The 114,980-nt window shown below is 74.9% G+C and carries 78 protein-coding genes, 2 pseudogenes and 2 riboswitches; of the genes and pseudogenes, 50 read left to right on the forward strand and 30 right to left on the reverse strand.

The genetic code is table 11. The features are described from left to right. From ACFVVX_RS29440 to ACFVVX_RS29500, 13 genes are all read right to left on the reverse strand, one after another. Window positions 1–7,194, reverse strand: a 7,194-nt coding sequence (locus tag ACFVVX_RS29440) for an amino acid adenylation domain-containing protein (protein ID WP_387949942.1), incomplete at its 3' end; no start/stop codon positions are given. Window positions 7,195–7,236: 42 nt separating this feature from the next. Then, window positions 7,237–8,232 (reverse strand): TauD/TfdA family dioxygenase, encoded by a 996-nt coding sequence (locus tag ACFVVX_RS29445; protein WP_387950073.1) that lies wholly within the window; start codon window positions 8,230–8,232, stop codon window positions 7,237–7,239. An 8-nt stretch (window positions 8,233–8,240) separates the two neighbouring features. Then, the gene (locus tag ACFVVX_RS29450) at window positions 8,241–8,453 is read right to left on the reverse strand and encodes an MbtH family protein (protein WP_387949944.1); all 213 of its coding nucleotides are present in this window, start codon (window positions 8,451–8,453) and stop codon (window positions 8,241–8,243) included. 127 nt (window positions 8,454–8,580) lie between these two features. Next, complete coding sequence (locus tag ACFVVX_RS29455; protein WP_387949945.1) at window positions 8,581–9,762, reverse strand: cytochrome P450; 1,182 nt, start codon at window positions 9,760–9,762, stop codon at window positions 8,581–8,583. Continuing rightward, the gene (locus tag ACFVVX_RS29460) at window positions 9,762–10,544 is read right to left on the reverse strand and encodes a thioesterase II family protein (protein WP_387949947.1); all 783 of its coding nucleotides are present in this window, start codon (window positions 10,542–10,544) and stop codon (window positions 9,762–9,764) included. The genes ACFVVX_RS29455 and ACFVVX_RS29460 overlap by 1 nt, the downstream gene beginning before the upstream one ends. Further along, window positions 10,541–12,325 (reverse strand): non-ribosomal peptide synthetase, encoded by a 1,785-nt coding sequence (locus ACFVVX_RS29465; RefSeq protein ID WP_387949949.1) that lies wholly within the window; start codon window positions 12,323–12,325, stop codon window positions 10,541–10,543. The genes ACFVVX_RS29460 and ACFVVX_RS29465 overlap by 4 nt, the downstream gene beginning before the upstream one ends. Continuing rightward, window positions 12,322–16,779, reverse strand: coding sequence for an amino acid adenylation domain-containing protein (locus ACFVVX_RS29470; RefSeq protein ID WP_387949951.1), 4,458 nt, complete (start codon window positions 16,777–16,779; stop codon window positions 12,322–12,324). The genes ACFVVX_RS29465 and ACFVVX_RS29470 overlap by 4 nt, the downstream gene beginning before the upstream one ends. Before the next feature lie 47 nt (window positions 16,780–16,826). Beyond that, the gene (locus ACFVVX_RS29475) at window positions 16,827–21,515 is read right to left on the reverse strand and encodes an amino acid adenylation domain-containing protein (protein WP_387949953.1); all 4,689 of its coding nucleotides are present in this window, start codon (window positions 21,513–21,515) and stop codon (window positions 16,827–16,829) included. Between the two features lie 300 nt (window positions 21,516–21,815). Then, on the reverse strand, window positions 21,816–23,093 hold the full coding sequence (locus tag ACFVVX_RS29480; RefSeq protein ID WP_387949954.1) for a glutamate synthase-related protein: 1,278 nt from the start codon (window positions 23,091–23,093) through the stop codon (window positions 21,816–21,818). Then, on the reverse strand, window positions 23,090–24,106 hold the full coding sequence (locus ACFVVX_RS29485; protein WP_387949956.1) for an asparagine synthetase A: 1,017 nt from the start codon (window positions 24,104–24,106) through the stop codon (window positions 23,090–23,092). The genes ACFVVX_RS29480 and ACFVVX_RS29485 overlap by 4 nt, the downstream gene beginning before the upstream one ends. Before the next feature lie 19 nt (window positions 24,107–24,125). Next, a complete protein-coding gene (locus ACFVVX_RS29490; protein WP_387949958.1) occupies window positions 24,126–25,445 on the reverse strand; it encodes a methylaspartate mutase in 1,320 nt (439 codons plus the stop codon). Next, window positions 25,442–25,885, reverse strand: a complete 444-nt coding sequence (locus ACFVVX_RS29495) for a cobalamin B12-binding domain-containing protein (RefSeq protein WP_387949959.1) — start codon at window positions 25,883–25,885, stop codon at window positions 25,442–25,444. The genes ACFVVX_RS29490 and ACFVVX_RS29495 overlap by 4 nt, the downstream gene beginning before the upstream one ends. A gap of 203 nt (window positions 25,886–26,088) precedes the next feature. Continuing rightward, entirely contained in the window at window positions 26,089–27,399 is a 1,311-nt protein-coding gene (locus tag ACFVVX_RS29500) for a helix-turn-helix domain-containing protein (protein ID WP_387949961.1), read from the reverse strand. Window positions 27,400–27,790: 391 nt separating this feature from the next. Further along, window positions 27,791–27,929, forward strand: a riboswitch (cobalamin riboswitch). 101 nt (window positions 27,930–28,030) lie between these two features. Here ACFVVX_RS29500 and ACFVVX_RS29505 point away from each other — a divergent pair. Both ACFVVX_RS29505 and ACFVVX_RS29510 read left to right on the forward strand, forming a co-directional pair. Then, the gene (locus tag ACFVVX_RS29505) at window positions 28,031–29,125 is read left to right on the forward strand and encodes a peptidase (protein WP_387949963.1); all 1,095 of its coding nucleotides are present in this window, start codon (window positions 28,031–28,033) and stop codon (window positions 29,123–29,125) included. Between the two features lie 19 nt (window positions 29,126–29,144). Beyond that, window positions 29,145–29,609 (forward strand): flagellar hook-length control protein FliK, encoded by a 465-nt coding sequence (locus tag ACFVVX_RS29510; protein WP_387949965.1) that lies wholly within the window; start codon window positions 29,145–29,147, stop codon window positions 29,607–29,609. Between the two features lie 162 nt (window positions 29,610–29,771). Here ACFVVX_RS29510 and ACFVVX_RS29515 read toward each other — a convergent pair whose 3' ends face one another. The 3 genes from ACFVVX_RS29515 to ACFVVX_RS29525 form a co-directional block, all read right to left on the reverse strand. Further along, entirely contained in the window at window positions 29,772–31,043 is a 1,272-nt protein-coding gene (locus ACFVVX_RS29515) for a serine hydrolase domain-containing protein (RefSeq protein WP_387949967.1), read from the reverse strand. A gap of 339 nt (window positions 31,044–31,382) precedes the next feature. Next, on the reverse strand, window positions 31,383–32,750 hold the full coding sequence (locus tag ACFVVX_RS29520; protein WP_387949969.1) for an ALF repeat-containing protein: 1,368 nt from the start codon (window positions 32,748–32,750) through the stop codon (window positions 31,383–31,385). Between the two features lie 260 nt (window positions 32,751–33,010). Then, window positions 33,011–33,583 (reverse strand): rhodanese-like domain-containing protein, encoded by a 573-nt coding sequence (locus tag ACFVVX_RS29525; protein WP_387949970.1) that lies wholly within the window; start codon window positions 33,581–33,583, stop codon window positions 33,011–33,013. A 67-nt stretch (window positions 33,584–33,650) separates the two neighbouring features. On the opposite strand from ACFVVX_RS29525, the gene ACFVVX_RS29530 reads away from it, so the two are divergent. Next, window positions 33,651–33,929 (forward strand): metal-sensitive transcriptional regulator, encoded by a 279-nt coding sequence (locus ACFVVX_RS29530; RefSeq protein WP_387949971.1) that lies wholly within the window; start codon window positions 33,651–33,653, stop codon window positions 33,927–33,929. Window positions 33,930–34,005: 76 nt separating this feature from the next. On the opposite strand, the gene ACFVVX_RS29535 is transcribed toward ACFVVX_RS29530, so the two are convergent. Both ACFVVX_RS29535 and ACFVVX_RS29540 read right to left on the reverse strand, forming a co-directional pair. After that, a complete protein-coding gene (locus ACFVVX_RS29535; protein ID WP_387949973.1) occupies window positions 34,006–34,767 on the reverse strand; it encodes a TSUP family transporter in 762 nt (253 codons plus the stop codon). Window positions 34,768–34,937: 170 nt separating this feature from the next. Continuing rightward, on the reverse strand, window positions 34,938–36,311 hold the full coding sequence (locus ACFVVX_RS29540) for a rhodanese-like domain-containing protein (RefSeq protein ID WP_387949975.1): 1,374 nt from the start codon (window positions 36,309–36,311) through the stop codon (window positions 34,938–34,940). A 279-nt stretch (window positions 36,312–36,590) separates the two neighbouring features. On the opposite strand from ACFVVX_RS29540, the gene ACFVVX_RS29545 reads away from it, so the two are divergent. The 12 genes from ACFVVX_RS29545 (at window position 36,591) to ACFVVX_RS29600 (ending at window position 49,652) form a co-directional block, all read left to right on the forward strand. Further along, window positions 36,591–37,130, forward strand: coding sequence for a carboxymuconolactone decarboxylase family protein (locus tag ACFVVX_RS29545; RefSeq protein WP_387949977.1), 540 nt, complete (start codon window positions 36,591–36,593; stop codon window positions 37,128–37,130). 157 nt (window positions 37,131–37,287) lie between these two features. Next, a riboswitch (cobalamin riboswitch) is annotated at window positions 37,288–37,444 on the forward strand. Between the two features lie 103 nt (window positions 37,445–37,547). Continuing rightward, window positions 37,548–39,323, forward strand: coding sequence for a prenyltransferase/squalene oxidase repeat-containing protein (locus tag ACFVVX_RS29550; protein ID WP_387949979.1), 1,776 nt, complete (start codon window positions 37,548–37,550; stop codon window positions 39,321–39,323). Further along, window positions 39,320–40,543, forward strand: a complete 1,224-nt coding sequence (locus ACFVVX_RS29555) for a hypothetical protein (protein WP_387949981.1) — start codon at window positions 39,320–39,322, stop codon at window positions 40,541–40,543. The genes ACFVVX_RS29550 and ACFVVX_RS29555 overlap by 4 nt, the downstream gene beginning before the upstream one ends. A gap of 70 nt (window positions 40,544–40,613) precedes the next feature. Continuing rightward, window positions 40,614–41,768: a CbiQ family ECF transporter T component gene (locus tag ACFVVX_RS29560; protein ID WP_387949982.1), complete on the forward strand. Its 1,155-nt coding sequence runs from the start codon at window positions 40,614–40,616 to the stop codon at window positions 41,766–41,768. Continuing rightward, complete coding sequence (locus tag ACFVVX_RS29565) at window positions 41,765–43,402, forward strand: ABC transporter ATP-binding protein (RefSeq protein ID WP_387949984.1); 1,638 nt, start codon at window positions 41,765–41,767, stop codon at window positions 43,400–43,402. The genes ACFVVX_RS29560 and ACFVVX_RS29565 overlap by 4 nt, the downstream gene beginning before the upstream one ends. Beyond that, the gene (locus ACFVVX_RS29570) at window positions 43,399–44,310 is read left to right on the forward strand and encodes an ECF transporter S component (RefSeq protein WP_387949986.1); all 912 of its coding nucleotides are present in this window, start codon (window positions 43,399–43,401) and stop codon (window positions 44,308–44,310) included. The genes ACFVVX_RS29565 and ACFVVX_RS29570 overlap by 4 nt, the downstream gene beginning before the upstream one ends. A 57-nt stretch (window positions 44,311–44,367) precedes the next feature. Then, window positions 44,368–44,571, forward strand: a complete 204-nt coding sequence (locus tag ACFVVX_RS29575; RefSeq protein WP_387949987.1) for a hypothetical protein — start codon at window positions 44,368–44,370, stop codon at window positions 44,569–44,571. Beyond that, on the forward strand, window positions 44,568–45,035 hold the full coding sequence (locus tag ACFVVX_RS29580) for an SsgA family sporulation/cell division regulator (RefSeq protein ID WP_387949988.1): 468 nt from the start codon (window positions 44,568–44,570) through the stop codon (window positions 45,033–45,035). The genes ACFVVX_RS29575 and ACFVVX_RS29580 overlap by 4 nt, the downstream gene beginning before the upstream one ends. Window positions 45,036–45,311: 276 nt before the next feature. Further along, window positions 45,312–46,571 carry a phenylacetate--CoA ligase PaaK gene (gene paaK / locus ACFVVX_RS29585; RefSeq protein ID WP_387950075.1) on the forward strand — a complete coding sequence of 420 codons (1,260 nt, stop codon included), beginning with the start codon at window positions 45,312–45,314 and terminating at the stop codon, window positions 46,569–46,571. Window positions 46,572–46,802: 231 nt separating this feature from the next. Beyond that, window positions 46,803–47,012 (forward strand): hypothetical protein, encoded by a 210-nt coding sequence (locus ACFVVX_RS29590; RefSeq protein WP_387949990.1) that lies wholly within the window; start codon window positions 46,803–46,805, stop codon window positions 47,010–47,012. A 75-nt stretch (window positions 47,013–47,087) separates the two neighbouring features. Next, window positions 47,088–48,497 (forward strand): diaminopimelate decarboxylase, encoded by a 1,410-nt coding sequence (gene lysA / locus ACFVVX_RS29595; RefSeq protein WP_387949991.1) that lies wholly within the window; start codon window positions 47,088–47,090, stop codon window positions 48,495–48,497. A gap of 108 nt (window positions 48,498–48,605) precedes the next feature. Further along, on the forward strand, window positions 48,606–49,652 hold the full coding sequence (locus tag ACFVVX_RS29600; RefSeq protein WP_387949993.1) for a LacI family DNA-binding transcriptional regulator: 1,047 nt from the start codon (window positions 48,606–48,608) through the stop codon (window positions 49,650–49,652). Here ACFVVX_RS29600 and ACFVVX_RS29605 read toward each other — a convergent pair. Next, window positions 49,646–51,436 (reverse strand): beta-galactosidase family protein, encoded by a 1,791-nt coding sequence (locus ACFVVX_RS29605; protein WP_387949995.1) that lies wholly within the window; start codon window positions 51,434–51,436, stop codon window positions 49,646–49,648. The genes ACFVVX_RS29600 and ACFVVX_RS29605 overlap by 7 nt on opposite strands. A gap of 169 nt (window positions 51,437–51,605) precedes the next feature. Beyond that, on the reverse strand, window positions 51,606–53,735 hold the full coding sequence (fusA, locus tag ACFVVX_RS29610; RefSeq protein ID WP_387949997.1) for an elongation factor G: 2,130 nt from the start codon (window positions 53,733–53,735) through the stop codon (window positions 51,606–51,608). Window positions 53,736–54,333: 598 nt separating this feature from the next. On the opposite strand from fusA, the gene ACFVVX_RS29615 reads away from it, so the two are divergent. Both ACFVVX_RS29615 and ACFVVX_RS29620 read left to right on the forward strand, forming a co-directional pair. After that, window positions 54,334–54,552: an MbtH family protein gene (locus ACFVVX_RS29615; protein WP_387949998.1), complete on the forward strand. Its 219-nt coding sequence runs from the start codon at window positions 54,334–54,336 to the stop codon at window positions 54,550–54,552. A 79-nt stretch (window positions 54,553–54,631) separates the two neighbouring features. After that, complete coding sequence (locus ACFVVX_RS29620; RefSeq protein WP_387950000.1) at window positions 54,632–55,624, forward strand: ArsR/SmtB family transcription factor; 993 nt, start codon at window positions 54,632–54,634, stop codon at window positions 55,622–55,624. A 94-nt stretch (window positions 55,625–55,718) separates the two neighbouring features. Here ACFVVX_RS29620 and ACFVVX_RS29625 read toward each other — a convergent pair whose 3' ends face one another. The 3 genes from ACFVVX_RS29625 to ACFVVX_RS29635 form a co-directional block, all read right to left on the reverse strand. Further along, entirely contained in the window at window positions 55,719–56,267 is a 549-nt protein-coding gene (locus tag ACFVVX_RS29625) for a flavin reductase family protein (RefSeq protein WP_387950001.1), read from the reverse strand. Beyond that, on the reverse strand, window positions 56,264–57,616 hold the full coding sequence (locus ACFVVX_RS29630; RefSeq protein ID WP_387950002.1) for a cation:proton antiporter: 1,353 nt from the start codon (window positions 57,614–57,616) through the stop codon (window positions 56,264–56,266). Before ACFVVX_RS29630 ends, ACFVVX_RS29625 begins: the two co-directional genes overlap by 4 nt. A gap of 99 nt (window positions 57,617–57,715) precedes the next feature. After that, complete coding sequence (locus ACFVVX_RS29635) at window positions 57,716–59,266, reverse strand: tryptophan halogenase family protein (protein ID WP_387950004.1); 1,551 nt, start codon at window positions 59,264–59,266, stop codon at window positions 57,716–57,718. 607 nt (window positions 59,267–59,873) lie between these two features. Between ACFVVX_RS29635 and ACFVVX_RS29640 the strand changes: the two genes are divergently transcribed. Continuing rightward, entirely contained in the window at window positions 59,874–60,689 is an 816-nt protein-coding gene (locus ACFVVX_RS29640) for a BTAD domain-containing putative transcriptional regulator (protein ID WP_387950006.1), read from the forward strand. A gap of 161 nt (window positions 60,690–60,850) precedes the next feature. Further along, complete coding sequence (locus ACFVVX_RS29645) at window positions 60,851–61,822, forward strand: LysR family transcriptional regulator (RefSeq protein ID WP_387950007.1); 972 nt, start codon at window positions 60,851–60,853, stop codon at window positions 61,820–61,822. Between the two features lie 105 nt (window positions 61,823–61,927). Here the strand turns inward: ACFVVX_RS29645 and ACFVVX_RS29650 are convergent, their stop codons facing one another. The 4 genes from ACFVVX_RS29650 to ACFVVX_RS29665 form a co-directional block, all read right to left on the reverse strand. Then, window positions 61,928–63,280 (reverse strand): FtsX-like permease family protein, encoded by a 1,353-nt coding sequence (locus tag ACFVVX_RS29650; protein ID WP_387950009.1) that lies wholly within the window; start codon window positions 63,278–63,280, stop codon window positions 61,928–61,930. Beyond that, a complete protein-coding gene (locus ACFVVX_RS29655) occupies window positions 63,280–64,131 on the reverse strand; it encodes an ABC transporter ATP-binding protein (RefSeq protein WP_387950011.1) in 852 nt (283 codons plus the stop codon). Before ACFVVX_RS29655 ends, ACFVVX_RS29650 begins: the two co-directional genes overlap by 1 nt. A gap of 184 nt (window positions 64,132–64,315) precedes the next feature. Further along, a complete protein-coding gene (locus ACFVVX_RS29660) occupies window positions 64,316–64,555 on the reverse strand; it encodes a hypothetical protein (protein ID WP_387950012.1) in 240 nt (79 codons plus the stop codon). Then, window positions 64,552–64,896, reverse strand: a complete 345-nt coding sequence (locus ACFVVX_RS29665) for an ArsR/SmtB family transcription factor (protein ID WP_387950077.1) — start codon at window positions 64,894–64,896, stop codon at window positions 64,552–64,554. Before ACFVVX_RS29665 ends, ACFVVX_RS29660 begins: the two co-directional genes overlap by 4 nt. 179 nt (window positions 64,897–65,075) lie before the next feature. Between ACFVVX_RS29665 and ACFVVX_RS29670 the strand changes: the two genes are divergently transcribed. From ACFVVX_RS29670 to ACFVVX_RS29715, 10 genes are all read left to right on the forward strand, one after another. Beyond that, on the forward strand, window positions 65,076–65,336 hold the full coding sequence (locus ACFVVX_RS29670; RefSeq protein WP_387950014.1) for an acyl carrier protein: 261 nt from the start codon (window positions 65,076–65,078) through the stop codon (window positions 65,334–65,336). Between the two features lie 138 nt (window positions 65,337–65,474). Beyond that, window positions 65,475–66,713: a beta-ketoacyl-[acyl-carrier-protein] synthase family protein gene (locus ACFVVX_RS29675; RefSeq protein ID WP_387950016.1), complete on the forward strand. Its 1,239-nt coding sequence runs from the start codon at window positions 65,475–65,477 to the stop codon at window positions 66,711–66,713. Next, window positions 66,710–67,498: an alpha/beta fold hydrolase gene (locus ACFVVX_RS29680; RefSeq protein ID WP_387950018.1), complete on the forward strand. Its 789-nt coding sequence runs from the start codon at window positions 66,710–66,712 to the stop codon at window positions 67,496–67,498. The genes ACFVVX_RS29675 and ACFVVX_RS29680 overlap by 4 nt, the downstream gene beginning before the upstream one ends. Further along, window positions 67,495–68,457: a hypothetical protein gene (locus ACFVVX_RS29685; protein WP_387950020.1), complete on the forward strand. Its 963-nt coding sequence runs from the start codon at window positions 67,495–67,497 to the stop codon at window positions 68,455–68,457. Before ACFVVX_RS29680 ends, ACFVVX_RS29685 begins: the two co-directional genes overlap by 4 nt. Continuing rightward, window positions 68,454–69,623, forward strand: coding sequence for a beta-ketoacyl synthase N-terminal-like domain-containing protein (locus tag ACFVVX_RS29690; protein ID WP_387950021.1), 1,170 nt, complete (start codon window positions 68,454–68,456; stop codon window positions 69,621–69,623). Before ACFVVX_RS29685 ends, ACFVVX_RS29690 begins: the two co-directional genes overlap by 4 nt. Before the next feature lie 145 nt (window positions 69,624–69,768). Continuing rightward, on the forward strand, window positions 69,769–70,173 hold the full coding sequence (locus tag ACFVVX_RS29695) for a hypothetical protein (RefSeq protein ID WP_387950023.1): 405 nt from the start codon (window positions 69,769–69,771) through the stop codon (window positions 70,171–70,173). Then, window positions 70,170–70,730, forward strand: a complete 561-nt coding sequence (locus ACFVVX_RS29700; protein WP_387950025.1) for a 3-hydroxyacyl-ACP dehydratase FabZ family protein — start codon at window positions 70,170–70,172, stop codon at window positions 70,728–70,730. Before ACFVVX_RS29695 ends, ACFVVX_RS29700 begins: the two co-directional genes overlap by 4 nt. Then, a complete protein-coding gene (gene fabG, locus ACFVVX_RS29705) occupies window positions 70,730–71,476 on the forward strand; it encodes a 3-oxoacyl-ACP reductase FabG (RefSeq protein WP_387950026.1) in 747 nt (248 codons plus the stop codon). The genes ACFVVX_RS29700 and fabG overlap by 1 nt, the downstream gene beginning before the upstream one ends. Then, window positions 71,473–72,186 carry a 2-hydroxychromene-2-carboxylate isomerase gene (locus ACFVVX_RS29710; RefSeq protein ID WP_387950027.1) on the forward strand — a complete coding sequence of 238 codons (714 nt, stop codon included), beginning with the start codon at window positions 71,473–71,475 and terminating at the stop codon, window positions 72,184–72,186. Before fabG ends, ACFVVX_RS29710 begins: the two co-directional genes overlap by 4 nt. Before the next feature lie 137 nt (window positions 72,187–72,323). Beyond that, a complete protein-coding gene (locus ACFVVX_RS29715; RefSeq protein WP_387950029.1) occupies window positions 72,324–73,661 on the forward strand; it encodes a class II 3-deoxy-7-phosphoheptulonate synthase in 1,338 nt (445 codons plus the stop codon). Here ACFVVX_RS29715 and ACFVVX_RS29720 read toward each other — a convergent pair. Continuing rightward, window positions 73,606–74,400, reverse strand: coding sequence for an aspartate/glutamate racemase family protein (locus ACFVVX_RS29720; protein ID WP_387950031.1), 795 nt, complete (start codon window positions 74,398–74,400; stop codon window positions 73,606–73,608). The genes ACFVVX_RS29715 and ACFVVX_RS29720 overlap by 56 nt on opposite strands. Before the next feature lie 285 nt (window positions 74,401–74,685). Between ACFVVX_RS29720 and ACFVVX_RS29725 the strand changes: the two genes are divergently transcribed. The 17 genes and pseudogenes from ACFVVX_RS29725 (at window position 74,686) to ACFVVX_RS29805 (ending at window position 107,545) form a co-directional block, all read left to right on the forward strand. Next, complete coding sequence (locus ACFVVX_RS29725; protein WP_387950033.1) at window positions 74,686–75,435, forward strand: DUF4097 domain-containing protein; 750 nt, start codon at window positions 74,686–74,688, stop codon at window positions 75,433–75,435. A gap of 182 nt (window positions 75,436–75,617) precedes the next feature. After that, the gene (locus ACFVVX_RS29730; RefSeq protein ID WP_387950035.1) at window positions 75,618–76,547 is read left to right on the forward strand and encodes a 3-oxoacyl-[acyl-carrier-protein] synthase III C-terminal domain-containing protein; all 930 of its coding nucleotides are present in this window, start codon (window positions 75,618–75,620) and stop codon (window positions 76,545–76,547) included. A 1-nt stretch (window position 76,548) separates the two neighbouring features. After that, complete coding sequence (locus ACFVVX_RS29735; protein ID WP_387950037.1) at window positions 76,549–77,964, forward strand: hypothetical protein; 1,416 nt, start codon at window positions 76,549–76,551, stop codon at window positions 77,962–77,964. Next, on the forward strand, window positions 77,961–79,259 hold the full coding sequence (locus ACFVVX_RS29740; protein ID WP_387950039.1) for a type III PLP-dependent enzyme: 1,299 nt from the start codon (window positions 77,961–77,963) through the stop codon (window positions 79,257–79,259). The genes ACFVVX_RS29735 and ACFVVX_RS29740 overlap by 4 nt, the downstream gene beginning before the upstream one ends. Before the next feature lie 67 nt (window positions 79,260–79,326). Then, on the forward strand, window positions 79,327–79,596 hold the full coding sequence (locus ACFVVX_RS29745; protein ID WP_387950041.1) for an acyl carrier protein: 270 nt from the start codon (window positions 79,327–79,329) through the stop codon (window positions 79,594–79,596). Window positions 79,597–79,598: 2 nt separating this feature from the next. Then, the gene (locus tag ACFVVX_RS29750) at window positions 79,599–80,471 is read left to right on the forward strand and encodes a hypothetical protein (protein WP_387950043.1); all 873 of its coding nucleotides are present in this window, start codon (window positions 79,599–79,601) and stop codon (window positions 80,469–80,471) included. Then, a complete protein-coding gene (locus tag ACFVVX_RS29755) occupies window positions 80,471–81,163 on the forward strand; it encodes a hypothetical protein (RefSeq protein WP_387950045.1) in 693 nt (230 codons plus the stop codon). Before ACFVVX_RS29750 ends, ACFVVX_RS29755 begins: the two co-directional genes overlap by 1 nt. Further along, a complete protein-coding gene (locus ACFVVX_RS29760; RefSeq protein ID WP_387950047.1) occupies window positions 81,160–82,332 on the forward strand; it encodes an acyl-CoA dehydrogenase family protein in 1,173 nt (390 codons plus the stop codon). Before ACFVVX_RS29755 ends, ACFVVX_RS29760 begins: the two co-directional genes overlap by 4 nt. Window positions 82,333–82,483: 151 nt before the next feature. Next, window positions 82,484–83,488, forward strand: coding sequence for a 2,3-diaminopropionate biosynthesis protein SbnA (gene sbnA / locus ACFVVX_RS29765; RefSeq protein WP_387950049.1), 1,005 nt, complete (start codon window positions 82,484–82,486; stop codon window positions 83,486–83,488). After that, complete coding sequence (locus ACFVVX_RS29770; protein ID WP_387950051.1) at window positions 83,488–98,520, forward strand: amino acid adenylation domain-containing protein; 15,033 nt, start codon at window positions 83,488–83,490, stop codon at window positions 98,518–98,520. Before sbnA ends, ACFVVX_RS29770 begins: the two co-directional genes overlap by 1 nt. Beyond that, window positions 98,514–99,332 (forward strand): ABC transporter permease, encoded by an 819-nt coding sequence (locus tag ACFVVX_RS29775; RefSeq protein ID WP_387950053.1) that lies wholly within the window; start codon window positions 98,514–98,516, stop codon window positions 99,330–99,332. The genes ACFVVX_RS29770 and ACFVVX_RS29775 overlap by 7 nt, the downstream gene beginning before the upstream one ends. Window positions 99,333–99,354: 22 nt before the next feature. Beyond that, window positions 99,355–100,659 carry a cytochrome P450 gene (locus ACFVVX_RS29780; protein ID WP_387950055.1) on the forward strand — a complete coding sequence of 435 codons (1,305 nt, stop codon included), beginning with the start codon at window positions 99,355–99,357 and terminating at the stop codon, window positions 100,657–100,659. 102 nt (window positions 100,660–100,761) lie between these two features. Continuing rightward, window positions 100,762–101,724: an ATP-binding cassette domain-containing protein gene (locus ACFVVX_RS29785; protein ID WP_387950057.1), complete on the forward strand. Its 963-nt coding sequence runs from the start codon at window positions 100,762–100,764 to the stop codon at window positions 101,722–101,724. Between the two features lie 23 nt (window positions 101,725–101,747). Beyond that, window positions 101,748–101,873, forward strand: a pseudogene (locus ACFVVX_RS29790) (transposase); the annotation flags it as partial. A gap of 314 nt (window positions 101,874–102,187) precedes the next feature. Beyond that, window positions 102,188–105,151: a hypothetical protein gene (locus ACFVVX_RS29795; RefSeq protein WP_387950059.1), complete on the forward strand. Its 2,964-nt coding sequence runs from the start codon at window positions 102,188–102,190 to the stop codon at window positions 105,149–105,151. A 249-nt stretch (window positions 105,152–105,400) separates the two neighbouring features. Continuing rightward, on the forward strand, window positions 105,401–106,360 hold the full coding sequence (locus ACFVVX_RS29800) for a D-2-hydroxyacid dehydrogenase family protein (protein WP_387950061.1): 960 nt from the start codon (window positions 105,401–105,403) through the stop codon (window positions 106,358–106,360). A gap of 39 nt (window positions 106,361–106,399) precedes the next feature. Beyond that, entirely contained in the window at window positions 106,400–107,545 is a 1,146-nt protein-coding gene (locus tag ACFVVX_RS29805) for a hypothetical protein (RefSeq protein ID WP_387950063.1), read from the forward strand. A 156-nt stretch (window positions 107,546–107,701) separates the two neighbouring features. Here the strand turns inward: ACFVVX_RS29805 and ACFVVX_RS29810 are convergent, their stop codons facing one another. Then, window positions 107,702–109,294, reverse strand: coding sequence for a M4 family metallopeptidase (locus ACFVVX_RS29810; RefSeq protein WP_387950065.1), 1,593 nt, complete (start codon window positions 109,292–109,294; stop codon window positions 107,702–107,704). Between the two features lie 206 nt (window positions 109,295–109,500). Between ACFVVX_RS29810 and ACFVVX_RS29815 the strand changes: the two genes are divergently transcribed. Both ACFVVX_RS29815 and ACFVVX_RS29820 read left to right on the forward strand, forming a co-directional pair. Continuing rightward, window positions 109,501–109,956: a GNAT family N-acetyltransferase gene (locus ACFVVX_RS29815; RefSeq protein ID WP_387950079.1), complete on the forward strand. Its 456-nt coding sequence runs from the start codon at window positions 109,501–109,503 to the stop codon at window positions 109,954–109,956. Window positions 109,957–110,010: 54 nt separating this feature from the next. Beyond that, on the forward strand, window positions 110,011–111,342 hold the full coding sequence (locus ACFVVX_RS29820; protein WP_387950067.1) for a hypothetical protein: 1,332 nt from the start codon (window positions 110,011–110,013) through the stop codon (window positions 111,340–111,342). 30 nt (window positions 111,343–111,372) lie between these two features. On the opposite strand, the gene ACFVVX_RS29825 is transcribed toward ACFVVX_RS29820, so the two are convergent. Then, window positions 111,373–113,481, reverse strand: coding sequence for an amino acid adenylation domain-containing protein (locus ACFVVX_RS29825; protein ID WP_387950069.1), 2,109 nt, complete (start codon window positions 113,479–113,481; stop codon window positions 111,373–111,375). 234 nt (window positions 113,482–113,715) lie between these two features. Here ACFVVX_RS29825 and ACFVVX_RS29830 point away from each other — a divergent pair, with 234 nt between their 5' ends. Both ACFVVX_RS29830 and ACFVVX_RS29835 read left to right on the forward strand, forming a co-directional pair. After that, a complete protein-coding gene (locus ACFVVX_RS29830; protein ID WP_387950071.1) occupies window positions 113,716–114,540 on the forward strand; it encodes an ABC transporter ATP-binding protein in 825 nt (274 codons plus the stop codon). A gap of 250 nt (window positions 114,541–114,790) precedes the next feature. Continuing rightward, window positions 114,791–114,980: pseudogene (locus ACFVVX_RS29835) on the forward strand (peptidase M75); the annotation flags it as partial.

Here is a 114,980-nt window from a genome sequence, read left to right on the forward strand (position 1 = left end):
GACCACCGAGCCGACGGGGATGTCGGTGCCCGCGCCGAGCCGGGTCAGCAGGGCGGCCAGGGCGGCCTGCAGGGTCATGAACAGCGTGACCCGGTGCTCGCGGGACAACTCCACCAGGCGGCGGTGCAGTTCGGCGTCCAGCGGCAGCGCCACCCGGTCGCCGGGGTGGTCGGCCCCGGCGCCGCGCGGACGGTCCACGGGCAGCGTGAGCTCCTCCGGGAGGTCGGCCAGGTTCTGGCGCCAGTAGGCGAGTTGGCGGGAGAGCAGGCTGTCCGGCCGGTCCTCGGTGCCGAGGAGTTCGCGCTGCCAGAGCGCGTAGTCGGCGTACTGGACGGGCAGTGGCGCCCAGCCGGGCTCCTCGCCGTCGCGGCGCGCCGCGTAGGCCTCGGCGAGGTCGCGCAGCAGCGGGCCCATCGACCAGCCGTCGCTGACGATGTGGTGCAGGGCCACCACCAGGACGTGGTCCTCGGGCGCCACCCGCAGCAGGGTGGTCCGCACGGGCGGTTCGGCGGCCAGGTCGAACGGGCGGCGGGAGGCCAGGTCGACCTCGCCGTCGACGTCCTCCGGCCGGCAGTCCCGCACCTCGACCGTCACCGGGGCCTCGGTCGCGGGCAGGATCCGCTGGTGGGGTTCGCCGTCGAGTTCGGCGATGACGGTGCGCAGGCTCTCGTGGCGGGCGATGACGTCGCCGAGGGCGGCCGTTAGGGCCCGGGTGTCCAGCTCGCCGGACAGGCGCAGGGCCAGCGGGGTGTTGTAGAGGGCGCTGGGGCCCTCCATCCGGTCGATCAGCCAGAGCCGCTGCTGGGCGAAGGAGAGCGGCGGGCGCTCCGGGCGTTCACGGCCGCCCACCAGGACGGGGCGGTCGGTGTCGGCCGAGGCCAGCCGGTCGGCGAGTCCGGCCACGGTGGGCGCCTCGAAGACGTCCCGGATGCCCAACTCGGCGCCCAGCACCGACCGCACCCGGCTGAGCAGCTTCGTCGCGAGCAGCGAGTGGCCGCCGAGGTCGAAGAAGTCGTCGTCGATGCCGACGGTGTCGAGGCCCAGCACCTCCCCGAACAGTCCGCAGAGGATCTCCTCCTGCGGCGTACGGGCCGCCCGGCCGCCGATGAACGCCGCGAAGTCCGGGTCCGGCAGGGCGGTGCGGTCCAGCTTGCCGTTGACGTTCAGCGGCAGTGCGTCCAGCAGCACCACGGCGGCGGGCACCATGTACGCGGGCAGCGAGGCGCCCGCGAAGGTGCGCAGCTCGGCCGGGTCCAGCGCCGGTCCGCCCACCGCGTAGGCGACCAGGCGGGTGCCGCCCGGCCCGCCCTGGTGGGGCAGGACGGCCGCCTGGAGGACGTCCGGGTGCGCCGTCAGGGTGGCCTCGATCTCGCCGAGCTCGATCCGGAAGCCGCGGATCTTGACCTGGTGGTCGGTGCGGCCCAGGTACTCCAGGTCGCCGTTCGGGCGCCGCCGGGCGAGGTCGCCGGTGCGGTACATCCGGGCGCCGGGCTCGAAGGGGCAGGCGGGGAAGCGCTCGGCGGTGAGGGCGGGGCGGTTGAGGTAGCCGCGGGCGAGGCCGACGCCGGTGAGGTAGAGCTCGCCGGGCACCCCGGTGGGCACCGGGTTGAGGTGCTCGTCCAGCACGTACGCGCGGAGGTTGGCGAGCGGTCGGCCGATCATCGGCCGCTCGCTGTCGGCCAGTCGGTAGTACAGCGCGTCGACGGTGCACTCGGTCGGGCCGTAGATGTTGTACGAGATGGTGCCGGGGGTGTTCCGCAGCGTCGTCCAGAGCGACTGGCCGGCGGCCTCGCCGCCGAGCAGCAGCACCGCGGGCGCGCAGCGGGTCAGCAGGCCCTCCTCGATCAGCTGGTCCGCGTAGGTGGGTGTGAGGTCCAGGGCGTCGATCCGGGCCTGTTCGGCGTACCGGACGACGGCCCCGGCGTCGCGCCGCAGGTCGTCGCCGACCAGGTGCAGCTCGTTGCCGGCGGCGAGCCAGAGGAAGCCCTCCAGCGAGGTGTCGAAGGACAGCGAGGCGGTCAGCGCGATCCGCAGCGGCCGCCCGGGGCGGGCCCGGCGGGCGGTGTCGATGGTCTCGGCGCGGTGGAAGGCCAGCAGGTTGGCCAGGCCGCCGTGGCCGACCACGACGCCCTTGGGGCGGCCGGTCGAACCGGAGGTGTAGATGACGTACGCCGCGTGGTCGGCGGCCGCGCGGACCGGCAGGTCCTCGGCGGGCAGCCCGGCCCACAGCTCCTCGTCGGTGCGCAGCACCGGGACTCCGTCCAGCGCCTCGGGCAGCGGCCAGCCGTCGTTGGTGAGGGCCACCGCGGGCCGGGAGTCCGCCAGCATGTGGGCGAGGCGGTCCACCGGGTACTCGGCGTCCAGCGGCAGGAACGCCGCCCCGGCCTTCAGTACCGCGAGGATGCCGACCACCGACTCCACCGAGCGCGGCAGTGCGAGCGCCACCAGTGAGTCCGGGCCGACGCCCGCCGCCACCAGGGCGCGGGCCAGCCGGTTCGCCCGGCTGTTGAGCCGGCCGAAGGTCAGCGCCTCGGCGCCGTGGACCAGGGCCGTCGCGTCCGGTGCCTGCGCCGCGTGCGCCTCGAAGACGGCCGGGACGAAGGGCGCGGTCGCGGTGTCGGCCGGGGTGGTGGCCGGGGCGCCGTTCCAGCGGGCGAGCGCCTCGCGTTCGGCGTCGCCCAGCACCTCCAGGGTGCCGACCGGGCGGGAGGGGTCGTCGGCGGCCTGCTCCAGGATCCGCGCCAGCGCGGCGGCGAGCCGCTCGGCGGTGGCGTGGTCGAAGAGGTCGGTCGCGTACTCCAGGCCGCCGCCGAGTCCGGCGGGGGTGCCGTCCGGGTGGTGCTGCTCGACCAGGTTGAGGGTGAGGTCGAAGGTGGCGGTGCCGAACCCGACCGGCTCGTGTTCGGCCTGGACCCCGGGGAACGAGGGTCCGGCGTCGGCGGTGTTGTCGAAGGCCAGCATCACCTGGAACAGCGGGTGGCGGGCCAGCGAGCGGGCCGGGTTGAGCTCCTCGACGAGGCGCTCGAAGGGCACGTCCTGGTGGGCGTACGCGGCGAGGTCGCCCTCCCGGACGCGGCCCAGCAGCTCGGCGAAGGCCGGCCGGCCGGAGAGGTCGGTGCGCAGCACCAGCGTGTTGGCGAAGAAGCCGACCAGGTCCTCGACGGCCTCGTCGAGGCGGCCGGCCAGCGGGGTGCCGATCGCGATGTCGGGGCCGGCCCCGAAGCGGTGCAGCAGGGTGGCGTACGCGGCCTGGAGCACCATGAACAGGGTGACGCCGTGGTCGGCGGCCAGGGCGGTCAGCCGGGCGTGCAGGTCGGCGCCCAGCTCGATCGGGACGACCTCGCCGCGGTGGGAGGCGACCGGCGGGCGGGGGCGGTCCAGCGGCAGCGCGAGCTCGTCCGGCAGGTCGGCCAGGGCCTCGCGCCAGTGGGCGAGCTGGCGCCCGCCCAGGCTCTGCGGGTCGCTCTCGGTGCCGAGCAGCTCGTGCTGCCAGAGGGTGTAGTCGGCGTACTGGACGGGCAGCGGTGCCCAGCCCGGTGCCGCGCCGGCGAGCCGGGCCCGGTAGGCCTCGGCGAGGTCGCCGAACAGCGGGCGCAGCGACCAGCCGTCGCCGGCGATGTGGTGCACGACCAGCACCAGGACGTGCTCGTCCGGCCCCTCCGGGCGCAGGTAGGCGTGGATCGGCACCTCGGTGGCGAGGTCGAAGGTGTGGCCGACCAGGTCGGCGGCGGGGCGGTCGGTGCGGGTGAGCAGGGCGGCGGGCGGCTCGGCCAGCACTTGCTGGTAGGGCACGCCGTCGTGCTCGCCGAAGACGGTGCGCAGGGCCTCGTGCCGGGAGACGACGTCGCCGAGGGCCTGCTCCAGGGCGGTCGCGTCCAGCGGACCGCGCAGCCGCAGCGCCAGGGTGACGTTGTAGGTGGTGGCCGGGCCCTCGGCCTGGCCGAGGAACCAGAGGCGGCGCTGGGCGAAGGAGAGCGGCAGGCGGTCGGGGCGGGGGCCGGGGCGCAGCGCGGGCCTGGCCGGGGTGGCGGCCGGGCCCACGGAGTCCGCGAGGCGGGCGGCGAGGCCGGCGACCGTCGTGGCCTGGAAGAGGTCGCCGATGGAGAGTTCGACGCCGAGTTCCGTCCGGGCGCGGCCGACCAGGCGGGTGGCGAGCAGGGAGTGGCCGCCGAGTTCGAAGAAGTCGTCGTCGATGGTGATGTCGTCGATGCCGAGGATCTCGCCGAACAGGGCGCACAGGGTCTGCTCGCGCTCGTCCCGGGGGGCGCGGCCGTCGCCGGTCGCGCCGAGGTCGGGGGCGGGCAGGACCCGCCGGTCGACCTTGCCGTTGGCGTTGAGCGGCAGGGAGTCCAGGACGACGACGGCGGAGGGGACCATGTAGCCGGGCAGGCTCTCGGCGGCGAACCGGCGCAGCTCGGCGGCGAGGTCGGAGCCGGTGTCGGGGGAGGTGTCGGAAGAGGTTTCGGCGGCGCTGTCGGGGGAGGTGTCGGCCGTGCAGTAGCCGACCAGCCGGGTGTCGCCGGGGCGGTCCTCCCTGGCGATCACGATGACCTGGCGGACGGCGGGGTGGCGGGAGAGCACGGCCTCGATCTCGCCGAGCTCGATCCGGAACCCGCGCAGCTTGACCTGGCCGTCGATCCGGCCGAGGAACTCGACGGCCCCGTCGGCCCGCCACCGGACGAGGTCGCCGGTACGGTACATCCGCTCGCCGCTGCCGGTCGGGCAGGCGACGAAGCGCTCGGCGGTGAGGCCGGGCCGCCGCCAGTAGCCGCGGGCCAGGCCGGCGCCGGCCACGTACAGCTCGCCGGGGACGCCGGCCGGGACCGGCTGCAGCCGGGCGTCCAGGACGTAGGCCCGCATGTTGTCGAGCGGGCCGCCGATCGGCACCCGGGGGCCGTCCAGGTCGGCGGCGCGCAGGTGGTGGAAGGTCGCGAAGGTGGTGGCCTCGGTCGGGCCGTAGACGTGGGCGAGCAGCAGCTCGGGGCAGGCGTCGAGGACCCGCCGCAGCAGGGTGCCGGAGGCGGCCTCGCCGCCGGTGCAGACCGCCCGCAGCGCCGCGAAGGTCTCCGGGGCCTCCTCGGCGACCAGGTCGAACAGCGCCTTGGTGAGGAACACGGCGGTGACCCGGTGCCGGGCCGTCACCGCGCGCAGGGCGCCGGCGTCCAGGGCGCCCGGCGGGGCGACCACGACCGTGCCGCCGGCCAGCAGGGGCGTCCAGAGCTCGTAGGTGGCGGCGTCGAAGGCGTGCGGGGAGTGCAGCAGGACCCGCTCGTGGCGGCCGTCCTGCCAGCGCCGGTCGGCGGCCAGGTCGACCACGTCGCGGTGCCGGACGGCGACGCCCTTGGGCACACCGGTCGAGCCGGAGGTGTACATCACGTAGGCGAGCTGGTCGGGGTGGACGGCGACGCCCGGGTCGGTGTCGGCGGCGCCGTGCTCGTCGCCGGGGCGCACCACCGCGGCGCCGTGCGCGAAGCCCGGGTCGGCGCGGTCGGTGAGCAGGACGGGGGCGCCGGTGTCGGCGAGCACGGCGGCCATCCGGTCCGGCGGCAGGCTGGCGTGCATGGGCACGTAGCAGCCGCCGGCCTTGAGGACGGCGAGGGTGGCGACGACCACGTCGACCGAGCGCTCCATCAGCATCGCGACCGGGGTCTCGGACCGGACCCCGAGGGCGATCAGGTGCTGCGCGAGCCGGTTGGCCCGGGAGTCGAGCGCCGCGTACGACACGGTGCCGCCGTCGTGGGTGAGCGCGACCGCGTCCGGGGTGCGGGCGGCCTGCCGGGCGAACAGCTGCGGGAGCGCCCCGGTGCGGCGGGGGGCCGCGGTGTCGTTCCAGTCGGTCAGGATGCGCCCCCGCTCCTCGGGGGCGAGCACGTCGAGGCTGCCGATCGGTGCCTCGGGGTCGGCCGCGGCGCCGGCCAGCAGCCGGCCCAGCCGGTCGAACAGGACGGTGACGGTGGCGCGGTCGTACAGGTCGGCCGCGTACTCGACGGAGCCGCTGAGGCCGGCGGGCGCGCCGTCCGGGCCGAACCGCTCGGTGATGCCGATGTTGAGGTCGAACTTGGCGACCCGCAGGCCGATCGGCTCGGACACCGACTCCAGGCCCGGCAGGCCGAGTTCGGCCTCGTCGTTGTTCTGCAGGACGAGCAGCGCCTGGAACAGCGGATGGCGGCCGGACACCCGGGTGGGGTTGAGCTCCTCGACGAGGCGCTCGAACGGAACGTCCTGGTGGGCGTACGCGTCGAGCTGCGACTCCCGGACGCGGCGGAGCAGTTCGGCGAAGCCCGGGTCGCCGGAGGTGTCGGTGCGCAGCACCAGGGTGTTGACGAAGAAGCCGACGAGGTCGTTCAGGGCCTCGTCGGAGCGGCCGGCGACACCGGTGCCGAGGGGGATGTCGGTGCCGGCCCCGAGCCGGGTGAACAGGGCGGCCAGGCCGGCCTGCAGGACGGTGAACAGGGTGGACCGGTGCTGCCGGGCCAGGTCGACCAGGGCGGTGTGCAGTTCGGCGCCGTACCCGAAGGCCACGGCGTCGGCGGCGGCGCTGGGCACGGGTGGCCGGGGGCGGTCGGCGGGGAGCTCCAGCTCCTCCGGCAGACCGGCCAGGGTCGCCCGCCAGTAGTCGAGTTGGCGGGCGAGCAGGCTCTGCGGGTCCTGCTCGTCGCCGAGCAGCTCGCGCTGCCAGAGGGCGTAGTCGGCGTACTGCACCGGCAGCGGTTCCCAGTCGGGGGCCGTGCCGGCCAGCCGCGCCCGGTAGGCGGTGGCGAGGTCGCGCAGGAGCGGCCCGAGCGACCAGCCGTCGCCGGCGATGTGGTGGAGCACCACCAGCAGCACGTGCTCGGTGGAGGAGAGAGAGAAGACCGTGACCCGGATGGGCAGTTCGTGTTCCAGGTCGAAGGTGTGGGCCGCCGCCGCGTCCCGCAGGCCGGGGTAGTCGGCCGGGGCGCAGTCGACCGTCTCGAAGCGGGGCTCCGCCTCGTGCGACGGCACGATCTGCTGCACCGGCACCCCCGCGACCACCGGGAACACCGTCCGCAGCGCCTCGTGGCGGGTGACCACGTCCGCCGTGGCGGCGCGCAGCGCGGCGGTGTCGAGCCCGCCGCGCAGGCGTACCGCGAACGGCAGGTTGTAGAGCGCGGTCGGCCCTTCGATCTGGTCGATCAGCCAGAGACGCTGTTGTGCGTACGAAACCGGGATCACGGTGCTTCCTCTACTCACGTCACGGCGGGGTGTTCGGGCCGGTTAGGCGGGGACCACGGTGGGGAGCACGCTCGGGCGGCAGTCCAGGACGTCCACCGGGCGGCCCATGGCGACGGCGATCCGGCGGTCGCCGCGGAACGGGTCCCGGCCGTGGGCGCAGAGCACGTTGTCGACCAGCATCACGTCGCCGACCTGCCAGGTCTCGCGGACGGTCGCGGCCCGGTAGGCCTCGTTGAGCGCCTCGACGTCCTCGCGGCCGAGCGGCTTCCCGTCGCCGAAACCGGTGTTGAACGGGAACCCGTCCGGGCCGAACTCGTCGATCATCGCCTCCCGGATGTCCGGGTCGAGCGACCACTCGTTCCAGAAGGCGAGGTGGTTGAACCAGACCTCCTCGCCGGTCCCCGGGTGGCTGATCGTGCCGGGGCGCAGCTGGCTGGTGCGCAGGTTGCCGTCCGGCTGCCACTCCCAGGAGATGCCGTTCTCGCGGCAGTAGTCCTCCACCTCGGAGCGCTCCCCGGTGTTGAACGCGGTGCGCCAGTCGAGCGAGATGTAGTCCGAGTAGGTGCGGGTGAGGGTCCAGCCGGAGGACCGCATCCGGTCGACCAGGTGGTCGGGGAGCCCGGCGAGCACCCGGCGGCAGTCGGCGGTCGGGGTGGCGCCGCCCTCCTCCGGGGCGATCAGGCAGGCGAACAGCAGCCGGCCGGGGAAGGTCAGCGTGTAGCTGTTCTCGTTGTGCATCCGGATCGACTGGGCGGGCGGCAGGTCGGTGGACGAGAAGACGCCGTTGCCGAAGTCGCTGCGGGGGGTGGCCTTCTCCCGGTACGGGGTGGGCTCCGGGATGAGCACGTCGCGCACGGCGGCGACGTCCTCGGTGCCGGCGACCGGCAGGCCGCGCAGGAAGATCGTGCCGTGCCGGTGCAGGGCCGCGGTGAGCTCGGTCTCGTTCTCGCGCAGCCAGTCGCAGGCCTCGCCGATGTCGGCGGTCCGCGGTACGCGGGTCAGGGCCGGGCGGCCGGGGGTGAGGTCCCAGGTCAGCATGGTGGCGCTCACGCCCGGTCGAGACCGGCGACCAGGCTCGCGGGCCTGATGTCGGTCCAGTTGGCCTCGATGTGGTCGAGGCAGCCCTGGCGGGTGTCCTCGCCGTGGACGGTGGTCCAGCCGGCCGGCACGTCGATCCAGACCGGCCAGAGCGAGTGCTGGTTCTCGTCGTTGGCGAGCACCAGGTAGCCGGCGTTGTCGTCCTCGAACGGGTTCGTCATGGTGGTGTCCTCCTTGGGTTGATACGAAGTTATCGGCGGCGGATCGGGCCGAGCGGCACAAGGCCCGGCAGGAGAGCGGCAGTTCGGCGGTGCCGGTGCCGCCCTGCGGCCGGGCGCCGAACGCAGGTCAGCGCGGGGTCAGCCGGACCGGGAAGTGGTCCAGGCCGAAGTTGATGATCGAGCGGTTGTACTGCGGCGGCGCGGTCGGCTCGATCGCGGAGACCCGCTCCAGCGCGGCGGAGAACAGCGCGCCGAGCTCGGCCTTGGCCAGCGGTGCGCCGATGCAGTAGTGGGCGCCGAGGCCCAGGGCGAGGTGCTTGTTGGGGGAGCGGTCGAGCCGGATCAGGTCGGGCCGGTCGAAGGCCTCCGGGTCCCGGTTGGCGGACCACACCCAGACCGCGACCCGGTCGCCGCGCCGGATCTGCCGGCCGGCCAGCTCGGTGTCCCGGGAGGCGGTGCGCAGCGTGTGCAGCCCGACGGAGGTCCAGCGCAGCAGCTCGTCCACGGCCGAGTCCATCCCCACCTCGCCGCGCTGCAGCTGCTGCCACAGCTCGGGGTGCTGGACGAGGGTGAGCAGGCCCATCGCGGCGGTGTGCCGGACCGTCTGGACGCCGCCGACCACGATGTTGTCCAGGTTGAGCACCACGTCCTCGACCGGCAGCAGCTTCCCGCGGACCCGGTAGGTGGCCATCATGCTGATCAGGTCGTCGCGCGGGTCGGTGCGCCGCAGCATGACCTGGTGCATCAGGTAGGGGATGAGCTGCTGGTGGCCGGCCCGGCGCTCCTCGGGGGTCCGGCCGAGGAAGGCGATGTCGCAGACCCGGACGACCATCTCACGGTCCTTCTCCGGCACGTCGAGCAGGTCGCACATCACCGCGAGCGGCAGTGCGGAGACCACGTCGACCAGGTCGACCTCGCCCTGTTCGACGGCCCGGTCGAAGAGTTCGCCGGCCAGCTCGGCGATGCTGCGGGCGGCGCCGCGCACACCGCCCGGTGAGAAGAACGGGTTGGCGGGCGACCGGAGTTCGCGGTGCCGGGGCGGGTCGGTGAGGGCCATCATCCGGCCCGATCCGACGGGTGTCTGGCCGGCGCCGGCGCCGAGCAGCGAGCCGCTCTCGGAGCTGTAGACGGCGGCGTTGCGCAGCACGTCGGCGGAGTGCTGGTAGGAGAGCACCGACCAGACCGGCCCGTCGTCGACGGTGTCGGTGAGGTGGACGGGCGCCTCGCGGCGCAGCTCCTCGACCAGGGCGGGGGTGTCGGGCAGGGCCCACAGGCCCGGGTCGGTCAGGTCGACCGTGGTGCTGACCACTACTGCTCCCTGGGGTTTCGCTCGGGCCGGCGCCCGATGATCGAGGTCAGAAGGTCGACCGGGCCGGGTCGGTCGACGGTGGCCAGCAGGTGTCCGCCGGGGACGACGTGGTGGCCGAAGGTGCGGCGGGTGTGCCGGGCCCAGCCGGCCGGCTCCGCGGTGTCGAGCATGGGGTCGTCCGCGCCGGCGACCGCGTACAGGTCGGCGGCGATCGGCGGGTGCGGCCGTGGCCGGTAGGTGTGGCTGACGGCCAGGTCGGTGCGGATGGCGGCGAGCGCCATCTCCTGCAACTCCGGCTCGGCCTGGACGAGTTCGCCCATCCCGGCGATCCGGAGCAGCTCGTCCGGGTCCTCCCGGGGGCGGACGTCCTCGGCCCAGTGGGCGGGCGGCGAGGCGGAGGCCGCGACCACCATCTCGGGCTGCCGGTCGGCGGGCAGGGCGCGGGCCACCTCGTAGCCGAGCAGCGCGCCGAAGCTCTGCCCGTAGAAGCCGAACCGGCCGGTCAGATGCGGGGTCAGGGCCTCGACGACCGCCCGGACCAGCAGGTCGAAGGTGGCGGGCATGGGGTGGCGGCCGCGGCCGCCACGGGCCGGCGGGCGCAGTGCCCAGACCTCGGCGGTCGGGGCCAGGGCGTGCGCCAGCGGGGTGTAGGCGGTGGCGTCGCCGCCGGCGTGCGGGAAGCAGAACAGCCGGAACGGGCGGTGCGGTTGCGGCGCCGGGACGAGCAGCCAGTCGCCCTCGACCCGGGGCCGGCCGGGCCGGGCCGGCGGGGCGCCGATCACAGCGTGGCCGCGCGGCGGGCGGTGAGCGCGGGCCGGGGGGCGGCGCCGGCCTCGGTGGCGCGCCGCACGGCGGCGGTGAACGCGGCGAGGTCGGCGGCGTCCAGCAGGTGCCGGAGCTGGAGTTCGACGTTCAGCCGGCGGCGCAGCAGGTGGACGACGCGCAGGGCGGCGAGCGAGTGGCCGCCGAGGGCGAGGAAGTCGTCCTCGGGGGCGACGCTGGACACCCCGAGCACGGTGCGCCAGACCTCGGCGACCTGCTCCTCCAGCCCGCCGTCACCGGCGCCGTCGCCGGCGGCCGGCCCGGCCTCCGCGGCCGGGACCGGGAGGGCCCGGTGGTCGACCTTGCCGTTGGGGGTGAGCGGCAGCGCCTCCAGCACGGTGATCCCGGCCGGGACGAGGTGGGCGGGCAGGGTGGCCCGCAGCCGCTCCAGCAGCACCGGCGCGGTGGCGGTGCCGGTGACGTACCCGGCGAGCCGGTCGTCGCCCTCGGCCGTCCGGTGCACGGTGACGGCGGCGGCCCGGACGCCCTCCAGGCCGGCCAGCGCGTGCTCGATCTCGCCGAGCTCGATCCGGTAGCCGCGCAGCTTGACCTGGCGGTCGACCCGGCCGACGTACTCCAGCCGGCCCCCGGCGCCGCGCCGGGCCTGGTCCCCGGTGCGGTACATCCGCTCCCCGGCCGGGCCGAACGGGTCGGCGACGAACCGCCCGGCGGTGAGCCCCGGGTGGCCCGGGTAGCCGTGGGCGACGCCGGGGCCGGCCAGGTAGAGCTCGCCGACGGTGCCGTCGGCGACCGGCGCCAGCTTCTCGTCCAGCAGGTGGACGCGGACGCCGGGCAGCGGCGTGCCGAGGTGCGGTCCGGGGCCGCTGATCGGGGCGGTGACGGCGTCCACGGTGCACTCGGTGGGCCCGTACAGGTTGAGGGCGTCGGCGCCGCCGTCGGCCAGCTCCCGCCAGATCCGCTCGGGGACGGGCTCGCCGCCCATGAACAGCCGCGGCGGGCGGGTGCCGGCCAGCGGCTCGCGCAGCAGCTCCCAGTGCGAGGGGGTGAGGTCCAGGTCGGTGACGCCGTGCTCGGCGAGCAGGTCGGCGAGGCGGACCGGGTCGGCGCGCCGGGCCTCGTCGATCACCACGACGGTGTCGCCGCGGCAGATCCGGGCCCACTGCTGGACGGAGGCGTCGAAGGAGACGCTGGCGTTCCAGCCGACCACGCCCGGCTCGGGCCGGTAGGCGCCGCTCTGCTCCAGCGCGGTGACCAGCGCGGCGACGGCCCCGCGGGGGACCTCCACGCCCTTGGGGCGGCCGGTCGAGCCGGAGGTGTAGATCACGTACGCCGGGTCGAGCGGGTGGGCGGCGTCGGGGAGCTCCGGGCCGTCGGCGGCGGCGTCCGGGCGCAGCACCGGGACGCCGTCCGGGACGTGGGCCGGGCCGTCGGCGCTGATCAGCGCGGCGAGCCCGGCGTCGGCGGCCATGAAGGCCAGCCGCTCGGCCGGGTAGGCCGGGTCGAGCGGCACGTAGGCGGCGCCGGCCCGCCAGACGGCGAGCAGGGCGACCGGCAGGTCGGTGGTGCGGGTCAGGTGGACGCCGACCCGGTCGCCCCGCCGGACGCCGTGGGCGCGCAGGGCGCGGGCCAGGGCGGCGGTGCGGAGGTCGAGCCCGGCGAAGTCGAGGCTGCCGTCGGCGGCGTGGACGGCGGTCCGGCCGGGGTGGGCGGCGACGACGGCGCGCAGCCGGGTCAGCAGGTCGGTGGCGGGGCCGGCGGCGGGAACGGGTGCGGCGGTCATGCTCGGTACTCCTCGGTCCGGAGGGCGCGTCGGGCGGACGCGGCCAGGTCGTGAAGGGTCGCCGTGTAGGCGTCGATGAAGGTCTCGGCGGTGGCATCGGCGACCACGGAGCGCTGGTGGTCCACGGCGAGCAGCACCCGCTGGGAGACCGGGTCCTGGATCAGCGAGGCGCCGAAGGCGAAGCTGTTGGGCTCGTGCCGCAGGGTCGGCTCGCAGCCGATCCGGCCGTCCACGATGCGGGCCGAGCTGAGCCGGCCCAGGGCGTGGAAGCGCAGGTAGCCGAACTGGCTGTCGAGTCCGGTGTCGGCCATCAGCCGGGCCAGCCGGGCGAACGGCACCCGGCGGTGCGGCATCATGTCCAGCTCCTCCCGGTGCACCTCGCGCACCAGGGCGAGCAGGTCGTCGGTCGGCTCGCAGACCAGCGGGACGGTGTTCAGGAAGAGTCCGTACACCTCGGTGCCGCCGAGCCGTTCCAGCCGGCCGTTCATGGCGAGGCCGGTGGTGACCCGCCGCCGGCCGGTGATGTGCGCGAGGGCCCGCAGGTGGGCGGCCAGCGCGACGGACTTGACCGGGACGGCCAGCGCGTCGGCGACCAGCCGCAGCTGGGCGGGCGCCTCGGGCAGCACCCGTTCGACGGTGCGCGGCAGTTCGTGGACGTCGGCGCTGCCGGGCCAGAGCTGGCCGCCGGCCCCGGTGAGCCGGCCGCGCCAGTACTCCAGCGAGCGCGGGTCGGCGGCGGCCTCGCGTTCGACGTCCACGAAGTCCCGGAAGGACGAGCGCGGCGTCGGGGTCGGTGCGCTCCCCGGGTCGGCGGCCAGCGCGGCGTGCCGTTCCAGGAGTTCGGTGAGCAGCGAGGTGAAGCTCCAGCCGTCCAGGATGGCGTGGTGCTCGGAGATGGTGAGCTGGAAGGCGCTCTCCGCGAGCCGCTGCACGGTGATCCGGAACAGCGGCGGGGCGCTCAGGTCGAACGGCCGCTCCCGGTGCTCGTCGAAGACGGCCCGGACGGCCGCGTCCTGGTCCTCGACCCCGCGCAGGTCGGCGAACCCGACGGGCGCGGGGAGCGCGCCGTGCACCAGCTGCAGGGGTTCGCTGTAGCCGGACAGGTCCAGGCCGGTGCGCAGGACGGGGTGGCGCTCCATCGCCTCGGTGACGGAGCGGCGGAACGCCTCCTCGTCGAGGTCGCCGGAGATCCGGTAGGAGTTGACGTTGTGGTAGCTGTCCGTGCCGCCGGCGATCTCCATGTGGAAGACCATGCTGAGCTGCATGGACACCATCGGATAGGCGTCCACCACCTCGGGCGGCAGGTCGGCGCGGTCCTCCCCGGAGACCAGCGCGAAGGGCTCGGCGGCGTCCCGGGCGGCGGCGACCGGCTCGGCGAGCGGCAGCAGGGCGGCGACGGTCGGGGCGTTGAAGACGTCCCGCAGGGTGACCTCCCAGCCGCGCTCGTGCAGCGCCCCGGCGAGCTGGACGGCCCGGATGGAGTCCCCGCCGAGGTGGAAGAAGTCGTCGTGGACGCCGATCCCCTCGACGCCGAGCACCTGCGACCAGACGGCGGCGAAGGCCTCCTCGTCGGGGGTGCGGGGATCGACGTGCCCGTCGCCGGCGGAGGCGACCCGCAGGCCGGGGGCGGGCAGCGCCGCCCGGTCGACCTTGCCGTTGACGGTGAGCGGCAGCGCGTCGAGGACGGTGACCGAGGCCGGGACCATGTACTCGGGCAGCGTGCGGCCCAGGAAGGCCCGGACGTCGGCCGGTTCGCGCCCGGTGACGTACGCGGCGAGCCGGTCGTCGTGCACGGTGACCACGCAGGCGTCCACGTCCGGGTGGGCGCTCAGGGCGTTCTCGATCTCCCCGAGCTCGATCCGGAACCCGCGCAGCTTGACCTGGAAGTCGGCGCGGCCGACGTACTCCAGACCGCCGTCGGCCAGCCGCCTGGCGACGTCGCCGGTGCGGTACAGCCGGGCGCCGGGCGGCCCGTACGGGTCGGCGACGAACCGTCCGGCGGTGAGGCCGGGCCGGCCCCAGTAGCCGTGGGCGAGGCTGCCGCCGCCGATGTACAGCTCGCCGGGCCGCCCGGCCGGGCAGGGCCGCAGCCAGTCGTCCAGGACGAGCGCGGTCAGGTGCGGCATGGGCGCGCCGATCAGGCTGCGCTCGAAGCCCGCCGCGCTGCCGGCCACGTCGTGGGTGGTGACGTGGACGGTGGTCTCGGTGATCCCGTACAGGTTGCACAGCCGGGCCGGTGGCAGCGGGTCGAGGTCGAACCAGCGCTGCACCACGGCCGGGTCGAGCGCCTCGCCGCCCAGCATGATCCACTTCAGCGCGGGCAGGGCGCGCGGGCTGCGCCGCAGCACGGGCTCCAGCTGGCGCAGCGCCGACGGGGTGAGGCAGAGGTAGGAGACCCGCTCGTCGTCCAGCAGCCGGGCGAACTCCTCGGGGGAGCGGCTGGTCAGGTAGGGCACGACCACCAGGCGGGCGCCGTGCAGCAGGGCGCCCCACAGCTCCCAGACCGTCCAGTCGAAGGCGTAGCTGTGGAACAGCGTCCACACCTCGTCCGGTCCGAAGGCGAAGTGCTCGCGCCCGGAGGCCATCAGCCGGCTGACGTGCTCGTGGGCGACGGCGACGCCCTTGGGCCGGCCGGTGGAGCCGGAGGTGAAGATCACGTAGGCGACGTCCCCGGGCCGGCCGGCGGCCGGCGGGCGGGTGTCGGGCCGCGCGGCGAGCTCCTCGGCGTTCTCGGCCAGGTCGAGGCGCCGCCAGGGGCCGTCCGGCACCCGGTCCGGGCGGTCGGTGACCACCAGGGCGACGCCGGTGTCGCCGAGGACCAGCGAGGCGCGGTCGGCGGGCGCGGAGGGGTCGACCGGGACGTAGGCGGCGCCGGTCTTCAGCACCGCGAGGACGGCGACCGGGATGTCGGCGGTCCGGTCCAGCAGCAGCCCGACCCGGTCGCCGGCGCCGACGCCCCGGGCGAGCAGGGCGTGCGCGAGGCGGTTGGCGCGCCGGTCGAGTTCGCGGTAGTCGAGCGTCCCGGCCTGGTCGGCGACGGCGGGCCGGTCGCCGTACGCGTCCACCGCCTGCTCGAAGAGGTGGTGCAGGCAGTGCCCCTCGGACAGCGCGGCCGGCTGCTCCGGACGGCCGCCGCCGGTCAGTTGCAGCACCGTGGTGTCGGGGCCGTCCAGCGCGGCGGTGAGCAGCTCCTGCCAGTCGGCGGCCAGCCGCCGGACGGTCGGCGGGTCGAAGAGGTCGCTGCTGTACTCGGCCTCGCCGCGCAGCTCGCCGTCGTCGAACACCGACCAGGTGAGGTCGAACTTGCTGGTGCCGTTGGAGCGGACCCGTCGCTCGGCGGTGGCCGGTCCGAGGGCCAGCGGCGTGCGGTCCTCGGTGTGCGCGCCGAACACCACCTGGACCAGCGGCGGGTGCTGGGCGGTGCGGGTGGTGCCCAGGTGGTCGACCAGCTGGTCGAAGGGCACGTCGAGGTAGCCGAAGGCGTCGAAGGCGGCGTCCTGGACGTGCTCCAGCAGCTCACGGAAGGTCATCCCGGGGGCGAGCCGGATCCGCAGCGGCAGCAGGTTGACGAAGTAGCCGACCAGGTTTTCCAGTTCCGGCCGGTTGCGGGTGGTCACCGGGGTGCCGACGACCAGGTCGTCGGCGCCGGTCCAGCGGCTCAGCAGCAGCGCGAACGCGGCCAGCTGCACCGTGAACGGGGTGACGCCCTCCTGCTCGGCCAGGGCGCGCACCCGGGCCGCGGTGCCGGCGGCCGGCCCGAAGGCCTCGGTGCGCCCGGCCTGGCCGCGCTCGGCGGGCCGGGGCCGGTCGGTGGGCAGCTCCAGCAGCGCCGGGGCGCCGTCCAACCGGTCCTTCCAGTACGCCAGGTGCTCCTCGAAGGAGGCGTCGAGCTCCTCGATCGCGTAGTCCGCGTACTGGGCGGTGAGCTCGGGCAGCCGGGCCTCCCGCCCCTCGGCCAGGGCGCCGTACAGCTCGGCCAGTTCGCGCTCGAAGACCTCGGCGGACCAGCCGTCCCAGACGATGTGGTGGACGACCAGCAGGACGGTGGTGCGCTCGTCGGCCAGCCGGAGGGCCTCGGCCCGCAGCAGCGGACCGGTGGCGAGGTCGAAGGGCTCGGCGGAGCGCTTGGTGAGCAGGCGCTCGGCCCGCTCCTCCCGCTCGGCCGCGGGCAGCCCGCGCAGGTCGGTGACGGCGAGCGGGACGGCGAGCGAGCGGTGTACCTGCTGGCGGGGGCCGTCGGGGTGCAGCGCGAAGGTGGTGCGCAGCGCCTCGTGCCGGGCCACCACGCCGTCCAGCGCCCGCTGCAGCAGCGCCGGGTCCAGCGGTCCGGTGACGTCGAACACCCACGGGGTGCTGTAGGTGGCGGCCTGCGGCTGCCACTGGTCGAGGAACCAGAGCCCGCGCTGCAGCCCCGACGCGGGGGCGGTGCGGACCAGGTCGTCGGACGGGCTCACGGCCTCGCTCCTTGTCTGCGGGATCCCCTCGGTCGGGGTGCGGTCCGTCATCGGGCGGCCAGCCGTTCGGCGATGGCGCTCACGGTCTTGCCCCGGAACACCACGTGCGGCGGGACGCGGGTCCCGGTCTCCCGGGAGAGCCGCATCGCGACCCGGACGGCGGCCAGCGAGTTGCCGCCGATCCGGAAGAAGTTGTCCTCGCGCCCGACCTCCTCCGCGAGGTCCAGGACCTCGCGCACGGCGTCGGCGACGAGCCGTTCGGTCGGGCTGAGCGCGTCGGCCGGCGCCGGGGCGGCGCGGCGTTCGGCGGGGGCGGGCAGCGCCCGCCGGTCGATCTTGCCGTTCGGGTTGAGCGGCAGCGCGGCCAGCACGTCGAGGGTCGCGGGGACCATGTGCGCGGGCAGCAGCCGGGCCAGGTGGTCGAGCAGCGCGTCCGGATCCGGCACGGCCGTCCCGGCGGTGACGTACGCGGCGAGCCGCTGGTCGCCGGGGGCGGGCTCGTGGACGGCCACCGCGGCCTCCCGGACGTCCGGGTGCCGGGTGAGCAGGTCCTCGATCTCGCCCGGTTCGACCCGGAAGCCGCGGATCTTGACCTGGTCGTCGATCCGGCCGGTGATCTCCAGGACGCCCTCGGCGGTGCGGTGCCCGAGGTCGCCGGTGCGGTAGATCCGTTCCCCGGGGCCGCCGAACGGCGAGGCGACGAAGCGCTCGGCGGTGAGCGCGGGCCGGCCGAGGTACCCGTAGGCCAGGCCGCTGCCGGCCGCGTACAGCTCGCCCGTCACCCCGGGCCCGACCGGGTCCAGCCGCTCGTCCAGGACGTGGATCCCCTTGCCGTGCAGCGGCCGTCCGATCGGGACGGAGGCCGCGCCGGTGTCGGCGGGGACGACCTCGTGGCAGGTGGTCAGGCCGAGGCTCTCCACCGGGCCGTAGCCGTTGGCGACCCGCAGGCCGGGGTAGTTCTCCAGGGCCTTGGCGACATGGGTGACGGAGGCCCGCTCACCGGCGGTGAAGGCCACCTTCAGGTCGGTGTAGGTGTCCGGGAACTCCTCCAGCAGGAAGTTGAACAGGCTGGCGGAGAGCTGGAGCTGGGTCACCCCGTGGCGCCGGGTGAGGGCGGCGATGGTCTCCGGGTCCGGGCGCTGGCCGGGCTGCAGGACGCAGGTGCCGCCGAACGCCAGGGCGCCGTACAGCTCCAGGGCGAAGGCGTCCCAGGAGACCGGCGAGCACTGCAGCCAGACCTCCTCGGGGCCGAAGCGGGCGTAGTCCTGGCCGAGGTAGGTGCCGGTCAGCGCCCGGTGCGGGACGGCCACGCCCTTGGGGCGGCCGGTGGAGCCGGAGGTGAACATCACGCAGGCCAGGTCGTCGCCGCCGACCGCGATCCCCGGGTCGTGCCCGGGGCGGGCCGCCAGGGCGGCGGCTTCGTCGTCCAGGTCCAGGTGGTGCGGCACCGGGAACGGCGCGGTGGCGTGCCGGTGGGTGACCAGCAGGCGGGCCCCGCTGTCGGCGACCGCGCCGGCCAGCCGCTCGGCCGGGAAGTCCGGGTCGAGCAGGGTGTACGCGGCGCCCGTCTTGAGCGCCGCCAGCAGCGCGGTCACCAGGTCGGGCCCGCGCTCGACCAGCACCGCCACGGTGTCGCCGCGGCCCACGCCGAGCCCGGCCAGGTGGTGGGCGAGCCGGTTGGCGCCGGTGTTCAGCGCGCCGTACGCCACCCGCTCCTCGCCGGAGACCAGGGCGAGGGCCTGCGGGGTGCGGGCGGCCCGCTCCTCGAAGAGGGCGTGCACGGGCACCTCGACGGCGGCGGCCAGGGTGGCGAGCCAGCCCTCGCAGAGCCCGGCCATGGTGGCGGGATCGAACAGGTCGCTGTCGTACTCGAAGCGGCCGGTGAAGCCGGTGCCGCGGTCGTCGACGGAGATCGACAGGTCGAAGCGGGAGACCGGGTTGGAGTGCAGCTCCCGGGTGACCTCGGCGCCGCCGATGCTCAGCGGGCGGGTGTCCAGCGGGTGCAGCTCCAGCAGCACCTGGCAGAGCGGGTTGCGGTCCTCCGGGCGGTCCTCCAGCACCGCGCCCGCGATGTCGTCGAACGGCGCGTCCTGGTGCCGGTACCCGCCGATCGACACCTCGCGCACGTGCCGCACCAGCTCGCGGAACGACACGTCCTCCCCGACCCGCACGCGCAGCGGCAGCAGGTTGACGAAGTAGCCGATCAGGCCGTCGAGTTCGGTCCGGCCGCGGACGCTCACCGGGGAGCCCAGCACCAGGTCGCGCTGTCCGGTGCGGCGGTGCAGGGTGAGCGCGAGCGAGGCCAGCAGCACCATGAACGGGGTGGCGTCCTCGCTGCGGGCGAGCGCCCGGACGGCCTCGGCCACCGGGGCCGGCATCGCGAAGCGGTGGAAGGCGCCGCGGAAGGCCTGGACCTCCGGCCTGGGGTGGTCGGCGGGCAGCGCCGGCTCGGTCGGGGCGTCGGTCAACTGCTCGCGCCAGTAGTCCAGCTGGCGCTCGGCCTCGGCCTCGTCCCGGTACTGCCAGGCGCTGTAGTCGGCGTACTGCACGGGCGGCTCGGGCAGGTCGGCCGGGCGGCCCTCGGCGAGCGCCGCGTACAGCTCCTGGAGCTCGCCCTCCAGGACCGGCAGCGAGCCCTCGTCCCAGACGATGTGGTGGCAGAGCAGCAGCATCGTGGCCGTGTCGCCGGTCCGGAACACCCGGGCCCGCAGCAGCGGACCGCTCTCCAGGTCGAACGGCTCGACGGCGGCCTCGGCGAGCAGGCCGTCGACCAGCTCGGCCGTGGTGTCGACCAGCGTGAACGGCAGCTCCACCGACGGGTGGACGACCTGCCGGGGCCCGTCCTCGCCGAGGACGAAGGTGGTGCGCAGGCTCTCGTGGCGCGCCACCACGCCCGCCAGGGCGGCCCGCAGCAGCTCCGGGTCCACCGGGCCGGCGAAGCGGAACACCCAGGGCACCAGGTAGGTCGGCGCGCCCGGGTTCCACTGCTCCAGGAACCAGAGGCCGCGCTGGAACTTCGACAGCGGCGCCTCGGTGGCGCCGGCCCTGGTCAGGGCCGGCCGCTCGCCGCCGCCGCTGCCGGCGGCCGTCACCGCCGCGGCGAACCCGGCCAGCGTCGGCGCGTCGAAGATGGTGTACGGCGACACCATGCCGAACACGTCGAAGACCCGGCCGACCACCCGCACCGCCGTCAGCGAATCGCCGCCGAGGTGGAAGAAGTTGTCGTCGGCGCCGACCTCGGCCACCCCGAGCACGTCCGACCAGACCGCGGCGATCAGCTGCTCGGCAGGGGTGCGCGGCGGGCGCCGGCCGGGCCGGGCGGCGGACACCGGCTGCGGTGCGGGCAGCGCGGCCCGGTCGACCTTGCCGCCGGCGGTCAGCGGGAAGGCGTCCAGGGCGGTCAGGGTCGCCGGGATCATGTGCTCGGGCAGCCGCTCGGCGAGGTACGCACGGGCGGCGGCGTACTCGGGCGCGGTACCGGTGACGTACGCGGCCAGGCGGCCCTCGTGGGCCACCACCACGCAGCCGGCGACGCCCGGGTGGGCGGCCAGGACCTGCTCGATCTCGCCCGGTTCGACCCGGAAGCCGCGGATCTTGACCTGGTGGTCGGCGCGCCCGACGAACTCCAGCGCGGCGTCCTCGGCCGACCGGCGGACGAGGTCCCCGGTGCGGTACATCCGGGCGCCCGGGCCGTCGGCGAACGGGTCCGCCACGAACCGTCCGGCGGTCTGGCCCGGGCGGCCCAGGTAGCCGGAGGCCAGCAGCGGGCCGCCGATGAACAGTTCGCCCGTCGCGCCGGGCGGGCACGGCCGCAGCCGCTCGTCCAGCACGTACAGCCGGCGCTCGCCCAGCGCGGTGCCGATCGGCACCACGCCGGCCGCCGGGGCCGCCGCCGTACCGGCCGCCTCGTGCACGGTGGCGGTGACGGTGGTCTCGGTCGGCCCGTACGCGTTGAGCAGCGGCACGCCCGTGGCCGCCCACCAGCCGGCCGCGGTGTCGGGGTGCAGCCGGTCGCTGCCGGAGATCATCAGCCGCAGCGATCGGGGGGCCCGGCCGCGCTCGCGCACCGCCGCGACCACGTCCTGGAAGTACCCGGCCGCCAGGTTGGCGACGGTGACGCCCTCGGAGTCCAGCAGGTCGAGCAGGGCGGCGGGGGCCAGCAGCTGCTGCTCCGGGATCACGACGCAGGCGCCGGCGCAGAGCGCGGTCAGCACCTGCTCGACGGCCACGTCGACGGTCGGCCGGGCGAAGTGCAGCACCACGTCGTCCGGGGTCAGGCCGAACCGCTCGGCGGCCGCCGCCAGGTGGCCGGTCAGCGCGGCGAGCGGCACGTGCACGCCCTTGGGGCGGCCGGTGGTGCCCGAGGTGTAGATGACGTACCCGGCGCCGCCGTCGGCCGCGGCCGGGCCGTCCAGCGCGGTGAGCTCCTCCCCGGCCAGGGCGAGGGACGCGCCCGCGTCCTCGGCGATCCAGCGGTTGCGCTCCTCCGGGGCCTCCCGGTCCAGCGGCAGGTAGGTGGCACCGGCCCGGAAGGCCGCCAGCATCGCGACGACGTGGTCGAGCCGGTCGCGGCCGGTGACGGCGAGCGTCCGGCCGGGGGTGATCCGGTCGGCGAGCGCCGCGCTCAGCTCGTCGAGCTCCCGGTAGCCGACCGTCCGGCCGCCGAGCCGCACGGCCGGTCGCTCCGGGTACCGGCGCGCCGTGGATTCGAATGGGAAACCGCGTGAGGACATCATCCAACCCCGATGAATTGATGAAACAATGGCGACGATCTCGACGATAGGGTGAATTCACCGGCCCGATCGGCAGAAAGCGGGGAAGGAAATGGGCAGTTTCCGACTGCCGCTTTCCGCCGACTCTCCGGGTGGGCCGCACGGCCGGTGAGCTGCGCTGCCGTTGGGCTGCATTGCCGTTGGGCTGCGCTGTCGGTGGGCCGTATTTCCGGCGGCTGTGCTCCGGCCGCTCGTTCCCGGATTTCGGTCCGAGGAATTCCGGAGGATATGCCGGGCGTGGAGCCGGGCGTGGAGCCGGGCGTTCTAGCGGACGGGCTCCGTGGGGGACCAGACGTCATCGCGGTCCAGGGCCTGCGGCGTGTACTTGCCGAGCGCGCTGATCAGCAGGCGGAGCTCCAGCGCGAGGCACTGGGTGAAACGGGTCAGACCGGCCTCCCGGTCCTCGGCCGCGGCGAGCAGCGCCGCCCGCCCGAGGCCCACCGCGCGGGCCCCCAGGGCCAGGCTCTTGACGGCCCGGCTGCCCTCCCAGATCCGCCCGGACACCAGCAGACAGGGCGGCGGGTCGGCGGCCAGCCGGCGCAGGCACTCCGCCAGCGGCAGTCCGACGTGCCGCGGGAAGGCCCCGGGCGCCCAGCCCGTGCCGCCCTCGGCGCCGTCCACCGTGACGGCGTCCGCCCCGGCCTCGGCGGCCACCCGCGCGGCCAGTGCGACGTCCCGGCCGGGGTGCAGCTTCACCCAGACCCGCGCCCGCGGGAAGTTGTTGCGCATCAAACGGATCTGCTGGCGCAGGATCTCCGCGGTGAAGGTGCCCGGGGTGCTGGAGCGCAGCACCCGGCCCTCGCCGAACACCGGGTCCAGGCCGTACCGGTCGCCGACCCGCGCGGCCGCCTCGGCGTCCAGCACCGTCATGCCGCCGAGGCCGGGCTTGGCGCCCTGGCCCACCTTCAGTTCGAAGGCCAGCCGCCCGGACTCCAGCAGCGGCAGCGCGGCCGGGTCGCTGTAGACCAGGTTCCACACCTCCGCGTCGGCGTCCTCGGTGCTCTGCTGGACGGCCACCCCGCCCAGGCCGTCCGCGCCGCCCTGTGCGGTGCCTTCCGCGAGGCCGTCGGTGTAGGCCCGCAGCCGGCCCAGCAGCGCGCGGTCGGCGTCCTCGCCGAGCCGGCCGTAGCCGTTCACCGGCACCACGTTCTCGCCGATCACCATCGGCACGCCCAGCGCGCCGGCCTGGCGGGAGAGGGCGAGCCCGAGGTCGCCGCCGGCCGCCCGGGTGGAGCCCAGTGCGGAGACGTAGACCGGCAGCGCCGAGCGGAACCCGCCGATGTCGGTGGCGAGTTCGACGTCCCGGTAGTCCGGCTCCCGGCCGAGGTCGATCAGCCGCGCCAGCCGCTGCGGCATGAACACCGGCGGGACGATCCGCAGCGCGTCCAGCCCGTCCGGCCCGTCCGCCGTACCGTCCGGATGCCCGGCGCCGAACAGCACCCGGCCGTACTCCCCGGCGGGCGGGAAGGCGGCCGCCACGCCGGTGCGGGCACGCAGCCGGACCTCCTCCTCGGGGAAGTCCGGTGCCAGCAGGTCGCTCACGGCGACACCACCCCGGCCAGCTTGGGGAACGCGCTGGCCTGCCAGACGGCGTCCAGCCCGGCGACGTAGCGGGTCAGCCGCTCGACGCCGATGCCGAAGCCCGCGCTGGCCGGCACGCCCTCGCGCACCAGGTCCAGGTACCAGCGGTACTTCTGCGGGTTCTCACCGGTCTCCCGCATCCGGGTCACGATGTCGGCGTAGTCGTTGGTGCGCTGGCTGCCGCTGCAGAGCTCGCCGTAGCCCTCCGGTGCGAGCAGGTCGAAGTTGCGCAGCAGGCCCGGCTGTTCGGGGCACTCGCGGTCGTAGAAGCCGCGCGAGCCCTTCGGGTAGTCGGTGACGAACAGCGGGCGGTCCCGCCGGGAGGAGAGCAACGCCTCGCCGGCCCAGTCGAGTTCGGCGTCCGGGCTCTGCGGGTGGCCCGCCCCGCGCAGCTCGGCGACGGCCTCGGCGTGCCGCATCCGCCCGAACGAGCCCTTCAGCAGCTCGGTGAAGGCGCCGACGTCCCGGCCCAGTTCGGCGAACTCCTTGGGCAGCTCGCGCACGGTGCTGGCGACCATGTGCACCACCAGGTCCTCGACCAGCTGGACGGCCTCGTCCCGGTCGGCGCCCGCGACCTCCACGTCGAGCTGGTGGAACTCGGCCAGGTGCCGGCTGGTGCCGGCCGTCTCCAGCGGCTCCAGCCGGACGTTCGGCGCGATGCAGAAGATCTTGTCGAAGGCCAGCAGCGAGGCCTGCTTGTACAGGATGGCACTGGTCATCAGCTTGTAGCGGTGCCCGTAGAAGTCGATGTCGACCTGCTTGGAGCCGCGCGCGCCCGGGTCGGTCACCGGGCCGATGATCGGCGGCAGCAGCTCGGTGAACCCGTGGCCGCGCAGGTACTCGCGGGCCGCGCTGAGCAGCTGGTGCTGGATCCGCAGCGCGCTGCGGGTGGTCGGTGATGTCAGGTGCCGCCCGGGGTCGGTCGGCGGTGTGTGCCCGGGGCCGGTCGTCGCGGTGAGCCCGTCTTCGGTCATGGCGTGTGGGTCCCATCCCTCAGAGTGAAGCGGATATGCCTGGTGCGGAGATCCCCGGTGGCGGGGGAGCGTGTGCGGCCCGGCCCGGGGCCTGCTGCGCGCGGTGGTCGTAGGTGCGCTGCACGTACGAGAGCGCGGTGAGGAGCTCGGCCGAGCCGAGGATCGGCGGGCGTCCGGTGCCCGTGGTCCCGGCGATCGGCATCGAGCCGACCGCGGACCAGTGCAGCCGGCCGTCCGGCCCGAGCGCGCTGCGGGACCGGCCGGCGTTGTCCGGGTGCAGGCAGTACGGCACGTCGAGGTACCCGGCCGCGAAGGCCCGCACCAGCGCCCGTCCGAGGTCGGCGTCCAGCCCGAGGACGGCCTCGATCAGCGCCCGGGCCTCCGCCTCGATACCGGTGTCCGGTGCCCGGGGGCCGGGCGGGCGGCCGCGTTCGTCCGCGGCGGCGGCCGCGGCGGCCTCCAGCGCCTGGACGTTCTCGGCGATGGTGGGGATGCGGTGCGCCTCGGCCGTGGTCTTGACGATCAGTCGGGCCGCGCCGGAGCGCACCGACAGCCGGGCCGCCTCCTCCAGCAGCAGCCGGGCCCCGCCGGGCGAGCGCGGGTACACCCCCATGTAGGTGTAGACGACGATGTGCCAGTCCACGTCGGGCAGCAGCTCGGCGGCGATCCGGCCGAGCGCCGTGAGGGCCTCCTCGTCCTGGCGCAGGTTCGCCTGCTGGGCGTAGCTGAGGGAGACGCTGCGCAGCCCGTGCTGCCGGAAGAACAGCGCCTCCAGCACGCTGATCGCGATCAGCAGGCCGGGCGGGCAGAGCTGGCCCATCATGCAGCCGCCGAACGTCTCCAGATGCGGCTCGGCGCCGAACTCCCGGATCGAGGCGAGCAGTTCGCAGCAGCGCTGCCAGCAGGCCACCGCCTCGTGCAGCGGCGTGCGGCTGTACGGCAGGCAGTACGAGACCGGCCCGCCCTCGGTGGCGTCCAGGCCGGCCGCCAGCAGCGCGGCGAAGATCTTCTCCGGCAGCGCGGAGCCGTGCCGGACCTGTACCGGGAACCCGGCGTCCGCGACCCCGCGCAGCACCCCCCGGGTGACGTCCACCGGGTGGGTGGCGATCGGGTAGCCGTTGAGGCCGGCGCCCTCGGTCAGGGCCCGCCGGGCCGCGGCGTGGTCGCCGGTCCGGGTGTAGCTGTCCAGGGTGATCGTGCCGACCGTGACGGCGGCGGCTGCCCGGGTGGCGAGCAGGCCGTCGCGCATCAGCAGCGGGTCGCCCATCCCCATCCGGGGCTGGACCACCAGCGCGCCGGCCGCCCTGGCCTGCCCGACGAAGGTGCCGAACGCCGTCACAGCAGTACCCCGGAGTGCAGCGCCCGGACGAAGGTGCGGAACTCCTCCACCGACCCGCCCTCCTCGAAGACGCCGTCGAAGCCGGCCGCCAGCAGGGCCTGCGGACGGCCGGGGTCGTTGGAGCCGGCGATGCCGAGCTTGCCGCCGATCACGGTCGGGGTGCGCCGCAGCTCCGGGCGGGCCCGCAGGGCGGAGATCACCCGCAGGCCCTCCTGGTAGCCGTGCCCGTTGACGCTGCTCAGGACGATCAGGTCCGGCTCGATCCGGCGGCACTCGGCGACGATCAGTTCGTCCGGGACGCACGCGCCCAGATTGGTCACCCGGTGGCCGAGCTCCTCCAACAGCAGCTGAAGGAACACCAGATTCCAGGTGTGGGAATCCGAGGCCATGGTCGTCACGACGACCTCCAGAGCGGACTTCTCGACCTTTCCTTGCTCCACGGCACAACCCTCGTCGGTAGAAATCGGCAGAAACGGGAATCCTGGCCACTCCGGGAGTCTCCGGGTACTCGGACCGGCTGCCCGGCGGATCCGAACACCCGGGCTGCACCGGCTCGTCGCGGCCCGGTGAGTGCTTTCCCGGAGAACGCTAGGCACGCCCCGCCCCCGCGACCGGCAGCTCGTCCGGCAAGATGCGGGCAGGATCAGCCCGCCACCGCCTCCAGCAGCGGGAACACGGTGTGCCCGCCGCCGCGGGCGGCCCCGACCGGCGACAGCCAGCGCTCACGCTCCTCCCGGCAGATCAGCCGGCAGAGGTTCAGCACCGTGAAGCGGACCCCGTCCTGGGCCGGCACACTGCGGATCAGCCCGCGGGACAGCAGCTCGTGCACCGCCCCGAGGCACTCCTGCGGCGTCCACCCGCTCAGCGCCACCGCGTCCTCGCCCGACCACGCGCCGGGCTCGGCCACGAGCAGGTCCAGCAGGGCGCGCTGGCCGAGCGTCAGCCGCAGCAGCGCCGTGCCCAGGGACTCCCGGACGTCGCCGCGCCCGCTGTACGCCACCGGCGGCGAGGCGAACTGGAACGGGCCGTCCGCCAGCCGGGCCACCAGCTGCCGGGGCGACTGCACCAGGGTCCAGGCGGCCGCGGGCTCCAGCGCGCCGGGCAGGCCGTCCAGGTGCCGGCAGAGCGCGGCGACCGCGGGCGCCTCCTCGGGCTCCAGCCGGAAGCCGGGCCGCAGCCGGCGGATGTGCGCGAGCAGCAGCCGCACCGAGCCGACCTCGGCCAGCGCGACCGGATCGTGGTCCAGCTCGGGGCCGGGGGTGGGCAGCGGTGCCAGCGGGATCACCTGACCGCCCGGCAGCGCCTGCGGCACCTGGGCGGTGATCAGGACCCGCAGGCCGGGGCAGCGGTGGAACAGCCAGTCCAGCAGGGCCGGGTCCACCCCGTCGTCGGCGCCGTCCAGCACCAGCAGGGTGGGCCGGTCGCCGATCGTGCGGGCCAGCTCCTCGTGCCGCGCCCGGTCGGTGTCCGGACCTCTGCGGCAGTCCACCCAGTGCACCGACCAGCGGGCCGCGAGGTGCAGCCGCCGGGCCACCTCCAGGACCAGCCGGGTCTTGCCGACCCCGCCGAGCCCCACCACCGAGACCAGCCGGTCCCCGTGCACGGCGAGGGCGTCGGCCAGCACCTCGACCTCCACCTCCCGCCCGACGATCGCCCCCCGGGCCACCGGCGGCGCGGTCGGCTCGCCGTCCGGCTCCTCGCCCAGCACCCGCCGGCGCGCCGCCGCCTCGAACACCGACCGGCTGCGCCCCTCCAGCCGCAGCGCGTCCGCCAGCAGCCGGACCGTCTCCTGCCGCGGGCGCTGCACCCGCCCGCTCTCCATGTCGCGGATCGCCCGGACACTGAGGGTCGCGTGATCGGCCAGGCACTGCTGGGTCAGACCGACCCGTTCGCGCCGCACCCTGAGCAACTCCCCGAATCCCGCCGTCGACTGCTCCGACTGACCGCCGTCCATGCCTCGTCTGCCTTCCGTGCGTTGGACAACAACGGAGGTCCGGTCGATCCCGTCGGCCACCGCCCAGCTGCGCCGATGGCGCGGGAGCCCCGCCCGGCCGTGGTGTGCCGAACGGATCCCGGTGGCTGGGCGGTGGCCGACGTGCCGGTTTCTCCGGGACCTGATGCTCCATGCAGCGGTTCTACGTCCGATCAACGGCCGATCACCGAGCCGATCACCGAGTCGACGACCGAATCGGCCGCCGGGCCGGTTGCCGGGCCGGTTGCCGGGTCGCTCGCAGGTGCGGGGCGGGTGACACGGGATCGGCCGCGCGTGCCAGGCGGGTGGCGGGCGGATGGCGGGCCGGCCCCGGGCTGTGACGCGGCAGGGCCTTGACCCTGTCCCGGCGGCGCCGACATGATGAGCCGTCATTGTTCTGAACTCCGCCGACGGGGGAAGTCCGGTCCGAATCCGGCGCTGACCCGCAACGGTAGGCCGCCGACGGCTGTCGGCGGCGAGCCCGAGTACCCGCCGGCGGAGCTGTGTGTCCCCTCCTCCCGTCGTGGTCTGCGGGCCGGAGCTCCGACGGCTGCCCGGCCCCGCCCGGCCGGTATCCGGTGGACCCGTGCGCCCAGGCCCGGAAAGGCACCCCATGCCCGTCCGCCACCGGACCCTCGGCCTCCTGGCGATACCCGCGCTGGTCCTCGGCGCCGTCCTGCCCGCCTCCGCCGCCCACGCCGCCCCGGCCACCGGCGCCCACACGACCGGCGCCCACACCACGGGACCGGGTACCGCCACCCTGCGCCCGGACGCCGCCGCGGCCGGCTGGCTCGCCCGCCAGCTCGTCAACGGCGACCACTTCGAGAGCGTCTTCGACGGCACCGCCTACCCGGACCAGGGCCTCACCATCGACGCCGTGCTCGCCTTCGCCGCCGCGGGCGGCTCCGACCAGGCCGCGGCCCGGGCCACCGCCTGGCTGGCCAGGCCCGAGATCCTGGCCGGATACCTCGGCGACGGCACCACCGAGGCCTACGCGGGCGCGACCGCCAAGCTGCTGCTGGCCGCCGAGGTCCGCGGCGAGAACCCGAACGCCTTCGGCGGCGTCGACCTCCCGGCCCGGCTCCGCTCCCTGCTGAGCGCGAGCGGCCGGTTCTCCGACCGCTCGCAGTGGGGCGACTACAGCAACGCCTTCGGCCAGTCGCTCGCGCTGATCTCTTTGCAGCGCACACCCGAGGGCGCCCCGGCGGCCGCCGTCGACTTCCTCGCCGGCACCCAGTGCGCCGACGGCGGCTTCCCCGTCGCCTTCGGCCAGGCCACCTGCACCGCCGACCCGGACGCCACCGCACTGGCCGCGCAGGCCCTGGCGGCCACCGGCCGCACGGCCAAGGCGCAGGCCGGCCTCGGCTGGCTGACCGCCCACCAGAACGCCGACGGCGGCTTCGCGGCCGCCGGCGCCGCCGCCTCGAACGCCAACAGCACCGGCCTGGCCACCGAGGCGCTGCTGTCCGCCGGGCACCTCGTCCCGGGCCTCAAGGGCTGGGGCCGACTGGTCAAGTTCCAGCAGGGCTGCTCGGCCGCCCCCGCGCTGCGCGGCGCCGTCGCCTACGACGCCACCGGCTTCAACGCCGCCACCGGCGTCCGGGCCACCGCCCAGGCCGTCCTGGGCCTCTCCGGCAAGGGCCTCGCCGCGCTCACCGCGCACGGCGCCCGCCCGGCCGACCCCGTCCTGGCCTGCCCGGCCCGCTGACCCGACAGGAGCACACCGGATGAGCACCATGCGCACGCGCCGCACCTTCGGCTCGCTCGCCGCCACGGCCGTCCTCACCGCCGGCCTGCTCGGCGCCTCCGGGGTCCAGGCCCCGCAGGCGAGCGCCGCCGCCTGCAGCGGGACCACCGGGGTCACCGTCGTGGTCGACTTCACCGCCCTGGGCGGCGGCACCGAGACCGGCTGCGCCGTCGGCGACCCGGCCAGCGGCCTGGCCGCCCTGACCGGCGCCGGGTTCCCGTACGCGTTCCACCCGCGCTTCCCGGGCTTCGTCTGCAAGATCAAGGCGCTGCCCACCACCTGCACCAACCCGACCGGCACCGCGTACTGGTCGTACTGGCACGCGCAGCACGGCGGCGCCTGGTCGTACAGCAGCCTGGGGGCGGGCAGCTACAACCCGGCGCCCGGCGAGGTCGAGGGCTGGTCCTTCGGCGCCGGCGCCCAGCCGGGCATCACCGCGCCCTGACGCCCCGCCTCGGCCCCTTCCCGCAGGAGGGGCCGAGGCACCCGGGCCCGCCCGGATCCGGTCACCGGGCCCCTCGTCAACGGCCCCTCGTCAACGGTCCCTCGTCAACGGTCCCTCGTCAACGGCCTCTCGTCGACGGGCCTTTCGCCAACGGGCCTTTCGTCAGCGGCCGCCGCAGAACGCCGCCTCCAGGAACCCCTGCATCGCCGCGAGCTGGGCCATCTGCTCCGGCCCGTCGCCGCGGCCGGTGTAGGAGAGCGCGACCTGGCGGTCGGCCGTGCCCCAGAGCTGGGTGTCGAAGCCGAAGATGCCCCCGTTGTGCCCGAGCACCGGCCCGCAGGAGAGCTGGAACCGCGCCAGGCCCAGGCCGTAGTCGAGCTGGTGCGCGCCCGGCTCGGTCGGCACCATCGAGGTCAGCTCCCGCATCAGCCACGGCGGCAGCAACCGCCCCGTCACCAGGGCCCGTTCGAATCGGAGCAGGTCGTCCGTGGTGGAGATCAGCTCCCCGGCGGCGCCGGCCCAGGAGGGGTTGTGCTCGGTGACGTCGACATCCGTCGTGCGGACCGCCCCCGCCTCCTCGACGATCGTCCAGTACCCGTGGGCGTGCGGGCCGGGGATCGCGGTCGCGGTGCCGGGGAAGAGGCTGTGGTCCATCCCGAGCGGGCGCAGCAGACGGCGGGTGATCTCCTGGCCGTACCCGCGGCCGGTGGTCCGCTCGATGATCATGCCGAGCAGCGTGTAGTTGACGTTGGAGTACCTCCACTCGGAGCCGGGCGGGAAGTACGGCGGGTGGGCCGCCGAGGCGGCGACCAGCTGCTGCGCGGTGACGGTGCGCCGGAGCCCGCCGTCGGCGACCCAGGCGCGGAACACCGCCGGGTCGAACAGCTCGGGGAAGATCCCGCCGCTCTCGTTGGTCGGATCCCACAACCCCGAGGTGTGGTTGAGCAGTTGGCGCACCGTGATGCCCGCACCGTTCGGGACCAGGCCCGGCAGCCGCTGCTCCACGGTGTCGTCCAGGCCGAGGCGGCCCTCGCCCGCCAACTGCAGGACGGTGGTGGCGACGAACATCTTGGTCACGCTGCCCGCCCGGAACCGGCCGTCCGCGCGGACCGGTGCGCCGGTCGCCGTGTCGGCCACGCCCGAGGCGCCGCGCCACACCCCGCCGCGGTCGCGCACCTCGGCGATGGCGGACACCGCCCCGGCACCGGTCAGCGCGGTCAGCGCCGCCTGCCGCCGCCGGTCGGCGGACCGCCCGTTCGAGTCGGCCGAGTCTGCCGGGTCTGCCGGGTCTGCCGGGTCTGCCTGTTCGGCCTGTTGGGCTTGTTCGGCCTGTTCGCCTGAGGCGGTGAGGGTGACGGCGAGGGCGGGGGCCGCGGGTGCGGCCAGGGCGAGGCAGACCGCTGCGGCCAGGACGCAGGCGAGACGGCGTTTCATGGGTTTTCCTCCCGGGCTGGGGCGGGGGGTGTCCGCCTCCGACCTCAGCCTCCCGGCTGTTCGCCCCCGGAGCGTCGCCCTGACTGAGGACCCGCCTCTCGCCCTGCGGGTGGACCCGGGTACGCCGCCGGAAGGAGACGTCCCCGTAAGGGAGTTGGGGTTTCGTCCTCCCGGTGGGGGTGGACCTGGTCGCGGTGCGCCCACTCGGCCGGCCGGCCGGATCGGGCCGTAGGGTCGGAACGGGCCGGGGCGGCACGGGTGGGGAACGCACCGTGCCCCGGCCGGTCGGCCGGGGCACGGGTAGTGGGAACGGGTGCGGGTGCGGGAGGAGACCCGCCGTCAGCGCTTGGTGGAGCGGCGGCGGGAGACGACCAGCAGGCCGGCTCCGGCGACGATGGCCGTGGCGCCGGCGGCGGCCTTCCAGTCGAGCCCCTCGTCCGTCCCGGTGGTGGCGAGCCGCTCGGAGGCCGGGGCCGCCGTGGCGACCGCGGGCGCCTGGGCGGAGGCCGCCGCCGTGGTGGGCTTCGCCGTGCCCGTCGCGACCTCGGCGGCCTGGACGGGCTGCACGGGCCGGGCGGCCTGAACCGTCTGTCCGGTCGGGCCTGCCTGGGAGCTCGGCTGCTCGCCGCCGCGGTCCGGCAGCTGGACCGGCTGGGCGGGCTTCGCCGTGCCGGCCGCGTTGGCCTCGTCCTCGGCGCGGGCCTTGAACTGGCCGTCCTTGAGGAAGGCGAGGACGTTCTGGTACGTGCCGTCGAGCGCGGCCTGTGCGGCCTTCCGGACGGCGGGGCCGCCCGTCTCCAGGAGCTGGGAGACCTTCACCCGGTCGTCGCTCTCGCGCAGGGGCCCGAGTTCGGTCTCGAAGAAGCGGCGGAGGTCGGCGGGAGTGCCGTCGAGCGCCTTCCGGGCGGCCTCCTGGACGCGCGGCCCGGTCTCCTTGTCGGAGAGGAGGGCGAGGATCTCGACCCGGTCGTCCTCGGCGCGGGCCGTGTACTGGCCCTCGTTCAGGAACGCGAGGAGCGCCTCGCGGGTGTTGGTCCTGAGCGCCCGGTCGGCCGCATCCCGCACGGCGCGGCCGCCGACGCCCGCGATCTGGGCCGTCCTCAGCCGGTAGTCGCTGACACGCGCCTCGTCGAGGCCCACGTCGAGGAAGTGGCGCAGCTCGGCGGCGGTGCCGTTGACGACCTTCCGGGCGGCGTCGCGGACGGCGTACCCGGTCTCCTTGTCGTCGATGATCCGCTGGACCTCCGCGCGGTCGTCGTCCTCGGCGCGGGCCTTGTACCGGCCCTCCTTGAGGAAGGCGAGGATGTCCTGGTACGTGCCGTCGAGCGCGGCCTGCGCGGCCTTCCGGACGGCGGGGCCGCCGGAGGCGAGGAGCTTGGAGACCTCGACCCGGTCGTCGTCCTGGCGCTGCTTGTCGAGTTCGACCTCCAGGAAGTGCCGCAGGTCGGCGGCGGTGCCGGCGAGGGCCTTCTCGGCGGCACCGCGGACGCCGGGCCCGGTCGTCCGGTCCGCCAGGATCCGCCTGATCTCGGCGCGGTCCCGTTCCTCCTGGGTCGCGTCGTGGTCCGCCGCGGCGGTGGACGCCGTGCCCGGACCGGAGACCCCGACGGGCTTCGGCTGCTCGGCGGCCGAGGCCGTCGACGGGAACAGGACGGTGGGGGCCAGTGCGGCGGCGGCGAGCACGGCGGCCACCTTCGGGAACTTCATCGAGCAGACCTGCTTCTTGAACGGAGGTCACGGAGATCCGCGGACCCGGCCAGCATAGATCTTTTCGTATGATCGTGATAACGCCATTTCCCTGGGCCGCCGCGTCAACATCAGCTGGCCATGGGCGTTTTGACCGGACAATTCCGACACGGCCGAGGGCGGCGGGCGTATGCGGGTACCTGCGCACCGGCAGGCGGCCGGGTGCCTGCCGCCCTGTCAGGCCGTACCGGGTTGCCGTACCGGGTTTTGCCGGGGCGGGATCAGCCGGCCAGTTGCCGCAGGGTGTCCTGGAGGGAGGCCGTGCTCCCGGGGCGCCGGTTGTGGGGCAGCCTGGCGAGGAGCGCGGCCATCCCGCAGGTGTTGGTGGCGCCGGAGTAGACGAGTCCGGCGCCTATGGCCCCGGACAGCCAGTGGGCGGGGGACCAGGCGAGGCCGGCCAGGAATCCGGTGAGGGCGAGGGCGCCGGCGGCGAGTCGGACCTGGCGGTCCATGGGCCAGGTGGCGCGGGCGCCGGCGGGGCGTTCGACCTCGTGGCCTGCGGCGGCCCAGGCGGCGGTGCCCCCGTCGAGGGTGGCGGCGTCGATGCCGTGGGCGGCCAGCTGGACGCAGCTCCGGGCGGATCGGGCCCCGGAGGCGCAGGCGATCAGGAGCGGTGTGCGCCGGGCGGCCGCCTTCAGGGCGTCGACGGCCTCGTCCAGCCGGTCCAGGGGGACGTTGTGGGCGCCGGGCAGGTGGCCGGTGGCGTACTCGCCGGGGGTGCGGACGTCGATCACGGTGAACTCGCCGAAACGGGTGGCGGCCTGGGCGGGGGTGAGTGCGGTGGGGGTGGTCACGGAGCGTGTGCCCTTCTGGGGGAGCCCCTGCGGTAGGATACCCGCGGGGGTATGTGAGGAGGTTGGTGTGCAACTCGACATGGATGCCGTGGAGCTGAAGTCGGCGCTGAACCGGCTGCGGCGGGCGCAGGGTCAGCTCGCCGGAGTGATCAAGATGATCGAGGAGGGCCGGGACTGTGAGGACGTCGTCACGCAGTTGTCCGCGGTCTCCAAGGCGCTGGACCGGGCCGGGTTCGCGATCATCGCGACGGGCCTGCAGCAGTGCATGACCGACGAGGACCCGCAGGTACGGGACTCCGCGCAGATGCGGGCCCGGCTGGAGAAGCTGTTCCTCTCGCTGGCCTGAGAGTTGCGCGTCCCCCGTGGGGCCTGCCGCGGACGCCCCGGACGACCGGGTGTCCGGGGCGGGCCCCACGGGCGGTTCACAGCAGGGCGCCGGTCGCCATCGCGGCGGCCACGGTCAGCAGCAGGGAGCCGAAGATCCGTTGCAGGGTGGCGGGCCGGACCTTCGCGGACAGCCGCTTGCCGTCCCAGGCGCCGAGGACCGCCGTCGCGATGAACGGCATGATCAGGGACCAGTCCAGGCTGACCTCGGTGGACGCGCGGGCCGCGAGTGCGACCAGGGCGTTGGCGATGATGACCAGCAGGCTGGTGCCGACGGCCGCGCTCATCGGCACCGCCAGCGCCGCCACCAGGGCGGGGACGGCGAGGAAGCCGCCGCCGACCCCGAGGAACCCGGTCACCGCGCCCAGCGCGGCCCCCGCCCCCGCCGCGCGGGGCGCCGACACCGCACCCTTCGCCGATACGCCTCCCGTCGCCGCGGGCGTCCGCCCGCGCACCATGCGCAGTCCGGCGAGCACCGCCAGCGCGGCGAAGGCCAGGGTCAGCGCGGCGGCGGGAATGCGTACGGACAGCAGCCCGGCCGCGGCGGCGGGCAGCAGTCCGGCCGCGGCGAACAGCAGACCGGGCCGCCAGAGCACCGCTCCCGCCCGGGCGTGGGCCACCAGTGCGGTGAGCGAGGTGGCGATCACGATGATCAGGCTGGCGGTGGTGGCCCCGGCCGGGCTGAAGCCGAGCAGGTAGACCAGCGCGGGAACGGCCAGGATGCTTCCGCCCGCCCCGAGCGAGCCCAGGGCGAGGCCGACCAGCGCCCCGGCGAGGAGGGCGAGGACGAGCGCGGTCATATCGCGGTGCCCGCCGTCCCGTCCTCAGGCGTCCGATGCGCCCGGGCGGGCGTGCCGCGGCCGGGGCCGCGAGGTGACACAAGCATGGTGATTCCTCAAGGTGCGCCCGTTCCGCCGGCCCGGGTCGGGCCGGGCGGAACGGGGTGGTGCGGCGGAACGGGGTGGTGCGGTCAGGACCGGGCGGGCGGGGTGAGCGTGAGGCCGGCCGCCGCGGCGGCCGGGTAGCCGTCGTCGACGGCCACCACCCGGCGCCCGGCGGCGTCCAGGACGGAGGCGGCGATCGCCGCCCGCATCCCGCCGGCGCAGTGCACCCACACCGTCCCGGCGGGCACCTCGTGAAGGCGCCGGTGGACTTCGTGGACCGGGACGTGCACGCTCCCCTCGATCCAGCCGCCGGCCCGCTCGCCGTCGCGGCGCACATCCAGCACCACCACGTCCTCACCCCGCCCGCGTGCGGCGGCCAGGTCGGCGAACGTCGCCCGCGGGAACGAGGCGAGCGGCACCTCGCCGCCGACCCAGTCGGCGGGCGAGCCGACGGCCGCGGCGGCCGGGCGGTCGATGCCCACCCGGGCCAGCTCGCGCTGCGCCCGGGAGACCTCCTCGGCGCTCCGGGCGAGCAGCGTCACCGGCCGGCCCCACGGGACCATCCACGCCAGGTAGGTGGCCAGCTGCCCGTCGACCTCGAAGTTGAACGAGCCCGCCACGTGGCCCTCGGCGAAGGCCGTGCGGCTGCGCAGGTCCACCACCCACTCCCCGGCGGCCAGGCGGCGGGCGATCTCCCCGGCGTCGGCGCGGCGCGGCGCGGTCAGGTCCAGTGGGGCGGGGCCGGCGGCGTTGGCCGGGCCCATGTGGGCGTAGTAGGCCGGCACGTCGTCCAGCCCGGCCAGCAGTTCCGCGACGAAGGTCTCGACGTCCTGGACCAGCGCCGGGTTGGACGCCTTCTCCACGCCGATCGTGCTGCCCTCGCCGCCGGCCTGGGCGGAGGAGCAGAAGCTGCCGAACCCGTGCGTGGGCATCACCGCGACCTCGTCGTCCAGCTCGGCGGCCAGGCGGTGCGCGGAGGCGTGCTGTGCGCGCGCCAGCTCCTCGGTCAGGCGCGGCTCGACCAGGTCCGGCCGGCCCACGCTTCCGATCAGCAGGGACCCGCCGGTGAACGCGGCGACGGCGTGCCCTTCGTGCTCCAGTACGTAGGAGGTGTGGTGCGGGGTGTGCCCCGGAGTGGCCACGGCCCGCAGCACCAGGCCCTCGTCGATCTCCTCGACGTCGCCGTCGGCGACCGCGACCCGCTCGTACGCCACCGACGCCCCGGCGGGCACCAGGTAGCGGGCGCCGGTCACCCGGGCCAGCTCCAGACCGCCGCTGACGTAGTCGTTGTGGACGTGCGTCTCGGCGACCGCCGCGATCCGCACCCCGCGCCGGGCCGCCGCGGCGATCACCCGGTCGATGTCCCGCGGCGGATCCACCACCACCGCGGTCCGGGGCCCGCCCGCGAGATGGCTCCGGTTGCCCAGGCCTTCGGTCTCCAGGATGTCGGCAAAGAACACGGCACACTCTCCCTCGTCGCGCAGTTACCCCCCGGGGTATCTGGATCCACCGTAACAGAAATACCTGGGGGGGTATTTTTGGGAGGGTGCGACGGTCGCCACACGGACCGGTTCACGCTCGTGCCGACGGAAGGGCCCGCGCTCGTCGGCGGCCGGCCGGGGCCGTCCTGCGGGCCGTTCGCCCGCCGCCGGTATTCAGCAATCCGGAAGATGGTCCGGCTGTCCGGGGGCCGGGAGCATGGGGCGGTCCACAGCCGAACCGCCCGGAGGGAACGCATAGTGCCGCACATCAGGATCGGGAACGACCTGCCCGGTATCAGTGGTCTGATGGTGGAGCGCCCGGATACGGCCGCGCCGCTGAACCAGCTGGCCGAAGCGCTGCTGCGCGGCCCGTCCCCGCTGCCGCGCGGTGAGCGGGAGCTGATCGCCTCGTACGTGTCGGAGCTCAACGGGACGCGGTTCTGCTCCGAGTCGCACGGGGCCTTCGCGGCCGCCCAGCTCGACGGCGGCCTCGACGTGGTGACGGCAGTGAAGACGGACCTCGAAACCGCGCCGGTGTCACCGCAGTTGCGGGCGCTGCTGCGGATCGCGGCCGAGGTGCAGGCGCAGGTCGGCCCGGTCTCGGAGGCGGCCGTCAAGGCGGCGCGCGCGGAGGGGGCGGGCGACGGGGAGATCCACGACACCGTCCTGATCGCGGCGGCCTTCTGTATGTACAACCGCTACGTCGACTGTCTCGCCACCGAGCTTCCGGCGGACCGGAGTTACTACACCGAGGGAGCCGTGCGGATCGTCGAGCGCGGCTACGGCAGCCCGCGCTGACCGGCGGCGCCACCGGGTACCGCACCTGACGCCGCACGACGGTCCTCGCGCGATCCACTGCGCGAGGGCCGTCGTGCCGTGTCGGCCACGGGTGTTGGCGTTCGGGGGGCCGCTGTCCGGGTCGGTGAACTCGGCGGTGTGCGGCCGGGCGACACGTTGACCACGGATTGTGCGCCGTGGTCTGATGAAGCGTTTTTTCCTCCTCGGCAGCAGGGGAAGCCGGTCCGAATCCGGCGCTGACCCGCAACCGTAGGCCTGGTCCCCGAGAGGGGCACGGGCGAGCCGGAATGCCTGCGCCGGGGGTTTTCGAGCAACACGAGCGCCGTCGCGGACTGCGGTGCGATGGTGACGGCTGCCCCGGTACGGGCACGCCGTTCGCTGCGCACGGCCCCGCGTCGACCGACTGGGGAGTGTCCGGTGAAGGTCCGCAGCACCCGTACGAGCGGCAGAGACCGCCGCACCCTGTCCCTCGCCGCGGCCACCGCGTTCGCCGTGGCGGCGGGCAGCGCCGTCCTGTTCGGCTACTCCGGCTCCGCCGCCGCCGACCCGATGGACGAGTGCACCGCGACCTCCGGCGCCGTCGTGGCCGTCGACTTCGGGCCCTGGGGCGGCGGCATCGTGGGCGGCTGCGACGCCCACCCGCCCACCGGGATGAACCTGCTGCACAACGCCGGGTTCAGCACCGCCACCCTCGCCCACGACGTCACCACCCCGCAGCCCGGCGGCCGGACGCCCGACCTCGCCAAGGGCTCCGGCTACCTCACCGCCCCGGCCAGGCTGCTCGACGGCCACTACTACGAGGCCTTCCCCGACTCCGGCTTCGCCGACTTCGGCCTCACCATCGACGCGGCCTTCGCCCTCGCCGCCACCGGCACCGACGACCCCGCGCTGCGCCGGATCGCCGACTTCCTCGACGGGCGCGGCACCGACGGCAGCGGCCGCACCGCGGACGACTGGACGGGGATCGGCTCCGAGTACGCGGGCGGCGGCTCGATCGGCAAGGAGGCGCTGCTGGCCGAGGTCGTCGGCCGGGACCCGCACCGCTTCGGCGGGCAGGACCTGATCGCCGCACTGGCGAAGACGGTCTGCGCCGCACCCAGCCCCGCGCCCGACACCTCCTGCGCGGCGGCGGGCAACTACACCTACGCCACCTCGGTGTTCTCCCAGGCGCTCGGCATCATGGCGCAGCTGCGGGCCGGGGACACCGCGGCGGCCGCCGGCCCGGTCGGCTACCTGAAGGGCCTTCAGCACCCGGACGGCTCCTGGCCCAGCCTGATCCCCGCCACCGGGGACTCGGACGTGGACAGCACCGCGATGGCCGCGATGGCCCTCGCGCTGCTCACCGACGACCCCGCGGCGCAGCAGGCGGTGGACCGGGCGGCGGCCTGGATCGCCGGCCGGCAGCTGGCCGACGGCGGCTTCCCCGGTGCGGCCGGGGACTCCACCAACTCCGCCGCCCTCGCCGTCCAGGGCCTGAGCCTGCGGGCCGCCTCGTACGGCGCGGCGATCGCCCGGGCCCGGGACTTCCTGACCGGGCAGCAGAACGCGGACGGCGGCTTCAACGTCGCGGCCGGGGGACAGCAGGGCTCGGACGTCCGGGCCTCCACCCAGGCGCTGGGCGGGACGGTCGGGACCTCCTTCGGGACGCTGAGCCGCCCACTGGGCGGGACGCAGCCGACCGGTTCGCCCTCGCCGACGGCGTCCCCCACGGCGACCACTTCGCCGACGGCCACCGGCTCCCCGACGGCGACCGCCTCGCCGACCGCGACGACGTCCCCGACCGCGACCGCCTCGCCCACCGCGACCACGTCCCCGACCGCGACAGCCTCGCCCACCGCGACCACGTCCCCGACCGCGACGGCGTCCCCGAGTGCGACCGCCTCGCCGACCGGGACCGGGACCGCCACGCCGACCGGCACCATCCCGACCGGCACGCCTCCCGAGTCCGCCCCGCCCGCCGGCGGCGCCCCCGCCCCCGGCCGGACCGACAACCGCCCGGGCCCCGGCGACTCCACCGCGTACCCCGCGGTCCCGGTCCGCCTCGACGTGCCCGTGCCGTCCGGCTCCGGTCTCGCGAGCACCGGCACCGAGGTGGAGCCGATCGCCCTCACGGCCCTGGCCCTGCTGCTGGCCGGCGGCGCCGCCGTCGCCTACGCCCGCCGTACCCGTTCGTCCGCTGGGAGGCACCGGTGAACCGTTCGACGCTCAACCGGCCGGCCGGAGTTGTGGCCGTGCTGACCCTGCTCGCCGCCGCGCTCGGCCTGGCCGGCCCGGCGGCGGCGGACCCGCTGCCCCTCGGCCGCTGCACCACGAGTTCCGGGGTGGTGCTCGCGGTGGACCTCGCCAAGTGGGGCGGCCCGCTGCTGCGCTCCTGCGGCACCACCCCGACCACCGGGTACACCCTGCTCAACCAGGGCGGCTGGCGGACCGCCGGCACCGGGCACGACGGCCCGGCGTTCATCTGCCGGATCGGCTACAGCGGCTACCAGGGCGGCAAGCAGTTCCCGCCGCCCGAGCAGGAGAAGTGCGTGCTGACGCCGCCCGCGACGGCGTACTGGTCCTACTGGCACGCCGACCCGGGTGAGAACACCTGGTCGTACAGCCAGCTCGGCGCGATGAGCTACCACCCGAAGCCGGGCAGCGTCGACCTGTGGATCTTCGGCGCGACCAACATCGAGGGCACCGAGGGGCGTCCGGCGTACTCGCCCGACACCGTCCGGGCGCTCAACGCCGAGCCGGTGGGCGAGGGCACGGGAGGGACCGGGACGGCCGGCACGACCGGTTCCTCCGGTTCGACCGGCTCCGCAGGTACCTCCGGCACGACCGGGACCTCCGGTTCGACCGGCTCCACGGGCACGACCGGCTCCACCGGCTCGGCGGGTTCGACCGGCACGGCCGGCACGACCGGCTCCGGTTCCGCCGGCGCAACCGGAGCCGGTCAGGGAACGGCCGCCGGTGGTTCGACCGGCGGCGGCACGGCGGGCAGCGGTGCCGCCGCCGGCGGAGGAGGCTCCGCCACCGGGGGAGCCGGCTCCGGCGGCACGGGGCGCAAGCCCGCACCCTCCACCGCCGCCCGGACCACGCCGCCGCCCGCCACCGGCGCGGCCCCGGAGACCACGGCCACCGAGCCCCCGCCCGCCGACCCGTCGCCCGAGCAGCCGCCCGCGCCCACCGCGGACCCGGCCGCCGCCGTGACACCCACCGACACCCCGGCCGCCACCCCGGAGACCACCCCTCCCACGGCCACCCCGTCGCCCTCCGGCACCTCCCGGGTGGTGGACGCCGAACCGGTCGCCGACGCGCCGCACGACACGGGTTCGATCGCGCCCGGCCTGGTCGCCGTGGCGATCGTCCTCGGGCTCGGCCTCGCCACGCTGCTGGCCGCCCGGCGCCGCCGCCGGCAGGCGGACTGATCCTGTGCCGACCCCCCGCCCCGCCGAGCGCACCGCCCGGCCCCCGGAGCCCGTCTCCGGGTGCCGCCGGGTGCCGCGTACCCTGCACCCGCTGGCCTGGTGGATCTGGGCGCTGGCCCTCGCCACCGCCGCGGGCCGCACCACCAACCCGCTGATCCTGCTGACCGTCCTCGCCGTGCTCGGCTACGTGGTCACCGCCCGCCGCACCGAGGCCCCCTGGGCGCGCGGCTTCCGCTACTACCTGTGGCTGGCCTTGGCCGTGGTGGCGATCCGGGTGGTGTTCCGCTGCGTCTTCGCCACCGGCATCACCCCGCAGGACCACCTGCTGTTCTCCCTCCCGCACCTCCCGACGCCCGCCTGGTACGCGGGGATCGAGATCGGCGGACCGGTCTCGCTGGAGGCCACCCTCTCGGCGGCCTTCGACGGGCTGCGCCTGGCCTGCCTGCTCTGCTGCATCGGCGCGGCCAACACCCTGGCCAACCCGAAGCGGGCGCTGCGGGTGCTGCCGGGCGCCCTGTACGAGCTGGGCGTCGCCGTGACGGTCGCGGTCAGCGTCGCTCCGCAGCTCGTCCAGAGCGTCCAACGGGTCGCCCGGGCCCGGCGGTTGCGTGCCGGAGGCCGGTCGGGGGTGCGGGCGATGCGCGGCATCGTGGTCCCCGTGCTGGAGGACGCGCTGGAACGCTCGCTGCGGCTCGCCGCGGCGATGGACTCGCGCGGCTACGGCCGCTCGGGCACCGCGACCCGGCGCTCCCGCCGGGCCACCGGAGCGCTGATGCTGGCCGGCATGGCCGGGCTCTGCGCGGGCGTGTACGGCCTGCTCGACGGCACCGCGCCCGCCCTGCTCGGCCTGCCCGCCCTGGCGGGCGGCGCGGCACTCTGCTGCGCCGGCCTGGTGCTGGGCGGCCGCCGGGTGAGCCGCACCGGCTACCGGCCCGACCCGTGGCGGGCCGCCGAGTGGGGCGTCGCGGCCTGCGGGGTGATCGCCGCCGTGGTGCTGTTCGCCACCGTCGGCTACTCCGCCACCGAGCTCAACCCCTCGCTCCACCCGCTCGTCTGGCCGCCGCTGCCGGCCGTCCCGACGGCCGCCGTGCTGCTCGCGGGCGCCGCCGGCCTGATCGCCCCGCAGCCCGAGCGCGGCCCCGCGCGCACCGCGGCGCCCGCCCCGGGCGCCGCCCGACCGTCCGACCGCACGCCCGACCGCACGCCCGCCGAGGTGGCCAAGTGATCCGTTTCGACCACGTCGCAGTCCAGTACGAGGGTGCCGCCGAACCGGTGCTGCGCGATGTGGACCTGTACGTCCCCGAGGGCGAGCTCTGCCTGGTGGTCGGGCGGACCGGCGCGGGCAAGTCCACTCTGCTCGGCGCCGTGAACGGCCTCGTCCCGCACTTCACCGGCGGCACCCTGCGCGGCAGCGTCACCGTCGACGGCCGGGACACCGCCGACCACCCGCCGCGTGAACTCGCCGATGTCGTGGGCGTGGTCGGCCAGGATCCGCTGGCCGGCTTCACCACCGACACGGTGGAGGAGGAACTCGCCTACACCATGGAGCAGTTGGCGATCCCTCCGGAGGTCATGCGCAAGCGGGTGGAGGAGACCCTGGACCTGCTCGGCCTGGCCGAGCTGCGGCACCGCGCCCTGCACGAACTCTCCGGCGGACAGCAGCAGCGGGTGGCCATCGGCTCGGTGCTCACGGCGCACCCGCGGATCCTGGTGCTGGACGAACCCACCTCCGCCCTCGACCCGACCGCCGCCGAGGAGGTGCTCGCCGCGATCACCCGGCTGGTGCACGACCTCGGCGTCACCGTGCTGCTCGCCGAGCACCGCCTGGAGCGCGTCGTCCAGTACGCCGACCGGGTCGCCTACCTGCCCGGCGACGGCACCGTCGTGCACGGCCCGCCCGCCGAGGTCTTCGCCCGGACGGCGATCGCGCCACCGGTCGTGCACCTCGGCCGGCTGGCCGGCTGGCAGCCGCTGCCGCTCTCCGTGCGCGACGCCCGCCGGGCCGCCGCCCCGCTGCGGGAGCGCCTCGCCGCCGACCCCCTCCCGCCGCCGCGCCGCCCGCCGGGCGAGGGCGAGGAGGTGCTCGCCGCCCGCAAGGTGGTCGTCCGGTACGGGCCGGTCGCCGCCGTCCGGGAGGTCGACCTGGAGCTGAGGTCCGGGCAGGTCACCGCGCTGATGGGCCGCAACGGCTCCGGCAAGTCCTCGCTGCTCTGGGCCCTGCAGGGCTCCGGCCCCCGACAGGCCGGCACCGTCCGGGTCACCGCCGGGGGCCGGAGCAGCGACCCCAAGCGGCTCTCCGCCGCCGAGGCGAGGCGCCTGGTCGGCCTCGTCCCGCAGACCCCGACCGACCTGCTCTACCTGGAGTCCGTCGCCGAGGAACTCGCCCAGGCCGACCGGGAGTCGGCCACCGCCGACGGACCCTCCGCGCGGGAGGTCCTGGACCGGCTGGCGCCCGGCATCGCGGGCGGGACGCACCCGCGCGACCTCTCCGAAGGGCAGAAGCTCGCCCTGGTGCTGGCCGTCCAACTCGCCGCCGCGCCCCGCGTGGTGCTGCTCGACGAGCCGACCAGGGGCCTGGACTACCGGGCGAAGGAGGCGCTGATCCGGATCGTCGACCAGCTCGCGGCGGAGGGGCGCAGCGTCGTGGTCTCCACCCACGACGTGGAGTTCGTGGCCGCCGCGGCGGACCGGGTGGTGGTGATGGCCGAGGGCGAGGTGGTGGCCGACGGCCCGACCACCGAGGTGATCGTGGCCTCGCCGACCTTCGCCCCCCAGACGGCCAAGGTGCTCGCGCCGCTGCCCTGTCTGACCGTGCGCCAGGTGGAAGAGGCGCTCCGGGCGACGGCGGGTGCGCGGTGACGGCGGTCCGGGCGGCCGCCGTCCGGATCCCCGGCCGGGCGCGGATCGTGGTGGCGTGCGCCGCCTTCATCGGCGTGGTCGCGTTCTGCTGGCCGTTCGTGGTCGCGCCGGGAACGTTCGGGTCCTCCTACGCCCCGCCGCTGATCTTCGGGGCCCTGCTGGTGCTGGTGCTCGCCGTGGTGATCGCGGAGATCTCGGCCGGCGGCATCGACGCCAAGGCGCTCGCCATGCTCGGTGTGCTCTCGGCCGTCAACGCCGGGCTGCGGCCGCTCGGCGCGGGCACCGCCGGGGTGGAGACGGTCTTCTTCGTCCTGGTCCTGGCCGGCCGGGTCTTCGGTCCCGGCTTCGGGTTCACCCTGGGCTGCACCTCGCTGTTCGCCTCCGCGCTGCTGACCGGCGGTGTCGGCCCCTGGATGCCGTACCAGATGTTCGGCTGCGCCTTCGTGGGGATGCTCGCCGGGATGCTGCCGAGGGTGCGCGGGCGCTGGGAGACCGGGCTGCTCGCGGTCTACGGTTCGCTCTCCGGCTACCTCTTCGGCTTCCTGCTGAACCTGTCCTTCTGGCCGTTCTCGCTCGACCCCAGCAGTTCCATCGCCTACCTGCCCGGTCTGCCCTTCACCGAGCAGTGGCACCGTTACCTGCTCTTCGACCTGGCCACCTCGCTGGGCTGGGACACCGGCCGGGCCGTCACCAACCTGATCGCGATCCTGGTGGTCGGACCGGCCGTTCTCACGGTGTTCCGCCGCGCCGCCCGCCGTGCCAACTTCGAGCCCCGGGTGCGGTTCGAACCCTCCGCGCCGGTCGCCGAGCCGGTGCCCGGGGCAGCGGGGGAGGCGCCCGGGGCAGCCGCGGCGGCGGCTGGGGCGGTGCCCGGGGCGGCGGCCGGGGCGGCGGAGGGCGCCCGCTGAGGTCGGGCGTTCGGCCGGGGGAGGGTTACCGCAGGTGGGGTGCGTCGTTCTCCAGACATGAGAAACGACCTCCCCGTCCGCGGCTTCGCCACCGAAGAAACGATTCTTCAGGAGCAGGCGCCGATTTTCGCGCACCTCGCCTCGCTCTGGATCCGCTACGGGCGGACGGTGCCGGGCCAGGCCGATCCGGAGTGGCACCGACTGGCCGCCCCACCGCGGTTCTCCCCGCCGACACCCGGCACCACGGGGGAGTACGCATGACGGGCCGGGAGTTCCCGAAGGTCCCGCCGCAGCGCTCCGGCACGGCGGGGACGGCCCTGTACCTCGAACTGCGGGTGGTGGTCTGCCCAGGCCTCACCGTCCCGGTGCAGGCCTGTCTGCGGTACGACCGGACCGAGCCCTACGCGGTGTACCTGGACAGCCACATCGACCTGGCGGAGCCGATCACCTGGATGTTCGCCCGCGAGCTGCTGGTGACGGGGATGGCGGAGTGGGCGGGGATGGGCGACGTCTGGATCTGCCCGGGCACGGGCGCCGATGCGGAGACTGTCTTCATCTCCCTGGGCGGCGACGACGCCTCCGTCGTCCTGCGCGCCCGGGCCTCCGCTGTCCGGACCTTCCTCGGGTACACCGAGTGCCTGGTCCCGCTCGGCCGCGAGCACGAGCACTTCGACGTGGACGGCCTGGTCCGCCGGCTGCTGGACCACGGGCAGAGCGGTCCCTGAGCGACCGGCCCGGCCGGTACCCGGCAGCCCGGCCCCCGGGCGCCCGGCGATCCGGGTGCCCCGGCACCCCGCGATCCGGCCCGGGGCGGCGGCTTGACAGGCGGTTCGCCCGGCTGGATACCCTGGCCCCGTCGAACGCTGACCGAATGATCGGTAGGTGCATCGGATGGTGGAGTCGTGACGCAGAGCGACGGCGGAGCGGCGGGCCAGGGGATCCCCGGCGCGCCGCACCTCGGCGAGCCCCTCCCGGACGAACTGCTGGACGCCGGGGAGCGGATGACCGTGGCGGAGCTGCGCGCGCAGCAACTCGCGCGCCTGCGGGCCACCCTGCGCCACGCGTACGACCACGTCGAGCTGTACCGGCGGAAGTTCGACGCGGCCGGGGTCGCGCCCGAGGACTGCCGGACCCTGGCGGACCTGGCGCGCTTCCCCTTCACCACCAAGGCCGACCTGCGGGACACCTACCCCTACGGCATGTTCGCCGTCCCGCTGTCGGAGGTCCGCCGGATCCACGCGTCCAGCGGCACGACCGGCCGCCCCACCGTGGTCGGCTACACCGAGCACGACCTTTCGGTCTGGGCCGACCTGATGGCGCGTTCGATCCGGGCGGCGGGCGGGCGACGCGGCCACCGGGTGCACATCGCCTACGGGTACGGGCTGTTCACCGGCGGCCTCGGGGCGCACGACGGGGCCGAGCGGGCCGGGTGCACGGTCATCCCGGCCTCCGGCGGCATGACGGCCCGCCAGGTCCAGCTCATCCAGGACCTCCGGCCCGAGATCATCATGATCACCCCCTCCTACCTGCTCACCCTGCTCGACGAGTTCGAGCGGCAGGGCGTCGACCCGCGCGGCACCTCCCTGCGGATCGGCATCCTCGGCGCCGAACCGTGGACCGAGGAGATGCGCCGGGAGATCGAGGGGCGGACGGGCATCCACGCCGTCGACATCTACGGCCTCTCCGAGGTGATGGGCCCGGGCGTGGCCCAGGAGTGCGTGGAGACCAAGGACGGCCTGCACATCTGGGAGGACCACTTCTACCCGGAGGTGGTGGACCCGCTCACGGACCAGGTGCTGGCCGAGGGCGAGAGCGGCGAGCTCGTCCTCACCTCCCTCACCAAGGAGGCGCTGCCGGTCATCCGCTACCGCACCCGCGACCTGACCCGGCTGCTGCCCGGCACCGCGCGTCCGTCCTTCCGCCGGATGGAGAAGGTCACCGGCCGCAGCGACGACATGATCATCCTGCGCGGGGTGAACCTGTTCCCCACCCAGATCGAGGAGATCCTGCTGCGGACGCCCGGGGTCGCCCCGCACTTCCAGCTGCGGCTGACCCGCCGGGAGCGGCTGGACCGGATGGCGGTCCGCGTCGAGGCCAGGCCCGGCTCCACGGCCGGGGAGCGGGCCGCCGCGGCCGCCGGGATCGCCCGGGACGTGAAGGACGGGGTCGGCGTCACCGTGGAGGTCGAGGTGGTCGAGCCGTACGAGCTGGAGCGGTCGGTCGGCAAGATCCGCCGCATCGTCGACCTGCGGGAGCAGTGAGCACGGGCGGCCGGGCGGCCGGGGAGCGGTGAGCGGCGCCGGAGGGGCGGGGTCGGAGGAGGGAAGCACCCGTCCGGGCGCCGACCGCGTCAGGGAGCCGTCAAGGCCGGCGGTCCACGCGTAGGCCGTGCGTCAAGGCCGGGGCATCCGGGGCCCGGAGGGCATCCACTGGAACGGAGGGCCGCGAGCACGAGCGGCGGCCCGAACCGGTCCTCGAAGGAGCCCACCGCCATGAGCATCGCCCAGGTCGTCCCCGCCGTCGAGCAGCCCCCGAGTCGGACCGCGCCGGACACGGCGCCGGTGCGCCGGCGGACCCGGGCGGCGCTCATCGCCGTCCGCCCGGCGGAGCAGGCGGGCCGGTCCGCCGGATCCGCCGCCGACGAGCCCGTGGTGCGCACCAGGGCCGCGCACTGCCGGATCGCCATGCAGTACCTGGACTGACCCCGCGTCGCCGCCGTCCCGCCGACCCCTCCTCCCACGCCTCCCTCGCCCCGCTGCCCGCAGGAGCACCACACCATGACGAAGCCGTCCGCCCCCGTGCTCGTCGCCCTCCCCGCCCCCGCCCCCGCCCCCGCCCCCGGCCGTTCGACCGGCACCCAGACCTGTACCCCGACCTCTACCGAGCCGCCCCTCGGCAGCCCCTGGCCCGCCTCGGCCCGCCCGGGCTCCGGCGGCGAGGTGCTGGTCGGCGGGGTCGGGCTGGCGGAGTCCGCCGAACGCTTCGGCACCCCGCTGTACGTGCTGGACGAGGAGGAGGTGCGCGCCCGCGCCCGCGCCTACCGCCGGGCCCTGCCGCAGGCCGAGGTGCTCTACGCCGCCAAGGCCTTCCTGTGCAGCGCGATGGCCGACTGGGTCGCCGAGGAGGGCCTCGGCCTGGACGTCTGCTCCTCGGGCGAGCTGTGGCTGGCCGCCGCGGCAGGCTTCCCCGCGCAGCGGATCCTGCTGCACGGCAACGCCAAGACCCCGGAGGAGCTGCGGCTCGCCCGCCGGCTGCGGGTCGGCCGGATCGTCATCGACGGCCCGGCGGAGATCGCCCGGCTGGCCGCCCTGGTGGCCGCCGACACGCCCCAGCGGGTGCTGGTCCGGGTGGTTCCCGGGATCGCGGCCGGGCACCACGAGGCGGTCCGCACCGGCGTCGGCGGGCAGAAGTTCGGCTTCCCGATCGAGGGCGGGGACGCGGCCGACGCGATCGCCCGGACCCTCGCCCAGCCCGGCCTCGAACTCGTCGGCCTGCACTGCCACCTGGGCTCCCAGATCACCGAGGTCGAGCCCTACCTCGCCGCGGTGGACGCGCTGGTGCGGCTGCTGGCCGAGGTCCGCGAGCGGCACGGCGCCGAGCTGCCCGAGCTGGACCTCGGCGGCGGCCACGGCATCCGCTACCTGCCCGAGGACGGTGAACTCGACCTCCCGGACTTCGCCTCCCGGGTGAGCGGCCGGCTGTCCGAGCGCTGCGCCGAGGCCGGCCTCGCCGTACCGCGCCTGCTGGTCGAGCCGGGCCGGGCCGTCGCCGGGCCGGCGGCGGTCGCCGTCTACCGCGTGCTGTCCGTGAAGCACACCGCCGACGGCCGCTGCTACGCCGCCGTCGACGGCGGCATGAGCGACAACCCGCGCCCCGCCCTCTACGGCTCGCCGTACACCGCGCGCCTGGTCGGCCGCCGCTCCGACGCCCCGCCGGCCCCGATGGACGTGGTCGGCCGGCACTGCGAGGCCGGGGACGTCCTGGTCCGCGACGCCCGCCTCCCCGCCGACCTGCGGGCCGGCGACCTGCTCGCCGTCCCCGCCGCCGGCGCCTACCAGCTCTCGATGGCCTCCGGCTACAACCTGGTCGGCCGCCCGGCCGTCGCCGCCGTCCGCGACGGCCGCGCCCGGCTGCTCATCCGCCGGGAGACCGTCGAGGACTTCCGCACCCGCGAGGTCGGCCGCTGACCCCGCACCCCGGCCGGCCGGGCGCGCGGAAGCCGGGTTCCCGCAGGCGGCGGCGCTAGGCTGCGCATCGTCGACGCGTGGCCGGACCGGGAGCGGGTGAGCGGGCGGATGGCAGTCACCCTCAGCGAGGTGGCCCGGCATGCGGGCGTCTCGCTCGCCACGGCCTCACGGGCGGTCAACGGCTCGGTCCGCACCGTCGGCGCGGAGCTCGCCGCCAAGGTCCGGGCCAGCGCGGACGCCCTGGGGTACCTGCCGAACGCGCCGGCCCAGGCGCTCGCCCGGGCGGCCACCGCCAATGTCGGCGTGCTGCTCCACGACATCGCCGACCCGTACTTCGCGGCGATCGCCCGAGGGGTCTCGGACGCCGCCGTCGAGGCCGGGCTGCTCCCGCTGGTCGTGAACACCGACGGCGACCCGGACACCCAGGTGCGGGGCATCCGGATGCTGCACGCCCAGCGGGTGCGGGCGATCATCCTGGCCGGCTCCGCGCACACCGACCCGGCGGCCACCCGGGCCAGCGACGCGGCGCTCGCCGACTACCGGTCCGACGGCGGCCGGGTCGCCACCGTCACCGACCACGGACCCGGCTACGACGCCGTGCTGCCGGGCAACCGCCGCGGCGCGGCCGAACTGACCCGCGCCCTGCTCGATCTGGGGCACCGCCGCTTCGCCGTGATCACCGGACCGCAGCGGCTGCGGGTGTCCGCCGACCGCCTCGAAGGGGTCCGCGAGGCACTGGCCGGGGCGGGCGTCGGACTCGACGGATCCGCCGTCCAGCACGTCGAGTTCAGCCGGGCCGCGGGCGCCGCCGCGGTCGGTCGGCTGCTCGACGGGCCGGCCCGGCGGTGGCCGACCGCGGTACTGGCACTGTCCGACATCTGCGCGGTCGGCGCCCTCGGCGAGCTCCGCCGACGCGGCGTCGACGTCCCCGGACGGATCTCGGTGGCGGGCTTCGACGACGTCCCGTTCGCCGCGGACGTGGCTCCGGCGCTGTCGACCGTGCGGCTTCCCCTGGAGCAACTCGGCTCCCGTGCCGTCCGGTTGGCCCTGGAGGCCGCCCGGCCGGGGGAGCGGCCGGTGCGCGCGGCGCTGGCGGCCCGGGTGGTCCTGCGCGACAGCACCGCACCGCCCCCCGGGCCGGCGGCGCGTCAGTAGTCCGCGCTGGGCGCGGCCGCCCGGGGCCCGAGGTCGGGCTGGTCCCGCAGTTCGACCGCCTCCGCGTGGGTCTCCGTTTCGAGGAGGACGATCTCGTTGGTGCCGGCCCGCCAGAGCGGCGCCGGGGCGTACAGGGTGCGCTGGGGGCCCTCCGCGCGGTAGCGGCCGAGCAGGAAGCCGTTCAGCCAGAGCAGGCCCCGGCCCCAGTCGGGCAGGGCGACGAAGCCGTCGGCGGGCTCGGCGAGGTGCGCCTCGAAGCGGTGGAAGGCCGGCACCCCGTCGCCGGGGGAGGCCGGGTCGCCGTAGAGGAGCCCGCCGAGATCGGTGAGCGGGAGCGGGCGGATCTCCCAGCCGAACAGGCGCTGGTGGTCGTGCGAGACCCCGCGGGTGATGCCCTTGCGGTCGTCCAGCAGCGGGCCGTAGTTCACCCGGCCGAGCGCGTCGACCAGGATGTCGACCGTGACGCCCGCCGGCCCGGCCGCGAGCGGGAGGGTCTGCCCCGGATCGTTGCGGTCCAGGATGCCGAGCAGCCGCCCGTCGGCGAACACGTGGGCGCGGTCGGCGATCCCGTCGATCCGCAGCGGCAGGGCCGGGCGCGGGCCGCGGACCGTGGTGCGGTAGTGGATCAGGCCGAAGGACTGGCCGACCTTCTCCATCGGCTCGGGGGTCGCGCTCGGCACCGGCGTGGAGAGGGCGTCGAGCTGCGACAGCAGGGCGGCCGAGCCGGTGGCGCGCGGGATGCGCTGCGGGGCGAGGCGGGGCGCCGGCGCGGGCGGCTCGCCGTCGGGCAGCGGGAGGTACTTCCCGATGACGGCCCGGAACGCGTGGAACTTGGCGGTGAGTTCGCCGGCCTCGCCGATCGGGGCGTCGTAGTCGTAGCTGGTGGCGAGCGGCTGGTAGCCGGCCTCGATCGGGCGGGTGCCGGTGTGGTTGGCGCCGGCCCAGAAGCCGAAGTTGGTCCCGCCGTGGGCCATGTAGAGGTTGACGGAGGCGCCGGTGGCCAGGAGGTCGTCGAGCGAGCGGGCGGACTCCTCGGCGTCCCGGACGTGGTGCGGCCCGCCCCACTGGTCGAACCAGCCGATCCAGAACTCCATCGCGGCCAGCGGGCCCTTGGGCTGGTGGCGCCGCAGGACCGCGAGGCGCTCGGCGGGGCGCGATCCGAAGGTGGCCGTGCCCAGCTGCCCGGGGACCCGGCCGCTCTGCTGCATGGTGTCGTGCACGCCGTCGGCCGTGAACAGCAGGCAGTCCACGCCCCGGGCGAGCAGCCCGTCCCGCAGGTGGGCGAGGTAGGCGGCGTCGTCGCCGTAGCTGCCGTACTCGTTCTCGATCTGCACGGCGACCACCGGCCCGCCGCGGCCGGCCAGCAGCGGCAGGATCTCGGGCACGACGGCGTCGAACCAGCGGTCCACCTCGGCCAGGTAGCCGGGCTCGGCGCAGCGCAGCCGCAGCCCGTCCGAGGCGAGCAGCCGGGCCGGGAGTCCGCCGAGGTCCCACTCCGCGCAGATGTACGGGCCGGGCCGCAGGATCACGTCGAGTCCCTGCTGCCCGGCCAGCCGGACGAACCGGGCGACGTCCCGCCATCCGGTGAAGTCGATCTCGCCCGAAGGGAGTTCGTGGAAGTTCCAGGGGATGTAGGTGTCGACGGTGTTGGCGCCCAGCGCGCGGAGCCGGCGCAGGCGGTCCTCCCACAGGTCGGGATGGACGCGGAAGTAGTGCAGGGCGCCGGAGACGATGCGGTGCGGTACCCCGTCGCGGCGGAATCCGGTGTCGTCGAAGTCGAGCATCGAGGGCCAGCTTTCCGAGGGTGAGGGTGGCGCCGAAAGCCTACACAGACGGGCAGTTGACGGAGTGTGCCCGCCGCCGGTGTGTCGCCGGACCGGGCTCGGCCCCACCCCGCCGGACCGCACCGCACCGGGCCCCGTCCACGGCTGGACGGGGCCCGGTGCCCGGCGGCTACCGGACGGGCGCCGGGGCGTACCCGGCGGACCGGGTGGTGAAGGTGCCCCGGCCCTGTGTGCGGCTGCGCAACCTGGTCGCGTAGCCGAAGAGTTCGGCCAGCGGAACGGTCGCGGTGATCACCGCGGTGCCGCCCCGGGAGGCCGAGCCCGAGACCCGGCCGCGCCGGGCGGCCAGATCCCCGAGGACCCCGCCGACGGCCTCCTCGGGCACGGTGGCGGTGAGCTCGACGACCGGTTCCAGCAGGGCCACCGCGGCGACGCGCAGCGCATCGCGCAGGCCGAGCCGGCCCGCCGTCCGGAAGGCGAGCTCCGAGGAGTCCTTCGGATGGGTCGCCCCGTCGGTCAGGGTGACGGCCAGCCCGGTCACCGGGTGGCCGCCGAGCGGGCCCGCGGCGAGGGCGTCCCGGCAGCCGGCCTCGACGGCCTGGACGTACTCCCTCGGTACCCGCCCGCCGACCACGGCGGAGCTGAACGCGAACTCCCGCCCGTCGTCCAGCGGTGCCACGTCGAGCACCACATGGGCGAACTGGCCCGCGCCGCCGTCCTGTTTGACGTGCCGGTACACGAAGCCGGACACGCCGCCGGTGACGGTCTCCCGGTGGGCGACCTGCGGGCGGCCGACCCCGAGCTCCAGCCCGTGGGTGCGGCGGATCTTCTCCACCGCGACCTCCAGGTGCAGCTCACCCATCCCCGACAGCACGGTCTGACCGGTCTCCGGGTCGGTCCGCACGGACAGCGACGGGTCCTCCTCGGCGAGCCGGGCCAGCGCGGACGCCAGCCGGTCGGTGTCGGTGCCCCGCCGGGCCTCGACCGCCACGGAGACCACCGGCTCGGCCGTCGACGGCGGTTCGAGGACCAGCGGCGCCCCGGGCGCGCACAGGGTGGTGCCGGTGCGGGCCGCCTTCAGCCCGATGACGGCGACGATGTCCCCGGCGGTGGCCAGGTCGAGCTCCTCGTGCCGGTCGGCCTGCACCCGCAGGATCCGCCCGACCCGCTCGCTGCGACCGGTGCCCGCGTCCAGTACCCCGGCCCCCTTGCGCAGCGTCCCCGAGTAGACCCGCAGGTAGCCGAGCCGGCCGGTGTCGGTGGAGTTCACCTTGAACACCAGGGCAGCGAAGGGCTCGTCCGGATCCGCCGCCCGCTCCTGCACCTCGCCGTCGCCGCCGGGGCGCGGAGCACCGTGCTGGGAGACGCCTCGCTGGGAGACGCCCCGCAGGGCGGTGCCGCGCACCGCCGGTACGTCCAACGGAGAGGGCAGGTAGGCCGCGACGGCGTCCAGCAGCGGCTCGATCCCGCGGTTGCGGTAGGCCGAGCCGCAGAGCACCACGACGGCCTCGCCGGTCCGGGTGAGGTCGCGCAGCGCGGCGGCCAGCGTCGCGGCGGAGAGCTCCGCCCGCGCGCAGAACTCCTCCAGGGCGACCGGGTGGAGCCCGGCCACGGTCTCGTCGAGCAGCCGGCGCCGCCGCTGCGCCTCCTCGCGCAGGGATTCGGGCACCGGCCCCTCCTGGTAGGTGTCCTGGCCGTCGGCCCAGACCAGCGCCCGCATCCGGAGCAGGTCCACCACACCGGTGAAGCCGCCCTCCTGGCCGATCGGCAGTTGGACCGCCAGCGGTACGGGGTGCAGGCGCTCGCGGATCGAGGCCACCGCGGCGTCGAGGTCGGCGCCGGCGCGGTCCAGCTTGTTGACGAACGCCAGCCGCGGGACCTGGTGCCGGTCGGCCTGCCGCCAGACCGACTCGCTCTGCGGCTCGACGCCCGCCACCGCGTCGAAGACCGCGATCGCGCCGTCGAGGACCCGCAGGGAGCGCTCCACCTCGTCGGCGAAGTCCACGTGCCCCGGGGTGTCGATCAGGTTGATCCGGTGGCCCGCCCAGGCGCAGCTGACCGCGGCGGCGAAGATGGTGATCCCGCGGTCGCGCTCCTGGGAGTCGAAGTCGGTGACGGTGGTGCCGTCGTGGACCTCGCCGCGCTTGTGGGTCGCGCCGGTGAGGTAGAGGATCCGCTCGGTGACGGTGGTCTTGCCGGCGTCGACGTGGGCCAGGATGCCCAGGTTGCGGATGTCGGCGAGGGCGGCGGTGGCAACGGTGGTGCCGGGGGTGAGCGGACGGGTCGGGTTGGTGCGCACGGCTCTGCGGCCTTTCGGGGTGATGCGGACAGGGCGGCGCGATTCCCCGGACGAAGAGGCGAACGAGACGGGCGGGCCCGTTGTCCTGGCGCGGAATCTCCGCGCGGGGGACGGGCCGGGCCGAAGGGCCTCAGGCGTTCGTCAGGGACCTCCGGTGCCGGCCGCGCAGCGGGCACCGGGCCGACGGAGACACCAGGATCACCTCGAACCGCGACGGGGGGACGACGACAGCGCTGCGGTTGCACACGGCCGGCTCCCCTCGGTACGTCACGGCGCGCACCGCAGGGCCCGGGCCTGTCCGACCCGGGGCGGTGCGCGATTTCGTTGCCGAGTCTAGGGAACCCGGGGCGGTCGGGGCACCGGGTTTTTCGCCGGGCCTTCGGGCGGTCCCCGGGCGGCCGGCGGCGCGCGCGGAGGGGCGTGCGGAGGGGCGTGGCGGCGCGCGACCCGGGCGCGCGGACTGTCCCATCAGAGGAGGGTCAGCGCCGTGTCAGCGGACCGCGAAAGCATGGCGGGGCGGGCCGCCCTGCCGCCGGTGCGGCAGCGGAAGGCGGTGCCGCACCTCATCCCGAGCCGTTCCGGACCTGGAGTGTGCGACATGGCGAACCCCTTTGACGACGAGGCAGGAACGTTTCTGGTGCTGGTGAACGAGGAGGGCCAGCACTCGCTCTGGCCGGCGTTCGCCGAGACCCCGGACGGCTGGACGGTGGCCCTCCCCGAGGGCCCCCGCGACGCCGCGCTGGCCTACGTCGAGGAGAACTGGACCGACATGCGACCGCGCAGTCTGCGCGAGGCGGCCGGGGCCGCCGAGGCCTGACGGCTGGTCCGCCGGGCCGGGACGGCCCGGCGCGCCCCGCCGCCCACCCTCCACTGCGCGACCGACGGGGGCCACCACCATGCTCAGAATCCACTTCACCGCCGCCGACCTCGCCAGAACCCGCCTGCGGACCACCATGGGCCCGCTGGTCGAGACGGCCTTCGCGTGCGGTCTGCTGGGCCGCGGAGTCAGCGCGCCGTACGCGCGGTGGCGCAAACAGGTCGGGGAACAGCTGCCCCGCCGGCCGACGCCGCCGCCCCCGCACGGGACGGCCTACGAGGTGGAGTCCCTGCTCCGGCAGGCCCTGCGCCTCGGCGAGGGCGGCGCGGGGGACATAGGCCCGGGGGACGCGGGGACGGACGGCAGCCGTGCGGACGGCGGGCGCGCCGCGTCGGAGGCGGCCGACGGACTGCTGGAGGCCTGGCGGGTGGCCGTGGCGCCGTACTGGGACCACCTGCTCGGCTACCTGGAGGCCGAGTGCGAGGCCCGCGGACGGATCGTGATGGCCGGCGGGGTGGAGCAGCTGCTGACCACCCTGCACCCCCGGACGGCCTGGCGCCCGCCGGTCCTGGAGATCCCCGGCGGCCCCGAGCAGGACGTCCTGCTCGCCGGCCGGGGCCTGGTGCTCACCCCGTCCGTCTTCCTGAACCACCGCCCGGGCCAGCTGATCGACGCCCGGGAGCCCGATGGCCAGGTGGTCCTGGTGTTCGCCGCGCCGCCGCACGCCCTCGGAGGCGCGGGCCTCTGGCAGGAGCCCGACGGGAGCGCGCAGTCGCTCGGGGCGCTGGTCGGGCAGACCAGGGCCGCCGCGCTGCGCGCCCTGCGGGCCACCTGCACCACCAGCCAGCTCGCCGACCGGCTGGGCATCTCCGCGGCCGGCGCCAGCCAGCACGCGGCGGTGCTGCGCCAGACCGGGCTGATCACCACCCGGCGGGTGCGGAACACCGTGCTGCACTCGGTGACCCCGCTGGGCCGGGCGCTGCTGGACGGCGGCCCGGTCCGGCCGCGGCAGCCGGGGGACGCGCACCGCGTCCCCGCGCACACGCGGCCCGAGCGACTGCTCGCCTCCTGACATCCGTACGAGCATCCGGCCGCGCCGGCGCACGCGCGACCCCCGGTACGGCAGCCCGTACCGGGGGTCCACGTGTGGTGCCTACCCCGGGGACCTACCCCTGGGACCAGGAGCGGAACTGGCGCAGCCCGTAGAGCAGCGGCAGCGGGCGGTGGCGGCGGACGATCCGGCGGACCTCGCCGAAGACGGTGACGTGGTCGCCCACCGCCTGGGTGAGCGAGACCTCGCAGTCGGCGACGGTGTGGGTGTCCCGGACCAGGTGCGGTCCGGCCGCGTCCGGGTCCTGCTCCCAGGGGAGCAGGCCGAACCGGCGGGGGTTGCCGGAGGCGAACAACTCGGCTGCCTCCCGGGCCTGTTCGTGCAGCAGGTTGACGGTGAACAGGCCGCTCTTGAGGACCGCCTCCAGGGTGGGGCTGCCGTCCCGCAGGCAGACCAGCAGGGTCGGGGGCGCGAGTGAGACGCTGCACACCGAGGAGCAGGTCATCCCGCGCGGCGCCCCGTCGTGGCCGGTGGCGGCGACCACGCAGACGCCGGTGGGGAAGCCGCTCATCATGGCGCGGAACTCGTCGGGGGTGGCGGTGACGGCCCGGCCCGGTCCGGCGGGCTCCGGTGGCGCGAGGGCCGTCTCGCGGTGCTCGGTCATCTGGTACCGCCTTCCGTCGCCAGGGGTGCCGCGGAGGCCGTGGGGGCCGTGGGCGTGACGGACGTGACAGGTGAAACAGGCAGGACAGGGACGCCCGGGGCCGTCGCGTGCCGCCGGTCCGCGCGGTCGAGCAGGTCCAGCAGCGGGCCGGTCATCGCCGTGGTGGTCAGCGCCATCACGACCAGCGCCAGGACCAGCGGCGCCGGGAGGATCCCCGCGCTGAACCCGGCCTGGAGGACGATCAGTTCGGTCAGTCCGCGGGTGTTCATCAGCACGCCGACCCGGCGCGCCGTACCGGGCGGCTGCCCGCCCAGCCGGGCCCCGGCGTAGCCGCCCAGGCCCTTGCCCGCGCAGCCGAGGAGCACGGCGCAGCCGATCAGCGGCCAGGAGGCGCTGGAGAACGCGCCGGTGAGCACGGTGATACCGGAGAAGACGAAGAACGCGGGGGTCAGCGCCCGCCCGGCGCGGGTGACGGCGGCGACGGCGCGCGGCCACGGGCCGGACTCGTCCCGGGGGATGGACAGGCCGGCCAGGGCCGCACCGAGGATCGCCGTCATGCCGAGGTGCTCCATGGTGAGCGCCGTCGCGAGCGCGGCGGCGCCGAGCAGGACGGCGGTGGTCCTCGGGTGCCGCTCGCCGAGCCGGCCGGCGGCCCGGGTGCGCAGCAGGTAGCGGATGGCGAGGGCGCACAGGGCGCCGGCCGCGAGTGCCCGCAGGGAGTGCAGCGAGCGGGTGAGGTCGCCGGAGCCCAGGCTGATCGCGACCGAGAGCAGCAGCCAGCCGACGGCGTCGATGACGATCGCCGAGGCGAGGCCGAGCCGCCCGGGCACGGAGTCGGTCATGTTCCGGTCGAGCAGGATCCGGGCCATCACCGGTACCGCGGTGATGGCCATGGTCACCGCGACCATCAGGACGTAGGCGGGCAGGGGGGCGCCGCCGCGGGCGGCGGTGTCGCCGGTCAGCTGGATCCAGCCGACCAGCAGGACGCCGGTGAGCAGCGGGGGGACGAGCGCCCCGGCGGCGACCCAGCCGGTGGCGTTGCGGGGCGGGCGGTGCGGTCCCCAGCGCAGCTCGTTGGCCAGGCCGACCAGGAACAGCACCAGGCCGGTCTGGGCGGTGAACTTGAGGATGCCGAGGACCGGCCCCGGCAGGACGTCGTCGTGGAAGGCGGAGCGGCCGACCAGGGCGATGACGGCGGGCCCGAGCAGCAGGCCCGCCGTCATCTCCCCGATCACCTCCGGCTGGCGGAGGCGCCGGGCGACTCCCCGTCCCGCGGCGGCGATCAGCATGACGACGGCGAGTGCGGCCGCCGCGTGCGCGAGATTCCGCAAGAGGTGGAGGAGGTCCATGGTGGGTGAGGGGATTCCTTTCCGGCCGGTGGGCCGTGGGGGACCGGACCCTGACGGTCACTCAGGCGGCTGTCCGGTCCCCGGGAGGCGGTCGGCCCGTCAGCGCATCCGGGCGAAGTAGTCGTAGGCCGGGGGGAGGAGCTCGGTGAGCCGCTGGGTCTTCTCCCGGATCTGCGCGAACTCGCGCTGGGCGGCGCCGCTGTCGGACAGCGCGAGGGCCGGTGAGGGCCGGAGCTCGATGCCGCCCATGCCGAGCAGGATGCACATGTACGAGTACGGCGGCAGCCCGTGGTAGTAGCGGTAGGTGGTCTCCGAGTCGGGCAGCCGGGTCTTCCACCGCTCGATCCGCTCGGCCAGCGGGTCGGGGATCGCCCGGGTCTTGGTGTCGCGCCAGTACTGGGTGTCGGAGCGCTTCGCCGCGACGTAGTGCAGGACGAGGAACTCCCGTACCCCGTCCATGACGTGGGAGATGGCGTTGTTGTAGAGGTCGCGGTGGACGGGGCTCCAGTCCGGGCCGGGGAAGTTCTTGACCAGCTGCTCGATGGCGTGGTGGATGAAGAAGATCCCGGTGGACTCCAGGGGTTCGACGAAGCCGCTGGAGAGGCCGATGGCGACGCAGTTGCGGACCCAGGAGTTGCGGGTGCGGCCGATCCGCATCTTGATGTGGTTGGCCTCGACCTCGGCGGCGGCCGGGCCGACGAAGGAGCGCAGGGTGCGCTCCGCCTCCTCGGGGGACAGGTAGTCCTTGGCGTAGACGTAGCCGGTGCCGACCCGTCCCATCAGCGGGATGGTCCAGATCCAGCCGGCGTCCTGGGCGGTGGCGGTGGTGCAGGGCAGGATGCCCCGGCGCTCCATGTCCATCGGCACCTGGAGGGCGACGGCGCTGTCGTTGGGCAGGGTGTCCTGGTAGGAGATGAACGGCTCCTCCAGGGCCTGGTTGATCAGCAGCCCGCGGAAGCCGGTGCAGTCGACGAAGAGGTCCCCGGTGAGGTCGCCGTGCTCGGCGGTGCGCAGGGCGGTGATCCAGCCGCGCTCGTCCAGGGTGACCTCGCGGACGTCGGCGACCACCCGCCGCACCCCGCGCTCCACCGCGTACGCCGTCAGGTACTTGGCGAGCAGTGCGGCCTCGAACTGGTAGGCGTACGGGAACTGCGTCTTGCCCTGGTGCTCGGACATGGTCAGGCCCTGCATCTCGTCGCCGCCCTCGTCGAAGGGCTGGTCGATGAGCGTGCCGTCGAGGTGGCGGGGACTGAGGCCGGCGTCGATGACCGAGGCCATCACGAAGCAGTCCTTGTCGAAGCGGTCGGTCGGCCCCTCCTTGAGCCACCAGTCGGTGAGCGGGAATCCGTTCACCGACCGCATCTGCTCGAAGGGGTGGTAGAAGTAATGGCCTTTCTCGCGCCAGTTCTCGAACCGGACGGCCAGTTTGTAGGTGGCGTTGCACGCGGGCATCCAGTCCTTCTCCTTGAGTCCGAGGAACTCGAAGAAGTGCCGGATGTCGCTGAAGGTCGCCTCGCCGACGCCGACGGTGCCGACGGTGCCGGATTCCACGAGGGTGATGTCGATTCGGTCCTCGAACGCGGCCTTCAGGTACGCGGCCGTCATCCACCCCGCTGTTCCCCCGCCCACGATCACGACTCGGTTGAGCACTGGTGACTCCTGTTCCGTAGTCCACGAGTTCCGGGTACCAAGAAACGCCGGAGATGCCGGCGGCGGTGGCACGGGCTGACCCTGCGGGATCTCCCGCTGCGAGGGTGGCGCCACCGAAGAACGACACTAGGCAGGGCGGGTAGTGCGGGCCATGTGATTAAGCCCCGGCCGAATGTCGCAGGTGGAGAACGCCGGTACGGGTTAGCGCACGCATTGTTGACAGATCGTCAGTACACGTCAGCCTGCTGTCAGGGCAGGTCGGCAGTATGCCGGACCGGCTGGTCGGGCGCGCGGGCACCCCGTGCGACGGTTGTCCTCCCCGGTCGGCGCGTCCGAACTTCCGCGAATCCGCCGCGGAGTTGTCGATTCGTCCGAACCCCGTTACAGCACAAGGCAACTGATGGACAGTTCGAAGTTTCACCCGTAGCATTCGACTGACAGGGGAAAGCGCGGCGCACACCGTGCTTTGATCGGGCGCCGGATCGGACCCCCGCCGGTCCGGCGCCCGTACCCCTTCTGTTCATGCGTTGCCATACCAATCCCGCGCGGGGTCCGCGCCCAGGTGGTATTTCCCCGCGCCCACGGGTGGGCGGGCACACTCGACGGGATGACCGGCGAGTACGGAGGCACCGCTGTGGAGATCAGGATTCTCGGCTCACTGCTCCTGTCACACGAGAACCGGCAGTACACCATGGCGTCGAAACGGGCGAGCATCGTGCTCACCCTGCTCGCGCTGAATCCGGGGGCGCCGATCGCCTTCGACGAACTGGTCGACGAGCTCTGGGCCGACCAGCCGATGGCCAACGCCAGGAACGCCCTGCAGGCCAACATCGGCCGGCTGCGCCGACTGCTGGAGTCGGTGACGGGCCGCCGGGGCGCCGCCGTCCTGCGGACCGTGAGCAGCGGCTACCTGCTCGACGTGGAGCCCGGTGCGGTCGACGCCCACCGCTTCGTCGCACTCGCCGACGCGGGCGCCGACCTGCTCGGCCGGGATCCGGACCGGGCCGTCGAGGTGCTGGAGTCGGCCCTCGGCCTCTGGCGCGGGACGGCCCTGATGGACTCCTGTGACGGCCTGCGCTGCCGGATCCGCGCCACCCACCTGGAGGAGCGCCGGATCACCGCCTACGAGGACCTGACGGCCGCGAAGCTGGCCGTGGACGCCGAGCGGGTCCAGGTCGCCGAACTGCGCCAGCTCGCGGCCGAGCACTCCGGGCGGGAGCGGCTCAGCGAGCTGCTGATGCTCGCGCTCTACCGGGACGGCCGGCAGGCCGAGGCGTTGGAGGTGTTCCACACCGCGCGCCGCCGCCTGGCCGAGGACCTGGGCCTCGAACCCGGCCGCGCCCTGCACCGGGCCTACCAGGCGATCCTCCAGCAGGACGACACCCTCGGAGAGCCCCGACGGGCTCTGCAGTACGCGAGTTGACGATCCGTCAGCGATCGAATAACCGGAAGGCATGTCCACTTCATTTCATATGGACGGGTCTGGAGCGCTCTGTTAGCGTGTGGACCACCTGGGCCTGCATGTGACTTGGCCTGTCGGGGAATGGGACACGCCGGGGCCAGCCGGTTGTGAACGGGGGATGCGTGGACGTCGAGTTACGGCACGCAAAGATCGTGACGGTCATAGATCGTCTCGGTAGCATCTCGAAAGCCGCCTTGCAATTGAGCCTTCCCCAGTCGAGCCTCACCGCGCAATTGCGCCGAATTGAAAGAGCGGTGGGCGGCGACCTGTTCGTCCGGACCAGGGTCGGTGTCGTTCCGACCGCCCTCGGGGACCGGCTGATCCCGATGCTGGCCGACCTCGTCCAGCAGGCGGACCTGGTGATCGCGGAGGCGGCCGCGCACTCGGCCGACGTGTTCCGGTTCGGCAACGCCGAATGGACGCCGCCCTCGCTGCGCAGCGCGCTCAAGGCGGCGCTTCCCGTCGGCGAGGTGCAGACCGAGACGCTCAGTCCGGCCGCGGCCGTCGAGGCGGTCTGCCGCGGTGCGCTGAACGCCGCGATGGTGCCCGGGGTGGCCCTGGATGCCTCGGCGGAGGCCGCCGAACTGTCCCTGGCCAGAACGGTGATCGTGCGCGAGCCGATCTGGCTGGCACTTCCGCAGGGCCACCCGCTGACCGGCCGGCTGGTTCTCGGCACCTCCCAGCTGGGCTCGCTCAACTGGGTGCGCTACACCCGCGACCACTGGTTCCACCCGATCGAGAAGCACCTGTTCGCCACCTTCGACCACCCGGACCCGGAGGTGCTGCACTACGTCGACCGGCACCACGAGGCGATGAACTGGGTGCGGGACGCCGACGCGGCCGCGCTGACCACGCCCACCGGTGCCACCCGGGACGTCTGCCTCGTCCCGATCTCGGGGTCGGGGAGCAGCGAGATGCTGCTGGTGTGGCGCAGCGACACGGTGCCCCGGGACATCCAGCGGCGGCTGGTGCACACCGTCCGCCGGTACTACTGCGAGTACGCCCGGACGATTCCGCGGTACTGGTCCTGGATCACCGAACACCCCGAGGAGTTCACCGAGTTGCGCAATGTGCTGCCCAGACGGGCGGCCTGACCGGAGCCCCGGAGCCCCGGAGCCCCGGAGCCCCGGAGCCCCGGAGCCCCGGAGCCCCGGGCCCCGGGCCCCGGTGGCAGGCCGCCCGGTGGCGGGCGGCGGGCGTCACGGCGAGGCGATGGCCTCGGCCGGCCGGACCCGCATCGCCCAGCGCGCCGCCAGCGTGCTCGCCGCCACGGTGAGCGCGCCGACCGCCCCGACGATCGCCGGGTAGATCCAGGCCGGCCCGTGCGGCACCCAGGAGCCGTCCAGGGCCAGGCCGAAGGGCGTCAGCGTGGCGCCGGCCACCACGGTGCCCAGGACGGTGCCGACCGCCGTGACGAGCACCGCCTCCACCGCCGTCATCCGCAGCACCTGCCCGCGGGTGGCGCCCACCAGGCGCTGTGCGGCGAACTCCCGGCGGCGCTCGACGGCGGCCACGATCACCGTGTTGACCAGTGAGATCACCGCGTAGGCGATGATGCTGCCGGCCAGCAGGTAGTTGATCCAGGCGCTCGCCGCCTCGCCTCCCCCGCCGGCCTGGAGGTAGATCAGGGCGACGGCGAGGCCGGTGGCGAGCATCACCGGGGTGACCGCGCCGGCCACCCGGATCCGGCGGGCCCGGGCGTTGTCCATGGCGAGCCGGCCGGTCAGGCCGAACAGCGCGCGCAGCGGCGGGCGGAACACGGCGGTCAGCACCCCGGTCAGCCCGGGGGCGAGCAGGGCCAGCCCGCCCGCCCAGAGCATCGCGGTGGGTCCGGCGGTGCTGGCGGCGACCTCGCCGTTCATCACGGTCGCGGTGACGACGGCCAGGGCCGTGCCGCCGGCCAGGCAGAGCAGGGCGAAGACCAGGCGCGGGGTGCTGAGCCAGCGGTCCTGCAGCCGGGCCTCGGCGAGCGCGTCGGCGGGCCGGGCGAGGGCGGCCCGGCGGGAGGCGATGAAGGCGGCCGCGAGGGCGGCGAGCAGCGCGGTGCCGCCGGCGGTGGCCATCGGGATCCAGCCGGCGTGGTAGCCGAGCCGGGTGGGCACGACCCCGCTCCCGGCGATCCGGTCGAGCATCCACCGCCCGGCCAGCCGGCCCGGCCAGAGGGCCAGGGCGATCGCGCCGAGCGCGACCACCAGCGTCTCGATCACCACCATCCGGCGGATCTGTCCCGGCAGCGAGCCGATGGCGCGCAGTAGGGCCATCTCGCCGAGCCGCTGCTGCACCAGCAGGGCGAGGGTGGAGCCGACCACGAACACGGTGACCATGGCGGCGATGCCGCCGAACACCGCGGACATCGAGATCAGCCGGCTGGCGGGCGGGTGGTGCCCGGTGAGGGCGGCCGGGACGGCGCCGGGCCCGAGGTCGTTGCGGATCCCGGTCTCCATCAGCGCGCCGCAGGCGGTCAGGATCACGGCGCCGAAGAACAGGGCGATCACCGAGGCGGCGAAGCCCCCCTTGCGGAACCGCAGGGTCTGCAGGGCGAGTCGGAACATCAGCGGGCTCCCTCGGCGCGGTGCGGTCCGGTCTGGTGCGGCGCCGTGCGGTACGGCGCGGCCTGGTACGGCGCGGTGTGGTCGAGGCCCGGGTGGTCGGCCCAGGCGCCGAGCTGGGTCATCCGCTCGGCGATGGCGTGGGCGGACGCGCCGTACAGCTCGCCGGCGATCCGCCCGTCGGCGAGGAAGAGCACCCGGTCGGCGTGCGAGGCGGCCACCGGGTCGTGGGTGACGATGACGACGGTCTGCCCGGCGTCGCGCACGGCCGCGCGCAGCAGGGCGAGGACCTCCAGCGCGGTCCGGGTGTCCAGCGCGCCGGTCGGCTCGTCGCCGAAGAGCACGGCGGGCCGGGTGACCAGGGCGCGGGCGATCGCGACCCGCTGCTGCTGGCCGCCGGAGAGCTCGCCCGGGCGGTGGCCGGCGCGCGGGCCCAGGCCGACCTGCTCCAGGACCCGTTCGACGGCGCCGGGTTCGGGCTCCCGCCCGGCCAGCCGCAGCGGCAGCGCGACGTTGTCGGCCACGGTCAGTGCGGGCAGCAGGTTGTAGGCCTGGAAGGCGAAGCCGATCCGGTCGCGGCGGAGTCTGGTGAGCTCCTTCTCGCTCAGCGCGGTGAGTTCCAGGCCGTCCAGGGTGACCGAGCCGGAGTCCGGCCGGTCCAGGCCGGCCGCACACTGCAGCAGGGTGGTCTTGCCGGAGCCGGACGGCCCCATCACGGCGGTGAAGCTGCCGCGCCGGAAGCCGGTGGTCACGTCGTCGAGGGCGACCACGCGGGTGCGCCCGGTGCCGTAGCTGCGGCGGACGGCGGTCAGCCGTACCACCTCGTCGAGGCCGTGCACGGTGGCGATGCTCATGGGTTCGTCTCTCCGGGCGGGCCGGCGGCACCCCGGTGGGGGAGCCGCCGGCTGAGCGGGGGGCGGGAGGCCGGGCGGCCGGTTCACCGGGCCGGGTCGACGGCCGTTCTCCGGGGTTCGGCGGCGGTGCGCAGCGGGCGCCGTGGCCGGCGGGCCGGTCGAAGGGGGCGTGCGGGTGCCGCGGTCATCTCTCGTCGACGCTGCGCAGCAGCTGTTCGACGGCGGCGACCCGGCCGGTCAGCTCCTGCAGTTCGCCGAGCAGCAGCCGCTGGTCGGCGGCGGCCTCCTCGGCGAGCTTGCGGTAGCCGGCCATCGCCACCGCGTCGGCCCGGTGCCGTTGCAGGGCGAAGTAGGCGACCGTGCTCAGGCTGATCCCGCCGATGACGATCAGGGTGATGACGATGGCGATGATCCCGCCACTCATGCGGTGGTTCCCTTCTCTCCCGCGTCGCTTGCGGCCCGTTCGGCCGCCGCGGCGTCCTCGCGCAGGGCGGTGAGGACGGTGTCGACCGTGACATGGATGTGGAACGGCGTCAGTTCGAAGAACTTCATCGCCTTGCCGCCGTCCGAGAGCTCCAGCGCCCCGACGACCAGTCCGGCCGCCTCCAGCCGCTCCAGGTGCATGTAGAGCAGCGGCCGCGACAGGCCCAGCCGACGGGCGAGCTCACTCACGTGCACCCGTCCCCGGGCCAGCTCCCCGATGATCCGCAGCCGCTGGGTGTGCCCGACGGCGGCCAGCAGCACCAACAGCTCCGCGCTGCTCAGAACGCTCACCCCCCGTGTACCGCATGCAAGTTCACACTGACAGGTGCAAACCGGCGACGTCAAGCGGACCGGCTTTGAACTGATCGTCCGTCAATCACCGTCAGCTGCACGTCAGTTCTCCGTCAGCGCGGCCGAGAAGAATTCAGACCACCTGTGGCACACACTCACCGGGAGGCGCCATGCCCAGCACCGTCGTCATCACCGCCGAACAGCGCGTCCAGATCAAGGAGATCGTCTGCGACATCCTCGAACTGGAGGCCGACGAGGTGACCGACACCAGCCGCTTCAAGGAGGACCACAACGCCGACTCGCTGGGCGCCATCGAGATCCTCTCCTCGCTGGAGCGGACCTTCGGGATCGAGATCGACCAGGCCGAGCTGATCCGGATGGTCAGTCTGGACGGCGTGGTCGATGTCGTCCAGGAGAGCCTCGCCAAGTAGCCGGCCGGGCCGGGCTCCGGGTCAGGCTCCGGGTCGGGCCGGGTCACACCGGGTCAGGCCCGGTCCCCCTACGGAACGCCGGTCCACCCCGGAACGCCAGCGCACGGAACGCGCGTGCGCAGAACGGAGGCAACAGTGGTGAGCAGCGAGCATCCCGGTCCGCGCCGGGTCGTCATCACCGGGCTGGGCGCGGTCACCAGCATCGGCACCGGGCCGGCGGAGTTCCTCGCGGGCCTGCGCACCGGCCGCAGCGGCGTCAAGCCGATCACGTCCTTCGACACCACCGGCTACGCCCACGCGAACGGCTGCGAGATCGACGACTTCGACCCGGCCGACTGGCTGGAGCAGCTCGATCCGGAGGAGCTCGGCCGGGCCGGCCAGTTCTCGGTGGCCGCCGCCCGGATGGCGGTGTCCGACGCCGGGATGGACCTGGCGGAGCTGCGGCTCCGCCGGGTCCTGGTCTCGGTCGGCACCACCGACGGCGAGTCGCGCGACCTCGACGAACTGATGGAGCGTCAACTCGCCGACGGACCGCAGGAGCTGCCCCCTGCGGTGGCCCGTCGCTCGACGGCCGGGCTGCTCTCCAGCAGCGTGGTCCGGGAGCTGGTGCTCACCGACGTGCAGGCCGTCACCATCCCGACCGCCTGCGCGGCCGGCAACTACGCCATCGGCTCCGGCTTCGACGCGATCCGCTCCGGCGAGGCGGACGTGGCCCTGTCCGGCGGCGCCGACGCCGTCTGCCGCAAGACCTTCACCGGCTTCTACCGGCTCGGCACCATCGCGCCCGAGCTGAGCCAGCCCTTCGACATCGACCGCAAGGGCATCCTGACCGGCGAGGGCGCCGGAATCCTGTTCATGGAGAGCCTGGACTCGGCGCTGGCGCGCGGAGCCCGGATCTACGCCGAGGTGCTCGGCTACGCGCTGAACTGCGACGCCCACCACCCGGTGGCGCCCGACCGGGACAGCCTCGCCGCCTGCATCGAACTCGCCCACCGCAACGCCGGGGTGAAGCCCGAGGACATCGACTTCATCTCCGCGCACGGCACCGGCACGAAGGCGAACGACGTGACCGAGGCGGGCGCGATCCGCCAGGTCTTCCCGGTGCCGCCGCCGACCGTCTCCATCAAGTCCATGCTCGGGCACACCATGGGCGCGGCCAGCGCCCTGGCCTCGGCCGCCTGCGCGCTGGCGATCACCGAGGGATTCATCCCGCCGACCATCAACCACCGCGAGACCGACCCGGAGTGCGGGCTGGACCCGGTCCCCAACGTCGCGCGCACCGCCGAGGTCCGCATCGTGCAGAACAACGCGCTCGCCTTCGCCGGCAACAACGCCGTGCTGATCCTCGGCGCCTACGGACCGCGCGCCGCCGAATGAACACGGTGACGCCGCGGCTGCGCCGCCCGGCGGCCGGCACCGCCGCCGGCCCGCTCCGGGTCCTGCTGCTGCACGGGCTCGGCGGCAGGCCCTCGGTGTGGCACCCGCTGATCGAACGGGCGGGCGAGGAGCTGGAGTTGTGGGACGCCGAGCTGCCCTGGCAGGCGATGTCCGGCAGCGAGGGCTGGGGTCTGAACCCGGACCCGGCGCGGTTCCTGGTCGAGCTGGTGGACGGGCGCTTCGACGCGGTGGTCGCCCACTCCTACGCGGCCAACCTGCTCACCGAGGCCACCGCGCTCGGCCGGATCGCACCCCGGCCGACCGTCCTGGTCAGCCCCTTCTACCGGTCCAGCGTCCGGGACTTCGACTGGTCGGTGATCTCCTACTACCTCAACGACTTCCACCGGGTCTTCGAGGAGGCGCTGGAGGTCGGCGAGACCGGCCGGTTCGCCAAGGCCCACCGGGACTGGATGGCGCGGCGGCTGCGCGACCAGATCGGCCCCTACGGCTGGATGAGGTTCTTCGAGACCTATCTGCGCACGCCCACCCTCGACCTGGGCGCGGTCCGCAGTCCGCTGCTGGTGCTCTCCGGCGAGCGGGACACCGCGGCCCGGCCCGCCGACGGGCGGGCCCTGGCGGCCGCGGTACCGGGAGCGCGCTTCGAACTCCTGCCCGGCTGCGGCCACTTCCCGATGGTCGAGCTCCCGGACCGGACCGCCCGGCTGGTCGAGGACTTCCTGCGGGCCGCCGCCGTACCCACCCACCCACCACTGGAGCTGTCATGAGCATCAACGCCACCATGGCGCAGGACACCACCCGGCTGGAGCTCCGCCCGCGCTACGAGGGCTCGAACATCTGCACCTGGATCGGCTTCAAGCACGTCAACTACATGGTGGAGGAGGCCGTTCTCGACCACCTGCGCCAGCGCGGCCTCCCGGCGGGCCGGCTCTACGAGCGCCACGGCCTGGGCGTCGACATCACCGACCTGGACACCAAGATCCTCACCGCCTTCCACATCGACGACCTGGCCACCGCGACCGTGCGCCGCCTCCCGGACAGCGGCGGAGCGCTGCGCCTCGGCGTCGAACTCACCGTCGAGCGCGGCGGCGAGACGGTCAAGGCGGTGGCCGCCAAGGTCGCCGTCCAGCTCCGGCTCGACCCGCGCGGCCACGCCGTCGAGCCGCCGCCCGCCGAACTCGCCGGGTTCGTCACCGAGCGGCTCGGCGCCGGGGCCACGGCCGTCCCCGTCCCGGCGGACGCCGACCCGCTGGAGGTGCTGACGGCCGGGCAGAACGCCTTCGGCTGGGCCTGGCGGATGCCGTACTTCTACTGCCACTTCACCGAGCGGGTCCAGATGTCCGGCTACCTGCGGCAGTTGGAGGAGATCGTCGACCTCTTCCTGGAGGACCGCGGCGTCTCCATCAAGACCCTGCTGGACGAGCAGGACTGGATCCCCGTCGTCCCGCACTCCCGGATCACCCTGCTGGACGAGGCGCGGATGGAGGAGACCCTCTACACCGTCTACACGGTCGAGAGCGTCTTCAAGCGCCTCACCTACACCTCCCGGATGGACGCCTACGTGCTGCGCGACGGCGTCCTGGTGCCCACCGCCACCGGTCGGATCACCCACGGCTGGGCGGTGATCGAGAACCGCCGCGACTGGAGCCTGGTGGACTTCGACGACCGGCTGACCGACGCCCTCACCGGCAAGGCGGGCCGGGGCGTGGGCCGGGGATCCGCATGACCGCCGCCCAGGCACCGGCCACCACGGCCACCACGGCCGACCCGCCCGCCCTCGCCGAGGCGCCGGTGCGCGCCCGGCCCGCGGCGGAGGACCGCGCCGCCACCGAGCTGGTCTTCTCCGCCTGGTCCGCGCTCTCCCCGTTCGGCACCGGCGCCGAGGCCTTCCGCGCCGGAGTGCGCGCCGCCGAGAGCGCCGTCGCCGCCCTGGACCAGGAGCAGTACCCCGGCCCGTACCGGCAGGGCGGTCTCGTCCCCGGCTTCACCGCCGCCGGCGCCCTCGGCCGGAAGGGCACCCGGAGCATGGACCGGGTGACCGCGCTCGCCGTCGCCACCTTCGGCCGACTGCTCGACGGTTGCGGCCCGGCCCTGCTGGCCCGCCCGGACCGGGTCGGCCTGGTCCTCGGCACCGGCTCCGGAAGCGTCCAGAGCATCATGGACTTCACCCGGGACTCGCTCACCGGCGACCGCCCCTACCTGGTCGACCCGGCCCGCTTCCCGAACACCGTGATGAACCGGGCGGCCGGCCAGAGCGCCATCTGGCACGGCATCAAGGGCCCCAACAGCACCATCGCGGGCGGCTCGCTCACCGGGCTGCTCGCCCTCGGCTACGCCGCCCGGCTCTACCGCGGCGGCCACTGCGACCGGGTGCTCTGCGGCGCCGCCGAGGAGTACTCCGTCCAGCGCGCCTGGCTGGAGTGGCACGCCGCCGGGGAGGGCCACCGACCACCGCTCGGCGAGGGCGGCGTGGCCTGGCTGCTGGAACCCGCCGAGGAGGCCCGCGCCGCCGGCCGCCCCGCCCCGGCCCGGCTGCTCGGCACCCGCTTCCGCGCCTACCACCGGCCCGAGGAGGCCGGCCCGGCCCTCACCGCCTGCGTCCGCGCCGCGCTCGCCGACGCCGGGGCCGCCGCCGCGGACGTCCGCCTGGTCGCCCCGCTCGGCGCCGACGGCGAGGAGGAGGCCCTGCGCGCGGCGCTGCCCGCGGGCGCGCAGCCGGCCTGGATCCGCTGCCGACCGCTGCTCGGCGACACCTCGGCGGCCGCGACCGGCCTCCAGCTGGCGGCCGTGCTGGCCGCCGCCGACGAGGGCGGGCTGCCGCCCGGCGCCACGGCCCTGGTCACCGCCATCGACCGGGACGGCACGGTCGGCTGCGCCCTGCTGGGCGGCTGAGGCCGGACCGCCCCGCCCGAACGCGGCCGCTCACCGGGCCGGCCCGCGGGCCGGCCGACCTGACCGGCCGGCCGACCTGACCGGCCGGCCGACCCGACCGGCCCGCAGGACCGAGAGGCCCGCAGAACCGAGAGGACAGAGCACGATGCCCGACCAGACTCCGGCCGCCGCCCCCGGCAGCCGCACCCTCCGGGGCACCGTCACCGTCGCCCCGGACGACCCGTTCCTCGCCGGCCACTACCCGGGCTTCCCCCTGGTGCCCGGCCTGCGGCTGGTGCAGTACGTCCACGACCTGGTGGCCGAGGCGGTGAACCCGGCCGACCCGGCCGACCCCGCCGACCCCGCCGACCCGGCGCAACCGAACGGCGGGAACGAGCGGCTGGAGCTGAAGCGCGCCCGCTTCCTCAGCCCGGTCCGACCCGGCGAGGAACTGCTGATCGAGGCACGGGTCGAGCCCCACGCGGACGGCGTCCGGGTCACCGCGCGGGTGGCCGCCGACACCCGCCCCGCCGCCGAGATCACCCTCCTCTACCCGGGGGAGGCGGCATGACCGGCATCGCCCGCATCACCTCGCTGATCCCGCACCGCCGCCCCGCGCTGCTGGTGGACCGGGTCGTCGAGGTCGAGCCGGGCAAACGCCTGGTCACCCACAAGGCCGTCACCCTCGCCGAGCCGGGCTACCGGGCCGTCCCCGACCATGCCCCCGACCGCGCGTACGCCTATCCGCTGGACCTGCTGCTGGAGTCCTGGGCCCAGTCGGCGGTGCTGCTGGCCTGCTGGGAGCAGCCCAACGCCGACGTCCGGGCGGGCCGGGTGGTGCTGCTGGCGGGCGTGCGCGGCGCCCGGGTGCTGGCTCCCGTCCACCCCGGCTGCGTCCTGGTGCACGAGGTCCACCTGGTCCGCGACGTCGGTGACGCCGTGATCACCACCGGGACCACCACCGTGGACGGCCGGCCCGTCCTGGAGATCGGCCAGCTCACCCTGGCCCTGCGCGGCGCCGAACTGCTGACCGGCGCCGAGCCACTGACCGGTGCCGAGTCACTGACCGGCGCCGAGCTGCCGACCGGCGCGGGCGCCTCCGCGCCGACTACCGACGAGAGGTCCTGATGTCCGAAGCGAAGCGGCCCGTGGCCCTGGTGACCGGGGGCTCCCGGGGCATCGGGCGCAGCGTGGTCACCAGGCTCGCCGCAGACGGCTACGACGTGGCGTTCTGCTACCAGTCCCGGCACGAGGCGGCGGAGGCGACGGCGCTCGCGGCCAAGGCCGCCGGCGCGGCGGTGCTGGCCCGCCGGGTGGACGTGTCGAACCAGGCCGAGGCGGAGCAGTTCGTCCGCGCCGCCGAGCGCGAGCTGGGCCCCGTCCACGCGGTGGTCTCCTCGGCCGGCATCGTCCGCGACAACCCGCTGGTGCTGCTCGGCGAGCAGGCCTGGCAGGACGTGCTGCGGACCAACCTCGACGGCACCTACAACATCTGCCGCGCCGCGGTGTTCGCGATGATGAAGCGGAGGGCCGGCACCCTGGTGACGATGTCCTCGGTGGCCGGGGTGTACGGCAACGCGACCCAGACCAACTACTCGGCCTCCAAGGCGGGGATCATCGGCTTCTCGAAGGCGCTGGCCAAGGAGGTCGCGCCGCGCGGGATCCGGGTCAACTCGGTGGCCCCGGGCTTCATCGAGACCGACATGACCTCCGGCCTGACCGGTGCGTCCGGCGGCGAACTGGCCGCGCGGATCCCGCTGGGCCGGCTCGGCCGCCCCGAGGAGGTCGCCGACCTGGTCTCCTTCCTGGTCTCCGAGCGGGCCTCCTACATCACCGGCCAGGTCTTCGGCGTCGACGGCGGGCTGGTGCTGTGAGCCGGGCCGCCAGGACCCCGAGGTTCTACTTCTCGCTGCGCAGCCCGTACTCCTGGCTGGCCTACCGCGAGCTCGTCGACGAACACCCGGAGCTCGCCGCGGCGGTGGAGTGGCGGCCGTTCTTCGAGCCGGACCCGGACAGCGAGCGGCGGCTGACCGCACTCGGCGGGGTGTTCCCGTACGCGGCGATGACCCGGGCCAAGCACCTGTACATCCTCCAGGACGTGGCCCGGCTCGCCGAGCGGCGCGGCCTGGCGCTGCGCTGGCCGGTGGACCGCGCACCGGTCTGGGAGGTCCCGCACCTGGCGTACCTGGTGGCGCGGCGCGAGGGGTGCGGGGCGCAGTTCGTGGCGGCCGCCTACCGCACCCGCTGGGAGGAGGGCCGGGACATCTGCGACCGCGCGGTGGTCGCCGATCTGGGCGCCGGGCTCGGCCTCGACCCGGCGGAGCTGGCGGGCGCGGCCGACGACCCGGGGCTCCGCGAACAGGGCGCCCGGCTGCTGCTGGACGTCTGCCGGGACGGCGTGTTCGGCGTCCCGTTCTTCGTGCACGGCTTCAGCCGCTTCTGGGGCCTGGACCGGCTGCCCGACTTCGCCGCCCACCTGCGGGAGCAGCGCGCACCCGAGCAGGGGTTGCCGGAACCGGCCGGCGCCGTCGTCGGCCTCGGCCCCAGGGCCGTCGACGACGGGCACGCCGGCGGCTGCGGCTGACCGCACCGGTCCGAGGCCCTCGGCGCCGCCGTGGGCCTCGACTCCGCCACGACCGCACCGTACCGAGGCGCCGCACCACGCCCGGCTGCGCCACCACCCCGCGAGGCTGCCACCACCCCGAGACCAGGGAGTCAGCGATGAGCGACGACACCAGCGGACCCGCCCAGCCGTGGCGCGCCCGCCCGGCCGCCCAGCAGCCCGACTGGCCCGACCGGGAGGCGCTGCGCGAAGTCACCGGGTGGCTGGGCACGGCGCCGCCCCTGGTCTTCGCCGCCGAGTGCGACCGGCTGCGGGCCCGGCTGGCCGCGGTGGCCCGGGGCGAGGCGGTCCTGCTGCACGGCGGGGACTGCACCGAGACCTTCGCCCGCACCGGTGTCGAGGCGATCCACGGCACCCTGCGAACCCTGCTGCAGATGGCCGTGGTGCTCACCCACGCCACCGCGCTGCCGGTGGTCAAGGTGGGCCGGATGGCGGGCCAGTACACCGGACCGGACTCGCCCCCGGTCGAGCGGCGCGGCGCCGTCGAGCTGCCCGCCCACCGCGGCGACGCGGTCAACGGCGCCGAGTTCACCGCCGGGGCCCGCCGCCCCGACCCGGCCCGGCTGCGGCGGACGTACGAGGCCTCCGCGATGACCCTCAACCTGGTACGGGCGCTCACCACGGGTGGCTTCGCCGACCTGCGCCAGGTGCACGCCTGGAACTCCGGTTTCGTGGCCGGCTCCCGGGCGGGGGAGCGCTACGAGGCGCTCGCCGACGAGATCGGCCGCAGCCTGGCCTTCATGCGGGCCTGCGGGGTGGACACCCGGGAGCTGGGCACGGCGGAGTTCTTCGTCGGCCACGAGGGCCTGCTGCTGGACTACGAGGAGCCGCTGACCCGGTCCGAGCCGGCCGGCGGCCGCCGCTACGCGACCAGCGGCCATCTGCTGCGTCTCGGCGAGCGGACCAGTGCGCTGGACGGCGCGCACGTCGAGTACTTCGCGCGGATCGCCAACCCGATCGCCGTCGAGCTCGGCCCGACGGCCGCACCGGACACCGTCCTCGGCCTGATCGACCGGCTCGACCCGGAGCGCGAGCCCGGCCGGCTGACCTTCGTGGTGCGCGCGGGCGCCGAGCGGGTCGGGGACGTGCTGCCGCCGCTGATCGAGAAGGTGACGGCGGAGGGCGCCCGGGTCTGCTGGGTGAGCGACCCGATGCACGGCAACACCTTCGTCGCGCCGAGCGGCCACCGGACCCGTCGGCTCGACGCGATCCTGGCGGAGGTCCGCGGCTTCGTCGAGGTCCACCGGGCGCTCGGCACCCACCCGGGCGGCGTCCACGTCGAACTGTCCGGAGACGACGTCACCGAGTGCGTCGGCGGCGGCAACGAGGTCCGCGCGGAGGACCTGGGCCACCGGTACGAGACGGCCTGCGACCCCCGGCTCAACCACGCGCAGTCCCTGGACCTGGCCTTCCAGCTCGCCGAGCTGTACCGCTGAGCCGCGCCCGGCCGGCCGGCGCCGCCCCGGGCCGGTACAGCTCGGCGACGCAGGCGCGGGAGAGCGCGGCCAGGCTGGAGACCATCAGCTCCGGCGGCAGCGCGGCCTGCTGGTAGGCGAGCGGCAGTTCGGTGCAGGCCGCCAGGACGGGCAGCGGCCGCTGCCGCCAGAGCCGGTGGACGGCCGTGCGCAGGTCGTGCGCCGCCGCCTCGGGACGGCGGGCCTTGACCTGGACGGCCGCCGTGTGGACGAGCCGCTGGGTCTCGCCGTCGGGCAGGTGCAGCGGGTAGCCGCGGGCCGCCGCCCGCTCCTGGTAGAGGCCGCTGGCGAGGGTCCCGGTGGTGGCGGTCAGCCAGCCGCCGCCGGGGCTCAGCCGGACCGCGGCGTCCAGGGTGGCGTCCACGATGTCCACCACCGGCACGGGCGAGGCGGCGGTGAAGGCCGCCAGGAAGACGTGCGCCGTGTTGCAGGGCACGGCCAGCAGGTCCGCGCCCCAGTCGGCCAGGGTCCACAGGCCGGCCCGGATCCGCCGGCCCGCCTCCCCGTCGCCGGTGAGGATCGCGGTGCTCCGGTCGGGGATGCCCGGGTCGGACAGCATCACGACCCTCGGGTGCTGCTGGTCCTCGACGGCCGGCGCGTCGGCGGCGAGCAGTCGGAGGAACTCCGCCGTCGCCGCGGGCCCCATGCCCCCGAGCACGCCGAGCGTCCGGGCGGGGGCGGGTGTCGTCACCGCTGTCATGGGTCGACTCTCCCCGGGCGGGCTGACAACGGACTGACATTCGACTGACGGATCGTCAGGGTGGTTGTCCTCAGGGGGGAATGGGGGGTTACCCCCATGGCCGGTGCGCTTGCCCCGGGGATACCGTCGGTGGGTATGGCCCCGGCAAGGGGCCGTCACCAGCGACTTCTTGAGATGTGGGGTACAGCCATGCGGGTTACGGCAGCTCGGACCACGGAGGCGGGGGCCGTCGCGGCGGGGGCCACGGCGGCGGAGGGCGGGGCTTCGGAGGCCACGGTGCCGGGGGTGGCGCCGGCGGCGCGGGGTGCGGGCGCGAACCGCCGGCACCGGTACGTCGGGGCCCTGGTGCTCGCCGGGATCGCCGCCGGGGGGCTCAGCGCCTGCACGCCGGGGACGAACGCGCAGGACGACGCCGAGGTGTCCGAGAAGATCACCTCGGTGCGCCTGGACAGCAGTTCCGGCGGTGTCACGATCAACGGCCGGGAGGGCGCGGGGAAGATCTCCGTGCACCGCTCGATCGACTACCAGGACGACCGGCCCGGCACCACCACCCGGGTGGAGAACGGCGTGCTGGTGCTGGGCGGCTGCGGACAGCACTGCTCGGTCAACTACACCCTGGAGGTCCCGGCCGGGCTGCCGGTCGACGGCCAGACCTCCTCCGGCGCGGTCAGCCTCTCCCGGGTCGGCCCGGTCAAGGTCACCACCCACTCCGGCGGCATCACCCTGGACACCGTCGCCGGACCGGTCGAGGTGCAGACCACCAACGGCGCCATCAGGGGCACCGGCCTGAACGGCGACCGCATCCAGGCGCAGACCAGCAACGGCCAGATCGACCTCACCCCCGCCAGGGCCCAGGACGTCCGGGCCAAGACCTCCAACGGCGCGATCTCGCTGACCGTCCCGGCCGGCAGCTACAAGGTCGCCGCGCAGACCAACAACGGCCGCAAGGAGATCGGCATCACCGACGACCCGTCCGGCCGCTACCACTTGGACCTGACCACCTCCAACGGCCGCATCACCGTCAAGAACGCCTGACCGACACGCCTGACCGCAACGTCTGACCGCAACGTCTGACCGCGACGCCCGGCCGAAACGCCGGAGCGCCGAACGCCCGGCGCCGGAAGGGGTCCCGGCACCGGTCAGCACGCTGTCAGCACCCTGTCAGCGTGCTCGGCGAGATTTGAGGGGCTTCGACTTCCATCCGAGGAGGCCCCGGCGTGACCTCGCTAGCAGCGGTGTCGAGTTACCTGCCACCGACCATCCCCGTCGAACAGCTGCGGGAGCCCCTGGGGCTGACGGACCAACAGGTGCGCCGGTTCACCCGGCTGTACGGGCTGGACCGGATCTGCCAGGCGCCCGCGCAGTCCGAGGCCGAGCTGCTGACCGCCGCGGCGGAGAAGCTGGAGGCCCTCGCCGGACAGGAGGACCGGGTCCGCTACGTGGTGCGCGCCAAGGGGCTGCGCACCACCGCGCCGTACCCCGTCAGCCCGCTCCAGCAGGTCCGCGAGGCGCTCGGCCTGCACCGGGCCACGGTGTTCTCGGTGGCCGACCACGGCTGCGCCACCGGCCTGCTGGCCGTCGACGCGGCCGGCACCCTGCTCGCCGCCGACGGCGACCCGGACGCACTCGCCCTGGTCCTCGCCGGCGACAAGACCTTCACCCCGTTCTCCCAGTGGGTGGAGGACGTCTCGATCATGGGCGAGGGCGTCAGCGCCGTCCTGGTCGGCGCCGGCGGCGACCGCGACCGGGTGCTCGGCTACCACGCCCGCATCCACGGCCGCGAGGACGGCGTCATCGACCTCGACCCGGAGGGCGCGCGTGACGCCAAGCGGATCTACCAGGACGCCATGGCCGAGGTCGTCCTCGGCGCGCTCGACCGGGCCGGGCTCGGCATCGCCGACCTCGACCTGGTCCTGCCGCACAACGTCAACCGGGTCTCCTGGACGGTCGCCGCCGCCCACCTGGGCATCCCCCGGGACCGCATCTTCCTGGAGAACATCGCGCGCACCGGCCACTGTTTCTGTGCGGACCCCTTCATCAACTACCAGTCCGCGCGAGAGCTCGGCCTGCTCCGGCCGGGGGACAGGTACCTGATGACCTCCGCCGGACTCGGCCAGTCCTTCGCCGCCATGGTCCTGGAGCACTGAGGTGGGCGCCAGGACGGACGGACCCGCCCCGGAGTTCCCCCGGCGGCTGGCCGCCGCGCTGACCGGCACCCCGGACACCCCGCTGGTCCTGCTCGGCAACTTCGAGGTCGAGCAGCAGTGGGCCCGCGGCGAGCACACCCTGCCGCGCTTCTCGGCCGCCGCGTCCAGCGCGGTGGTCAACCACATGGACCAGTTCGCCCTGCTGCTCGCGGGCGGCGGCGACCACGTGGTGCTCAAGGCCCGCCCGGACGAGGACTACCTCGGCTACCTCGCCGGCCTCGGCCTGGGGCTGCCGCGGATCCACGTCGTCGCCCGCCAGGAGCCGGACCGCACCGTCACCGAGGACGCCCTCGCCGACCCGGCCCTGCTCGCCGCCCTGGCCGGCCCCGCCGCCGACGGCGCCCGGCTCACCGCGCACGGCGTCTGCGAGCTGGAGGAACGCCTCGCCGACCGTGCCGGGCTGCCGCTGGCCGCCCCCTCCGCCGCCGTCTGCAAGGCTGTCAACAGCAAGGTCTACAGCCGCCGGATCGCCGACGAGCTCGGACTGCGCCAGCCGCGCGGCCGGGCCTGCGAGACGCTCGCCGAGCTCGCCGCGGCCTTCGAGGCGGCCGTCGCCGGCCCCCGGCCCAGCGTGGTCAAGGAGGCGTTCGGCGTCTCCGGCAAGGGCATCGCCCGGCTGGCCGGCCAGCGCCGCGCCGCGCGCATCCTGGGTGTGGTCGCCCAGCAGGCCGAACGCGCCGGGGGTGACCGGGTGGCGTTCGTGGTCGAGGAGTGGGTCGACAAGCGCGCCGACCTCAACTACCAGTTCACCGTGGACCGCGGCGGCGCCGTCCGGTTCGACTTCGTCAAGGAGCAGCTCACCGAGGACGGCGTCCACAAGGGCCACAAGATGCCCCCGGACCTCACCACCGCCCAACTGGACGAACTCGCCAGGACCGGGGAGCTGCTGGGCAAGCGGCTCGCCGCCGACGGCTACTTCGGCGTGGTCGGCGTCGACGCCATGGTCGACCCGGACGGCGGGCTCTACCCGGTCGTGGAGATCAACGCCCGCCACAACATGTCCACCTACCAGGTCCGCCTGGAGGAGCACCTCGTCGCCCCCGGCCGGGTCGCGGTGGCCTGCCACTACCCGCTGCGGCTGGACCGGCCGCTGCCCTTCGCCGAGATCCGCGCACTGCTCGGCAATCTGCTGCTCGACCGGCCCGGCGGCCGCGGGCTGCTGGTGAACAACCACGCCACCGTCAACGCGGCCTTCTCCGCCGCGGACAACCCTGCCGCGGGCAACCCCGCCGCGGACACCCCCGTCGAGGGCCGGCTGTACGGGATCCTCGTCGCCGACTCGGCGGCGGAACTGAAGGCCATCGACGCGGAGATCACCGTCCGGCTGGACGGGCGGAGCCAAGGGAGCAGGCCATGAGCGAGACCTTCGAGATCCAGGGCACGCCCGTCACCGAACTGGCGCAGGCCTACGGCACCCCGTTCTTCCTCTACGACGGGGACGCACTGGAGGGGCGCCTGCGCGAGCTGCGCGAGCTCCTCGACCCCCGGCTGCAGATCTTCTTCTCGCTCAAGGCCAACCCGAACGCGGCGATCTGCGCCCTGCTGCACGCCCACGGCGCGCGGGCCGAGGTCTCCTCGCTCACCGAGCTGCGCACCGCCCGGCTGGCGGGCGTCACCGGCCCGGACATCATCTTCCTCGGGCCGGGCAAGAGCCGCGCCGAACTCGCCGCCTGCCTGGACGAACAGATCGCCGCGATCGTCTGCGAGTCCCTCCAGGAGCTGGCGCTGATCGACGAACTGGCGGCCGAGCGCGGGGTGCGCGCGCCGGTCGCCCTGCGGGTCAACCCCGCCTTCTCGGTCAAGGGCTCCGGCCTGACCATGGGCGGCAAACCGCGCCAGTTCGGCATCGACGAGGCACAGCTGTTCGCCGACCCCGGCCTCGCCGGGCGCTTCCCGCACGTGCGGCTGATGGGCGTACAGGTCTACATGGGCACCCGGATCCTCAGCGAGAAGGCCATCGCCGAGAACACCGAGCGGATCTTCGAGCTCGCCGACCGGCTGTCGGCCGCGCTCGGCTTCGAGGCCGAACTGGTCGACGTCGGCGGCGGCCTGGGCGTCGCCTACTTCGACGGCGAGCGGGACCTCGACCTTCCGGACCTCGCCGCCCGGCTCAACCCGCTGATCGCCGCCTTCGCCGACCGCCACCCGCGCACCCGCCTGGTGATGGAGCTCGGCCGCTACCTCACCGCCCCGGCCGGCACCTACGTGGTCCGGGTGCGCTACGTGAAGACCTCCCTCGGCGAGCGGTTCGCCGTCACCGACGGCGGCACCCACCACCACATGGCGGCCGTCGGCATCGGCTCCTTCGCCAAGCGCAACTTCCCGATGGGCCTGCTCAACCGGTCCGGCGCCGGGGACACCCCCGAGGACTGGAACATCACCGGTCCGCTCTGCACGCCCAACGACACCCTGGCCAAGAAGGCCCAGCTCCCGCCGCTGCGCCAGGGCGACCTGATCGGCATCCAGCGCTCCGGCGCGTACGGGCCGACCGCCTCACCCGTGCACTTCCTCGGCCACGGCTACCCGGCCGAGGTGCTGATGCTCGACGGGCACCCGCACCTGATCCGCGAGCCCGACCGCCCCGAGGACCTGCTGGACCGCCAGCGGCCGCTGCCGCCCGAGGCGTTGAAGCGGCCGACCGACCTCCGCTGACTCCCGCGCCACGGCCCCTGAACCCCCCCACCACCGACCCTCCACCACACCGGAAGGAGAGCGCGCCATGCCCGAGACCACCGGCACCGACCGCGCCCGGATCGTCACCGAGATCTCCGCCGCGCTCGGCGAGGTACTCGACTACGACCTGCCGAAACTCACCGAGGACTCCCGGCTCTTCGACGAGCTCGGCCTGGACTCGACCGGCGTCTTCGAGCTGCTGATGCGGCTGGAGGAGTCACTGGACATCGAGTTCGACACCGACTCGCTGGAGATGGCCCACTTCGCCAGCGTCCGCTCGCTGGCCGACTTCGTGGCCGCGGAACTGGACGGCTGAGGATGCCCGTGCAGAGCGCCCCGGCGGCCGTCCGGCGGGGGGAGCCGGTGGAGTTCCCGCTGCGGCTCGCCGCCGTCGCCCACCGCGCCTTCCCGCCCGGCACCGCCCGGATCGACGACCCGTTCTCGCTGCGCCACTTCGCCGACCTGACGGCCGGCTACGGCGTGCCGCACCGCCCCGACCTCGCCGAGGGCGGCGGGAACACCTTCACCACGATGGCCACCGCGCTGCTGCGCGACCTCGCCCCGCCCGGCCTGCCGATCGACCTGGCCCTGGTCGCCCACGCCACCCCGGACCTGGACTGCCGGCTCGCCGCCGTCACCGCCCTGTCCGAGCTGGTCCCCGGCCACCCGCTCAGCTTCGCCGTCGCCGACTGCGGCTCGGCGGCGCCGTTCGCCGCACTGCGGCTGGCCGGCGCGTACGCCCGCCGCCACGGCCACCGCGCCGTCGCCGTCTTCGCCCTCGACCAGCACACCCTGCCCTACGAGAGCGGACCGCGGCCGGCCGGGGACGCCGGGGTGGCACTGCTGTTCACCGACACCGGCACCGAGGGCCGGCTCACCCTGAGCAGGCTGCCCGGCACCACCGCCGAGGAGCTCCCGGACGCGCTGCGCTCCGCCCTCGCCCGGCTGGGAGCCGGCCCCGACCTGCCACTGGTCGTCGGCCCCGGGCTGGACCGCGCCCGCGACCTGCCCGGCCACACCGGCCCGATCACCCAGGCCCCGCCCGGCCAGCCCGCCTCCGGCACGCTCACCGCGCTGGCCGCCGACCCCGGCCGCGCACGGAGCCTAGTGCCGCGTCAGGCACTAGCCGTCGTCGACTACGACCCGGCCGGCCGGGACCTCAGCGTCTGCCTGATCGAGCGGGGTTCCTGATGGCCACCGCCGCCCGGCCCGGCACCGGCCTGCCGGACCGCTGCCAGGACACCGCCCGGCACCAGGGCCTCGCCCCCGCCCTTGCCCTGCTCGGCGCCGAGACCCTGCCCGGACTGCTGCCCTGCGGGCCCGCCGGACACGCCGTCACCGATGCCGCCACCCACGCCACCGCCGGCCGGCTCTGGACCGACGGCACGACCAGCCGCCGCGCGGGCGGCCACGAGCGCGTCCTCGCCACCGTCGACCTGCCCGGCGGCGCCGTCGTGCTGGCCGCCGCGCCCGTCCCGGCCGAACGGGCCCCGGACGAAGCGCAGCGCGCCGCCTTCGCACTCGGCCTGGCCCGGATCCGGCTCGGCCTCTCCGAGGCGCTGCGCACCGCCTGCCTGACCCACCTCGGCCGGCGCCGCAGCGGCGACGGCTACCTCCTGCAGCAGCAGCTGGTGAAGGGCGCCCTGGCCGACGCCGTCGCCGAACACCTGGAGGCCGCCGCCGTCCTGGCCGGCGCCGGGCCCGGCGAACTGGAGCCCGCGGTGCTGGCCGACCTGCACACCCGGATCACCGTCACCGACCGCGACCAGGTCCGGCTGCTCGGAGCGTCCGGCTACCTGCGCGACGGCCCCGGCATGACCGCCTACGTCTCGGAGCTGCTCGCCGAGGCCCACACCGCGACCGCAGAGGGGCACCAGCCGTGAGCCGCACCGAGGACCGCCGCCTCGCCGCGCTGGCCGGGCGGATGCGCGAGTGGGGCGAGGACCTGCGCCCGCTCGCCCTGGAGATCGACCGCGACCCCGAGGCTGTCCGGCACCACCTGCACCTCCCCGCCCTGCGGTACCTGTCCGCGATGGGCATCCCCGCCGAGTACGGGCACACGCCCGAACCGGTCGACGGCCACCGCTTCCACGGCGTCACCGCACTCGAACGCGTCGTCGTCATGGAGGAGTTGGCCGCCGCCGAGGTCGGCGCACTGGTGGCCGCACCGGGCCCGTGGCTCGCGGGCGTCGCCGTCGGCCTGCTCGCCGACCACAAACAGAAGGAGTGGTTCTACGGCCGGCTGCTGGCCGAACCGCTCTGGACCTGCTTCGCCCTCACCGAGCCCGACCGGGGCTCCGACGCGGCCGCCCTGCGCACCAGCCTGACCGCGGGACCGGACGGCCTGCTGCTCAACGGCGAGAAGCGCTACGTCGGCAACGCCGCCCGCGCCCGGCTCGCCGTGGTCTTCGCCCGCAGCGCCCCCGGCCCGCTCGGCATCACCGCCGTCCTGGTCGACACCGCCGAACCCGGCTACCGCGCCGAACCGCTCGACATGATCGGCCTGCGCGGCGCCCGGATCAGCGCGATCACCCTGGACGGCGTGGCCGTCCCCGAGGACCGCGTCCTCGGCCGGCACCTGCCGGCCACCAGGCGCGGTGTCTGGGCGTTCGTCCAGACCTTCAACGTGCTGCGCCCGGGCGTCGCCGCCATCGCCGTCGGCATCGCCCGCGCCGCCCTGGAGTACGCCACCGCCCAGCGCCGCACCCTGACCGCCGACGAGCGGCACCGGCTCGACGTGCTCGGCCGGCGGATCGCCGCCACCCGCAGCCTGGTGCGGCAGGCCGCCGCGGCTGTGGACGCGCGCGGCAGCGACGGCCACCTGGCCTCCGCCGCCAAACTGCGCGCCGCCCGGCTCGCCGAGGAGGCGACGCTGACCGCGGCCGGCCTGCTCGGCCCCGGTGCCCGGCTGGCGCACCCGCTGCTGGACAAGCTGGCGCGCGACGCCCGGGCGACGGAGTTCCTGGAGGGCACCGCCAACATGCAGCGGCTCAACCTCTTCCAGGGCCTGCTCGGCGGCCGGGTCGACCGGGCCCGGCCGCGGCCGGACTGACCGTCAGCCTGCCGTCAGCGCCCTCGGACAGCATGGGTTCGGCGCCCCGCGCCCGCCCCGCACCGGCCCCGCTCCAGCTCGGACCGCATCGGGCCAACACCAGACCAATTCGGCACCCGCTACCGCGTCATGACCGGGTGGGAGTAGACGCATGCCAGTGATCACGACACCGCAGGAGTTCGACGTGGAGGACCTCTACGTCGACCTCCGCCAGGTTCTCGGCCGCCCGCTGTACCTCAAGTGCGAGGGGTTCAACTTCGCCGGCTCGGTGAAACTGCGGGCCGCCGGCGAGATGGTGGACGCGGCCGAGCGGTCCGGCGCGCTGCGGCCGGGGATGACCATCGTGGAGAGCTCCTCCGGCAACCTCGGGGTGGCCCTCAGCCTGGTCGCCGTCAGCCGGGGCCTGCGCTTCGTCTGCGTCACCGACTCGCGCTGCACCGCCGCCTCCCGGCGGCTGATGAGCACCCTCGGCGCCGAGGTCCAGGTGGTGACCGAGGCCCACCCCGACCGCGGCCTGCTCGGCGCCCGGCTCGACCGGGTGGCCGACCTCTGCGCCGCGCACCCCGACTACCACTGGCTCAACCAGTACGCCAACCCCGGCAACTGGACGGCGCACTACCGGACCACCGGCCCGCAGATCGCCAAGGCCTTCCCCGACCTCGACGTGCTCTTCGTCGGCGCCGGCACCACCGGCACCCTGATGGGCTGCGCCCGGTTTTTCCGGGAGAACAACCCCGGCGTGACGATCGTCGCGGTGGACGCCGCCGGCTCGGTCACCTTCGGCGGGCCGCCCGGGACCCGGATGATCCCGGGCGTCGGCACCAGCGTGCGCCCGGCGATCCTCGACGACTCCTACGTGGACGACGTCGTGCTGGTCTCCGAGGCCGACACCGTCCGGGCCTGCCGCAGCCTGCTGCGCGGCGGGTTCCTGCTCGGCGGCTCGACCGGAACCGTGGTCAGCGGCGCCGCCCGCTGGCTCGACGCGCACCGGCCGGACGGCGGCCTCACCGCCGTCGCCATCGCCCCCGACCTCGGCGAGCGGTACCTGGAGACCGTCTACCACGACGACTGGGTGCGCGAGCACCTCGGCGCGGAGGCCCTCGGGCCGCGTCCCGTCCCGCTCGGCCCGACCACCATCTCCACCTGGAGCCTGTGATGACCTCAGACCCGCGTACCGCTCTGCCGCTCAGCGCGGGCCAGCTGGAGATCTGGCTCGACGCGAAGGACTCCGCCGGGAGCAACGCCTACAACTCGGCCGGGTACCTGGACATCCGCGGCCCGCTCGACCGGGGGCGGCTGCGGGGCGCGCTCCAGCGGCTGGTCACCGAGGCCGAATGCCTGCGCGCCCGCTTCGCCGAGACCGCCGGCGAGCCCCGCCAGTACCTTGAGGAGCTCACCGAACTCCCGCTCTCCGAAGCGGACTTCAGTGATGACCCGGATCCGGAGGCGGCCGCCGACGGCTGGTTGCAGGCCGATCTGGCCGATCCCTTCGACCTCGCCGCCGGAGCACTGTTCCGGCTCGGTGTCCTCACCCTGGCCGAGGACCGCACCCTGCTCTACCTCTGCGTCCACCACCTGCTCTGCGACGGCTTCAGCCAGACCGTCCTGTGGCGCCGTCTCGCCGAGCTGTACGCCGAGCCGCCCACGGACCGGGCTGTCGACGGTGCACTGCCCCCGCTGGCGGGCCTGCTCGCCGCCGAGGCCGAGTACGCCGCCTCCCCGCAGGCCCGCAAAGACGCCGCCTTCTGGCAGCGCCGGTTCCCCGAACCGCCCGAGCTGCTCAGCCTCTCCCGTCGCCGCCCCACCGGAACCGCCCCGCAGGGCTTCCTGCGCCGGACGGCCACCCTCACCCCGGCCGCCTCCGCCCGGCTGCGCGCCGCCGCCGCCCGCGCCGACGTCACCTGGCCCACCGTGGTGCTGGCCGCCGTCGCCGTCTACACCCAGCGGATGACCGGCGCCGAGGACGTCCTGCTGACCCTGCCCGCCACCGCCCGGCTCACCGCCCGGCAGCGGGCCGTCCCCGGGATGATGGCCAACTACCTGCCGCTGCGCGTCCCCGTCCGCCCCGCCCTGACCAGGGACGGCCTGCTCCGGGAGACCTCCCGCGAGCTGGCCGGGGCCCTGCGCCACCAGCGCCGCCGGGTCAGCGCCATCCGCCGGGACCTCGGGCTGCGCAGCGACGACCGCCGGCCGTTCGGACCCTTCGTCAACCTGCTGCCGCAGCAGACCGAACTGGCGATCGGCCCCTGCACCGCCCGGGTCGCCAACCTCTCCACCGGTCTGATCGACGACCTGATGGTCACCGTGGTGGAGCGGCCGGACGCGGGCATCGAGCTCCACCTCAACGGCAACCCCGACCTGTGGACCGGCCCCGAGATCGACACCCACCTGGCCCGGCTCACCCGCTTCACCGAACACTTCGCCGCCGCCGACGGCGCCCGGCCGATCGGCGCCCTGGAGACGGCGGCGGAGGAGCACCCGGTCTGGCTGCGCGCGGGGGCCGGGCCCGAACGCCCGGCCGGTTTCGACTGCGTGGTCGCCCGGATCCGGGCGCTCGCCGCCGAGCGGCCCGACGCGGTCGCGGTCACCGACGACACCGGGTCCACCGGCTACGCCGAGCTGGTCCGCCGCTCCGCCGCCCTCTCCCGCCGTCTGGAGCCGAGCCGTCCGGAGGGCGGCGGGCCGGAGCAGAGCCGCCTGGCGCACGGCGGGCCGGAGCAGGACGGGCCGGAGCACGGCGGGCTGGTCGGCGTGCTGGCCGCCCCCGGCACCGGCTTCCTCACCGCGGTCCTCGGCGTCCTCGGCGCCGGCGGCGCCTACGTCCCGCTCGACGTGCACGCCCCGCTCGCCCGGACGGCCGCCCTGCTCGCCGACAACGGCATCCCCACCCTGGTCACCGACCCGGAGCACCGGTCCGCCGCCGAACGGGCCACCGCCGGCCGCCCGGTGCGGATCGTCGTCCTCGACGAGGCCGAGGACCGGGCTGGCGGCCGCGCCGACGACCGGGCCGAGGACGCGGCCGAGGACCCCGCCCCGCCGGTCGGCACCCCGCAGGACCTCGCCTACGTGATCTTCACCTCCGGCTCCACCGGGAAGCCCAAGGGCGCCATGGTGCACCGCGCCGGCCTGGTCAACCACCTGCTCGCCAAGGCGGACGACCTCGCGCTCACCCGCCACGACGTCATCGTCCAGAACGCACCCGTCACCTTCGACATCTCCGTCTGGCAGCTGCTCGCCCCGCTCGTCACCGGCGGCAGCGTCCGGATCGTCGGCCGGGACACCGCCGCCGACCCCGAACGGCTCTTCGCCCTCGCCGCCGCCGAGGGCGTCACCGTGCTGGAGCTCGTCCCCTCCCTGCTGCGCGCCGCCCTCGACACCTGGGACCTCACCGGCGACGCCCCCGAACTGCCAGCGCTGCGCCACCTGGTCGCCACCGGCGAGGCACTGCCCGCCGACCTCTGCCGCCGCTGGTCGGCGCGCTACCCCGCGATCGGACTGGTCAACGCCTACGGGCCGACCGAGTGCTCGGACGACGTCACCCACGCCCACCTCGGCCCCGGCTCGGTGCCGCCCGGCGGCCCGGTGCCGATCGGCCTCCCGGTCCGCAACACCCGGCTCCACGTGCTCGGCGACGACCTGCGCCCGGTGCCGCCCGGCGTACCCGGCGAGCTGTACGTGGCCGGCCACGGCGTCGGCCGGGGCTACCTCGGCGACCGGGCCAGGACCGCCGCCGCCTTCCCCGCCGACCCGTACGGACCGGCCGGCACCCGGATGTACCGCACCGGCGACCGGGTCGTCCGGGGCGAGGACGGCCGACTCGTCTTCCTGGACCGCCGCGACCACCAGGTCAAGGTCCGCGGCCACCGGATCGAGCCGGGCGAGATCGAGGCGGCGCTGCGCGCCCTCCCGTCCGTCGCCGACGCCGCCGTCCTCGCCGACACCGACCCCGCCGGGCGCACCCGGCTGGTCGGCTACTGCGTGCCCCGCGCGGGCACCGCCCCGGACGCCGCCGGGCTGCGCGCCGAGCTGGCCGCCGTCCTGCCCGACCACCTCGTCCCGCAGAACCTCCTCGTCCTCGACGCACTGCCGCGCACCGCCCACGGCAAACTCGACCGGCGCGCCCTGCCCACCCCCGTGCCCGCTCCCGCCGAGGCCAGCGCCACCGCCCGCACCCGCGCCGAGGAGATCGTCTGCGCCGTCTTCGCCGAGGTGCTCGGCGTCCCGGCCGTCGGCGTCCACGACGGCTTCTTCGAACTCGGCGGCGACAGCATCAGCGCCATCCAGGCCGTCGGCCACGCCCGCCGCGCCGGCCTGCTCCTCACCCCCCTGCAGATCCGCCGCCACCGCACGCCCGCCGCCCTCGCCGCCGTCGCCACCACCACCGCGGCCGGTACCGGCCCCGCCCGGCCGGAGCCGGAGCCGGACGGGACCGGCGAGATCGAGCTGCTCCCGATCGCCCACCAACTGCGCGAGGACCTCGGCACCCTGGACGGACGCACCCGCGAGTACAGCCAGTACGTGGTGCTCACCACCCCCGCCGGCCTCGACCCCGAGCGGCTGGCCGACGCCACCGCCACCCTGCTCGACCACCACGCCGTGCTGCGCTCGCGCCTGACCGTGGTCGCCGAAGGACTCTGGACCCTGGAGGCGCTGCCCCGCGGGGCCGTCTCCGCCGCCGCCGTGCTGCACCGCGTCGACGTGTCCGCCGCCGCCGACGACCCGGCGGCGCTGGCCGCCGCCGTCGAGGAACACCTCGACGCGGCCCGCCGCGGCCTCGCCCCCGAGGACGGCGTGGTGACCAGGCTCGTCCTGCTCGACGCCGGACCGGGCCGCCGCGGCCGCCTGCTCTGGGTCGTCCACCACCTCTGCGTGGACGGCGTCTCCTGGCGCATCCTCACCGCCGACCTCGCCGCCGCCTGCGCCGGCCGCGCCCCCGACCCCGTCGGCACCTCCTACCGCCGCTGGTCCCGCCTGCTCGGGGAGAACGCCCGCAGCACCGAACGGGTCCGCGAGTACCCGCTCTGGGCCGCGCAGTCCGCCCCCGACACCCCGCCGCTCGGCACGCGCCCGCTCGACCCCGCCCGCGACGTGTACGGCACCGCGCACCGGCTGCGCCTCGAACTGCCCGCCGACACCACGGCCGCGCTGCTCACCTGCGCCGAGCAGGCCTACGGCGGTGGGATCAACGACCTGCTGCTCACCGCCCTCGCCGTGGCCGTCGCCGACCGGCAGCACCGGCGCGGCCCCGCCACCGTCGCCGCCGTGCCCGTCGAACTGGAGGGCCACGGGCGCGAGCAGTTCACCGAGGAGGCCGACCTCTCCCGCACCGTCGGCTGGTTCACCAGCGTCTTCCCCGTCCTGCTGTCCCTCGCCGAGGCCGACCGGGCCGCCTTCCACGACGCCGGCGAGGCCGTCGGCACCGCCCTGCGCGCGGTCCGCGACCGGCTGAGCCGACTGCCCGACCACGGGCTCGGCCACGGCCTGCTGCGCCACCTCAACCCGCAGACCCTCGCCGGCCTCGCCCGGTCCGGCGTACCCGAGCTCGGCTTCAACTACCTCGGCCGCTTCCCGGTCGGCGGCGCCGACCGGGACTGGGCGCCCGACACCCGCCACGGCGTGGTCGGCACCGGCGTCCACCCGGACATGCCGCTGCGCCACGTGCTCGCCGCCACCCCGGTGACCGAGGACCGGCCGGACGGGCCACGACTCGTCGCCGACTGGCTCTGGGCCCCCGGGGTGCTCGCCGACGAGGACGCCGAGGCCATCGCCCACGGCTGGTTCCGCGCCCTGGAGACCCTGGTCGCACACGCCGCGACGCTCGCCCCGCGCCCGCCCGAGCCGCTCGCCCTCTCCCCGCTCCAGCAGGGCCTGCTGTTCCAGGCCGAACTCGACCGCCAGGGCGTGGACTCCTCCCTGCTGCAGGCCGCCCTCGACATCGAGGGCCCGCTCGACCCGGACACCCTGCGCGCGGCCGCCGCCGCCCTGATCGCCCGCCACGACGGCCTGCGGGTGCACTTCCCCGCCCGGCCGGGGGAGCGGCCCCACCAGCTGGTCGCCCCCGAGGCGCCGCTGCCCTGGACCGAGACCGACCTCAGCGCACTGCCCGACGAGGCCGCCCGGCAGGCCGAGGCCGACCGGCTCACCGACGCCGACTGGGCCCGCGGCTTCGACCTCGCCGAGCCCCCGCTGCTGCGCTTCACCCTGCTCCGCCTCGCCGACGACCGGGTCCGCCTGCTCTGGACCGTGCACCACCTGCTCGCCGACGGCTGGTCGATGAGCGTCCTGGCCCGGGAGCTGTTCACCCTCTACGCGGCCGGCGCCGACCCGGCAGCCCTGCCCGAACCCCCCTCCTACCGCGCCTACTTCTCCTGGCTGGCCGACCAGGACACCGAGGCCGCGCGGGCCGCCTGGCGGACGGCGCTCGCCGGCCTGGCCGGGCCGACCCGGCTCGCCCGGGCCGACCACCGCGACGACCCCCGCCCGCCCGAGACGGTCGAACGGGAGCTGCCCGAGGAGCTCACCGAGCGGCTCACCCGCTGGGCCCGCTCCCGGCACCTCACCCTCAACACCGTGCTGCAGGGCTGCTGGGCCCTGCTGCTCGGCCGGCTCACCGGCGCCACCGACGTGGTGTTCGGCGCCGTCCACTCCGTGCGGCCCCCCGAGCTGCCCGGCATCGACGACCTCGTCGGCCTCTTCCTCACCATGCTGCCGGTCCGGGTCGTCCTCGACCCGGCCGAGCCGGTCGCCGACCTGTTCGAGCGGATCGACGACCAGCAGAGCGCCCTGCTGGACCACCGGCACCTGGGCCTCGCCGAGGTGCAGCGGCTGGCCGGCTCCGGCGACCTCTTCGACACCGTGCTCAGCTACCAGAACCAGCCCCGGGCCGACCTGGCCGGCCTCGGCGCGATCGTCCCCGGCCTGCGCCTGGGCAACGGCCGGACCAGGCTCGCCGGCGAGCGCGGCCTGGCCGTCCTGGTGTACCCGGGCCGCCGGCTGACCCTCAGCGCCGAGTACCGGCCCGCCGCCCACCGGCGCCCCGACGTCGAGCGGCTCCTCGACGACCTGGTCGACCTGGTGGAGACCGTCCTGGACCGGCCCGGACAGCCGGTCGGCCGACTGGAGCCGCCGGCCGACCGGGAGCGGCGGCTGATCCTCGGCCGCTGGGCCGGGCAGGCCGCCCCCGCCCCGCGGACCGTCATCCCCGAGCTCTTCGAGGCCCGGGTCGCCGAGGCCCCGGACGCCGTCGCGGTGATCGCCGCCGACGACACCGCCACCGGCTACCGCGCCCTGGACGAGCGGGCCAACCGCCTCGCCCACACGCTGATCGCGCTGGACGTCGGCCCCGAGCGGATCGTCGCGCTCGCCCTCCCCGACCCGGTCGAGATGACCGCGGCCGTCCTCGCGGTGCTCAAGACCGGCGCCGCCTACCTGCCGATCGACCCCAAGTACCCGGCCGACCGGATCGACTTCATGCTCGCCGACAGCCGGCCCGCCGTCCTGGTCACCACCGCCGAGCTGGCGCCCCGGCTCACGGCGGGCGGCTGCGCCACCGTCCTGCTGGACGACCCGGCGACCGCCGCCGCCCTGCGGTCCGCGCCCGGCCACGCCCCCCGCGACGCCGACCGGACCACCGCGCTGCTGCCCCGGCACCCCGCGTACGTCATCTACACCTCCGGTTCCACCGGCCGCCCCAAGGGCGTCGTCGTCGACCACTCCGGCTTCGCCGCGATGGTCGCCGCTCTGATCGAGCGGTTCGGCGTCGGTGCGGACACCCGGGTGCTCAAGTTCGCCTCGTTCAGCTTCGACGCCTCGGTGTGGGAGCTCAGCCTCTCCCTGCTCGGCGGCGGCACGCTCGTCGTCGCAGGTGAGGACTGCCGGGTCCCCGGCCGGCCACTGGTCGACCTGCTGCACCGCCACCGGGTCAACCTCGCCGGACTGCCCCCGGTGGTGGCCGCGGCGCTCCCCGAAGGCACCCGGCTGCCCGCCGACCTGACCCTGGTCGTCGCCGGTGAGGCCTGCCCGCCGCACGTGGTCGCCCGCTGGTCCGGACAGCTGCGGATGTTCAACGGCTACGGCCCGACCGAGGCCGTCCTCGCCTCCACCGTCAGCGAGCGGCTGGACGGCTCCCCGGGCCGGCCGCCGATCGGCCGGCCGACCCGCGCCCACCGCGTCCACGTCCTGGACGCCGCGCTGCGGCCCGTCCCCGCCGGGGTGGTCGGCGAGCTCTACGTCGGGGGCAACCTCGCCCGCGGCTACCTGGACCGGCCCGGCCTCACCGCCGGCCGCTTCGTCGCCGACCCCTTCGGCCCGGCCGGCGAGCGGATGTACCGCACCGGCGACCTCGCGAGCTGGCTCCCCGACGGGCAGCTCGACTACGCCGGGCGCGTCGACGACCAGGTCCAGCTGCGGGGCTTCCGGATCGAGCTCGGCGAGATCGAGGCCGCGCTCACCGCCCGGCCCGAGGTCGCCCAGGCCGCCGTCGTCGTGCGCAGCGGCGGCGGCGATGGTGACGGCGACGGCGGCGAGGAACGCCTGGTCGGCTACGTGGTGACCGGCGCGCCCGGCGGGGCCGACCTGCGGGCGCTGCGCGCGGAGCTCGCCGCCGCCCTGCCCGAGTACATGGTTCCCGCCGCCCTCGTGGCGCTCGACGAACTCCCGCTCACCCCGCAGGGAAAACTGGACCGCAAGGCCCTGCCCGACCCGCGGACCGCCCCCGCCCGGGCCGGCCGCGGTCCGCGCAACCCCGTCGAGGAGATCCTCTGCGCGATCTTCGCCGACGTGCTCGGCACGGCCGAGGTCGGCATCGACGAGGACTTCTTCGCCATCGGCGGCCACTCACTGCTGGCCACCCAGGTGATCAGCCGGGCCCGTACCGCGCTCGGCACCGAACTGCCGATCCGGATGTTCTTCGAACAGCGCACCGTCGCCGGTGTCGCCCAGCAGCTCACCACCGGCGGCGACGTCCGCCCCGCGCTGCTTCCCGCCAAGCGGCCCGAACGCCTGCCGCTCTCCTTCGCCCAGCTGCGGCACTGGTTCCTCAACCGGCTGGACCAGCAGAGCGCCGCCTACAACGTGGCCTTCGCCGTCCGGCTCACCGGTCCGTTGGACACGGTGGCGCTGGCGGCGGCGGTGGCGGACGTGGCCGGTCGGCACGAGAGCCTGCGCACGGTCTTCCCCGAGACGGACGGCGAGCCCTGCCAGCAGGTGCTGGACGAGGCACCCGAACTGACGATTCGTCAGGTCACCGCGGACGGCCTGGCCGCGGCCGCCGCCCGCGAGGCCGGCCGGGGCTTCGACCTCGCCACCGAACTCCCGCTGCGGGCGGTGCTGTTCCGGATCGGCCCGGCCGAGCACCTGCTCCAGCTCGTGGTCCACCACATCGCCTGGGACGGCTGGTCCGTCGCCCCGCTGACCCGTGATCTCTCGCGGGCGTATGCGGCGCGGGTCGGGGGTGTGCCGCCGCAGTGGGACGAGTTGCCGGTGCAGTATGCGGACTACGCGTTGTGGCAGCGTGAGTTGTTGGGGGACGAGGGGGAGGAGGGGTCGCCGGCGGCGCGGCAGTTGGCCTATTGGCGGGGTCAGTTGGAGAACCTGCCGGAGGAGTTGGTGCTGCCGTTCGACCGGCCGCGGCCGGTGGTGGCCTCGCATCGTGGTGGGACGGTGGCGTTCCGGTTGGGGGCGGGTGCGCATGCGGGGTTGGCGGCGCTGGCCCGGGAGTCGGGGGCGTCGCTGTTCATGGTGTTGCAGGCCGGTCTGGCCGCGCTGCTGTGCAGGCTCGGTGCGGGTGAGGACATCCCGATCGGCTCGCCGATCGCCGGGCGCACCGACGACGCGCTCGACGACCTCGTCGGCTGCTTCATGAACACCCTGGTCCTGCGCACCGACCTCTCCGGCGATCCGACCTTCCACACCCTGGTGGAACGCGCCCGGGAGACCGCCCTCGCGGCCTTCGCCCACCAGGACATCCCCTTCGAGCGGCTGGTCGAGGCCGTCGACCCGGTCCGCTCGATGGGCCGCAACCCGCTCTTCCAGGTGATGCTGGTCCTGCAGAACAACGCCCGGCCCGGACTCGACCTGCCGGGCGTGCGGCCCACGTTCGAGCCGCCCGCCGCCGACTCCGTCAAGTTCGACCTGAACGTCTTCCTGATCGAGCAGCACGGCCCGGACGCGGCACCCGCCGGCCTCGACGGCTTCCTGGAGTACAGCGCCGACCTCTTCGACCGGTCCACCGCCGAGGCGCTGGCGGAGCGCCTGGTGCGGCTGCTGGAGCAGGTGGCCCGGGAGCCGCGGACACGGCTCGGCCAGCTGGAGGTGCTGTCCGCCGCCGAACGCCACCGGGTGCTCGACCAGTGGAACGACACCGCCGGCGGGGAGCCGGACACCACCGTGCCCCGCGTCTTCGAGGCCCAGGCCGCCCGCACCCCGGACGCGGTGGCCGTCCTCGCCGGGGACACCCGCCTCAGCTACGCCGAACTCGACGCCCGTGCCAACCGGTTGGCCCGGCAGCTGATCGGCCTCGGCGTCGGCCCGGAGCGGCTGGTCGCCCTGGCCCTGCCGCGCTCGGCCGAACTGCCGGTCGCCCTGCTCGCCGTTCTCAAGGCCGGCGGCGCCCACCTGCCGCTCGACCTCGCCTACCCGGCCGAGCGGCTGCGGCTGATGCTCGACGACGCCCGGCCCGTCCTGCTGCTCACCGACACCGCGACGGCCGGGCTGCTGCCGCCGGGCGAGGTACCGGTCCTGCTGCTGGACGCCCCGCAGCCCGAGCCCGAGCCCGAGCCCGATCACGCTGCTGCCGCCGCGGCCGACGCCCCGGTGACCGACGCCGAGCGCGCGGCCCCGCTGCGGCCCGACCACCCGGCCTACGTCATCTACACCTCCGGCTCCACCGGCCGCCCCAAGGGCGTCCTCGGCCTGCACCGGGCCCTGGTCAACCGGCTCACCTGGTTCGCCGAGGAGCTGCCCGGGCAGCGCACGGCGGCCGTCCTCGCCAAGTCGCCGGTCAGCGTGATCGACGGCATCACCGAACTGCTCGCCCCGCTGCTGTCCGGCGGCTCGACCGTCTTGGTCGACGCCGACACCGCCCGCAGCGTGCCCGACCTGGCCGAGGCGGTGGCCCGGCACGGCATCGCCCGGCTCACCGTGGTGCCCGGCCTGCTCAACGCCTTCCTGGAGAGCGGGGACCTGGCCCGCGCGGCCGACTGCCCGGTCTGGATCTGCAGCGGCGAGCAACTGCCCCCGGCCACCGCCGAGGCCTTCCACCGCCGGCTCCCCGGCGCCCGGCTGCTCAACTTCTACGGCGCCTCCGAGGCCGGCGCCGTCGCCACCCGCGGCGAGGTCCGCACCGGCTCCGCCGGGACCCTGATCGGCCGACCGATCTGGAACACCCGGGTGTATGTGTTGGACGGGGGTCTGCGTCCGGTGGTGCCGGGTGTGGTGGGGGAGTTGTATCTGGCGGGTGCGGGTCTGGCGCGTGGGTATGGCGGTCGTTCGGGTCTGACGGCGTCGCGGTTCGTGGCGTGTCCGTTCGGTTCGGGTGGGCGGATGTACCGGACGGGGGATCTGGTGCGGTTCACGTCGGGTGGGGAGTTGGTGTTCCTGGGGCGGGCGGACGAGCAGGTGAAGGTGCGGGGGTTCCGGGTGGAGCCGGGTGAGGTGGAGGCGGCGCTGCTGTCCCATCCGTCGGTGAGCCGGGCGGTGGTGGTGGCGCGTTCGGACGGTCCGGGCGGGACGGCCCTGGTCGCCTACGTGGTCGGCACGGAGCCGGACCCGGCGGCCCTGCGGGAGTTCACCGCCACCCGGCTGCCCGAGTACATGGTCCCCTCCGCGGTGGTGGTGCTCGGCTCGCTGCCGCTCACCCCGAGCGGCAAGACCGACCGCCAGGCGCTGCCCGCACCGGACTTCGCGTCCTCGGCGGCCTCACGCGCGCCGCGCACCGCCGTCGAGGAGACGCTCTGCGGCCTGTTCGCCGAGGTGCTGGGCCTGGAGCGGGTCGGCATCGACGACAGCTTCTTCGACCTCGGCGGCCACTCCCTGCTCGCCACCAAACTGGTCAGCCGCACCCGGGCCGCGCTCGGCACCGGCCTCGCCATCCGGGACGTCTTCGAGGCCCCGACCGTCGCCGGCCTCGCCGGCCGTCTCCGGGGAGGCCCCGCCGCGCGGCCCGCCCTGGGCCCGCGCCACCGCCCGGACCGGCTGCCGCTCTCCTCCGCCCAGCTGCGGCTCTGGCTGCTTAACCGGCTGGACCGGCGCTCGGCCGCCTACAACATGGCGCTCGCCGTCCGGCTCACCGGTCCGTTGGACGCGGTGGCGCTGGCGGCGGCGGTGGCGGACCTGTCCGGTCGGCACGAGAGCCTGCGCACGGTCTTCCCCGAGACGGACGGCGAACCCCGCCAGCTGATCCTGGACGACCGGGCCGAGCCGGCCCACCGCCGGGTCAGCCCCGAGGCCCTCGCCGAGGCGGCCGCCGACGAGGCCGGCCGACCCTTCGACCTGTCCGTGGAGCCCCCGCTGCGGGCGGTGCTGTTCCGGACCGGCCCCGCCGAGCACCTGCTCCTGCTGGTGGTCCACCACATCGCCGCCGACGGCTGGTCCCTGGCCCCGCTGACCCGTGATCTCTCGCGGGCGTATGCGGCGCGGGTCGGGGGTGTGCCGCCGCAGTGGAGCGAGTTGCCGGTGCAGTATGCGGACTACGCGTTGTGGCAGCGTGAGTTGTTGGGGGACGAGGGGGAGGAGGGGTCGCCGGCGGCGCGGCAGTTGGCCTATTGGCGGGGTCAGTTGGAGAACCTGCCGGAGGAGTTGGTGCTGCCGTTCGACCGGCCGCGGCCGGTGGTGGCCTCGCATCGTGGTGGGACGGTGGCGTTCCGGTTGGGGGCGGGTGCGCATGCGGGGTTGGCGGCGCTGGCCCGGGAGTCGGGGGCGTCGCTGTTCATGGTGTTGCAGGCCGGTCTGGCCGCGCTGTTGTCCAGGCTCGGTGCGGGTGAGGACATCCCGATCGGCTCGCCGATCGCCGGGCGCACCGACGACGCGCTCGACGACCTCGTCGGCTGCTTCATGAACACCCTGGTCCTGCGCACCGACCTCTCCGGCGACCCGACCTTCCACACCCTGCTCGGCCGGGTCCGGGAGAGCGCCCTGGCCGCCTACGAGCACCAGGACATCCCCTTCGAACGCCTGGTCGACGCGCTCGACCCGGCCCGCTCGATGGGCCGCAACCCGCTCTTCCAGGTGATGCTGACGCTGCAGAACAACGCCCCCGGCGTCCTGGACCTGCCCGGACTGGACACCACCCCGGCGCCGCTCGGCCTCGACACCGCCAAGCTCGACCTCTCCCTCGTCGTCACCGAGCAACTGGGCGCGGACGCCGCACCCGACGGCCTCGACGGCGTCCTGGAGTACAGCGCCGACCTCTTCGACCGCGCCACCGCCGACGCCCTGGCCACCCGGCTGGTCCGCCTGCTGGAACAGGTGGCCCGGGAGCCGCGGACACCGCTCGGCCGGCTGGAGGTGCTGTCCGCCGCCGAACGCCACCGGGTGCTCGACCAGTGGAACGACACCACCCGCCCCGAGCCGCCCGGCACCGTGGTCGAGGCGTTCCAGCGCACCGCCGCCCGCACCCCGGACGCGGTGGCCGTCCTCGCCGGGGACACCAGCCTCAGCTACGCCGAACTGAACACCCGCGCCAACCGGCTGGCCCGGCGGCTGACCGGCCTCGGCGCCGGACCGGAACGGCTGGTCGCCCTCGCGCTGCCGCGCTCCGCCGAGGCGGTGGTCGCCCTGCTCGCCGTCCTCAAGGCCGGCGCCGCCTACCTCCCGATCGACCCGGCGCTCCCCGCCGAGCGGATCCGGCTGATGCTCGACGACGCCCGGCCCGCCCTGCTGCTCACCGACACCGCGACGGCCGGGCCGCTGCCCGACACCGGCGTCCCCCGGGTCGACCTCACTGAGGCCACGGCGGCCGCCGCCGCCCTCGACGGGACGGACCGGACGGACCCGCCGCAGCCCGGCCACCCCGCGTACACGCTCTACACCTCGGGCTCCACCGGGCGCCCCAAGGGCGTGGTGATCGAGCACCGGGCGCTGCTGAACCTCCTGCTCGCCATGGCCGAGCGCTTCCCGCTCGACCCGGCCGACCGGCTGCTCGCCGTCACCACCTGGTCCTTCGACATCGCCGGCCTGGAGCTCCACCTGCCGCTCCTGGCGGGCGCCGGCCTGGTCGTCGCACCGGACGGCGCCGCCCTGGACCAGCCGGCGCTGGCCGCGGCCGTCACCCGCCACCGGGTCACGGTGATGCAGGCGACCCCTGCGCTCTGGCAGGAACTGCTGCTGCACGCCCCCGAGGCGGTGCGCGGCCTGCGGGTCCTGGTCGGCGGCGAGGCGCTGCCGGACACCCTCGCCGCCGGGCTGCTGGCCCGCGCCCGCGAGGTCACCAACCTCTACGGCCCCACCGAGACCACCATCTGGTCGACGGCGGCCACCCTCGCCGCGGGCCGGCCCGTCACCCTGGGCCGCCCCGTCCGCAACACCCGGGTGTACGTGCTGGACGGGGGTCTGCGTCCGGTGGTGCCGGGTGTGGTGGGGGAGTTGTATCTGGCGGGTGCGGGTCTGGCGCGCGGGTATGCGGGTCGTTCGGGTCTGACGGCGTCGCGGTTCGTGGCGTGTCCGTTCGGTTCGGGTGGGCGGATGTACCGGACGGGGGATCTGGTGCGGTTCACGTCGGGTGGGGAGTTGCTGTTCCTGGGGCGGGCGGACGAGCAGGTGAAGGTGCGGGGGTTCCGGGTGGAGCCGGGTGAGGTGGAGGCGGCGCTGCTGTCCCATCCGTCGGTGAGCCGGGCGGTGGTGGTGGCGCGTTCGGACGGTCCGGGCGGGACGGCCCTGGTCGCCTACGTGGTCGGGGCCGACGACGGGTTACGGGAGTACCTCGCCGCCCGGCTGCCCGCCGCCCTCGTCCCCACCGCCGTCGTCGTCCTGGACGCCCTCCCGCTCACCCCGAGCGGCAAGGTGGACCGCCGCGCCCTGCCCGCGCCGGACTTCGCGGCCCCGGCCGCCTCACGCGCGCCGCGCACCGCCGTCGAGGAGACGCTCTGCGGCCTGTTCGCCGAGGTGCTGGGCCTGGAGCGGGTCGGCATCGACGACAGCTTCTTCGACCTCGGCGGCCACTCCCTGCTCGCCGTCCGCCTGGCCGGCCGCGCCCAGGCGGCGGGCCTGCACCTGGACGTCGCCGACATCGTCCTGCACCGCAGCGTCGCCGAACTGGCCACCCGCGCCCGCCCGGCGCGACACCCGCAGGCCCAGGCCCTCGACCCCTTCGCCGCCGTCCTCCCGATCCGCCCGGGCGGCGAAGCGCCACCCCTGTTCCTGGTGCACAGCGGGCTCGGCTTCAGCCTCCCCTACCTCGGGCTGGCCCGGCACCTCGACCCCCGCTACCCGCTCTACGGTCTCCAGTCACCCGCCCTCGACGGCACCGCACCCCCGCCCGCCGACCTCCGCGAGGCGGCCGCCGACCACGTCGGGCGCATCCGGCGGCTGCGTCCGCACGGCCCGTACCGGCTGCTCGGCTGGTCCTACGGCGGCGTGCTCGCCCACGAGATCGCCGTCCGGCTCCAGGCGGCCGGCGAAGAGGTCGACTACCTCGCCGACCTGGACGGCTACCCCGGCCGGACCGGCCGCGACGCGGACCCCGCCGACGACCGGGAGCTGCTGCTGCGCGCCCTGGAGGCGCTCGGCCGCAGCCGCTCCGAGTTCACCGGCCTCGACGTCACCCCCGCCCGGCTCCTCACCGTGCTGCGCCGCGAGGACAGCCCGCTGGCCGGGCTGGACGAACCGGGCGTCCTGCGCCTGCTGCGGCTCTCCCGCGTCCACGGCGGGCTGATGGAACGGTTCACCCCCGGCCGCTTCCGGGGGGACCTGCACCTGTTCGCCGCCACCGAGGAGTGGACGGCCGACGAACTCGCCGAACAGCACGGCCGCTGGACCGCGCACGTGACCGGCGCGGTCCGGCTCCACCGGATCGCCTGCGGCCACGAGTACCTGATGCACCCCGGCCCGCAGGCCGCCGTCGGGCGGGCCGTCCGGAGCGAACTGGCCCGCCTCGACGGCCCGGCCGACAGCCCGCCCGACGCCCGGAACCGCGACGGCCGGAACCGCGACGGCCGGAACCGCGACGCCCAGAACGGAGACCGTCCGTGGTGACCCTCACCGACATCCGCCGGCCCGCGCCCCCGCTGGCCCTGCTCACCGAGTCCCTCGCCGTCGCCGGCCGCCGGCTGCGCCGCCTGCGCCGGGGGCCCGGCCGCCTGATCGGCATCGTGATGAACCCGCTGATCTCGATGATCGTCCTCGGCTACCTGTTCCAGGGCTCGCTGTCGATCTCCGGCCAGGGCAGCTACCAGGAGTACATCTTCGCGGGCGTCGCGGTGCAGACCGGCCTGGCCGGGATCGGCCCGACGGCGGTGGCCATCGCCATGGACCTGCGCGGCGGCTTGGTCGACCGGTTCCGCTCGATGCCGATCTCCCGCTCGGCCGTGCTCGCCGGCCACACCCTGGGCGACCTGGTCGTCGGACTGGTGGGCCTCGCCGTGGTCACCGGGTTCGCCCTGCTCTTCGGCTGGCGCCCGCACACCGACGCGCTGTCCCTCGCCGCGGGCCTGGCCGTGCTCACCGCCTTCATGTTCGCGATGCTCTGGGTCGGCGTGGCGCTGGGGATGTTCTCGCGCAACCTGGAGACCATCAACGTCTTCGCGGGGCTGGTCACCGTCCTGCTCACCTTCCTCTCCAACGCCTTCCAGTCCGTCGACCGCCTCCCGTCCTGGCTGCGGCCGGTGGCCGAGTGGAACCCGGTCAGCGCCGTGGTGACCGCCCTGCGACGGCTCTGGGGCAATCCGGTGGCCACCACCAGCGGCTCCTCCCAGCACGTGGCGCTGACCATCGCCGTCTCGCTGGGTGCCGTCCTCACCCTCACCGTCCTGCTGAGCCTGCGCCGCTACCGGAGCGCCGCCTCCTGACCCCGTCCCGGAAAGGGCCGTCATGCGCCAGCCACCTGCGACGACCGGCGAGGCCTCCCCGCCGCTCGACCCCGCCGACACCGAAGCCGCCGACACCGACCCCGACCTCCTGCACGCCGACCTGGCCGCGATCGACCTGAGCGCCATCGACCTGACCGACCCGCAGACCTACCTCTCCAGCGGGCTGCGCGCGATGTGGGCCAGGTTCCGCGCCGAGAGCCCCGTCCACCTGCACCCGGCCACCGGAGGCAAACCACCCTTCTGGGTGATCTCCCGGCACGCGGACGTGCTCGCCGTCTACCGCGACAACAAGCGCTTCACCTCCGAGCGCGGCAACGTCCTCGCCACCCTCCTCCAGGGCGAGGACTCGGCCTCCCGCAAGATGCTCGCCGTCACCGACGGCCCCCGGCACCGGGACATCCGCAACCTGATGCTCCGGTCCTTCTCCCCGCGCGCGCTCGCCCCCGTCGTCGAGGGCGTGCACCGCCGCACCGGCGAGCTGATCGACCAGGGCCTGGCCCGCGGCGCCTTCGACTTCGTCACCGACCTCGCCGACCACATCCCGATCAACACCATCGGCGACCTGATGGGCATCCCCGCCGAGGACCGCGAGCAGCTGGTCCACTGGAACACCCAGACCCTCTCCCGGACCAGCGCCGACCACAGCGAGACCGAGGAATGGCTGGCCCGCAACGAGATCCTGCTCTACTTCTCCGGCCTGGCCGCCGCCCGCCGCCGCCACCCCGGAGACGACGTCATCAGCGCCCTCGCCACCGGCACCGTCGACGGCGCGCCGCTCAGCGAGGAGGAGATCGTCTTCAACTGCTACAGCCTGATCCTCGGCGGCGACGAGTCCAGCCGGATGTCCTCGATCGGCGCCGTCATCGCGCTCTCCGAGCACCCCGACCAGTGGAAGGCGCTGCGCACCGGCGCCGTCGGGCTGGAGTCCGCCACCGAGGAGGTCATGCGCTGGACCACGCCGGCCATGCACTTCGGCCGCCGCGCCCTGACCGACGTCGAGCTCGGCGGCCGGACCATCCGGGCCGGGGACGTCGTCACCCTCTGGAACAGCTCGGCCGACTTCGACGAGGACGTCTTCGCCGACCCGTACACCTTCGACCTCGCCCGCTCCCCGAACAAGCACGTCGCCTTCGGCTACGGACCGCACTTCTGCATCGGCGCCTTCCTCGGCCGCACCCATGTCGAGGCGATGCTGGCCGCCCTGCGCGAGCGGGTCGCCGGGATCGAACTCCTCGGCCCGCCGCGCCGGCTCTACTCCAACTTCGTCTTCGGATACAGCGGCCTGCCGGTGCGGCTCACCGCCTGAGCACGGACCGCGGACCGTCAGCCCGCCGTCAGCGGGACATGCCACAGTCGACCCGAGGGCGGCGAACGCCACCGGGGTCGGGAGAGGTCGGGAGCACCCACCATGGACCTGGCAATCCGTGCGGAAGGCCTGCACAAGCGCTACCGGAGCGGGGTCCAGGCCCTCGCCGCCATCGACCTGAGCGTCCGGGCCGGCACCGTGCTCGGCCTGCTCGGCCCGAACGGCGCCGGCAAGACCACCACCGTGCAGATCCTCACCACCCTGGTCGAACCGGACGGCGGCCACGCCGAGGTGGCCGGCTTCGACGTCGCCCGCCGACCGGGCGAGGTGCGCCGCCGCATCGGCCTGGCCGGCCAGTACGCCGCCGTGGACGAGGTGCTCACCGGCCGGGAGAACCTCGTCCTGCTCGGCTGCCTGCTGCACCTCGGCCGCCGCCGCGCCCGGGCCCGCGCCGACGAACTGCTCGAACGCTTCGGCCTGTCCGACGTCGGCCACCGGCCCGCCCGCTCCTACTCCGGCGGCCTGCGCCGCCGCCTCGACCTCGCCAGCTGCCTGATCACCGCGCCACCGGTGCTCTTCCTCGACGAGCCGACCACCGGCCTCGACCCGGTCAGCCGGATGGCCCTGTGGGGCGTGGTCCGCGAACTCGTCGACGACGGCGCCACGGTGCTGCTCACCACCCAGTACCTGGAGGAGGCCGACCACCTCGCCGACCAGATCGTGGTTGTGGACTCCGGCCGGGTCATCGCCGACGGCACCCCCGACGAACTGAAGCGCAAGGTCGGCCGCGAACGGCTGGAGCTGACCGTCGCCCGACCCGCCGACGCCGGTGCGGCCCTGGCCGCCCTGCGCCCGGTGCTCGCCGCCGAGCCGGCCCTCGACGAGGCCAAGGGGCGACTGGCCATCCAGCTGGACGACGGCCTCGGCGGCATCGCCGACGTGGCGGCCGCCCTGCGCGACGCGGGCGTCGAGGTCGCCGACTTCGCGCTGCGCCGCCCGACCCTGGACGACGTCTTCGCCCACCTCACCGGCGGGCCGGGCGAGCCCGGGCCGCCGGCCGCGTAGCCGGGACCACGTCGGCCCTTCGCCCTTCGCCCGTCGATCGCGCCCGGCCCGGCTCGAAGCACCATCTGCTCGTCGACCGGCACGGCACCCCGCTCGCCGTCACGCTCACTGGCGGGAATCGGCACGACGTCACCCAGTTGTCGCCGTTGCCGGCCCACTTGACGGCGCATCGGATGTCCGACCTTGATCGGGAAAGCACAGTCCTGACCTGTCGCGATCGAATCGAATCGGTTCGCAGGGGCTTCACCGTGGCCGCCGGTCCGACTGGTCGGCTCGCCGGGGCGGACGTGGCAAGAGGGCCGTTTCGGCACGCACCGGATCTGGCCAAGTTCCGTGAAATGCGACGAAGTTGTGATCGTCCTGGGTAGCTTTCGAGCGAACCGGAAGGCGTCGTTCGCCCATGAGCTGGGCGTTCCGACGCCCGGCTGCCTCTCCCTGACCTCCTTCGCAGACGGGAACAGTGATGACCACCCCGAGCACCGGAACACCTGCCACCACCCCGGCGACACCCCCGGCGGCCCGTGCCGGGCTGGACGGCGAGACACCCAAGGACCTGCTCCCGACGACCGGCAACTACCCCACGGAGATCGTCCGCTACCGGTCGGTGGTGCTCACCGACATCCCCGGCGCCAAGCCGGCGCGCAAGCTCACCGGCGCCATCGACCTCGGCGAGGAGAACCTGCCGTTCTACGACCGCCCGGCCGAGGGCATGATCGTCACCACGGAGCAGAGCTGGAAAGCCGAGGGCGTCACGCTCGGCCGGCTGCTGCACAGCCTGGCGCTCGCGCCCGGAGAGAGCACCAAGGTCGCGGTCGTCGACTGGCAGCGCGGCACCAAGGCCACCGGCACCGAGAACACCGCCGAGAACGACTCGCTCTCCAGCATCACCGACCAGAACCGCTCGATCAGCGAGGTCGCCAACGCGATCGCCCGCGAGGAGCAGTACGGCACCTCCCGGGCCTCCCAGGCAAGCAACTCCGCCAGCTCGGGCGGCACCTTCGGCACCTCGCTCGGCATCATCAGCGGCGGCGCGTCCTGGAGCAACTCGTCCAACTCGGGATTCACGACCGCGGTCTCGCGCTCCACCGGCGTGAAGTCGGTCGCCGCCGAGGCCGCGCAGCGCATCAGCGCGCGCACCCAGCAACTGGCCACCGCCGCCCGCAGCCGGAACATGACCGTGGTACGGGAGACGACGCAGTCGGAGAAGGAGAAGGTCCTCACCCGCGTCGTCACCAACTACAACCACATGCACGCGATGTCGGTGCAGTACTACGAGGTCGTGCAGGTCTACAGCGTGACGACCAAGCCGACCAAGCTCGAACGCTGCCTGTTCATCCCGTTGCAGGAACTCACCTTCACCAACACCACCCTGCAGCGGTACAAGGAGGTCCTCGCGTCGGTGGCGCCCGCCGAGTGGGCGAAGAAGATCCGGGAGGCCAACCCCTTCAACACCGCCGAGCGCAAGCTGGACGCGTGCACGGCGCCGGAGGCACCCCAGGTGGCCCACTTCGACGGGGTGGACCTCGCGGACATCGCCGCCTCTCCCGTGGGCGTGTACGGGGTGCGCAAGTCCGACGGCAGCCCGGTCCGCTTCGACCCGGTGGCCCGGCAGTGGAACCCGCTGCCCACCACCGGCCTGGACAGCAGCCTGATCCGCATCGCCCCGGGCAAGGACACCCTCTGGGCGCTCAGGACCGACAACCTGCTCGTCCAGTTCGACGGCACGACCTGGCGGCGCGACGCACAGGGCTGGGCGGCACGCTCTCTTGCCTGCGGTTCGGACGGCACGCTCTATGTCGTCGGCATGGGCAACGCGATCCACTACCGCGACCCGAACGGCGTATCGCACGACACGAACGTCCTGGCTGACGACATCACCGCTGTCGGCCGGGACAGGGTCTGGTACTGCCGGCAGGGGCGGACCTACGAGCGCAGCGGCGGCGGATGGCTGGAGCGGACCCCGGTGCCGAACGTGCAGCGCCTGTCCGCAGGTCCGGACGGCACGCTGTGGGGCATCACCGCCGAGGGCAAGGCCCTCGTGGTGGAACCGGGCGCGATCGCCTGGACCACCCCCAAGCCCCCCTTCGCGACGATCACCGGCATAGCCGAGATCGTCTCGTCCACCAACGGGGATCACTGGGTACTCAAGACCGACGGCTCCCTCCTGCGGATCCTGATGGCGCAACGGGAAGCGCCGCTGGCCTTCGACGCCCCGCCGAAGGCCGACTCCTCCTACGCCTCCAAGATCGACGTCTGGTACGACGAGGCCGGAATCCGCAGCATCCAGGTGGTCTTCCCCGGCCAGACCGTCCGCTTCGGCGACAGTGGCAGCTCCGGCGTCCTCCAGCGCGCCTCCTACACCTTCGGCCCCACCGACAAGCTGCTCTCCTACGACGCCTGGGCCGGCACCGGCGCCCGCGGCAGCCTCGCCGGACTGCGTCTGACGATGACCTCGGGCGTGGCCAACTTCGGCGTCGCCGAGACCACCACCACGGCACCCGACCTGAGCGAGGACGCCGGCGGAGCGGCCCTGTGCGGGCTGTTCGGTGCGACGGTGAAGTCCGGCACCCGCACCTACCTCTCCTCGCTCGGCTTCCACGTGCGCGGCGGGAGCGTGCCGCAAGCGGTGCTGGACCACCTCAACGACAACCGCCGCCACTACAGCCAGGCCGTGTGGGCCAACGCCGACGAGCTGACCCTCAGCCGCATCCTCGCCAACTACTCCTACACCCCGGCCGGCTCGACCGCCGCCGCGGTCCCGCTCGGCATGCTGCTGGACCCCAAGCCCGTCGCCGCCACCGGCAACTACCTCGGCTTCCGGTGGAACTTCCCCACCGAACAGGAACGCGAGGCATGGGCCAAGGCCCGCCACCAGAGCGACACCTCGCTCGGCGCGTCGGTGACCAACACCATCGCCATCGCCACCGACGGCGTGTTCGCCGAGGCCGTCCTCGGCCGGGCCAACTCGGCCGAGAAGATCGACCTCACACGGTTCTGGAACTGGAAGGACTCGCCCATCCAGATCACCGCACCCGACATCGCACCGGTCGCCACCGGCACCCGCGCGCAGAACCTCGACCTCTCGGTGGCCGGCCTGGGCACCACCGCGGCGTCCTTCACGCCGCTGGTGGCCATGCCCGACCCGACCGGTCTCCAGGCCGCGCAGGCCATCACCACCGCGAACCTGTTCCGCGACATGAGCGGCCTCAACACCATGGGCCAGGTCCTCACCAAGGGCATCGAATCCGCCGCCGCCGGCGACAAGGCCGCCGGCGAACGCGCCCAGGACGCCATGAAGACCGCCACCCAGCACCTGGAGAAGATGGCCGAACTCGCCATCCAGGCCACCAAGAAGGCCACACCGGCCGGGGCCGCCACCAACCCGACCGTCACCGGGGGTGAGATCAACCAAGCCGTCAAGGCCTGACCACCACACCACGCGGGCCCGGACCACAACCCGGGCCCGCCCCCGCTCAATCACCAGCAGCGACTCCGCACCCGGCACGAACGACGTGCCGGCCTCTGCCAAGTCCTGGTCGAACTTGCCATGGCGTCAACGCTTCCTTCAGTTCCAGCGGCATCCTGAAATGAGCAGTTGGAGTCCGTACCGGCCAGCGCGGGTGACGGTCCGTGCCCCGCCGCCACGGGGAGGCATCGACTCTGCGAGAGTGCCGACATGAAACTTCGCTGTGCCGTACTGGACGACTTCCAGGGCGTCTCCACCAGCATCGTCGACTGGTCGCCCGTCACCGACCGGGTGGAGGTCGTCGCCTTCCCCGAGCACTTCCGCACCGAGGACGAACTCGCCGAGGCCCTGGCCGACTTCGACCTCGTGGTGACCCTGCGCGAGCGCGTCGCCTTCCCCGCCGAGCTGTTCGCCCGGCTGCCCCGGCTGCGGCTGCTGGTCGCCACCGGCATGCGGAACTCCGTCATCGACTTCGCCGCCGCCGCGGCCCACGGGGTCACCGTCTGCGGCACCAGCAGCTCCTCCACCGCGCCGGTCGAGCTGACCTGGGCGCTGCTGCTCGGCCTCGCCCGGGGCATCGTCCCGGAGAACACCGCGCTGCGCGAGGGCGGCCGCTGGCAGAGCACCGTCGGCGCCGACCTGTCCGGCCGGACGCTCGGCCTGCTCGGCCTCGGGAAGATCGGCAGCCTGGTCGCCCGCGTCGGCCTCGCCTTCGGCATGGACGTGGTCGCCTGGAGCCGTAACCTCACCGCCGAGCGGGCCGCCGAGGTCGGCGTGCGCCGCGCCGCCTCCAAGGAGGAACTGCTCGGCTACAGCGACTTCGTCTCGGTGCACCTGGCGCTGGGCGAGCGCACCCGCGACCTGCTGGGCGGGGCGGAACTGGCTCTGATGAAGCCGGACGCCTACCTGGTCAACACCTCCCGGGCGGCCATCGTCGACCAGGACGCCCTGCTCGCCGCCCTGACCGGGGGCCGGATCGCGGGCGCGGCGGTGGACGTCTTCGACCTCGAACCGCTCCCGGCCGGGCACCCGCTGCGCACCGCCCCGCGGCTGCTGGCCACCCCGCACCTGGGCTACGTCTCGCGGGACAACTACCGGACGTACTACGGCCAGGCGGTGGAGGACATCGCGGCCTTCCTGGACGGCACGCCGGTGCGCGTCCTGGGCTGACACGCCGGTCGCCGCCGGGCCGGCGGGCATACTGGCCCGGTGCTGAACGAGGAGACGGGCGCCCCCTGGCCCGGCCGCCGCGGGCTGCTGCTGGCGGGCGCGTCCGCCCTGCTGCTCTCGGCCGCCGGCTGCGCGAGCGATGGCGGCAGCGGCAGCGGTACCGGTAGCGGTGGTGGTGGCGGCGGCTCCGGCACCGGCACCGGCAGTGCGTCGGCGACCAATCCGCCCGAGCCGTCCCCGAGCCCCACCCCGACGGCCACCGCGGCTGCCACCTCCACTGCCCCCTCCACCGCCACCTCCACTGCCCCCTCCACTGCCCCCTCCACCGCCACCGCCACCGTCGCCGTCGCCGCGCTGCCGAAGCCGCCGCCCTGGCAGCCGAGCGCCTCCGACGTGCAGCCCGACGTCAAGCGCCGCGCCGTCGAGCTGGTCACGGCGATCGGATCCTGGCCGGTCGGCGGCGGGGGGCCGGAGGCGGCCAGGGCCCGGGTGGCGGCGCTCGGGCTGCCGCCGACGCTGGTGGACCAGGCCGGCCCGCTCGCCCCGGCGGCGGAGGAGGCCGCGCTGGAGGTGATCGAGGCCCAGTACGGGGGCATCCTCGCCGACACCTCCAGCGTCATGGTCGCGTGCCGCCAGTGGACCCGGCAGGCGGACGGCTCGATCGCCGAGGGCGGTACGACGGTCGACGTCCGGCTGAGCCGGGAGCAGCCCCGCTGGGCCGTCACCGAACTGATCCCGGGCGTGCCCGCCGCGCCCACCGCCTCGCCGTCACCCGCCGTCGGCCAGGTGCTGGCGCAGCCGCGGATCCAGCTGCCGCCGGCGGCGGTCGCCGACCTGCGCAGCGGCGTCGTGCACGAGAGCGTGCTCCGGGCGATGCTCGACCTGGCCGGTACCTACCGGCTGTCGCTCACCGTGCTGCGGTCCGGGCACCCCCTGGACGTGTTCGGCACCAGCCGGCCCAGCGACCACCCGCGCGGCCGGGCCCTGGACGTGTGGCAGATCGACGGGCAGGCGGTGGTGGACGCGGCCACGCCCCGGCGGCTGATCGAGTCCTTCATGCGGGACGCGGCGGCGGCCGGCTCCTACAACGTGGGCGGTCCGATCGCGCTCTCGGGCGGCGCGGGCAACCAGTTCTTCACCGACGAGACCCACCACGACCACGTGCACATCGGCTTCACCACCTGAGTCCGGAGCCGGAGTTGGAGCCGGAGTCGGGGCCGGAGTCGGGGCCGGTGCGGCACCGACGCAGAGGCCGTGGCCGACCGCGCCCGGCACGCACGGCAGCGGCCCGCCGCCGGAGCGACGGGCCGCTGGTGGTGCGAGCCGCTGGGTCGTGCGGGATCAGGCGACGGAGACGGCACTCCAGGCGGCCGCGACCGCCTTGTACTCGGTGCTGGTGGCGCCGTAGAGGTCCTTCGCGGCGCTCAGCGACGCGGCGCGGGCGCCCTTGTAGGTCGTGGTGGAGGTCATGTAGACCGTCAGCGCCCGGTACCAGATCTTGGCGACCTTCTCGTTGCCGATGCCGGCCACCGTGGAGCCGTTGCAGGTCGGGCTGTTGTAGGTGAAGCCGTTGATGGTCTTGCTGCCGCTGCCCTCACTGGCGAGGTAGAACCAGTGGTTGCCGACGCCCGAGGAGTTGTGGACGTCCAGCTTGCCGACCCTGCTGTTCCAGCAGTCGGCGGACCGGCCGTCCAGCGAGGGCTTGTCCATCCGGCGCAGCCACGGCGGGGTGGACTGGTCGCTGAACAGGTAGTCGGGGGTGTCCACGCTGTTGTTGGCGTACCACTCGACCATGGTGCCGAAGATGTCGCTGGTGGCCTCGTTGAGGCCGCCGGACTCGCCGCTGTAGCGCAGGTTGGCGGTGGCGCTGGTGACGCCGTGGGTCATCTCGTGGCCCATGGTGTCGAGGTCGACCTGCTCGGGGTCGGTCACGCCGTCGCCGTCGCCGGTCATCATGCAGAAGCACTCGTCGGACCACTGGGCGTTGTCCCACTTGGTGCCGACGTGGACGAAGACGGTGGCGCCCTTGCCGTCGTTCTTGATGCCGCTGCGGCCGAAGACGTTCTTGTAGTAGTCGAAGGTCCAGGCCGTGTTGGCGTGGGCGTCGACGGCGGCGGTGGAGCGGTCGGTGGAGAACTTCCGCCCGTCGCCCCAGACGTTGTCGGTGTCGGTGAACAGCGTGCCGGAGGACGCGGTCAGGGTGTCGGCGTCGACGTTGTGGGCGTCCTTGGTGACGTGGCCGCGGGTCGGGTCCTTCAGCGCGTAGCCGCCGGACTGCTGGGTGGTGGCGATGGTGACGTCGCCGGTGTACTCGGAGTGGCCGGTGCCGTTGGCCTGGTGCTCCGCGTCGTAGGCCTCGATCTGCTCGCCGGTGGTGGCGTCGGTGACGACGACCCGTCCAGAGGGCTGGCCGTGGTCGCCGACGCCGGCGACGGTGGTCTTCCAGGCGAGGCGGGGGGTGCCGTCGGCGGCCCAGACGACCAGCTCGGGCGTGCTGGTCGCGGAGGTGATGCCGGGCGCGGCCTGGAGCGCGCGACCGGCGGTGGCCTGGGCGGGGACGGTCGGGACGATGGACTTCACCGCGGCGTCGTGGGCCGCCGCGCGGGAGGAGTCCTTGAGCCGGCCGCGCGCGTCCTGGTGGACCACCAGGTCGCCGCCGACGACGGGCAGTCCGAGGTAGCTGCGGTCGAAGCGGACGTGCTGGCTGCCGTCGGCGTCCAGGATGACGTCCTTGACCTGAAGGTCCTGGCCGTCGCCGAAGCCGAAGACGCCGGCGTTGTGGGTGACGTTGGCCCTGGCCAGGGTGATCGCCGCGTCCCGCCCGGTGGCGGCGGCGGAGGCCGCGCCCGCCTGGAAGGTGGCGGCGACGAGGGCGGCGGTGGCCGCTATGGCTCCGGCCGCGAGGTGGCGGCGGTGAGAGGAGGTGGGGCTCACTCTGACTCCAGTCGGGGTAGCTGCAGGGAAAGAGCTGCGACCGAGATTGACGGTGAACAGCCAACCTTTGCTAGACGTTGGGTCAGATCTTGACCATTTCGTGTCCGGAGCCGATCAAGTTCTGTCAGGTGGAAGGGTTGACGAACGAAATTGCACCCGGTGTCGCGCGCACGAACGCGCCCGAATCCCTGCTCTACGATCCGGTGGTGACGATCACCTACACCTGGCGCGGAGCCCTCGACAACACCGAGCTCGACTCCCTGCACGCCGAAGGCTTCGGCCACCCCGACCAGCCCGTCGACCTGACCTCCGACCACCCTGCCGAGCAGCCCGTCGAGCAGCCCGTCGAGCAACCTTTCGACTGGCTCGCCCGGCTGACCGGTCACAGCCTCGGCTGGGTCTGCGCCCGCCGGGCCGGGCGGCTGGTCGGCTTCGTCAACGTCGCCTGGGACGGCGGCTCGCACGCCTTCCTGCTCGACACCGTCGTCGCAACGGCCGCCCAGCGCACCGGCATCGGCGCCGAGCTCGTCACCCGGGCCGCCGCCGGAGCCCGCGAGGCCGGCTGCGAGTGGCTCCACGTCGACTTCGAACCCCACCTGCGCCCCTTCTACCTCGAGGCCTGCGGCTTCGGTCCGACGGAGGCCGGCCTCCTTCGGCTCTGATTCCGGCTCTGATTCCGACTCCGAGCGGTGGCCGGCCGTCGTAGGCTCCCGGGTATGGACGGGTGGGTGGGGGCGTGGACCGGGGGCCGGCGGGCCGTGCACCTCGGGAATGTGGCCGACTTCAACGAGCAGTTCCTGCCCGAGGGGGTGGGGGCCGCGCAGCGGGAGCGAAGGCTGCGCCAGGGGCACCACTACGCGGGCATGGCGGCCTGCTACAGCCCGGAACCGGCGCTGGTGGTCCTGCCCGGGCTGGTCGAGGAGGCCTGGATCGCCTGGCTCGCCCGCGAGTTGGAGTGGGGGAGGGTCGAGCTGTACAGCGGGGTCGCCGACACCGTGACGCTCGGCCGGGCCCTGGCCGGGCGCCCGGCCCTGGCGGAGCGGATCGCGGCCGGCGGCCGGCCGGTGGTGGGCTGGGGGCGCACCGACCACTGGGGCGGCGGCGGTCCGGAGCTCGCCGCCGTCCGGCGCTACGAGTCGAAGGCGGCCGCGCACGAGCTGTTCGCCGAGCTGGCCGCCGACCACCCGGGGATCGTCGTGCCGTGGCAGGAACGGCCCGCGACGACCCGCCGGGCCGCCCGCCGGCTCACCGCCCGCGCGGCCCGGGGCGGTACCACCGTGGTCAAGAGCCCCTACGGCGTCGGGGGGTTCGGCACCGCCGTGGTCACCCCGCAGGAGCTGTTCGCGGCGGGCGGGGGCCGGGCGTTGCTGCGCAGGCTCACCGCGGACGAGGTCCTGCCGCCCGGGGACGGCCTGCTGCTGGAGGAGTTCATCGACGCCGGCCCGGCCGCCCGGCTGCGCGACCTCACCTTCGACGCGGTGATCGGCGCCGACGGACGGGTCCACCCCGTCGGCACCGGCGAGATGGCCGTCGACGGCACCCACTACCAGGGCGTCACCGTCGGCCCCGGCGCCGTCCCGCCCGAACTCGCCCGCACCGCCGAGCGGTTCGGGCTGGCGGTGGGCGAGCGGCTGGCCGCCGAGGGCTACCGGGGCTGGTTCGACGTCGACTTCGTCACCGACCGCCAGCGCCGGCTCGCCCCGACCGAGGCCAATCTGCGCCTCACCGGGCCCGCCGTCGCCTTCGTGCTGCGCGCCCGGCTCGACGAGGTGCGCGGACCAGGCCACCTGGTCCGCACCCTGGACGGCGCGCCGCTCGGTGTCCGGCTCTCGCAGGAGGCCCTCCACGAGCACCTGGACCGGCTGCGCCCGCGCTGCGCGGCCCTCGGCGCCACCCTGCTGCCGCTGGTGCCGACGACGGGCTACGAGCCGGAGCCCGCCGTCGGCCTCGCCCTGGCCGCGCGCAGCGCCGAGGCACTGGACGCGGCCGAGGCACTCCTCACCGCGGCGAACCACGCCCTGGGCCGGATGTTCGAGGCCCTGCGCTGACGCCTGCCCAGGAGCGGTTGCCGGGAGCGGTCAGGCCCGGTCGGTGGGTGAGCGCCAGGCGAGGAAGCGGACGAGGACCAGGGCCGCGACCATCAGGGCGACGTTGAACACGTAGACCAGCACGGCCTGGCGCGGCCAGTCCGTCGGGGAACTGATGCGGTAGAGGTTGTCCTGCGGCCACCAGGCGGCCAGCAGCCAGAACACCGACAGGTTGGCGGCGACGGACAGCCCGAGCGGCCGCTTGAACCGGGCGATCACCCGGGGGCCGAACAGCAGGAACGTCACGCCCGCGCCGAACGCCAGGCATTCGCAGACGTACAGCCAGGTGAAGTAGCCCGCGTAGGGGGAGGGCACCAGGGAGGTGTCGGTGGAGCGGGGGAAGAAGGTGTCGGTCATCACCCAGGCCAGGTAGGCGAAGAACAGCACGGGGAGGGCCCAGATGCAGCCCGGGGGGCGGTCGGCGGCCTGTCCGGCCCCCGCCCGGCCGCCGCTCTTGGCGGAGCCCCGGCCGGCCTTCCCGGAGCGCGGCCCGGTGTAGTCGCGCGGGGCGGGCAGCGGGAGTGCGCCGCGGTCCAGCTTGCCGGCCCGGGTGCGGGGGAGCGCGGGCAGCGGCACCACGGCGGCGGGTGCCTCGCCCGTCGGCAGGTGCTCGTCCAGGTAGAGGGAGAGCGACCAGGGGTCCAACGCGACGGAGCCCGGGGCGGCTACCGCGTACCCGACCACGGCCCGCCGCCCCGGCTCCACCTCCACCTCGGCGACGGCGCACTCCCGCACCCCCGGGTGCGAGCGCAGCACGCCCTCGGCCCGGGCGGCCGCCGCCACCCGGGCGACGATCCCGGCGGTCCGGGCCGCACCCGTCTTCGTGGCCGAGCCGCGCACCGCCTCGGCGCGGCCGAGGAACTCCAGTACCCCGTCCTCGCGGATCCGGCCCACGTCCCCGGTCAGCAGGATCCGCCCGTCCGGGTCGAACCCGGCGCGCCGGAACCGCAGGGCGTCCTCCTCAGGCCGCTTCAGATACCCCCGGCCGAGGCCCGCGCCCGCGACGGCGATCTCGCCGACCGCCCCGCGCGGCGCGCTCCCGCCGTCCGGGCCGAGCACGTACACCCGGCTCCCGGGGAACGGCACCCCGACCAGGCAGGTGCCCCGGCCGTCCTCGGTGACGCCGTCCGCGTCGAAGTAGGTGCTGTCGACGGAGGCCTCCGCGAGGCCGTACACGTTGAGCACCCGGACGCCCCCGCCGAGCAGCCGGCGCAGAGCCAGCTGCTCGTCCAGGTACCACTTCTCCGCCCCCACGGTCAGCAGCCGCACCCCGGCGAACGCCTCCCCGCCCCCGGCGGCGTCGAGGCGGTCGCGCAGCCGCCGCGCGGTGGTCGCGTTCAGCTCCAGCACCGTGACGCCCTCGGCGGCCACCAGGGCGGGCAGCTCGGCGATGTCGGCGGTGCGGTCCAGGGTCAGGTTGCGCGGGGCGACCACCAGGGTCGCTCCCGTGCACAGGGCGCGCACCCAGTCCGCGGTGAAGACGTCGAACTCCAGGCTCGCCGTCTGCAGGATCCGGTCGGCGGCGGTCAGCGCGTACACCTCCCGCCAGCCCTCGTACGCGGCCAGCAGCCGACGGTGCTCGATCAGCGCCCCCTTGGGCAGGGCGGTCGAGCCGGAGGTGAAGAAGACGCAGGCGAGGTCCGCCGGATCGACCGGCACCTGCGGGGGGTCGGCGGACAGCGCGGCGACCGCCTCCGCCGCCGAGTCCACACAGACCACCGCCCGGCCGCTGGCGTCCGTGAGCCGCACCCGGTGGGCCTCCTCGGTCACCACCACCGCCGGCGCGGCGTCCGCCAGCACGTGCCGCAGCAGCGGATCGGGCGCGCCCGGCTCCAGCGGCACGTACGCGCCGCCCGCCTTCAGCACCGCCAGCAGCGCGACGAACACCTCCGCGCCCCGGCCCAGCGCCACCGCCGCGAGGCCGCCCGGCGCGAGACCGCTCGCCGCCAGGTACCGGGCCAGTTGGTTCGCCCGCGCGTCCAGCTCCCCGTACGTCAGATCCTGCCCGCCGAACCGGACGGCCACCGCGTCCGGCGCCCGCCGCGCCTGCTCCTCGAACCGGCCGTGCAGCGTCCCCGCCCGCTTCTGCCCGATCTCCATGCCAGCCCCCATCCACCGTGCGAATCCCCCCGATAGTGCCCGCAACCACCGCCCCGCGACAGGCTCTTGCCGCAACCGCCCGCTCCCGGGCGGCCCGTCCACACCTCGGACGCCCCGACCTCCGCCGCGCCGACGGTTGTACTCTGCACGCGGACGGTCGGCGCCTGCCCGCCCGGTGCGGCGCCCCGCACCCGCACCCCTGCCCGGCGCCAAGCCCACGGAGGCCCGTCACCCATGAGCACGTCCGCCCCGCTGTTCGATGGCCCGCTGCTGCGCACCAGGGACGTCGACGTCGTCCGCGACGGCCGCTACCTGCTGCGCGGGATCAACCTCGCGATCCAGCCCGGCGAGCACTGGGCCCTGCTCGGCGCCAACGGCGCCGGCAAGTCCACCCTGCTCGCCCTGCTCGGCGCGGTCTCCCACCCGACCCGGGGCGAGGTGGATGTGCTCGGCCGCCGGCTCGGCCGGGTCGACATCCGCGACCTGCGCTCCCACCTCGGCCACGTCAACCCCCGGCACCCGCTGCGCTCGCCGCTGAGCGTGCGCGAGGTGGTGCTCACCGGCCTGACCAACACCATCGAGCCGGACCTGTACCGCAAGCCCGCCCCCGCGGCGCTGGACCGCGCCGAGCAGCTGATCGAGACCCTCGGCATGACCGCGATGGCCGACGCCCCCTGGACCACGCTCTCCCAGGGCGAGCGCGGCCGCGCCCTGATCGCCCGCGCGCTGATGCCCAGCCCGCTCCTGCTGCTGCTCGACGAGCCCGCCACCGGACTGGACCTCACGGCCCGCGAGCAGCTGCTGGACAGCCTCGACCTGCTGCGCCACCAGCACCCCGAGCTGGCCAGCGTGCTGGTGACCCACCACCTGGAGGAGCTGCCGGAGAGCACCACGCACGCGCTGCTGCTGCGGGCGGGGGAGTGCATCGCGGCCGGCCCGGTCGCCGAGGTGATGACCACCGAGCTGATCAGCGCCTGCTTCGGCCACCCGATCCGGATCAGCCGGCACGAGGGCCGCTGGACCGCCCGCGCGGCGGCCCGCCGCACCCCGCTGCGGTGAGGGCGAGGCGAAGGCGCGGGCGAAGGTGACGGCTCGGGTGAATGCGAAGGGGTTGGTGGGCTGACGACACGCGGGACGACGGGGTCGTGCGGGTCCGGGTTCATTGCAGGTGGGGGCCGGTGTGGACGGTCATATAAGCATTGCCTAAGGTATGCCTTAGCTAAGTGGGTGGGGGCGCCGGTGCGAACCGGTTCTCCCACCCACACTCAGTCCTGCCCTGGTTCACCCTGCCCTCCCCGTTGGAGCCCTCATGCCCGCGCGCCGTTCCACCGCCGCCACGCTGCTCGTCCTGGCCGTCTCAGGCACGCTGCTCGTGGGGTGCTCGCAGAAGAAGGACGACAAGGGGTCGTCGGACGCGGTGAAGGTGACTGCGTCGGACACGGCGTGTGAGGTGTCGAGGACGTCGTTCCCGGCGGGGCATGTGGCGATCGAGATCGCGA

The sequence above is a fragment of the Kitasatospora sp. NPDC058170 genome (assembly GCF_042883905.1).
GTDB lineage: Bacteria > Actinomycetota > Actinomycetes > Streptomycetales > Streptomycetaceae > Kitasatospora.

Coding starts and splice junctions, on each gene's coding strand:
- ACFVVX_RS29500 (WP_387949961.1), bottom strand. CDS start 27,399: ATGGACGGCGGTCAGTCGGAGCAGTCGACGGCGGGATTCGGGGAGTTG.
- ACFVVX_RS29750 (WP_387950043.1), top strand. CDS start 79,599: ATGCCCGTGCAGAGCGCCCCGGCGGCCGTCCGGCGGGGGGAGCCGGTG.
- ACFVVX_RS29445 (WP_387950073.1), bottom strand. CDS start 8,232: ATGCTGACCTGGGACCTCACCCCCGGCCGCCCGGCCCTGACCCGCGTA.
- ACFVVX_RS29715 (WP_387950029.1), top strand. CDS start 72,324: ATGAGCGACGACACCAGCGGACCCGCCCAGCCGTGGCGCGCCCGCCCG.
- ACFVVX_RS29580 (WP_387949988.1), top strand. CDS start 44,568: ATGACGGGCCGGGAGTTCCCGAAGGTCCCGCCGCAGCGCTCCGGCACG.
- ACFVVX_RS29655 (WP_387950011.1), bottom strand. CDS start 64,131: ATGAGCATCGCCACCGTGCACGGCCTCGACGAGGTGGTACGGCTGACC.
- ACFVVX_RS29575 (WP_387949987.1), top strand. CDS start 44,368: ATGAGAAACGACCTCCCCGTCCGCGGCTTCGCCACCGAAGAAACGATT.
- ACFVVX_RS29605 (WP_387949995.1), bottom strand. CDS start 51,436: ATGCTCGACTTCGACGACACCGGATTCCGCCGCGACGGGGTACCGCAC.
- ACFVVX_RS29690 (WP_387950021.1), top strand. CDS start 68,454: ATGACCGCCGCCCAGGCACCGGCCACCACGGCCACCACGGCCGACCCG.
- ACFVVX_RS29670 (WP_387950014.1), top strand. CDS start 65,076: ATGCCCAGCACCGTCGTCATCACCGCCGAACAGCGCGTCCAGATCAAG.
- ACFVVX_RS29520 (WP_387949969.1), bottom strand. CDS start 32,750: ATGAAGTTCCCGAAGGTGGCCGCCGTGCTCGCCGCCGCCGCACTGGCC.
- ACFVVX_RS29660 (WP_387950012.1), bottom strand. CDS start 64,555: ATGAGTGGCGGGATCATCGCCATCGTCATCACCCTGATCGTCATCGGC.
- ACFVVX_RS29700 (WP_387950025.1), top strand. CDS start 70,170: ATGACCGGCATCGCCCGCATCACCTCGCTGATCCCGCACCGCCGCCCC.
- ACFVVX_RS29485 (WP_387949956.1), bottom strand. CDS start 24,106: ATGACCGAAGACGGGCTCACCGCGACGACCGGCCCCGGGCACACACCG.
- lysA (WP_387949991.1), top strand. CDS start 47,088: ATGACGAAGCCGTCCGCCCCCGTGCTCGTCGCCCTCCCCGCCCCCGCC.
- ACFVVX_RS29770 (WP_387950051.1), top strand. CDS start 83,488: ATGACCTCAGACCCGCGTACCGCTCTGCCGCTCAGCGCGGGCCAGCTG.
- ACFVVX_RS29615 (WP_387949998.1), top strand. CDS start 54,334: ATGGCGAACCCCTTTGACGACGAGGCAGGAACGTTTCTGGTGCTGGTG.
- ACFVVX_RS29475 (WP_387949953.1), bottom strand. CDS start 21,515: ATGATGTCCTCACGCGGTTTCCCATTCGAATCCACGGCGCGCCGGTAC.
- ACFVVX_RS29600 (WP_387949993.1), top strand. CDS start 48,606: ATGGCAGTCACCCTCAGCGAGGTGGCCCGGCATGCGGGCGTCTCGCTC.
- ACFVVX_RS29800 (WP_387950061.1), top strand. CDS start 105,401: ATGAAACTTCGCTGTGCCGTACTGGACGACTTCCAGGGCGTCTCCACC.
- ACFVVX_RS29785 (WP_387950057.1), top strand. CDS start 100,762: ATGGACCTGGCAATCCGTGCGGAAGGCCTGCACAAGCGCTACCGGAGC.
- ACFVVX_RS29505 (WP_387949963.1), top strand. CDS start 28,031: ATGCCCGTCCGCCACCGGACCCTCGGCCTCCTGGCGATACCCGCGCTG.
- ACFVVX_RS29740 (WP_387950039.1), top strand. CDS start 77,961: ATGAGCGAGACCTTCGAGATCCAGGGCACGCCCGTCACCGAACTGGCG.
- ACFVVX_RS29780 (WP_387950055.1), top strand. CDS start 99,355: ATGCGCCAGCCACCTGCGACGACCGGCGAGGCCTCCCCGCCGCTCGAC.
- ACFVVX_RS29695 (WP_387950023.1), top strand. CDS start 69,769: ATGCCCGACCAGACTCCGGCCGCCGCCCCCGGCAGCCGCACCCTCCGG.
- ACFVVX_RS29630 (WP_387950002.1), bottom strand. CDS start 57,616: ATGGACCTCCTCCACCTCTTGCGGAATCTCGCGCACGCGGCGGCCGCA.
- paaK (WP_387950075.1), top strand. CDS start 45,312: ATGACCGTGGCGGAGCTGCGCGCGCAGCAACTCGCGCGCCTGCGGGCC.
- ACFVVX_RS29795 (WP_387950059.1), top strand. CDS start 102,188: ATGACCACCCCGAGCACCGGAACACCTGCCACCACCCCGGCGACACCC.
- ACFVVX_RS29745 (WP_387950041.1), top strand. CDS start 79,327: ATGCCCGAGACCACCGGCACCGACCGCGCCCGGATCGTCACCGAGATC.
- ACFVVX_RS29465 (WP_387949949.1), bottom strand. CDS start 12,325: ATGACCGCCGCACCCGTTCCCGCCGCCGGCCCCGCCACCGACCTGCTG.
- ACFVVX_RS29825 (WP_387950069.1), bottom strand. CDS start 113,481: ATGGAGATCGGGCAGAAGCGGGCGGGGACGCTGCACGGCCGGTTCGAG.
- ACFVVX_RS29515 (WP_387949967.1), bottom strand. CDS start 31,043: ATGAAACGCCGTCTCGCCTGCGTCCTGGCCGCAGCGGTCTGCCTCGCC.
- ACFVVX_RS29685 (WP_387950020.1), top strand. CDS start 67,495: ATGAGCATCAACGCCACCATGGCGCAGGACACCACCCGGCTGGAGCTC.
- ACFVVX_RS29625 (WP_387950001.1), bottom strand. CDS start 56,267: ATGACCGAGCACCGCGAGACGGCCCTCGCGCCACCGGAGCCCGCCGGA.
- ACFVVX_RS29450 (WP_387949944.1), bottom strand. CDS start 8,453: ATGACGAACCCGTTCGAGGACGACAACGCCGGCTACCTGGTGCTCGCC.
- ACFVVX_RS29755 (WP_387950045.1), top strand. CDS start 80,471: ATGGCCACCGCCGCCCGGCCCGGCACCGGCCTGCCGGACCGCTGCCAG.
- fabG (WP_387950026.1), top strand. CDS start 70,730: ATGTCCGAAGCGAAGCGGCCCGTGGCCCTGGTGACCGGGGGCTCCCGG.
- ACFVVX_RS29650 (WP_387950009.1), bottom strand. CDS start 63,280: ATGTTCCGACTCGCCCTGCAGACCCTGCGGTTCCGCAAGGGGGGCTTC.
- ACFVVX_RS29590 (WP_387949990.1), top strand. CDS start 46,803: ATGAGCATCGCCCAGGTCGTCCCCGCCGTCGAGCAGCCCCCGAGTCGG.
- ACFVVX_RS29820 (WP_387950067.1), top strand. CDS start 110,011: ATGGACGGGTGGGTGGGGGCGTGGACCGGGGGCCGGCGGGCCGTGCAC.
- ACFVVX_RS29830 (WP_387950071.1), top strand. CDS start 113,716: ATGAGCACGTCCGCCCCGCTGTTCGATGGCCCGCTGCTGCGCACCAGG.
- ACFVVX_RS29535 (WP_387949973.1), bottom strand. CDS start 34,767: ATGACCGCGCTCGTCCTCGCCCTCCTCGCCGGGGCGCTGGTCGGCCTC.
- sbnA (WP_387950049.1), top strand. CDS start 82,484: ATGCCAGTGATCACGACACCGCAGGAGTTCGACGTGGAGGACCTCTAC.
- ACFVVX_RS29620 (WP_387950000.1), top strand. CDS start 54,632: ATGCTCAGAATCCACTTCACCGCCGCCGACCTCGCCAGAACCCGCCTG.
- ACFVVX_RS29720 (WP_387950031.1), bottom strand. CDS start 74,400: ATGACAGCGGTGACGACACCCGCCCCCGCCCGGACGCTCGGCGTGCTC.
- ACFVVX_RS29640 (WP_387950006.1), top strand. CDS start 59,874: ATGACCGGCGAGTACGGAGGCACCGCTGTGGAGATCAGGATTCTCGGC.
- ACFVVX_RS29680 (WP_387950018.1), top strand. CDS start 66,710: ATGAACACGGTGACGCCGCGGCTGCGCCGCCCGGCGGCCGGCACCGCC.
- ACFVVX_RS29510 (WP_387949965.1), top strand. CDS start 29,145: ATGAGCACCATGCGCACGCGCCGCACCTTCGGCTCGCTCGCCGCCACG.